The sequence below is a fragment of the Pseudomonas sp. RW409 genome (assembly GCF_003184125.1).
Taxonomy (GTDB): Bacteria; Pseudomonadota; Gammaproteobacteria; order Pseudomonadales; family Pseudomonadaceae; genus Aquipseudomonas; species Aquipseudomonas chlororaphis_I.
In genome coordinates, this window is the sequence record NZ_QHHP01000004.1 from 110,937 (window position 1) to 221,862 (window position 110,926).

Sequence of the window (110,926 nt, forward strand, 5' to 3'; positions counted from 1 at the left end):
CTTGCGGAAGATCGGCAGCTTGGACCAGGCATCCTTCAGTCCCTTGGGCGGCTCGGGCTCCTTGAGGAAGGCCAGCAGCTTGCCGATTTCCCGCAGTTCGCTGACCGCTTCGGCGCCCATGCCCAGCGCCACGCGCTCCGGGGTGCCGAACAGGTTGCCCAGCACCGGAATGTCGTAGCCGGTGGGCTTTTCAAACAGCAGGGCCGGACCTTTGGCACGCAAGGTGCGATCGCAGACCTCGGTCATTTCCAGCACTGGGGACACCGGAACCTGGATGCGCTTGAGTTCGCCGCGCTGTTCCAGACCGCTGATAAAGTCGCGCAAGTCGCGATACTGCATGCGTGAGCCTCGTTTTGGCCGTGGCGTTCGGGGCTGGCAGTTTAGCGCCGAACCCGACTGTTCAGAACAGTGAACTGCCGTTCATCAATAATCAGATAGCAAAAAGCCGGGTTTCCCCGGCTTTTGCGGTCCCGCTCGACTTACTTGCGTTTCATCGACAGGAAGAACTCATCGTTGGTCTTGGTCTGTTTCAGCTTGTCGACCAGGAACTCGATGGCGGCGACTTCATCCATAGGATGCAGCAGCTTGCGCAGGATCCACATGCGCTGCAGCTCGTCGTCGGCGGTCAGCAACTCTTCGCGGCGGGTGCCGGAACGGTTGATGTTGATGGCCGGGAATACACGCTTCTCGGCGATCTTGCGGTCCAGAGGCAGCTCCATATTGCCGGTGCCCTTGAACTCTTCGTAGATCACTTCGTCCATCTTCGAGCCGGTTTCAACCAGCGCGGTGGCAATGATGGTCAGCGAGCCGCCTTCTTCGATGTTCCGCGCGGCGCCGAAGAAACGCTTCGGTTTTTCCAGGGCGTGGGCATCGACACCACCGGTCAGCACCTTGCCGGAGCTCGGGATCACGGTGTTGTAGGCACGAGCCAGGCGGGTGATGGAGTCGAGCAGGATCACCACGTCCTTCTTGTGTTCGACCAGGCGCTTGGCCTTCTCGATCACCATCTCGGCAACCTGCACGTGGCGGGTTGGCGGTTCGTCGAAGGTGGAGGCGACCACTTCGCCGCGCACGGTGCGCTGCATCTCGGTCACTTCTTCCGGACGTTCGTCGATCAGCAGCACGATCAGATGAACTTCTGGGTTGTTGCGGGTGATGTTCGACGCGATGTTCTGCAGCATGATGGTCTTGCCCGCTTTCGGCGGAGCAACGATCAGACCACGCTGGCCTTTACCGATCGGGGCGCACAGGTCGATGACACGACCGGTCAGGTCTTCGGTGGAACCGTTGCCGGCTTCCATCTTCATGCGCACGGTCGGGAACAGCGGCGTCAGGTTTTCGAACAGGATCTTGTTCTTCGCGTTCTCGGGACGATCGTAGTTGATCGTGTCGACCTTCAGCAGTGCGAAGTAACGCTCGCCTTCCTTTGGAGGGCGGATCTTGCCAACGATGGTGTCACCGGTGCGCAAGTTGAAACGACGGATCTGGCTCGGGGAGACGTAGATATCGTCTGGACCGGCCAGATAGGAGGCGTCGGAGGAGCGAAGAAAGCCGAAGCCGTCCTGGAGGATCTCCAGCACGCCATCACCGGAGATTTCCTCGCCGCTTTTAGCGTGCTTTTTCAGCAGGGAGAAAATCACGTCCTGCTTGCGCGAACGGGCCATATTTTCTATGCCCATCTGTTCGGCCAATTCGAGCAGTTCGGTAATCGGCTTTTGCTTGAGTTCAGTCAGATTCATATAGGAATGACGTAATCATTTATGGAGGGGGGAAATTAAGCTTTTGGCTTAATGATGCCGCGCCGCGGAGAAGGCGACAGGATCGCGTACTTATTCGAAAAGGAGAGCGTCGGCGACGGCTTGCAGGGGGCAGAGGAGAAACCAGTGCGGGGCCGAATGTAACACCTGAGTTTCTGAGCGTCTAGCCCTGAATAATGAAAAAGCCCCGCTATTTACGGGGCTTTTTTGATGCGATTTACAACGACGCTTAGATGTTGGCGTCGAGGAAAGCAGCCAGTTGCGACTTGGACAGTGCGCCGACCTTGGTGGCTTCGACGTTGCCGTTCTTGAACAGCATCAGCGTCGGGATACCACGCACGCCATGCTTGGCCGGGGTTTCCTGGTTTTCGTCGATGTTCAGCTTGGCAACGGTCAGCTTGCCTTTGTAGGTTTCAGCGATTTCGTCCAGGACCGGAGCGATCATTTTGCATGGGCCGCACCACTCAGCCCAGTAGTCGACCAGTACAGCGCCTTCGGCCTTGAGTACGTCAGCCTCGAAGCTAGCGTCGCTAACGTGTTTGATAAGATCGCTGCTCATGGAAGTCTCCAGGTTGTAAGCAAAAAAACGTGGCCCATCATAGCCGCCCTTCCCGCGTTCAGGAAGCCGGAGTTGATTGACTCTCGCTATGGTGCCCGATGAATTTGGGTATAGCTCAACTGGAAACTATGCGGGGGTGACAAAGGCGATTCCGGTGCGCAATGCCGCGCCACGCACATGCTCCTGCATGGCCTTCTGCGCCGCTCCAGAGGCATGCCGGGCCAGCCCGCGCAGGATCTTGCGGTGCTCCTGCCAGGTTTCCATGGCCCGCTCGGGCCGGATGAACGGTAGTTTCTGGCTCTCCAGGAAGATCTCGGCGCTGGTACTGAGAATGCTCACCATTGCCTGATTGCCGCTGGCCTGCAGGATCTTCTGGTGAAACTCGAAGTCCAGCCGCGCCGCCGCCTCGAAATCCGCCGCCCGCAGCTCGTTGCGCATCGCCTCGACATTGTCCTGCAGCGCATCCAGCTCGTCGGCGGTCAGGGTCACGGCCGCCAGCCCCGCGGCAAAGCCTTCCAGGGCATAACGCAGCTGAAAGATATCCGTCGGCGAGGCCTGGGCCGCGAACGGCCAGCTCAGCCCCACGCCATTGACCGGCGACTCCGCGGCCTGCACGAACACGCCCTTGCCGGGCTGCACGCTGATCACGCCCAAGGCGCTCAAGGACGACAGCGCCTCGCGCAACGAGGCTCGGCTGACCCCCAGTTGCACGGCCAGATCGCGCTGCGACGGCAGCGCATCGCCCGGGCCGAAGCCGCGCTCGTTGATCAATTGGCGGATGGCTTGCAGCGCCACCTCGGGTACGGCGCGGGAGATCGAGTTCATAAAATTCAGGCTGGCCGGTCCAGGAAAAAGCTAGTTGTAAAGCTATTCGCCGAGCCCGGCAAGTCGTGCCCCAAGGGGGTTCGGGCGCATCGCCGGACGCTCGATAAGGGGGCAGAAACGCCAACAACTGTTCAGACCAGTAAGACCGAACAAAACCAGCAAAACCCAGCACTCCAGGGCTTTTACCGGCGCTTGGCACGGCCTGTGCTGTGTCGCTGCGCAGAAATCACTTCCCGTGAATCCGGAGATTTGCCATGACCAAGCGTTTCAGCGCCCTGCTCTCTGCCCTGTTTGCCAGTCTGATGCTGAGTCAGATGCCCGCCCACGCCAACGGCCTGGACGATGTCGTCGCCCGTGGCACCCTCAAGGTGGCCGTGCCCCAGGATTTCCCGCCGTTCGGCTCGGTCGGTCCGGACATGAAACCCCGCGGCCTGGATATCGACACCGCGAAACTGCTGGCCGACCAGCTCAAGGTCAAGCTCGAACTGACCCCGGTCAACAGCACCAACCGCATTCCATTCCTGACCACCGGCAAGGTCGACCTGGTGATCTCCAGCCTCGGCAAGAACCCGGAGCGCGAGAAGGTCATCGACTTCTCCCAGGCCTACGCACCCTTCTACCTGGCGGTATTCGGCCCGCCCGAGGCGCCGGTCGCCACCCTCGACGACCTCAAGGGCAAGACCATCAGCGTCACCCGTGGCGCCATCGAAGACATCGAGCTGACCGCCGTGGCCCCGCAAGGCGTGACCATCAAGCGCTTCGAGGACAACAACTCGACCATCGCCGCCTACCTGGCCGGCCAGGTCGACCTGATCGCCAGCGGCAACGTGGTGATGGTCGCCATCAGCGAGCGCAACCCGAAACGCATCCCGGCGATGAAGGTCAAGCTCAAGGATTCCCCGGTCTATGTCGGCGTGAACAAGAACCAGCCGGAGCTGCTGGACAAGGTCAACCAGATCCTCACCACCGCCAAGGCCGACGGCAGCCTGGAAAAGAACGCCCAGCTGTGGCTCAAGCAGCCGTTGCCGGCTGGCCTCTGATCGCGGTCGCGGAGGTTATCCATGGCTTATCAGTTCGACTTTCTACCGGTGCTGGAAAACACCGGCCTGCTGCTGCGCGGCGCCCTGTTCACCCTTGAGCTGACCGCCATCGGCGCGCTGCTCGGGGTCGGCCTGGGCATCGTCGGCGCGGTGGTGCGGGCCTGGAAGATCCAGCCCTTCTCGGCCCTCTTCGGCGTCTACGTCGAGCTGATCCGCAACACCCCGTTCCTGGTGCAGCTGTTCTTCATCTTCTTTGGCCTGCCGTCCCTGGGGCTGCAGATCTCCGAGTGGCAGGCGGCAGTGCTGGCAATGGTGATCAACCTGGGCGCCTACTCCACGGAAATCATCCGCGCCGGCATCCAGGCCATCCCCCGCGGCCAGCTGGAAGCCGCGGCGGCCCTGGCCATGACCCGCCTGGAAGCCTTCCGCCACGTGGTGTTGCTGCCGGCGCTGGGCAAGGTGTGGCCGGCCCTGAGCAGCCAGATCATCATCGTCATGCTCGGTTCGGCGGTGTGTTCGCAGATCGCTACCGAGGAGCTGAGCTTCGCCGCCAACTTCATTCAGTCGCGCAACTTCCGCGCCTTTGAAACCTACGCCCTGACCACGCTGATCTACCTGTGCATGGCCCTGCTGATCCGGCAGTTGCTGAACTGGGTCGGGCGCCGCTATATCGCGAGGAGCAGCCAATGAGTGATTTCAGCTTCTGGGACATCGTGCGCAACCTGCTGACCGGCCTGCAATGGACCCTGCTGCTGTCGCTGGTGGCCTTTATCGGCGGCGGGTTGATCGGCTTGCTGATCATGACCCTGCGCATTTCCAAGAAGGCTTTCCCCAGCCATTTCGCCCGCCTGTACATCGAGCTGTTCCAGGGCACGCCGCTGTTGATGCAGCTGTTCCTGGTGTTCTTCGGCATCGCCCTGCTGGGTGTGGATATCTCGCCCTGGCTGGCGGCGGCCATCGCCCTGACGCTGTTCACCAGCGCCTACCTGGCGGAGATCTGGCGCGGCTGCGTCGACTCGATCCCCAACGGCCAGTGGGAAGCCTCCTCCAGCCTGGCGCTCAACCCTTATGAACAGCTGCGCCATGTGATCCTGCCACAAGCTCTGCGGATCGCCGTGGCGCCCACCGTGGGCTTTTCGGTGCAGGTGGTCAAAGGCACCGCGGTGACCTCGATCATCGGCTTCACCGAGCTGACCAAGACCGGCGGCATGCTCGCCAACGCCACCTTCGAGCCCTTCATGGTCTACGGCCTGGTGGCGCTCGGTTACTTCTTGCTGTGCTACCCCCTGTCCCTCAGTGCGCGCTACCTGGAAAGGAGACTGCATGCCTCTGCTTAGAATTTCCGCCCTGCATAAATATTACGGCGACCATCATGTGCTCAAGGGCATCGACCTCAGTATCGAGGAAGGCCAGGTGGTGGCGATCATCGGCCGCAGCGGCTCGGGCAAGAGCACTTTGCTGCGCACCCTCAACGGCCTGGAGTCGATCAACGACGGGGTCATCGAAGTCGACGGCGAATACCTCGACGCCGCCCGCGCCGACCTGCGCAGCCTGCGGCAGAAGGTCGGCATGGTGTTCCAGCAGTTCAACCTGTTCCCACACCTGACCGTCGGCGAGAACGTCATGCTCGCGCCGCAAGTGGTGCAAAAGGTGCCCAAGGCCAAGGCCGCCGAACTGGCGCGCGAGATGCTGAAACGGGTCGGCCTGGAGGAGAAGTTCGACGCCTTCCCCGACCGTTTGTCCGGCGGCCAGCAGCAGCGGGTAGCGATTGCCCGGGCCCTGGCCATGTCGCCCAAGGTGCTGCTGTGCGACGAGATCACCTCGGCCCTCGACCCGGAACTGGTCAACGAAGTCCTGAGCGTGGTGCGCCAGCTGGCCAAGGACGGCATGACCCTGATCATGGTGACCCACGAGATGCGTTTTGCCCGGGAAGTGGGCGACAAGCTGGTGTTCATGCACCAGGGCAAGGTGCATGAAGTGGGCGACCCGAAAGTGCTGTTCGCCAACCCGCAGACGCCGGAGCTGGCGAACTTCATCGGGACCAACGAAAGCGCTTGATGCTGACTGGAGCCGCTGCCGCAGGCTGCGATAAGGCCCGCAGGGCCTTCCTGGGCCCTCAAGAACAACGCCTGCTGCGCAGTCGGTCGCAGCCTGCGGCAGCGGCTACAGGAGCTGTGGTGCAAGGATTCATGCGTTGAATCAACGCATTGGACACTGCGCGTTGGCGCGAGCGATTGATCGTGGCAGGATGGCAAGGTTATCGACCGAGACCCCCAAACCATGCCGCAAACCCAAGCCAAGAATCTGTCCCTGATCGCCGCCATCGACCTGGGCTCCAACAGCTTTCACATGGTCGTGGCCAAGGCTCACCATAATGAAATCCGCATTCTCGAGCGGCTCGGTGAAAAGGTGCAGTTGGCCGCCGGGATCGACGAAGACCGTCAACTCAACGAAGAATCCATGCAGCGCGGGCTCGATTGCCTGAAGCGCTTCGCCCAACTGATCAACGGCATGCCCCTGGGCGCGGTGCGCATCGTCGGCACCAACGCTCTGCGCGAAGCCCGCAACCGCGGCGAATTCATCCGCCGCGCCGAGGAGATCCTCGGCCACCCGGTGGAAGTCATCTCCGGTCGTGAAGAAGCCCGCCTCATCTACCTGGGCGTGTCCCATACCCTCGCCGACACCCCGGGCAAACGCCTGGTCGCCGACATCGGCGGCGGCAGTACCGAATTCATCATCGGCCAGCGCTTCGAGCCGCTGCTGCGCGAAAGCCTGCAAATGGGCTGTGTCAGCTTCACCCAGCGCTATTTCCGCGACGGCAAGATCACCCCGGCGCGCTACGCCCAGGCCTACACTGCGGCGCGCCTGGAAATCATGAGCATCGAACACGCCCTGCATCGCCTGACCTGGGATGAAGCCATCGGCTCCTCGGGCACCATCCGCGCCATCGGCCTGGCGCTCAAGGCCGGCGGCCACGGCAGCGGTGAAGTCAACGCCGAAGGCCTGGCCTGGCTCAAGCGCCGGCTGTTCAAGCTGGGCGACGTGGAGAAAATCGACTTCGAAGGCATCAAGCCGGATCGCCGGGCGATCTTCCCGGCCGGCCTGGCGATTCTCGAAGCCATCTTCGACGCCCTCGAACTGCAGCGCATGGACCATTGCGAAGGCGCCCTGCGCGAAGGCGTGCTCTACGACCTGCTGGGCCGTCATCACCACGAAGACGTGCGCGAGCGCACCCTTGGCTCGCTGATGGAGCGCTATCATGTCGACCTGGAACAGGCTGCCCGGGTCGAGCGCAAGGCGCTCCACGCCTTCGACCAGGTGGCCGAGGACTGGGACCTGGAGGACGGCGTCTGGCGCGAACTGTTGGGCTGGGCCGCCAAGGTCCATGAAGTGGGCCTGGACATCGCCCACTACCATTACCACAAGCATGGCGCCTACCTGATCGAGCACTCGGACCTTGCCGGCTTCTCCCGCGAAGACCAGCAAATGCTCGCGCTACTGGTACGCGGCCACCGCCGCAACATTCCCAAGGACAAGTTCGCCGAATTCGGCGAGGAAGGCAGCAAGCTGATTCGCCTGTGCGTGCTGCTGCGTTTCGCCATCCTGTTCCACCACATCCGCGGCACCCAGGAAATGCCCCAGGTAAAGCTGCACGCCGCCGGCGACAGCCTGGAGGTGATGTTCCCGGCAAACTGGCTGGACGAGAACCAGCTGACCCAGGCCGACTTCGCCCTGGAAGCGGAATGGCTGACCCGGGTCGGCATCACCCTCAACGTGCACTGATCTCTGCGTAGGAGCCGGCTTGCCGGCGAAGAGGCCCTCGAGCCCTGCATCAGCCTTGAGGACGCCTCGCCGGCAAGCCGGCTCCTACAATCCCCAGCCAAGCGATATAACAACAAAAAGGCCAGCCCGATGTTCGGGCTGGCCTTTTTGTTGGCGGCACCTGAGGTGCTCAGCGCACCGCCAGCACCGGGTTGCTCAGGCGCTCCAGCAATGTGGCCTGGGCGCTGCGCGGGTTCTGGTTGCCGGTCGGCGTGTTGCGGATGTAGCGGCCGTCCGACTGCAGGCTCCAGCTGTGGGTGTTATCGGTGAGATAACTTTCCAGCTCCTTCTTGACCCGCAGGATCAGCTTCTTGCCCTCGACCGGGAAGCAGGTCTCGACACGCTTGTCGAGGTTGCGCTCCATCCAGTCGGCGCTGGACAGGAACATCTGCTCCTCGCCGCCATTGAGGAAATAGAACACCCGGGTGTGCTCCAGGAAGCGACCGATGATCGAACGCACATGGATGTTGTGCGACACGCCGGCGATCCCCGGACGCAGGCAGCACATGCCCCGCACCACCAGATCGATGCGCACGCCCGACTGGCTGGCCTTGTACAGCGCGCGGATGATCTTCGGATCGGTCAGCGAGTTGAACTTGGCGATGATGTGCGCCGGCTTGCCGTCCAGGGCGAACTGGGTCTCCCGGGCGATCATGTCGAGCATGCCCTTCTTCAGGGTGAAGGGCGCATGCAGCAGCTTCTTCATGCGCAGGGTCTTGCCCATGCCGATCAACTGGCTGAAGAGCTTGCCGACGTCTTCGCACAAGGCATCGTCGGACGTCAGCAGACTGTAGTCGGTGTACAGGCGGGCGTTGCCGGCGTGGTAGTTGCCGGTGCCCAGGTGGGCGTAGCGCACGATCTCACCGGATTCGCGACGCAGGATCAGCATCATCTTGGCGTGGGTCTTGAAGCCGACCACACCGTAGATCACCACCGCGCCGGCCGCTTGCAGGCGGCTGGCCAGTTGCAGGTTGGACTCTTCGTCGAAACGCGCGCGCAGCTCGATCACCGCGGTGACTTCCTTGCCGTTACGCGCCGCGTCCACCAACGCATCGACGATCTCCGAGTTGGCGCCGCTGCGGTACAGGGTCTGGCGCACCGCCAGCACGTGCGGATCCTTGGCCGCCTGGCGCAGCAGGTCGACCACCGGAGTGAAGGACTCGAACGGGTGCAGCAGCAGGATGTCCTGCTTGCTGATCACGCTGAAGATGTTCTCGCTGTTCTGCAGCAGCTTGGGAATCTGCGGGGTGAACGGCGTGTATTGCAGCTCCGGATGGCTGTCCAGGCCGGTGATGCTGAACAGGCGCGTCAGGTTCACCGGACCGTTGACCTGGTACAGCTCGGTCTCGCTCAGGTTGAACTGCTTGAGCAGGTAGTCGGACAGATGTTTCGGGCAGGTGTCGGCCACTTCCAGACGCACCGCATCGCCGTAACGACGGGAGAACAGCTCGCCGCGCAGGGCGCGGGCCAGGTCTTCGACGTCCTCGGTGTCCACCGCCAGGTCGGCGTTGCGGGTCAGGCGGAACTGATAGCAGCCCTTTACCTTCATGCCCTGGAACAGGTCATCGGCGTGGGCGTGGATCATCGACGAGAGGAATACATAGTTGTCGCCAGGGCCGCCGACTTCTTCCGGCACCTTGATGATCCGCGGCAGCAGGCGCGGCGCCGGGATGATCGCCAGGCCGGAATCGCGGCCGAAGGCGTCGATCCCTTCGAGTTCGACGATGAAGTTCAGGCTCTTGTTCACCAGCAGCGGGAACGGGTGGGTCGGGTCGAGGCCGATCGGGGTGATGATCGGCGCGATCTCGTCGCGGAAGTAACGACGGACCCATGTCTTGAGCTTGGTGGTCCAGTAACGGCGACGGATGAAGCGGACCTGATGTTTCTCCAGCTCCGGCAACAGAATGTCGTTGAGGATCGCGTACTGGCGGTCGACGTGACCGTGCACCAGGTCGCTGATGCGCGCCAGGGCCTGGTGCGGTTGCAGGCCATCGGCACCGGCCTGTTCACGGGCGAAGGTGATCTGCTTCTTCAGGCCGGCGACGCGGATCTCGAAGAACTCGTCCAGGTTGCTGGAGAAGATCAGCAGGAACTTCAGGCGCTCCAGCAACGGGTAGGACTCGTCCAGCGCCTGTTCCAGCACGCGGATGTTGAACTGCAGTTGCGACAGCTCGCGATGGATATACAGGCTGCTGTCATCCAGGCTCGGGATGACCAGGGTCGGCATCGCCACATGCGGCGCGTCCGCTTGCACCGGCGGGGCTTCCAGCTCCGGTGGTGTTTCAACAACCTGCTCGACCACGGGTTGAGCTTCTTTTACGGCAACTTCAGTGAGTCCTTCGGTATTCATCGCGTGTTCCTGGGAGGGCTATTTTTGCTCTCGTAACAATTGAGCAGCACGAACGGCAAAGTAAGTCAGGATGCCATCGGCACCCGCGCGTTTAAAGGCGGTCAAGGACTCGAGGATAACCCCTTCGCTCAACCAGCCATTCTGGATCGCCGCCATGTGCATGGCGTATTCGCCGCTGACCTGATAGACAAAGGTCGGCACCTTGAATTCATCCTTGACCCGCAAAAGGATGTCCAAGTACGGCATGCCCGGCTTGACCATGACCATGTCTGCGCCTTCGGCGAGGTCGGCGGCCACTTCATGCAGGGCTTCGTGGCTGTTGGCCGGGTCCATCTGGTAAGAGGCCTTGTTGGCCTTGCCCAGGTTCAGCGCCGAACCGACCGCGTCGCGGAACGGGCCGTAATAGGCGCTGGCGTACTTGGCCGAATAGGCCATGATCCGCACGTTGACGTGCCCGGCCAGCTCCAGGGCTTCGCGGATCGCCTGGATGCGACCGTCCATCATGTCCGAAGGCGCGACCACCTGGGCGCCGGCTTCGGCATGGGACAGGGCTTGCTTGACCAGCGCATCGACGGTGATGTCGTTCTGCACATAGCCTTCTTCGTCGAGGATGCCGTCCTGGCCGTGAGTGGTGAACGGGTCGAGCGCCACGTCGGTGATCACCCCCAGCTCAGGGAAACGTTCACGCAGCGCGCGGGTGGCGCGCTGGGCAATGCCGTTCGGGTTCCAGGCTTCGGCGGCGTCCAGCGACTTGAGCTGCGCCGGGGTCACCGGGAACAACGCCAGCGCGGGAATCCCCAGCTCGACCCACTGCGCCGCTTCCTCCAGCAACAGGTCGATGGTCAGGCGTTCGACGCCCGGCATCGACGCCACCGCTTCCCGGCGATTCTCACCGTCGAGCACGAATACCGGCAGGATCAGGTCGTCGGTGGTCAGGACGTTTTCACGAACCAGACGACGAGAAAAATCATCACGACGATTGCGACGCAGGCGGGTGGCAGGAAACAAACGGTTGGCTGGGGTAAAGCTCACGACAGACTCCTGAGCCCGCGCAGGCGGGCGAGCGTGACAGTTATAAGCGCCCATTATGACGAACGGATGACAGTTGTGCTTAACCCTGTGACCGGTAGTCGCAGCTATTGTCCAGCCAGCATTTGTTCACGTCGAGACACATTTGGATACTTTCCTCCATGGGCTCGAAGGGTTAGGCTGCGCGTTCATTTCGCCAGCATCCAGACAATGCTCCAACAATTTCTTCAGGAATTCGGCTACTTCGCCCTCTTTCTCGGCACATTCTTCGAAGGCGAGACCATCCTGGTTCTGGCCGGCTTTCTCGCGTTTCGCGGATACATGGATATCAACCTGGTGGTGGTCGTGGCCTTCTTCGGCAGCTATGCCGGCGACCAGCTGTGGTACTTCCTGGGACGCAAGCACGGGCGCAAGCTCCTGGCGCGCAAGCCGCGCTGGCAATTGATGGGCGATCGGGCGCTGGAGCATATCCGCAAGCATCCGGACATCTGGGTGCTGAGCTTCCGCTTCGTCTACGGCCTGCGCACCGTGATGCCGGTGGCCATCGGCCTGTCGGGGTATCCGCCGGGACGTTATCTGTTGCTCAACGGCATTGGCGCGGCGATCTGGGCCGCCGCCCTGGCCGCCGCGGCCTATCACTTCGGCGCCGTGCTCGAAGGCATGCTGGGCAGCATCAAGAAATACGAACTGTGGGTGCTCGGCGCCTTGCTGGTCCTGGGCTTTGCCCTGTGGCTGCGCCGCCGCTTCAAGAATGCGCGGTTGGCCAAGGCGATCTACGAAGCCGAACAGGTCAAACAGAACGAGCAGAACGATTGCTGCAAGTCTAAGACGCCAGTCGAGTAAGGCGCCCCCGACAGCAGTAAAGCGCAATGCCACTGAGCAGGCTGTAACTGATCAGGCCGACCCAGCCCAAGGCGCTGGCCGGCCACAGCCCGACCAGGGGCGCCAGCCACACCAGCGGCAGGTTCGACGCCAGCCGCAGCAACTCCATCTTCAGCGCCCACGGGCGATTCTCCAGCGCCACCCCCAGCACGAACAGACCGAAGGCCATGGCGCTCCAGCCCAGCACCAGGGCCGCGACCGGCAGGCTGTCGCCCAGGTTCATCAGGTAGCTGCCAAAGGCGGCGTACACCGCGAACTGCAACACCACATAAGCCTGCTGCCGGGCATCCAGCGGCACCTCGAACTTGCGGAACTGGCTCAGGTCCGGCTTGCGCAGCGGGTACTGGGCCGCCACATCCGCCGGGCGCCAGCCGGTACGCATGAACCAGATCCGCAGCTTGTCCCACAAGCGCTCGGCACGCCGCGCATCGTCGAGCAACTGGGCATAGAACTGCAGGTTGGCCCACACCGGGTTCCAGCTGGCCAGGGGCGTGGTCACGCCGAAGATCACTGGTTCGTTGTCGTCTTCTTCCTGGAAGGTGCCGAACAGCCGATCCCAAATAATGAACACGCCGCCGTAGTTGCGATCCATGTAGAGAGCGTTCTGTGCATGGTGGGCCCGATGATTGGACGGCGAGACGAAAAACCATTCGAACCAGCCGAGCTTGGGAATGTGCCGGGTGTGCACCCAGAACTGATACAGCAGGTTCAACGCCCCCACGCTGACAAACACCAGCAGCGGCACCCCCAGCACGGCCATCGGCAGGTAGAAGATCCAGCTCAGCAGGAAGCCGGTGCTGGTCTGGCGCAATGCCGTGGAGAGGTTGTAGTCCTCGCTCTGGTGATGCACCGAATGCGCCGCCCAGAGAATGTTGCGCTCATGGCCCATGCGGTGCAGCCAGTAGTAGCAGAAGTCGTAGAGGACAAAGGCGAACACCCAGACCCAGGCGCTCTCGGCCGACAGGCTGAAGAGCCCCAGGTGTTCCAGGGCAAAGGCGTAGGTCACCAGGCCGACCCCCTTGGTCAACAGCCCGGTGGTGGTCGACAAGGCCCCGGTGCTGAGACTGTTGATGGCGTCCGCGACCCGATAGTTGTTCACCCCCCGCCAGCGGTCGACCAGCAGCTCGAGGGCGATCAGCACAAAGAAGAACGGCACCGCATAAAGAATGAAATTCATGACACGACCTGATCGGAATCCTGATCGAAGATTAGGTCGGGCGGCGGGATAACCCTATGGCAACGGGCGACAAATTAGTGGACATTTAACGCCATGAATCTGGAGAAAAAACCATGAGCAAAAAAGTTGCAGTGATCCTTTCCGGCTGTGGCGTCTACGACGGTGCCGAGATCCATGAAAGCGTCATCACCCTGCTGCGCCTGGACCAGCGCGGCGCCCAGGTGCAGTGCTTCGCCCCGAACATCGCCCAGTTGCATGTGATCAACCACCTGACCGGCGCAGAGATGCCCGAGTCGCGCAATGTCCTGGTGGAATCGGCGCGCATCGCCCGTGGCCAGGTGAAAGACATTCGTGAGGCCGACGCCGAAGACTTCGACGCACTGATCGTGCCCGGCGGCTTCGGCGCGGCGAAAAACCTCTCCAACTTCGCTGTGGAAGGGGCCGGTTGCACGGTCCAGCCGGATGTCCTGGCGCTGACCGAAGCCTTCGCCGAAGCCGGCAAGCCGGTGGGCCTGATCTGCATCTCGCCGGCCTTGGCGGCGAAGATCTACGGCCCGGGCGTCACCTGCACCATCGGCAACGACGCCGATACCGCAGCCGCCGTCAGCAAGATGGGTGCGACCCACACAGAGTGCGCCGTCGGCGACATCATCGAGGACAAGGCACGCAAGCTGGTCAGCACCCCGGCCTACATGCTCGCGCAGTCCATCAGCGAAGCGGCGGCCGGGATCAATAAGCTGGTGGATCGGGTGCTGGAACTGACCCACGAAAACGACGAGTAATCCAAAAACCGTGGCGAGCCGGCAAGCGCCCTCGCCTCGCGGGAATCGTCAGGCCTGGCGCGCCAACCGCGTCAGGATGCGGTCCAGGGCATTGGCGAAGGCCTGCTTCTCGCGGTCCCCATAAGCGCCTGGCCCACCACCGACCTGCCCCTGCTCGCGCAGATCGGTAAACAGGTTACGCACCGCCAGCCGCTCACCCATGTTCTGCGCATCGAATTCCTTGCCCCGCGGGTCGAGGGCGGCGACGCCTTTCTTCACCAGGCGGTCGGCCAGGGGCACGTCGCTGCAGATCACCAGTTCGCCCGGCACTGCGTGTTCCACCAGGTAGTCGTCGGCCGCATCCGGGCCGCTGGGCACCACGATCAGCTTGACGCAGGCAAAGGCCGGCTTGATCTGCGGCTGCCCCGCCACTAGCACCAACTCGAACTGACGCTTGAGGGCAAACCTCACCACCTGGTCCTTCGCCGCCTTGGGGCAGGCGTCGGCATCGATCCACACACGCATTGCGTTATTCCTCTGAAAACATCGCGGGCAAGCCGCGCGCCTACAGATCTCGATGAACTGTGGGCGCGCGGCTTGCCCGCGATAATGAGCGAAACGGATGCCTCAGGAAACCTGGGGCCGCCGTTTCTCGGCAATGCGGCTGCGACTGTAGAGCACAATGATCGCCACGATCGCCACCGCCTGTGCCGTCAGCGAGTAGGCATCGGCGTGAATGCCCAGCCAGTCGAAGTCGAAGAACGCCACCGGCCGCGTACCGAAGACTCCGGCCTCCTGCAGCGCCTTGACGCCATGCCCGGCAAACACCACCGACAAGGCGCACAGCAATGCCGCGTTGATGCCGAAGAACAGGGCCAGCGGCAGCTTGGCCGAACCGCGCAGGATCACCCAGGCCAGGCCGAACAGCAGCACCAGCGCCGTGGCGCCGCCGGCCAGCACCGCGTTGTGGCCCGCCGGGCCGGCCTGCAGCCACAGGGTTTCGTAGAACAGGATCACTTCGAACAGCTCGCGATAGACCGAGAAGAACGCCAGCACCGCAAAGCCGAACCGGCCTCCACCGCCCACCAGGCTGCTCTTGATGTAGTCCTGCCAGGCCGCCGCGTGCCGACGGTCGTGCATCCACACGCCGAGCCACAGCACCATGACACTGGCGAACAAGGCCGTGGCGCCTTCCAGCAACTCGCGCTGGGAGCCGCTGACGTCGATCACATAGGCCGCCAGCGCCCAGGTCGCCAGGCCGGCCAGCAAGGCCAGGGCCCAGCCGACGTTGACGCTGCGCACCGCCGATTGCTGGCCGGTATTGCGCAGGAAGGCCAGGATCGCCGCCAGCACCAGGATCGCTTCCAGGCCCTCGCGCAACAGGATCAGCAGGCCGGAAATGTAGCTCAGCGACCAGCTCAGGCCGTCGCTGCCCAGCAGGCCCGCCGACTCTGTCAGCTTGGCCTTGGCGGCAGCCAGACGCTGCTCGGCCTGCTCTGCCGGCAAGCCGTCCTGCAGCGCCTGACGATAGGCCATCAGGGCTTTCTCGGTGTCCTTGCGCACGTTGGCGTCGACGTTGTCGAGGGAGCTTTCCACCAGCTCGAAGCCTTCCAGGTACGCCGCCACCGACAGGTCGTAGGCCTGTTCGCGGTCACCGGCGCGGTAGGCGGCCAGGCTCTTGTCCAAGGTCGAGGCGGTGTAGTCGAGCAGTTGCGCCGGGCCGCGCTTGACCTGGGGTGGCTGGGCGCGCTGGGCACGGAAGGTGGCCGCGGCCTGCGGGCCTTCGGCGGCCTCTACTTCGCTTGGGGTCTGGCGGGCCAGGTCGGCGAGGTTGTAGCTCTTGTCGCCCTTCGCCGCGGCCGGGTCGGCGGTGAAGCCGGCGATATAGGTCGCCAGGTCCCAGCGCTGGCGGTCGTCCAGCTGATCGGCGAACGACGGCATGTCGGTGCCTTCGACGCCCAGGCCGAGGGTGTTGTAGATCGCGTAGAGGCTCAGGTGATCCGTGCGCGCCGCATCCCGCAGGTTGGCCGGTGGCGGCGTCAGGCCAACACCGGCCGGGCCGTCGCCGGCACCGGTGTCGCCGTGACACACTGAGCAGTGCTGGACATACAAAGGCGCGCCACGGCTCGGGTCCGGGGTGATGATCGGGGCCTGGCTGACCTCATAGGCCACCGCCAGCCTGGCGCCCAGCTGCCGCGCCTGGCGGGCGACGAGGGCACCGTCCGCCTTGGCCTTGACCGCCTCGTTCAGGCTGGCGATGCCCTGCTCCAGCTCGGCCTTCTCCGGCTTGGCCGGCAAATCGGCGACCAGCCCCTGCAACACGCCGAGAAACTCGACCTGCTCACGGTACTCGGAGTCATCAATGACCTTGCCCGCCTCGACCGTCGGTGGGTAGTCCGCACCAATGTAGTCGAGCAGGTGCAGCGCCTTGGGCGCGCCTTCTACGGTGTCCGCCAGCAGGTTGGCGCTGCACAGGGCCAATAGCGGCAGCACGAGCCACGCCAGGAAACGGGAGGGGGCAGTCATGAACGAATCTCAAATGGAAATACGAAGTAACACATTGTTCACTTCCAATGAGTTTCACTCAAGCGTTGTCACGCGCGACACCCAGACGCAGTCGCGCCTGATGCCTGGCCAAAGCCTTGAATCACCTGGGGTCCGGGGTTTCCTGAACAAAGATGAAATAAATCCGGACATCACCGGGACCGGTTCATGCTCCCGGATCCCCCGGGGACACAGCCATAAAAAAGGCGCCCTCGATAGGCGCCTTTTTGTAGGGCGAGTCTCTTAGACCGGCGCTTTGCGAATGGTCGCCAGCAAGCCGGCGGCGCCGAGGAACAGACCGGCGAAGGTGCGGTTCATCCGGCGTTGCTGGGTCGGCGTGCGCAGCAGGCGCAGGACCTTGGAAGCCAGGCCGGTGTAGCCGGCCATGACGATCAGGTCGACGGCGATCATGGTCGCGCCGAGGATCAGGTACTGCTTCACCAGCGGCGCGTGGGGATCGATGAACTGCGGCAGGACCGCCAGCATGAACACCAGCGCCTTGGGGTTGCTGATGTTGACCAGGAACCCACGGAACACCAGGGCCAGGGGTTTGCCGATCGGCCGGATCGCGGCGTCGTCGCTCAGGTCGCTGGGCAGCGCGCGCCACTGTTTGACCGCGAGGTAGACCAGGTAAGCCACGCCGAACCATTTGATCGCGTAGAAGGCGGTCGAGGATGCCGCGAGAATCGCCCCCACGCCGGCCGCGACAATCGCAATCTGCATGGCCAGGCCCAGTTGCAGGCCCAGGGCGTTCCAGTAACCGCGCCAGAAACCGTATTGCAGGCCGCAGGACATCGACGCAATCGCGCCGGCCCCCGGGGAAAGGCTGATCACCCAGCAGGCGGCAAAAAACGCCAGCCATGTCTCAAGAACCATCGCACACCTCGGCTCGAATTCGTCGTAGACGCCTAAGCTAATGCGCTGGCGGGCGGATGACCATAGATTTTTGTCGGACAGATACCCCTGACCGACTGTAGCCGCTGCCGAAGGCTGCGCTAAGGTCCGCAGGACCTTCCTGCGATCTCAAGAGCGCGTCCGCTTCGCAGCCGATCGCAGCCTCGCGATGCTCGGCAGCGGCTACAGAGACGGTACAGGGGGACTATTTCTCGCCGGAGCCTATCGACAGCGCATCGCTGCCACGCCAGCGGCGCACCGAACGCTGGAAGAACAGGCTGTTGGGCACTTGCACCATGACGCCGCCGGTGCCGGCTTCCTCGGCCTCGATCAGCGAGGTGTACAGCAGGTTGATTGCCACCACCCGGCCCTTGATGCCCGGCTTGTCGAGGGTGTCCACCAGCTCGACCACATCGCCGATGCGGAACGGGCCCACGGTAAAGATCAGGATGGCGCACAGCAGGTTGGACAGCACGCTCCACATGGCGAAGAAGGCCACCGCCGCCACCGCGACAAAACCGGACAGGGCAGTCCAGAGCACCGTCGCCGACACCCCGAGCCGCTCCAGCACGAAGATCAGCGCACTGCCCATGATCAGCCAGCGCAAGCCACCGCGCAGCGGCATCAGCAGCTGCGGCGGGAACGGATAACGTTCACCCAGGCGGGTCAGGCAGCGCGCGACAAAACGCTGGGTGATGTAGCCAGCCAGCAGGATCAGCAGGATTTGCACGGTGACCCACAGAGGCTCGACCCACGTGATCGGCACAGGCAGCTTGAACGCTTCCATCAGGACAAGGTTTCCAGTTCCGCCTGCATGCTTTCCAGCAGTTCCAGGGCTTCCATCCAGGCCTCTTCCAGCTCGCCTTCGCGCACCTTCAGCTTGGCCTGCTCGGCCAGCAGATCACGCAATTCATCCTTGCGAGCCGCTTCGTAGACACCGCTGTCGCCAAGGCTGGCTTCGATTTTCGCCAGCCGCTCGTGGACCTTGCCCAGCTCGGTTTCCATCTTGTCGGCTTCGCGCTTGTGCGGGGCCAGCTGCTGGCGCAGGGCCGCGGCTGCCTGGCGCTGGGCCTTCTTGTCGGTCTTGTCCGGGTTGACCGTGGTCGTGCTGACCGGCGCGTTGCGCTGGCGGTAGTCCACCAGCCAGCGTGCGTAGTCGTCCAGGTCGCCGTCGAACTCCTCGACCTTGCCGTCAGCCACCAGGAAGAAGTTGTCGGTGGTGCTTTTCAGCAGGTGACGGTCGTGGGAGACCACCAGTACCGCGCCGCTGAACTCTTGCAGGGCCATGGTCAGGGCCAGGCGCATCTCCAGGTCCAGGTGGTTGGTCGGTTCGTCGAGCAGCAGCAGGTTAGGGCGGTCCCAGGCGATCAGGGCCAGGGCCAGGCGCGCCTTCTCGCCACCGGAGAAGTTCAGCACCGGCTCGTCGATACGCGCGCCGCGGAAGTCGAAGCCGCCGAGGAAATCGCGCAGGGTCTGCTCGCGCTCGGTCGGCGCCAGGCGCTGCAAATGCAGCAACGGGCTGGCCTTGGCGTCGAGCGAGTCCAGCTGGTGCTGGGCGAAGTAGCCGACCACGGTATTCTCGCCACGGGTCAGGCGGCCGCCCAGCGGCGACAGCTCGCCGGAGAGGTTCTTGATCAGGGTCGATTTACCGGCGCCGTTGGGGCCGAGCAGACCGATGCGCGCACCCGGGGTCAGTTGCAGCTTGACCTTCTCCAGCACGGTCTTTTCGCCATAACCCAGGCGGGCATCGGACAGATCGAGCAGCGGGCTGGAGATCTTTTCCGACTCGCGGAAAACGAAGTCGAACGGCGAGTCGACGTGGGCGGCGGACAGCTCCTCCATCCGCTCCAGGGCCTTGATCCGGCTCTGGGCCTGGCGGGCCTTGGTGGCCTGGGCCTTGAAGCGCGCAATGTACTTTTCCATGTGCGCACGTTGCGTCTGCTGCTTCTCGTAGGCTTGCTGCTGTTGCGCCAGGCGTTCGGCACGGGCCCGTTCGAAGGCGCTGTAGCCACCGCGATAGAGGGTGATCTTGCGCTGATCGACGTGAGCCACATGGTCGACCACGGCATCGAGGAAATCGCGGTCGTGGGAAATCAGCAACAAGGTGCCGGGGTAGCCCTTGAGCCAGTCCTCCAGCCAGAGGATCGCATCGAGGTCCAGGTGGTTGGTCGGTTCGTCGAGCAGCAGCAGGTCCGACGGACACATCAGCGCCTGCGCCAGGTTCAGGCGCATCCGCCAGCCACCGGAGAAGTCGCCGACCTGACGGTCCATCTGCTCGTTGCTGAAGCCCAGGCCGGCCAGCAACTTGCGCGCCCGGGCGTCGGCGGTATAACCGTCGGCGCTGTCCAGCTCGGCATGCAGGCGTGCCAGGGCTGCACCGTCATGGGCCGCTTCGGCGGCGGCCAGCTCACGCTGCACCTGACGCAGGCGCAGGTCGCCATCGAGCACGTAGTCGACCGCCAGCCGCTCGAGGGTGTCGACCTCCTGGCGCATATGGGCGATGCGCCAGTCGGCGGGCAGGAAGCAGTCGCCCGAATCCGGGTGCAACTCGCCACGCAGCAAGGCGAACAGGCTGGATTTGCCGGCGCCGTTGGCACCGATCAGGCCGGCTTTCTGGCCGGCGTGCAGGGTCAGCTCGGCGTCTTCTAGCAGACGTTGCGGACCACGCTGTAAAGTCAGGTTCTGAAGTCGAATCATAATGGCGGCGGAGTCTACCAGCTTCGTTCGCAACTGGCGCGAGTAGCAATATGTCCTCTGACCTGTGGAGCTTCACCCTCAAGACCTACGCCCGCCCAGGCGTCGAAGAAGCCTGCCTGGACCTCCAGGCGGCCGGGGCCAATGTCTGTCTTTTACTCTGCGCAGCCTGGCTCGGCGCGCGCGGGGTGACCTGCACTGCACAGCGCCTGCAACAGCTGCGGAGCCTGGGCCAGCCCTGGCACGACGAAGTCGTCAGGCCGCTGCGCCAGCTGCGCACGCAATGGCGCCCGGCCGCGAGCGCGGATCCGGAACTGGCGGTCTTGCGCGAACAGGTCAAGGCATTGGAACTGGAGGCCGAGCGGCAACTGCTGCTGCGCCTGGAAGCGCTGGCGGGGGGATGGTCGGAGGGTGAAGCGCAGGATCTGACGAACTGGCTGGAAGGACTGGCGGCCGAAGCCGCCAACCTCAACCGCGACGCGCTGCAGGCGCTGCGCGTCGCGGTGACCGGCGCTTAGGAAGCGCTGGTTGGCGTGGTGCTGGCAGGCGCGGCAGTCGGAGCCGAAACTGGCGCAGCAGCCGCCGCTGGAGCGGGCGAAGATACCGGTGCCGCCGGCTTGGCAGCCGGGGTTGCCGGGGTGACTGGCCTGGCGGCCGCTGGAGCGGTGGCCGGTTTGGCTGCGGCAGGTTTGGCGGCGACAGGCTTCTTCGCGGCTGGTTTTGCAGCCGGCTTGGCAGCAGGTTTTACTGCGGGTTTTGCCGCAGGCTTGGCGGCGGGTTTTGCTGCAGCGGGTTTAGCCGCTGCTGGCTTGGCGGCAGTGGAAGCCGCCGGCTTGGCTGCTGCAGGTTTGGCCGCGGGCTTGGCGGCGGGTTTCGCTGCAGGTTTAGCTGCCGCCTTCACCGGAGCTTTTGCCGCAGCCGGTTTGGCGGCCGGCTTCGCAGCAGTTTTTGCCGCCACCGGTTTAGCCGCTGGCTTGGCAGCTGCAGGCTTGGCCGCTGCGGTTTTAGCCGCGGGCTTGGCGGCGGGTTTGGCCGCAGGTTTTGCTGCTGGCTTGGCAGCGGGTTTCGCTGCAGCCGGTTTGGCAGCCGCTGTTTTCGCAGCAGGTTTGGCGGCAGCTTTCGCAGGGGCTTTTGCAGCAGCCGGTTTAGCCGCTGGCTTGGCAGCTGCAGGTTTGGCAGCGGCGGTTTTCGCCACTGGCTTGGCAGCAGGTTTGGCGGCCGGTTTGCTGGCAGCTTTTACCGGTGCTTTAGCAGCAGCTTTGGCAGGGGCTTTTGCCGCTGGCTTGGCTGCGGCTTTCTGTGCTGGAGCGGCTGCCGGTTTGGCGGAGCGAGTGCTCAGCACCTTGGCTGCGGCTTCTTTCACACGACCGACGCCCTGGGCCAGTTTCAGGCTTTCCTGAGCGTCGCGCTTGAGTTGCAGAATGTAGGCGCGGGTTTCGGATTGACGTGCCTTGAGTGCATCGAGCAGGTCTTCAAGTTCTTTCACTGCGTCCTTGGCTTTGGCTTGTGCCTTGGCCTTGCCGGCCGCCGCGGCGTCCTGCAATTTGGTGCGCGATTTGTGCAGTTTTTCCTGTGCCTTACCGCGTTGCTTTTCCAGTTTGGCGAGCAGTTTTTCAGCATCAGCCAAGGCTTGAGAACAAGCGTTTTCCAAGTGTTCGAGCAGGCTGCCCGAAAGCTGTTGGAGCAAATGCAACGGAGTACTTACAGGCTTCTTATTGGCCGACATGGTTTACCTCCTGGCTGACGTGAGTTGCGGCTCATACTAGACCTCTGCTGCTACCGCCGCTAGGGCATGTTGACAGTATCGAATGCCATGCGTTGCAGAGGATCGAAAATGTTCTTCGCGCACAAGAAAGTTACTCACCAGCCGCCACACCCACGCTGGCATAATCCACCTCGTCTCAGGCCGGAGAGCGCCCATGTCGCGTTACCTTTTTTTATCCTTGTGTGTGTTGTTGCCACTGGCTCAGGCCGCCGAAGATTCGCAGAAAAACGATGCTCACGATCTCGCCTACAGCCTGGGTGCCAGCCTCGGCGAACGCCTGCGCCAGGAGGTGCCGGACCTGCAGATCCAGGCATTGGTGGAGGGCTTGAAACAGGCCTACCAAGGCAAGCCTCTGGCACTCAAGGACGAGCGCATCGAACAGATCCTCGCCCAGCATGAGGCACAGGTCAGCGAGCAAGCGGGCAAGCCGCGAATCGAAGTGGCGCTGGAAAACGAACAACGTTTTCTCTCGGCCGAAAAAGCCAAGCCGGGCGTACGCGAACTGGAAAACGGCATCCTGCTGACCGAGTTGGCACCCGGCAGTGGAGCACGGCCGGGTGCCAATGGTTCGGTACAGGTTCGCTACATCGGACGCCTGCCTGACGGCACGGTGTTCGATCAGAATCAGCAGCCGCAGTGGTTTCGCCTGGACAGTGTGATTGCCGGATGGCGCAGTGCCTTGCAGCAGATGCCGACGGGGGCGAAGTGGCGCCTGGTGATTCCTTCGGCCCAGGCTTACGGCGCCGACGGCGCAGGCGACCTGATCGCGCCTTACACACCCCTGGTGTTTGAAATCGAGCTGTTGGGGGCTAGCGGCTAAGGGGCGCAGAAACGAAAAACGGTGCGCAATGCGCACCGTTTCGGTAAAGCTTTCGCTGCAAGTCAGGCCTGAACGGCGGCCTCTTCCTTGTGAGCGTTGTGCAGCACTTCGATCAGGCAATCTTCCAGCTCGAAGCGCTCATGCAGCAGACCACCCAGCTCCTTGAACTTCTCCGCCACGCATTTTCCTTCGTCGCACAAATCGTTGAACGCCAACAGCTTTTCAGTGATGACATCGATCCGAGGATAAATGGTTTCGGCCAGTTCGAGCCCGCGCTTGTCGTTGAAGGCCTTGGCCTCGCCGGTCAGCTGCTCGTAGATTTCAAAGTGGCCGGCGGAGACGTAGTCCACCAGAATTGCGCAGAACTCCTGCAGCGGCTGTCGGTTTTCAGCCAGCGTCTCAGGCTCCGCGCCGAGAGCATCATAGGCCCGAACCAGTTCGTGACGCTCCTGCAACCAGCGATCGATCAGCAGATGCACTCCACCCCAGCGTTCCTGAGCATTCTGACAACTTTCGAGCATGGCGATCTCTCTTCCCTTATGGGTCATGCCGCTCTGAATCCGTCACTGGACTGAACATCAGCATCCGGCCAGGCAGAACAGCATCGAGCAACGTAATTGCGGTGACACGTGCGGGCCAGATTATGCCCGCTCGACAGCCGCTTCAAGGTACGCAGGAGATAAAGTTCATACAAGTGTTTAATCTTTAGCCCCGTCGCAAAACGACGATTCAGGTCGCAGCCGCCCTGCGCCGGCCCCGTGGTAGAAGCCGCACCAGGCGATAGGCACTCAAAATCATCACAGCGATGAAAAACAGCAGGCTCCACTCCGCGGCGCTCATGTCCAGCAGCGTCCAGGTGACCTCCGCGCACTGCGCAGTCCCGGTGAAAACCAACTGCAAGGCACGCCCCCAGGACAGATTGCCCAGCATGAACGGCATGTCCGGCAAGCACGCCAGCAACTGATCCGAAGGAATGTTCTGCAACAGCACATGGCGCCCTGCCGTGATCACACCCGCCAGGCTGCAGAGCAGTTCCAGCAGCCAATACAGGGCACTCGCCGGGTATTGTGGCCCCTGCACGACCGCAACCAGGCTGATCGAAGTCAACAGCAGCGCGAAGAAACGTTGCACCACCCACAGCAGGCAAGGCTCGAGCCCAATCCCGTACTCCAGGTGAAACGAAGCCCACAGGGCCAAGGCACCGGTAAAAAACACAAGGGAGAACAGCAAGCGTGAGCCGGCCAGCGACATGGTGTATCCACAACGGAAGAAACAGGCTGCCACGGTAGAGAAAGCGCTCGGCCCTTTCAAGGCGCGCCATGACAAGATCGAGCGCGGCAAACGGGCACAGAGGCCAGATCGGGGGGAATTGCGGAACGGGCCGCCCCCTCAGGGACGGCCCAGCCCTGCGGGTTTATACCCTAGCGGGCACCGGCAACGGCGATGCCAGGAGGCGCTCGTCCAACAGCCCCAGGCCTTCCTGGAACAGCTGGTTGCTGCGCTCGGTATCGCCCAGCTGCGCCAGCAACCGGGCCAGCTCGGCGCAAGCCTCAGGGTTGCGCTGCAGGCGCAGGCTGCTTTCCAGATAGTCCCGCGCCTTGCCCCATAGGCTGGTTTGCAGGCACAGGCGACCCAGGGTCAGCAGCAGGCTCGGATCGTTCGGATGATCCTTGAGCCACTGCTCGGCGAACTGCAGCTGCCGCGCCGGATCACTGCCGCGCAGCAAGCCGTAAAGCCGCGCCAGATGGCTGTCGTATTTGCGCTTGAGAGCAACGCGCAGCACTTCTTCGGCCTCGGCCTCGGCGCCCAATTGGCGCAGCTGTTCGGCATAGGCCAGCACCAGTTGCGGCTCCTGGCGTTGAGCCGCGGTCAGTTGCTGCCAGGCGCGATTGAGCGATTGCAGGCCAACCGCACCGTCTTCTTCGCGATGCGCCGCAAGGGTCAGGTTCTCGCCCCAGGCCCGACGTTCCAGTTCGGCCAGTTCGTTGGCGGGCAGGACTTTGTCCTTGCGCAGTTCGGGCAGCAGGCGAATCACCGCCGACCAGTCGCCCCGCTGTTGGTGCAGACGCTGCAACTGCCGCAGCACCTGGACACTGTGCGGGTGACGCTCGTGCATGGCTTGCAGGGTGCTCAGGGCGCCTTCGGTATCACCGCGATCGGTCTGCAGTTGGGCATGACTCAAGGCCACCGCCAGCTCGGCCTGGGGCTGCCGTTCGAGGGCACGCTCCAGCAGGCTGTCGCACTGCTCGTAGTTTCCCAGCTCGTTCGCCGCCCGCGCCGCGCCGAGGTAGTACAGAAGAGGCTGGCGCTCGGCTTCCGCGGCACGATGCAAATGCTTCTGGGCGCTGGCCCAGCGGCCTTCGGCAAGATCCATCTGGCCCTGCTCGATGGCGATCTGCACGCGACGGCTGCGGTTGCGCCGTGACCAGGGATTGACCACGCCGCTGGAGGCCATCACCAGTTCGATCAGCGCCTTGATCCCCCAGATCACCAGCCAGATCACCGCGACCAGTGCCAGGGTCGCCCACAGGCTCGACTCATAACGGAAGCTGTCGTAGGCAATCAGGATGTACCCGGAATGCTCGGCAATCGCCAACCCCAGCAATCCCGAGGCGGCGATCACCAGGAACAGAATCACGTACAGGCGCTTCATGGGCTGGTCTCCTGCGGGGTATTCGCAGCAGGCTTGGCCAGTGGTTTCACCGACTCTTCAGCGCTCAGGTTGCGCCGCTCCAGGTAGGCCTGAACGGCGCTCAGGGTCTTGGTCAGGTCCGGCGTCTGCACGGTGACCGGCTGTTTGCTCAGTTCGGACACGCGCTCCAGCATGAGCTTGCTTTGCGGGTTGTCCTGATTGAAGTTGCCCTTCAACACATCGCGGGCCTCCGCCAGCGCCTGGGTGTACACCGGCGCCTGGCCGTTCAGCGCCGCCCACTGGGCCTGTTCCAGGGCCAGGCTCAAGGCCAGGCGCACCTGCGTCAGGCTTTGCCCGGCGAGCAGCGGCCGCACGTTCTTGTCCGCGTTGAAGTCGATACGAATGTAGCGCGAGATCTGGTCCCACCATTGCGCCCAGCGGCTGGCGCCATCGCCGTCGGCGGTCAGGCCCAGCAGCGAATCGCCACGGTCGCGGTACTCGGGGGCCAGCTCGGTGAGCTCGACCACCTGATCGCGCAGTGCGCCCAGTTGCAGGAACAGTCCGGTGCGATCCGGCTGTTCGGTGCTGCGCAGGGCCGCGAGGCTCTTGGCCAACTGCTCGCGCGCGGCGAAAGAACCGGGATCGTTCTGCTCGCGCAGGATCTCGTCGGCGCCCTGCACCAGAGCCTGGGCGCTGCTGATGTCCTGCAAGGCCGAAAGGCGCAGGCTGGCCAGACGCAACAGATGTTCCGCCTCGGCCAGACGCCAGTCCTTGCGGCTGGCACCCAGCACGCTCTCCAGCTTCTGATTGAGTCGCTGCTGGTCGCCCTGCAACTGCGCGACCAGACGGCGGCGCTCTTCCAGTTCATCGGCCGCCGGCAATTGCTCCAAGCGTGCCGTCAGGCGCTGCTCGTTGAGCTTCAGGCTCTGCGCCTCATCACCCAGGGCCTGCAACTGCCCCAACTGCTGCTGATTGTTGGCCTGCAGGTTGCGCACCTGCCAGACACCCCAGCCGCCGGCAGCGACACCGGCCGCCCCCAGCAGCAGGGCGAGGATCGCCAACCCGTTGCCGCGACGCTGCACAGCTGGGGTTGCAGATTCAGCCGGTGCATCGATTACCGGCTGGACATCATCTTTAGGCAAGGCTGTTTCGCTCACGTATCCATCCTTTGCGTTTAGAGAACGGGCACGGGTTGCTCCCGTAACGCCGTTAGCAAGGCCGCGGCGCTGGCGCCACGGCAATCCACAACTTTCTCGGCCCCGGCGGCACGCGCCATTTCGGCGACCCGGGGGCTCGGTACAAACAACGGCAGCCGCGCCACCTGTGGCCAGGCCTCGCCGGCCAACTGCTGCAAGTGTTCGAAACCCTGCCCACTGCTGACCACCAGCCCATTCAAGCGTTCCGCCTGGATGCGTTGCATCAGGACCCCGTTGGCATAGCGCGGCAGGTCACGGCGGTACAGCTCCAGATAATCGACACTAGCACCTTGGCCGCGCAAACGCTCAGCCAGCAGCTCGCGGCCACCCTCCCCGCGCACGATCAGCACCCGTGGAGCAGGCCGTGCAATAGCCTCGCGCAACTGGGGAAGTTCAAGCAAGGCTTCGCTGTCATCGCCTTGCTCGGGGAAAAAAACATCCAGGCCGTGATCGGCCAGAATCTGCGCCGTCGCGGCGCCCACACTGAACCAGCGCTGGCTCGGCGGCTGCGGCCAGAACTGCTCGAGCAGCTGCACGGCCATTCGCGCGGCCGGCTTGCTGACCGCGATCACCGCGCAGTAGCGGTGCAGCTCAAGCACCCTGGCGCGCTGGGTATCGTCAAAAGGCAGGGCCTGGATTTCCAGCAACGGCAGGCTGCTGCTGAACACTCCCGCGTCGCCCAGAACCTCAGCCAGCAGCGCCGACTCGTCCGTGGGCCGGGTCAGCAGCACACGCCAGTCGCTCACTCTTCGCCAGCCTCGCCATAGACCGCGCGCAGAATATCGTCGGCGCCCTGGGCCAGCAGATCCTCCGCGACCTGTACGCCAAGCGCCGCCGCCGCGCTACGTGGAGCACGGGCCTCGGCGCTGAGCAGCACACCGCCGCTCGGTTCGCCGACCAGGCCGCGCAGCCACAGCTGATCGCCTTCGAGCACCGCATAGCAGGCGATAGGCACTTGGCAGCCGCCATTCAGATGCTTGTTGAGGGCCCGTTCGGCGGTGACCCGATCCGCCGTATCGGCATGATGCAGCGGCGCCAACAGCTTGTGGATCTCGCTGTCGGCCGTGCGGCACTCGATGCCCACCGCGCCCTGGCCGCCCGCCGGAAGGCTGTCGTCGACGCTGATCGAAGAGCTGATGCGATCTTCGAAGCCAAGACGGATCAAGCCCGCAGCGGCCAAGATAATGGCGTCGTACTCACCGGCGTCGAGCTTGGCCAGGCGGGTGTTGACGTTGCCGCGCAGGAAACGGATCTGCAGGTCCGGACGACGAGCCAGCAGCTGCGCCTGGCGACGCAGGCTGGAGGTCCCCACGACGCTGCCCGCGGGCAGTTCGTCGAGACTGGAGTAGGTATTGGAGACAAAGGCATCGCGCGGGTCTTCACGCTCGCAGATGCAGAACAGGCCCAGGCCTTCGGGGAAATCCATGGGCACGTCTTTCATCGAATGCACGGCGATATCCGCTTCGTTTTCCAGCAGCGCGGTTTCCAACTCCTTGACGAACAGCCCCTTGCCGCCGATTTTCGACAACGGCGAGTCGAGCAGCTTGTCGCCGCGACTGACCATGGGCACCAGCGTCACGATCAACCCCGGGTGAGCGGCTTCCAGACGAGCTTTGACGTGTTCGGCTTGCCACAAGGCCAAGGCACTTTTGCGGGTAGCGATGCGGATTTCGCGAGAGGACATGGATCAATCCGTACTGATAGAAAATACGGCAGATGATAACAGCTCAGCCAAATCAGCTTTGACTTGTATCAGGAACCGCAGCCCCTCCCTGGCTGCAGGAACGTTGCGGGCGGGGTGCATGACCCGCCCGACTGTCCGGATCTAGAGCTGCTGCATCATCTTGCGCACGCCGGCCACATGCCGTCGGCTGACGATCAGCGCATCACCATTGAGCCCCTTGAGGAACAGCTGGAAATGCCCCAGCGGCGTACGCTGCAGGCGTTCGATGCGTTCACGGGCCACCAGGGCGTTGCGATGGATGCGAACGAAACGCTCGCCAAACTCGTCCTCCAGCGCCTTCAGGGGTTCGTCCAGCAGGACTTCGCCGCTCTCATGGCGCAAGGTCACGTATTTGTGGTCGGCAATGAAATAGACGACCTGATCCAGCGGGATCAGCTCGATACCTTTGCGGGTCCGTGCACTGATATGGCTACGGGGGCCGCTGCCGCTTTCGGCGGCGGGCCGGGTCAGGGCCGCCAGCTGGACCCTGTTGGGGCGGTCGGCCTTTTTCAGTGCCTCGAGCAGATGCTCGGAACGCACCGGTTTGAGCAGGTGACCGACCTCGCTGACATCAAAAGCCTCGAGGGCGAATTCATCAGGGGCGGCACAAAACACCACGGCTGGCGGCGCTTCGCGTTCGCACAGGCGGGCGGCAACCTGCAGGCCATCGAGACCCGGCATGCGGATGTCGAGAAGCACGATATCCGGTTTCAGGCTGTCGATCAGGGCCAATGCCTCTTCGCCATTGGTGGCGCTGGGCTCCAGGACACTGTATCCCTCAAGCTCACTGACCATACGGCTCAGTCGCTCGCGGGCTAGGGGTTCGTCATCAACGATCAGGACATTCATATTGCGCTGGATTCCTGCGTGAGTCTCGCACAAGGATAGCGTAGACAGGTGAAGTGACGTCCGTCACGGCGATCCACGCTAAGACTAGTGCGAGGGCCAAAAAGTGCCCCACGACGGGCACCATTATTTACCCGGGCCTGCCCGACACCGCTCAAGGCCCGCCACTGCACGACATGGTCATGGGGACTGCTGATACAGGACACAAACACCCCCTCTTTTATAGTCGGCTTCCACCCAGGCCGCCTCCCTCGTGACTCGCGAGGCGGTGCCGGGGCCGGAGCGCATGCGACAACGGTTGCGTGATCAGCGACCAGGCTCGATGAAACATCCGAGATTGCGCTGTTCCTTCAGTCCAACTGTAGACGGTTGCCAAGACGATATTGCTCAAACGATAAATATCGTTACATCACCCCTCGCCCCCCGCCTTCGCTCGCCTAGTCTCTGCGCGCCCGAGGTCGGCGACAAGCGCCCGCGGCCCCCATGGCAGAAATAAAAACCTGCCGACCAGTGCCAGCTACAGGATTGGCAACCCTGTTATTATCCGCGGCAACTTTTCACCTCATTTCCCTTCCAGCCGATCACGAGCGAATTCATGAGCACTGACAAGACCAATCAGTCCTGGGGCGGCCGCTTCAGTGAGCCCGTCGACGCCTTCGTCGCCCGCTTCACCGCCTCCGTCACTTTCGACCAGCGCCTCTATCGTCACGACATCATGGGCTCGATCGCCCACGCCACCATGCTGGCCAAGGTCGGCGTACTGACCGATGCCGAACGCGACAGCATCATCGACGGCCTGAAAACCATCCAGGGCGAAATCGAGGCGGGCACCTTCGACTGGCGCGTCGATCTGGAAGACGTGCACATGAACATCGAAGCACGCCTGACCGACCGCATCGGCGTCACCGGCAAGAAGCTGCACACCGGCCGCAGCCGCAACGACCAGGTAGCCACCGATATCCGTCTGTGGCTGCGCGACGAAATCGATCTGATCCTGGCGGAAATCACCCGCCTGCAAAAAGGCCTGCTGGAACAAGCCGAGCGCGAAGCCGACACCATCATGCCGGGCTTCACCCACCTGCAGACCGCGCAGCCTGTGACCTTCGGTCATCACATGCTGGCCTGGTTCGAGATGCTCAGCCGCGACTACGAGCGCCTGGTCGATTGCCGCAAGCGCACCAACCGCATGCCTCTGGGCAGCGCCGCGCTGGCCGGCACCACCTACCCAATCGACCGCGAGCTGACTTGCCAGCTGCTGGGCTTCGACGCCGTCGGTGGCAACTCGTTGGACAATGTGTCTGATCGCGATTTCGCCATTGAGTTCTGCGCCGCCGCCAGCGTGGCCATGATGCACCTGTCGCGTTTCTCCGAAGAGCTGGTGCTGTGGACCAGCGCGCAGTTCCAGTTCATCGATCTGCCTGACCGCTTCTGCACCGGCAGCTCGATCATGCCGCAAAAGAAAAACCCGGACGTTCCGGAGCTGGTTCGTGGCAAGAGCGGCCGCGTGTTCGGCGCCCTGATGGGTCTGCTGACACTGATGAAGGGCCAGCCCCTGGCCTACAACAAGGACAACCAGGAAGACAAGGAACCGCTGTTCGACGCCGCCGACACCCTGCGCGACTCGCTGCGCGCCTTCGCCGACATGATCCCGGCGATCAAGCCCAAGCACGCGATGATGCGCGAAGCGGCGCTGCGCGGCTTCTCCACCGCTACCGACCTGGCGGACTACCTGGTACGCCGTGGCCTGCCATTCCGCGATTGCCACGAAATCGTTGGCCACGCCGTGAAGTACGGCGTGGAAACCGGCAAGGACCTGGCGGAAATGAGCCTGGAAGAACTGCGCAAGTTCAGCGACCAGATCGACCAGGACGTGTTTGCCGTGCTGACCCTGGAAGGCTCGGTCAATGCCCGTGACCACATCGGCGGCACCGCGCCAGCTCAAGTCAAGGCGGCGGTGGTTCGCGGCCAGGCGTTGCTGAGCAGCCGCTAAAAGCCAGCGCGGGCAAGCCACGCTCCCACAAGAGTGTGGCTTGCCCGCGATCAGCGACCTGAAGCCTTTCTACTTCTTGCTGGCGATCATCGCCAGGAACTGCGGCATTGCCACGTCCTTGTCCGCCGCGACCCGCTGCACGTTGGGCATCTGTTCCAGGCGCGCCATCAAGTCTTTGGCTGCCGGCATCTCGGCCAGAAGATCCATACCGAACAGCTTCTGCCCTACCGCGCAGGCCAGGCTCACGCTGTACAGGAAATACAGGTCCGCCACGCTCAGGCTGCTGCCCGCCACATAAGGGGCGAACTTGCCGTGCCTGGCCAGCGAGGCGAATCCCAGCACCAGCTCATTGCGGGACTTCTCCTTGATGGCCTCGGGAACCGCCGTGCCAAAAAACGCCTCGCCGTAACAGGCCCGCGCCGGCAACTCGATGTAAAGCTCGATCTCCTTGGCCAGCGCCAGCACCTGGGCACGCTCGAACGGATCGCTTGGCAGCAGCGCCGGGCCCGGCTGGGTTTCGAGGTATTCGAGGATCACGCTGGTTTCGTTGATAACGCCCCGCTCCACCCCCAGTACCGGCACCTTGCCGCGCGGGCTGATGGCTAATGCTTCAGGGCTTTGCCCGGCGTAGAACGGCACTTCCTCGAAAGGCAGGCCTTTTTCCAGCAATGCCAGTTTCACCATGTTGTAGTAGTTGCTGACGGCGAATCCATAAAGCTTGAGCATGCGTAGCCTCCAGGCCGGGTACGGGGTTGGCAGCCACTCTTATAGATCCTCGACAGCCGACTGGCCAGCAGCATCAGGCTCCTGAATACGAGTAAACTGGCGACCTTTCCTTGAGGAGCCTGCCATGAGCGAGCCAACCCCCGACACCCACCAAGACGACAACGACGAAGAAGCGTTCACCGAAAACACCCTGATCGAAGCGATCGAAAACCAGATCGAAAGCGACAACCCACCCGCGGCCAAAGCCACCTTCAACAAGCTGACCCTGGTCGGCTATGAGCGTGACGAAATCCTCAACCTCATGGCCCATGTCCTGGCGGTGGAAATCGACGCGATCCTCGAAGAAGACCGCGCGTTTGATACCCAATGGTACGAAGCCGCGCTGCGTGCCCTGCCCGAGCTGCCGCCCGAGAAGAAGTAAGCCCGCCCCGCCCCGCGCCCGCGCCTGGCCGGCGCGATTGCGGGCCTTGACTACACTGGTACGCGCCCTGCGGCCAAATACCGCCGCCCAGGGGCGTAAAAGTCCGCAGCGGACACTGGACAGGCTGCACAACTGCGGTCACCTTAAGGACGCTGTCGTCTAATTCCTAGAAAGTCTGGAGTCCTTATGTCGTATACCCCTGAGTTGGTTGCCGAACTGGAAATCCTTGCACTCTTCAACCTGGACAGTTCCCAGGAAGGCCTGAAAATCCATCAGACCGCTGCCCCCCAAGCTATCGCCGCCGCACGACGCCTGTTTGAAAAAGAGCTCATTACCCAGCCCGATGGTGGTTACCTGACCAGCCTGGGCCGCGATGCCGCCGAGCATGCCCAAGGCCTGCTGACCATTCTGACGGTCAAAGAAGCCGCCTGAACGCTCTCCCCTACGGCCCTCGGAATCCCCGCCTGTCGGATTCCGCGGGCAAGCTCCAGCGGCATGTTGGAAATCTGACGTCAAAAATAAAATTCAGCTTAAAGCTCGCCCTCGACTGGCTGTAAACTCCTGCGCACAAGACCTCCCACGTTCAAGCTTCGCGAGCCTGTTTGAATGACCCGCACCCATGAAATCCGCCCAGATCTGGACGAGGGAATCGATCGCAAGGTTCTCAGCCAGTTGCGCGCGCGCTTTCTGAAGCTCAACGAGGGGCGCCTGGGCCGGGCCATGGAAGGGTTGTCGCCACGCCAGCAACTGGTGCTCAACCTGTTGCCGCTGTTCTTTCACGTCAACCACCCGCTATTACCGGGCTATGTGTCGGGTGGCACACCGGCCGGGTTGTCGAACTACGAGCCCGACACACCGACGCTCAACGAAGCCCAGCGCCTGACTCGTTCGTTTTCCTACAAGGCCCGCCCCGGCAATGCGCCGCGGCCTATCCACGGTCTGTTCCTGATGGGCAGCCTGGGCACCCTGGCCCAGGCCGACCAGAGCGATATGGACGTGTGGGTCTGCCATGCGCCCGACCTCGGCGAGAACGAACTGGCCGAACTGCGCAAGAAATGCCTGCTGCTGGAAGCCTGGGCCGCCAGCCAGGGCGCCGAGGCGCACTTCTTCCTGATCGACCCCAGCCGCTTTGTCCGTGGCGATCGCGACACCCAGCTGAGCTCCGACGATTGCGGCACCACCCAGCACTACCTGCTGCTGGACGAGTTCTACCGCACCGCCATCTGGCTGGCCGGACGCACGCCGCTGTGGTGGCTGGTGCCGGTGTACGAAGAAGCCCGCTACCACGAATACACCCATACGCTGCTGTCCAAGCGTTTCATCCCCGCCGACGAAAACCTCGACCTTGGCCATCTGGCCCATATTCCGCCGGGCGAATTCATCGGTGCCGGGCTCTGGCAACTGTTCAAGGGCATCGAGTCGCCGTACAAGTCCGTGCTCAAGTTGCTGCTGACCGAGGTCTACGCCAGCGAACACCCGCGGGTGGAATGCCTGAGCCTGCGCTTCAAGCAGGCGGTGTTCGCCAACCGCCTGGACCTCGACGAGCTGGACCCGTACATCGTGGTCTACCGGCGCATCGAGGAATACCTCAAGGCCCGCGGCGAGCCGGAGCGCCTGGAGCTGGTGCGTCGTAGCCTGTACCTGAAGGTCAACCGCAAGCTCACCGGCAACAACGGTGCACGCAACCCGAGCTGGCAGCGCACGCTGCTCGAACGGCTGGCCCACGAATGGGGTTGGGATCAGCGCCAGCTGGCGATGCTCGACAGCCGCAGCCAGTGGAAAGTCCGCCAGGTCAGCGCCGAGCGCCGGGCCCTGGTCAATGAGCTGAATTACAGCTACCGCTTCCTGACCCAGTTCGCCCGTACCGAGCAGACCCTCGGCCTGATCAACAAGCGCGACCTGAATATCCTTGGCCGCCGCCTGTACGCGGCCTTTGAACGCAAGGCCGGCAAGATCGAGTTCATCAACCCCGGTATTGCCCCGGACCTGGCCGAAGACACCCTGACCCTGGTGCAGTCGCCCAACAAGAAAGAGCCGGGACAAACCCACTGGGGGCTGTACAACGGCAGCCTGAATGCCCTGGAGTGGGAACACTTCGCGCCGATCAAGCGCAGCCGCGAACTACTGGAGCTGTTGACCTGGTGCCATCGCAACGGGGTGATCGACAGCAGCACGCGCCTGGCGCTGCACCCGGGCAGCAGCGACCTGAGCGAGTTCGAGCTGTTCAATCTGCTGGGCAGCCTGCAACAGACCATCGCCCTGCCCCTGGGCACCGTCAGCGAAGAACACCTGCTGCACAGCAGCGTGCCCAGCGAAGTGCTGATCCTGGTGAACGTCGGCCGCGACCCGCTCAAGCACCACCGCGACCTGAACATCCTGATGACCACCGAGCGCACCGACTCTTTGAGCTACGCCGGGGTGCGGGAAAACCTGGTGCTGACCCTCGACCAGGTGACGCTCAACAGCTGGAACGAGGTCTTGGTCGGTCGTTACGACGGCGCCCATGCCCTGCTCGACTGCCTGCGCGACTACCTCAACAACCTGCCGCGCGGCCCCGAGCAGCCGAAGCTGCGAGTGCGCTGCTTCTGCCACAACCGCGCGCAGTTCATCGCCCAACGGGTCGAAGAGCTGTTCGACACGGCGCAGAACCTGTTGCTCAGCCAGCTCAATCACCGCTACCTGATCCAGGTGCAGCAGCATTACCACGTGCTGGAACTGGTGCCGGGCCAGGTCAATCATGTGGCGCTGGCGAGCCTGCCGGCGCTGATCGACTACCTGGGCGAAGAGCAGTCGAGCTACAGCCCCCTGCACCTGGACCCGATGGCCCTGGAAGAACACGATTTGGCGCTGATCCTGCCGATGGGCCAGCCTGATTGCATCCAGGTGTTCTACCGCGTCGTCGAGGCTCAGGCCGAGCTGTACGTGCTGGATGAATTCGATGCGCTCTGGCAGCAACGCCTGCCCTACCACGACGAACAGAGCCTGCTGGTGCCCCTGCAACGCTTCCTGCAGTCGATCCTCTATCGGCGCGACGCCCAGCTGCCGATGGAGGCTTCGCAGCCCCTCGTGCCGCTGGACATTTTGTATTACCAGATATTGCCTTCAGGCAGCACAAGGGCCCGTCGAATCGAGCCACGCCCAGCGCCGCAGACGCCGGCGAACAAAGCCTTTTATGACGTGCAGGGCATCATCGGCAAAGCCGCACCGGGGCAGGTACAGGTCACCCTGTATTGCAATCAACGGGAGTTTTCCGAGCTGGAGCATGGCGACCAGTTGTTCGCCGCAGTCGCCCAGGAGATTGTCGGCCAGCGCCGCGAAGCCGAACGCTATCGCTGCTACATCACCGACCTGGACCTGTCCGGCCTGCTCGGTGACCACCACGGCTCAAGCAATCTTTACCTGCGCTACAAGGCCGACCTGGAGCGCGCCTTGAACGACGCGCTCGAGCAGGTCTAGCCGCTCAGAGACGCTTAATCAGAGGTGAAAATCGCCAGCCGCTTCGGGCTGGTATTCCACTTCCAGCAGGGTCAGCTTCAGGGTCTTGCCGCCCGGTGCTGGCCAGTCGATGTACTGCCCGACCTGCAAGCCGAGCAAGGCGCTGCCCACCGGCGCCAGGATAGAGATCCGGCCTTCGTCGGCATTGGCGTCCTGTGGATACACCAGGGTCAGGTGATAGTCCTTGCCGCTGCCCTCTTCGCGGCAATGCACGCGCGAGTTCATGGTCACGACACCGGGCGGGACTTCATCGTGGCCCACCAGGGTTTCGGCGCGATCCAGCTCGGTCTGCAACGCAATGACGCCAGGCAGCGTGTCGTCCAGGCTGTCGATCAGGCGCTCCAGACGCTGCACGTCGAGGCGGGTGAGAATGATGGAAGGTGCGGTGCTCATGATCCAGGCAGACTCCTTTTTTCGGCACAAAAAAGCAAAACCCCGTCTAGATAAGACGGGGTTTTCACCGGCCTCGATGTGGCGAGGCGTAACCGGACACTACCACAGCAGCACAAATAAACAAGCTACCGGATTTAGGGGCCCGGGCTAGCCGGCGCTCGGCGCCGCCGCCCGCTTGCGCTCCAGCGCCTGGCGACAGATGACGCGCCGACGCTCATCGTCCGCCGAGCGCCATTCGCGAATGTCTTCGACATGCCGGAAACAGCCCTTGCAGACTTTTTCCTCGTCCAGCCGGCACAGGCTGATACAGGGCGAGGCCACGGCCGGGCTGACATTGCTGTACAGCGGCTTGGGCGGGCGCACCGGGGCGGTTGGCGTCACGGTCTCAGAGCCCTTCGAACTCGAGCTTGATGTCGGCCTGCTCGAGGACGATGCGCTCGAGCATTTCGCCCAGCTGCTCTTCGCTCTTGTCGCACATCCAGCGCTCGCTTTCTTCGTCGTAGTCGAAGTGGAAGCCACCGGAGCGCGCGGCCAGCCACAGCTGACGCAGCGGTTCCTGGCGGCTGAAGATCACCTGGCTACCGTTTTCGAACTTGACGGTGAGCACACCGGCGGAGCTCTCCAGATCGATATCCAGGTCACTCTCCTCGAAAATGTCCTCCAGCGTCTGCTGGGTGGCATCGACCAGGTCGTGGAAACGGGCTTCAGTCAAACTCATTGCGGGAACCTCGAAAAGTGTCTACTCACGCTCAAGCGCCGCAAGATACGGGCGCATCCGGGCGAATGCAAAGGATACCGATCAAGGGCGCGGACAGCAGAGAAAATATCCCCGCAACCGCCGCGCCCAACCCCTGCGCCCGGGGCAAAGGCCCGCCGGACGGGTGTTCCAGCGCATAGGCAAGCCGTCGGGTGGTCGGTATACTCGGGCGCAATTAACGCATTCTCAAGGATTTCGCCATGAAGCGCCTGATCTCTTCCCTTGCTGCGCTCGTCGCGGTTGCCTGCCTTGTCACTGCCTGCGGTCAAAAAGGCCCGCTGTATCTTCCCGATGACAGCAAATCCCCCGAAGACCAGGGTCACTCGCAGTCGCACAAGCACGACACCAACTAAGGGAACCCCATGGACGCTTTTAACTACCGCGACGGGCAGCTGTTCGCGGAAGGTGTAGCGTTGTCCGCCATTGCCGAACGCTTTGGCACGCCGACCTACGTCTATTCCCGAGCGCATATCGAAGCGCAGTACCACGCGTACGCCGATGCCCTCGCCGGCATGCCGCACCTGGTCTGCTTCGCGGTAAAGGCCAACTCCAACCTGGGTGTACTGAATGTGCTGGCGCGTCTGGGCGCCGGTTTCGACATCGTCTCCCGCGGCGAGCTGGAACGCGTCCTGGCAGCTGGCGGCGCGGCCGACAAGATCGTCTTCTCCGGTGTCGGCAAGACCCGTGACGACATGCGTCGCGCCCTGGAAGTCGGTGTGCACTGCTTCAACGTCGAGTCCAGCGACGAGCTGGAGCGCCTGCAACAGGTCGCCGCCGAACTCAATGTTCGCGCGCCGATCTCGCTGCGGGTCAACCCGGATGTCGACGCGGGCACCCACCCGTACATTTCCACCGGCTTGAAGGAAAACAAGTTCGGTATCGCCATCGCCGATGCCGAAGACGTGTACATCCGCGCGGCCCAGTTGCCGAACCTGGAAGTGGTCGGCGTCGACTGCCATATCGGCTCGCAACTGACCACCCTGGCCCCCTTCATCGATGCCCTCGACCGTCTGCTGGACCTGGTCGACCGCCTGGGCGAATGCGGCATCTACCTGCGCCACATCGACCTCGGTGGTGGCCTGGGCGTGCGTTATCGCGATGAAGAGCCGCCGCTGGCCGCCGACTACGTCAAGGCCGTGCGCGAACGCCTCGACGGCCGCGACCTGGAACTGGTCTTCGAACCCGGCCGCTTCATCGTCGCCAACGCCGGGGTACTGCTGACCCGGGTCGAGTACCTCAAGCACACCGAACACAAGGACTTCGCCATCGTCGACGCGGCAATGAACGACCTGATCCGCCCGGCCCTGTACCAGGCCTGGATGGACGTCAGCGCCGTGCGCCCGCGCAATGGCCAGGCACGTACCTACGATATCGTCGGCCCGATCTGCGAAACCGGCGACTTCCTGGCCAAGGAACGTCAGTTGGCGCTGGAAGAAGGCGATCTGCTGGCCGTGCATTCGGCCGGTGCCTACGGTTTCGTCATGAGCTCCAACTACAACACCCGCGGTCGCGCTGCTGAAGTGCTGGTCGATGGTGAACAGGCTGTTGAAGTGCGTCGCCGCGAGACGGTAGCCGAGTTGTTTGCTGGCGAAAGCCTGCTGCCGGAGTAGAACCATGCTGCTGCGTTTTACCAAGATGCACGGCCTGGGTAATGATTTCATGGTCCTCGACCTGGTCAGCCAGCACGCGCACATCCTGCCCAAACATGCCAAGCAATGGGGCGATCGCAACACCGGTGTCGGTTTCGACCAGTTGCTGATCGTCGAGGCGCCAAGCAACCCGGACGTGGACTTCCGCTACCGGATCTTCAATGCCGACGGCTCCGAAGTGGAGCAGTGCGGCAACGGTGCACGCTGTTTCGCCCGTTTCGTGCTGGACAAGCGCCTGACCACCAAGCGCCAGATCCGCGTCGAGACCAAGAGCGGCATCATCGAACTGGATGTGCGCAACGACGGTCAGATCAGCGTCGACATGGGCGCGCCGCGCCTGGTGCCCGAGCAGATTCCGTTCGTGGCGCCGGCCCAGGCCTTGAGTTACCAGGTCGAAGTCGACGGCCAGAGCGTCGAGCTGGCCGCCGTGTCCATGGGCAACCCCCATGCCGTGCTGCGGGTCAACGACATCAACAGCGCGCCGGTGCATGAGCTGGGACCGAAGATCGAACATCACTCGCGCTTCCCGGCCCGGGTCAATGTCGGCTTTATCCAGGTCATCGACCGTCAGCGCGCGCAGTTGCGGGTCTGGGAACGTGGCGCCGGGGAAACCCAGGCCTGCGGTACTGGCGCCTGCGCCGCCGCAGTGGCCGCGATCAGCCAGGGGTGGATGGATTCGCCGCTATTGATCGACCTGCCGGGCGGGCGCCTGTCCATCGAGTGGGCAGGCCCTGGCCAACCGGTGAAGATGACCGGCCCGGCAGTGCGCGTATACGAAGGACAGGTGCGTCTTTGAATGAGCGAAAACCATGACTGATCAGCCTCAGGTTCCAGCCGAACAGCCCGACGAATCTCCTGCCGAAAACCTCGAGGCGGCGGCGATCGCCGCGTATCTGGAGGCGCATCCGGACTTCTTCGTCGAGCATGAAGAACTGCTCCCGGCGTTGCGCATTCCTCATCAGCGCGGTGACACCATCTCGCTGGTGGAGCGGCAGATGAAGATCCTGCGCGAGCGCAACATCGAGATGCGCCACCGGCTTTCGCAGTTGATGGACGTGGCCCGCGACAACGACCGGCTCTTCGAGAAGACCCGCCGCCTGATTCTCGCGCTGATGGATGCCAACAGCCTGGAAGACGTGGTGATGAGCGTCGAAGACAGTCTGCGCCAGGACTTCCAGGTGCCGTTCGTGAGCCTGATCCTATTCAGCGACAGTGCCATGCCGGTAGGCCGCTGGGTCACCGCCGCCGACGCCCAGACCGCCATCGGTGGCTTGCTGACCGAAGGCAAGAGCGTCAGCGGCAGCCTGCGCGAGCATGAGCTGGACTTCCTGTTCGGCGAAGAACAGCGCCAGCAGATCGGCTCCAGCGCCGTGGTCGCCATCGCCCATCAGGGCATTCACGGCGTGCTGGCCATCGCCAGCCGCGACCCGCAGCACTACAAAAGCTCGGTGGGGACGCTGTTCCTCAGCTACATCGCCGAAGTCATGGGCCGCGTGCTGCCGCGCTTCACTCACTCGCTACGCTCGGTTCGCTGACCATGGAACGACAACTGGACGCCTACTGCGAGCACCTGCGCAGTGAGCGCCAAGTGTCGCCCCATACGCTGCAAGCCTACCGCCGCGACCTGGAAAAAGTGCTGGCCTTCTGTGCCAAGCAGCAGGTTTCCAGCTGGTCCGACCTGGACATCCAGGGCCTGCGCAGCATGATTGCGCGCCTGCACCAGCAGGGCCAATCCTCCCGCAGCCTGGCGCGCCTGCTCTCCGCCGTGCGCGGCCTGTATCACTACCTGAACCGCGAAGGCCTGTGCAATCACGACCCGGCCAATGGCCTGGCGCCGCCCAAGGGCGAGCGTCGCCTGCCCAAGACCCTGGACACCGATCGCGCCCTGCAATTGCTCGATGGCGCGGTGGAGGACGATTTCCTCGCGCACCGCGACCAGGCGATTCTCGAGCTGTTCTACTCCTCCGGGCTGCGCCTGTCGGAGCTGACCAGCCTGGACCTCGAACAACTGGACCTGGCCGACGGCCTGGTGCAGGTGCACGGCAAAGGCAGCAAGACACGGGTCCTGCCGGTCGGCAAAAAGGCCCGCGAGGCGCTGCAACTCTGGCTGCCACTGCGGGCGCTGAGCAATCCGCCGGACGACGCGGTGTTCGTCAGCCAACAGGGCCGGCGCCTGGGCCCCCGGGCGATCCAGCTGCGGGTCAAGGCCGCCGGCGAGCGCGAGCTGGGACAGAACCTGCATCCGCACATGCTGCGACACTCCTTCGCCAGCCACATGCTGGAATCCTCCCAGGACCTGCGCGCCGTACAGGAACTGCTGGGGCACTCGGATATCAAGACCACGCAGATCTATACCCACCTGGACTTCCAGCACCTGGCAGCGGTCTACGACAGCGCCCACCCACGGGCCAAACGCAACAAAGGCGGTGAGTAATGACGATCAAGCTGATCACCTTCGATCTCGACGACACGCTGTGGGATACCGCGCCCGTGATCGTCAGCGCCGAAGCCGTACTGCGCCAGTGGCTGACCGACCACGCTCCGCAGCTGGGCAGCGTACCGGTGGAGCATCTCTGGACCATCCGTGAACGGGTGCTGAACAACGAACCGGGGCTCAAGTACCGCATCAGCGCGCTGCGCCGGCGGGTGCTGTTTCATGCGCTGGAGGAAGCCGGCTACGACCAGGGCCAGGCCAATGCCCTGGCTGACCAGAGTTTTGAAGTGTTCCTGCATGCCCGGCATCAGCTCGATATCTTTCCCGAGGTACAACCGACCCTGGAAGCATTGGCCAACCACTTCGCGCTGGGCGTGGTCACCAATGGCAACGCCGATGTGCGCCGCCTGGGGCTGGCGGATTACTTCAAGTTCGCCCTGTGCGCCGAAGACATCGGCATCGCCAAGCCCGATGCACGGCTGTTTCACGAGGCCCTGCAACGGGGCGAGGCGACGCCGGACACCGCCGTGCACATCGGCGACCACCCGGGCGACGACATCGCCGGGGCGCAGCAGGCCGGCTTGCGGGCCATCTGGTTCAACCCGGCCGGCAAGGTCTGGGAGGCCGAGCGGCTGCCGGACGCGGAAATCCGCAGCCTGACCGAACTGCCGAAACTGCTGGCGCGCTGGCACAGCGGCGCCTGATAGCTCGATCACCGCAATACGGTGTCATTGCCCAACAAGCGCCCATGAAAAAGCCCGCAGCGACGGCGGGCTTTTTCAGCAAGCAAGTGGCGGGCGCTTAGATAGGCCGGCTACCGTACTTGTTATCAGGCTTCTTGGGCGGATCGGCAACCACATTGGCCTCGACTTCCTGCACTTTACCGCCACGGGCCAGGAACTCCTCCATGGCGCGCGCCAGTGCATCACGCTCTTTGTTCTTGGCTTCGACACTCGGCAACTCGTCTACCGAGACGGCAGCCTTGGCCTTGCCTTTGGCGGTCGGGGCAGGAACATCACTGCCATCGTCTTCCGCCACATCGTCGGCGGCCGCTTCAAGACCTTCTTCGGTTTCGTCTTCGTCGCCTACTTCGAGGTCGTCGTTTTCCAGATCATCGTCGCTCATGTTCTACCTCATGACTTGCGAAAAGCAGATTAGTTATAGCCCAGCTGAGCCGACTGTCGAAGGCCGCTGGAAAAAAATCAACATCCACTGATAACCAGCGGCTTATGCCTTATCACCGTGCAAGGTGGCAAGGACTTTGCGGGCACCGCCATGATCGCGATGCTCGCCCAGATAAACGCCTTGCCAGCTGCCTAACGCCAAGCGACCTGCCGATACCGGCAAGCTCAATTGACAGCCTAGCAAACTGGCCTTGAAGTGCGCCGGCAGATCATCGGGCCCTTCGTCGTCATGTTCATACCCGGCCATGCCTTGCGGCACCAGGGTGTTGAAAAAACGCTCGAAGTCACGACGAACCGCAGGGTCGGCATTCTCGTTGATGGTCAACGAGGCCGAGGTATGCTGCAGCCACAAATGCAACAGACCGACCCGGCATGCCTTCAGTTCAGGCAGGCCGGCGAGCAACTCGTCCGTTACCAGATGAAAGCCCCGGGGCCTTGCCCGCAGGGTAATCAGAGTCTGTTGCCACATACAGTTCTCCGCACATTCGGCGCGCATTCTAGCGCGCTCTGGGAAAAAACAAAGTGCCGAATATTCCTCCAATGCTGTAAGTCATTGACCCGAAAAAAAAGCGCTCATCAAACTGGCTGACAAGCTCTGGGAAAAACCTTTCAGCTGTCTCTCAATGACAAAACGCAGACAAAAAAATGCCCGGCAAGCCGGGCATTTTTTTCAGGCGAAATTACAGGTTGTAACCACGCTCGTTGTGTTGCGCCAGGTCGAGGCCGACCGACTCTTCTTCCTCGGTGACACGCAGCCCGATGACCACATCCAGCACCTTGAGGATGATGAAGGTGACGATCGCGGTGTAGATCACCGTGAAGCCCACGCCTTTGCACTGGATCCACACTTGTGCGGCGATGTCGGTCACGGTGCCGAAGCCGCCCAGCGATGGCGCGGCAAACACGCCGGTGAGGATCGCGCCGAGGATACCGCCGATACCGTGCACGCCGAAGGCGTCCAGGGAGTCGTCGTAGCCCAGTTTGCGTTTCAGGGTGGTCGCGCAGAAGAAGCACACCACGCCCGCAGCCAGGCCGATCACCAGGGCGCCCATCGGGCCTACGGTGCCAGCGGCAGGCGTGATCGCCACCAGGCCGGCAACCACACCCGAGGCGATGCCCAGGGCGCTTGGCTTACCGTGGGTCAGCCATTCGGCGAACATCCAGCCCAGCGCCGCGGCGGCGGTGGCGATCTGGGTCACCAGCATCGCCATGCCGGCGGTGCCGTTGGCGGCGGCGGCGGAACCGGCGTTGAAGCCGAACCAGCCGATCCACAGCATGGCCGCGCCCATCAGGGTGTAACCCAGGTTGTGCGGCGCCATCGGGGTGGTCGGGAAGCCTTTACGCTTGCCCAGCACCAGGCAAGCCACCAGGCCGGCGATACCGGCGTTGATGTGCACCACGGTGCCGCCGGCGAAGTCCAGCACGCCCCAGTCCCACATCAGGCCGCCGTTGCCGGACCAGACCATGTGCGCGATCGGCGCGTAGACCAGGGTGAACCAGATGGCCATGAAGATCAGCATGGCGGAGAACTTCATCCGCTCGGCGAAGGCACCGACGATCAGCGCCGGGGTAATGATGGCGAAGGTCATCTGGAAGGTGATGAACACCGCCTCGGGGAACAGCGCCGCCGGGCCGGTCAGGCTCGCCGGGGTGACGCCGGCCAGGAAGGCCTTGCCCATGCCGCCGACGAAGGAGTTAAAGTTGACGACGCCCTGCTCCATGCCGGTGGTGTCGAACGCGATGCTGTAGCCATAAATGACCCACAGGATGCTGATCAGACCGGTAATGGCGAAGCACTGCATCATCACGGAAAGAATGTTTTTCGAGCGCACCATGCCGCCGTAGAACAGCGCCAGGCCGGGAATGGTCATGAACAGCACCAGGGCCGTCGAGGTCAGCATCCAGGCGGTATCGCCGGAATTGAGGACTGGGGCTGCCACTTCGTCCGCCGCCATGGCCAGGCCAGGCATTACGAGGGACAACAGGGCTCCTAGCCCTGCGATTTTACGCAGAGTCATATTGTTTTCTCCTGGGGCGTTGGGTTTGGGGCGGCTTAGATGGCGTCGGTATCGGTTTCGCCGGTACGGATGCGAATAGCCTGTTCCAGATTGACCACGAAGATCTTGCCGTCACCGATCTTGCCGGTGTTGGCGGCCTTGGTTATCGCCTCGATGACCCGATCAAGATCCTTGTCGTCGATGGCGACGTCGATCTTCACCTTGGGCAGGAAGTCGACTACGTACTCCGCGCCGCGATACAGCTCGGTGTGCCCCTTCTGCCGGCCGAAGCCTTTGACCTCAGTAACGGTAATGCCCTGCACGCCGATCTCGGACAGCGACTCGCGCACGTCGTCCAACTTGAACGGCTTGATGATGGCAGTGACTAGCTTCATGAAACTTTCTCCCGAATTGGTGGACTTGCCCCAGGAAAACAAACCCGACTCAAGTCTAAGCGCAGTGCCTGGCTTTGTAACGCATCGTCGGCCTTCCTCGACCAGACCGACGCCAGCTAACCGCTGCCGACGAAACACTTCCCCGCTCCGCCTGCCGCACTGCATTCGTCACAGCGACTGCATCAGTGCATGGGTCATCAGCGACTAAGCAGAAACCTTGCCATCTCATGAAAACCCACTGATTTCAGTCCCTTGGCCGCCGCCACGGAGACCACTTCGCCATCATCGCCACGGATACGCACAACAACGGTGCGCCACTGCCCGGCGCAATGCGCGAAAAGCGTGCATCCCCGCCTGCCAATTGACTATAGACAGTGCGTGATACACTGCCCGCCATTGTTTTCAGGACACCTCCCATGCTCGCGCCCAAAGACCTCCTCGATGCCCTGAGCGGCCATGCCGCCCGCCTGTTCAGCGGCGATACCCCACTGCCCCGCGCCGAAATCGAAAGCCAGTTCAAGGCCCTGCTGCAAAGCGGCTTCAGCAAGCTGGACCTGGTCAGCCGGGAAGAATTCGACAGCCAGATGGTCGTCCTGGCCCGCACCCGCGCCCGCCTGGAAAGCCTCGAGGCGAAGGTGGCCGAGCTGGAAGCGAAGCTCAATCCGAGCGAGCAATAACCAACTCGACCGCGCTCCTGCGCATAGGCTCGACCGGGCAGCACCTGCCATCGGTCGAGCCGGGCCCTGCCAGCAAAGATTTTCCGCCCCGCCCGTTCATTTCCCCCCTACTCCGCCGATAACATGTCCAGCGTTTGCGATCCTGGCCCCCCTTGGGCGAGTCATGCCCCGCAACACCGCCAAGCAACGCGAACGCTTGCCTCGACTTAATTGCACCAGGTAGCCCTATGACCGCGCCAAAACCCTTCAGCCGCTTGGCCTTCTTCGTTCATACCGCCGAGATGCTCAATCACTATCAGGCGGTCTGGAGCCTGCTCGGGGCCGACGCTTTCGACGTGGTCCTGCATGGCACCCATGAAGAGCGCGCGCAAAGCCGCGAACTGATCGGCGGCCTGGGCTACAGCTGCCACGGCAGCCTGGATGTGATCAAGGCCAATCACCGCTATGACGTGGTGGTCTCCAACCACAGCATGTACGACCACGGCTCACAGCCGATGATCAAGGCGCTGGGCCATCGGCAGGTGCGCTTCATGTACGCCCTGGGCAAGTACAAACACAACTTTTCCAGTTGGAACCGGCACTACGACCTGATTCTGTGTTTCGGCCCCTGGCAGGCCGAGCGCCTGCGCGAATGCTGCGATGCCGTGACCTTCCAGATGGGTTACCCGCGCTACGACGCCTACTTCCGCGAAACCTCGCTGCAAGGCCAGCACCCGGCGGACCTGGCCCTGGACCCGACGAAAAAGACCGTGCTGTGGCTGCCGACCTGGATGGAGCTGTCGTCGATCAGCCGCTTCGCCGACGCCATGGCCGGGTTGTGCGATCGCTACAACGTCATCGTGAAGACCCATCCGCTGTCGGCCGAGGCCGATCCCGAGGCGCTGAAACTGCTTGAGCAATACCCGTTCACCGCGGTGATTACCCGCGTCTACGACAACCTCACCCTGTTCCGCTGCGCCGACTATGTGGTTTCGGACTACGGCGGAACCGCGTTCGGCGCCCTGTACCTGGACAAGAACCTGCTGCTGTTGAACGTACCGGACGCCGAGCAGGACGCGCTGACCGGCGAGGAGTCGCCCGATGTGCTGCTGCGCAATGACATCGTCAACCTCGACCCCGAGGCGCGCTGGCAACTGGCCGACCTGCTGGGGGACGAGAGCCTCTGGCAACAGCAGGCCGCAGTCCGTCAGCGCCTGCGTCGCCATTACTTCGCTCCCAGCTATGGTTTCTCGGCGGAGCTGGCGGTACTGGCGCTGCGCAACATCGAAAACATACTCAAGCAGGGGTGAAGCCATGGTGATCTGGCTGGTCGGCATGTCAGGAGCGGGCAAAACCACGATTGGCCGGGCCCTGTATGCCAGCCTGAAAGCGCAGCGGCCGCAGACCGTGTTCGTCGACGGCGACGAGATTCGCGCGCTGTTTCGCCATGACCAGCGGGCGGATGCCTACAGCGTCGCCGGACGGCGGGTCAACGCCGAACGGATCCAGGCCCTGTGCGGCTGGCTCGATGGCCAGGGCATCGATGTGGTCTGCTGCATCCTGTCGATGTTCCAGGACATCAGCGACGACAACCGCCAGCGTTTCTCCAGCTACCGGGAAGTGTTCGTCGATGTGCCGCTGAGCACCCTGGTCAGCCGTGACAACAAGGGGCTGTATCAGTCCGCCCTGCGTGGCGAACAGAGCAACGTGGTGGGCGTGGACATCGAATACCCGCCGCCGCAACGCCCGGACCTGGTGTTGCACAACCGTCACGAGCCCGACGATATTCCTGGCTACGTGGAACGCATTCGCCAGCTCTGTGGGTATCCACTGTCATGCTGAACTACGTCTACAGCGACGGGGACCTGCTGGAAAACCCACAGACCTACCGTTACAGCAGCTTCCAGGGCGAAGCCTTAGTCGACGCCTGGCGCACCTCGCGCCTGGCTGCGTGCGCCCACTTGCCGGCGCCGGCCTTGCCCACGCTGCATCCACAAGGCCCGGCGCACGCCGAGGACAGCACGGCGCTGCTGAGCCACCTGTGCCTGGAAATGCGCGCGGGCGCCGGAGTCTCCGGCCCGCTGGCAGCCTACTGGCTGCCGCGCCTGCTGAAGAAATTCGAAGTGAGCAAACGCCTGTATACCGGCTACGAAGCCGCGGCTCCGCACCGTCCGCTGCCCCACGGCAGCTACGGGTCCGTACCGCCTTATCTGCTGCTGGCCGAGTGCATGCTGCACGGCTGGCAAGCGAGCGGCGCGGCCTATTACCTCAGTGGCCTGCTCAAGCTGACGGACACCCTGGTGTCGCAGCAGGGCCGCCTCGACCCGGACCAGGGCGCCTACCTGGCCTGGCTGCTGACCCAGGAACAACAGGTGCTGGCCACCGTCGCCCGGGAGGCCGGCCTATGAGTCGCGTCCGCCTGCTGATCCTCTGCGCCCGCACCGCGCGCTCGGTCGCCTACCTGCAAGGCATGGCGGCAGCCGGTATCGAACCTGACGCGGTAATTGTCTACGGCCAGGGCGGCGGCGCGTTGCAGACCACCCGCGAGTTGCAGGTACAGCCACTTGCAGGGTTGTTCTGCCCGGACCTGAGCCAGGACCTCGACACCTGCCTGGCCACCCTGGGCTGGCCCCACGAGGTGTGCCCGGCCCAGGCCCTCGACGACCCGCAGCTGCTCACACTGATCGCCCGCCAGGCGCCGGACCTGCTGGTCTACTCTGGGTACGGCGGGCAACTGGTGCCGGCGGCCCTCTTGAGTCGTTACCCGGTGCTGCATATCCATTCCGGCTGGCTGCCGGATTATCGTGGCAGCACCACCTTGTACTACCAGATCATCGAACAGCGTGAATGCGCCGCCAGCGCCCTGCTGCTCGACGAGCAGATCGACACCGGCCCGGTGCTGGCGCGCAAGGCTTATCCGCTGCCGCCGCCAGGCATGGACGTCGACTACCTGTATGACAATGCGATCCGCGCCGACCTGCTGGTACAAGTCCTGAGCCACTGGCGTCGCGAAGGCGCCCAGGCCCTGCGACCCCTGCCGGCCGAGGCCGAGAAGCCGCCTTACTTCATCATTCACCCGTTGCTCAAGCACCTGGCCCTGTTGGCGGTGGACAAGCACGAGGACGCGCCATGAACCAGGCCGCCGCGAACACCATTCGTTTCGGGACCAAGTCCGAAACCCTGGAGCGCCTGCAGCCGCGGGTCATCCGCTCGCGGATCCTGCCGCTGTACTTCTTCACCGCGCGGCAGTGGCTTGATGCCCCCGCGAACGTGCTGCAGAACATCGCCAGGATGGAGCATGGCGGTTGCGTGATCGTGCGCAGCAGCGCGCAGAACGAAGACAGCGTCAACAGTTCCATGGCCGGCCTGTTCACCAGTTGCCTGAATGTCAGTATCACCGACCCTCGGGCCTTGAGCGTCGCCATCGAACAGGTGATCGCGTCCTTTGCCGAGCACCGCTGCGAGGACAACCAGGTTCTGGTCCAGCCGATGCTGACCTCGATCCAGATGAGCGGCGTGGTGATGACCCACGACCTGGAGCATGGCGCCCCTTATTACGTGGTGAACTACGACGACGAGAGCGGCCTGACCGATACCATCACCGGCGGCCAGGGCATCCAGAAAACCGTGCTGGTCTACCGCAACACCGAGAGTGCCCAGTTGCGCTCGCCACGCCTGCAGGCAGTGATCGACGCCTGCAGGGAGCTGGAAACGCTCTGCGGCAACGTGCCGCTGGACATCGAATTCGCCGTCGACCACCACCAGCAGGTGTATGTGTTGCAGGTACGGCGCATCACCCTGTGCAACACCTGGCATCCGGTCACCGAACGGCGGGTGGCGCGCCAGCTCGAGCACATCCAGCGCTTCCTGGGCAAACGCCTGGCGCCCCAGACTGGTCTGTATGGCGACAGCACCTTGCTGGGGGTGATGCCCGACTGGAACCCGGCGGAAATCATCGGCACCACTCCGCGCCCGCTGGCGGCCTCGTTGTATCGGCGCCTGGTGACCGATTCGACCTGGCGCGAAGCGCGCGCCCTGATGGGCTATCACCACCCGCGGCACCAGGCGCTGATGGTGATGCTAGGCCATCACCCGTATATCGACGTGCGCTGCAGCTTCAACTCGTTCCTGCCGGCGGGCCTGGAGCCGGGGGTGTGCACCAGGCTGGTCAACGCCTGGCTGCAGCGCCTGCAAGCCCACCCGCAATGGCACGACAAGGTCGAGTTCGAAGTCGTCCAGACCTGCCTGGACTTCACCTTCGACGCCGACTTCGCCGAGCGTTATGGCGACAGCCTCAGCGCCGCCGAGCAACGGGCCTATCGCTCGGCCCTCGACCAACTGACGCTGCGCGCGCTGAGCGGTAACGGCGCCGGCGCGCTGCCGCCCTTGCTGGACCAGGTGCGCGCCCACGAGCGCCAGCAGCAACGCCGGCGTCTCGATGCCATTCCAGCCGACCTCGACAGCATCCACCGCCTGCTGCTGGACTGCCGCGAGCAAGGCACGCTGCCGTTCGCCATGCTCGCCCGGCATGCATTCATCGCCGAAGCCCTGCTGCGCTCGGCCTGCCGCCGTGGCGCCCTGAGCAACGAGCGCCTGCTGGCCTGGAAGCAGTCGATCCACACCGTCACCACCGAACTGACGCGCGAATACGCCCAGGTCTGCGCCGACGTCCGGACACTGCCAGCCTTTGTCGCCAAGTTCGGCCATCTGCGTCCCGGTACCTACGACATCACCTCATTGCGTTATGACGAGCGCCACGACCTGTTCGCTGCCGCGACCGTCGAGCTGGGTCATGGCGAGAGTTCGCAAGCAACCTTCCAACTGCACCCCGAAGAGCGCCAGGCCCTGCAGCAGTTGATCGACGAACAAGGCTGGCCGCTGTCGACCGAACACTTGCTGGACTATGCCAGCCAGGCCATCCAGGCCCGGGAGTACGCCAAGCTGGTGTTCACCCGGGACCTGTCCGACGCCCTGCAACTGCTGGTGAGTTGGGGCGCCGACGTTGGCCTGGCCAGGGAAGACCTGTCCTTTCTCGATATCCACCCGCTGCTCGACAGCCTCACCACGCCGCTGATGGACGACACCGACCGGGTCCTGCTGGAGTCGGCCAGCCAGGCGCGCCGCAGTTATGAACAGGGCATCTCGCTGAAGCTCGGGCACCTGATCAGCGCCGTCGACGATGTGTTCGTGGCGCCGCTGCATCGCAGCCTGCCCAACTTCATCACCCGGCAGAACGTCGAAGCCGTCGGCATGGAACTGCGCCAGGACACCCCGGCCTCGGCGCCGCTCAAGGGCAAGATCGTCTGCATCGAAAATGCCGACCCCGGCTATGACTGGGTCTTCACCCGCGGCATCGCCGGGCTGGTCACCCAATACGGCGGGGCCAACTCGCACATGGCCATCCGCTGCGCCGAGTTCGGCATTCCAGCGGCCATCGGTTGTGGCGAACAGCTGTTCAACCGGATCCTGCGCAGCCCGCGCATCGCCCTCAATTGTCGCGACAAGACCCTGAACCCGGTGCAGCCATGAAACGCCTCGGCATCACCCTGAGAACCTGCAACCCGCAGGCCTATCACGAACCGCGCGACGGCCTGGCCAGGGACTGGTACCGCTTTTTTGCCGAACTCGGCTGCGGCAATCAATGGCTGCTGCTGCCCAACCTGGGCGAGGACACCGTGGCCTATGCCCGTGCCCAGGGCGTGCAAGGCGTGATCTTCAGCGGTGGCGACGACCTCGGCGGCGACCCGTTGCGCGACCGGAGCGAACAGGCGCTGCTGGCCCATTGCGTGGCCGAGCGGCTGCCGGTGCTGGGGGTCTGCCGCGGGTTGCAACTGATCCACAGCTTTTTCGGCGGCCGGCTGGCCGATGCCGACCGCGACGTGCACGTCGCGCAACGTCACCTCATCACCTTGCTGGCCGCCGACGAGCTGCCCTGGCTACCGGGCCAGGCCGCTTCGCGCTCGGTCAATTCCTTCCACGGCAAACAGTTGCTCGACCCGCTGCCCGCCACCCTGCGCCCCTGGGCCCTGGACGCAGCCGGAACCTGCGAGGCCCTGGTGCATACCAGCCTCAAGGTGGCCGGCATCATGTGGCATCCCGAGCGCGAAGCAACGCTGGACGAAGCCGATCGACAACTGTGCCAATGGCTCTTTGAGTGACCTGACATGAAAGCCGTAATTCTCGCCGCCGGCCGCGGCTCCCGCCTGAAACACCTGACCGCCGCGCAACCCAAGCCCCTGGCCCGCCTGGCTGGCAAGCCGCTGCTCGAATGGCAACTGCAAGCCCTGGAAAACGCCGGTGTCGACGAGGTGCATCTGGTCAGCGGTTATTGCAGCGAAGCCCTTGAAGGCTATGGCCAGAGCCGGCTGTACAACCCGCATTGGGCCAGCAGCAACATGGTGCGCAGCCTGATACGCGCCGATGCCCTGCTATCCAGCGAACCGACCCTGGTGTGCTACGGCGATATCGTCTACCGCCCGGACATCGTCCGTGACCTGATGGCCTCCCAGGCCCCCCTGAGCATCACCTACGACCTCGACTGGTGGGACCTGTGGTCGGCGCGCTCCGATGATCCCCTCAGCGACGCCGAAAGCTTCCGTCAACAGGCTGGCCAGTTGCTGGGTATCGGTGAAAGGGTCGCCAGCCGCGAGGAAATCGAGGGCCAATACATGGGCCTGCTGAAATTCACCCCCGCAGGATGGCGCCAGGTCCGGGCACTGCTGTCCGGCATGAGCGCCCCGCAGATCGACAAACTGGACATGACCAGCCTGCTGCGTGCCCTGCTCCAGGCCGGCACCGCCATCGCCACCGTGGCCATTCGCGGCGGTTGGGTGGAAGTCGACAATCAGTCGGACATCGCCCTGTACGAACAGCGCATCGCCCAACCGGGCTGGTCCCACGACTGGCGCGGCTGAGCCGCCCGCCGCAACATCCTGAGTCTATTTGCTGGTGCGGCGTAGCCTCGGCCGGGGCTAGGCTTGCACAACCGCAGGACGCGGTTTCCCAGCCTCAAGGAACGAGTCATGTCTCTGGCCATTGTCCACAGCCGTGCCCAGACCGGCGTGCAAGCGCCGGCCGTTTCGGTCGAAGTCCATCTGGCCAACGGCCTCCCGGCCCTGACCCTGGTGGGCCTGCCTGAAGCGGCGGTCAAGGAAAGCAAGGACCGGGTGCGCAGCGCCATTCTCAATGCCGGCTTCGATTTTCCGGCCCGGCGCATCACCCTCAACCTCGCCCCGGCCGACCTGCCCAAGGACGGCGGGCGCTTCGACCTGGCAATTGCCCTGGGCATTCTTGCCGCCAGCGTGCAGGTGCCGACACTGGCCCTGGAGAATGTCGAATGCCTGGGCGAGCTGGCGCTTTCCGGCGCGGTTCGCCCGGTGCGCGGCGTGCTGCCGGCGGCCCTGGCCGCGCGCCAGGCCGGCCGCATGCTGATGGTGCCGCGCGCGAATGCCGAGGAAGCCTGCCTGGCCTCAGGACTGAAGGTGATTGCCGTCGAGCATTTGCTGGAAGCCGTCGCTCACTTCAACGGCCACACCCCGATCGAGCCCTATGCCTCGGACGGCCTGCTCTACCAGAACCGCCCCTATCCCGACCTGAATGAAGTGCAGGGCCAACTGGCTGCCAAACGCGCGCTGCTGGTGGCCGCGGCCGGTGCGCACAACCTGCTGTTCAGCGGCCCACCAGGCACCGGCAAGACCTTGCTGGCCAGCCGCCTGCCCGGCCTGTTGCCGCCGCTGGAGGAGCAGGAAGCCCTGGAAGTGGCCGCCATCCAATCGGTCACCAGTCACATTCCCTTGAGCCATTGGCCGCAACGGCCCTTCCGTCAACCTCATCACTCGGCTTCTGGACCGGCGCTGGTGGGGGGAGGCTCGAAACCGCAACCCGGGGAAATCACACTCGCCCATCACGGTGTGCTGTTCCTCGATGAATTGCCGGAATTTGATCGCAAGGTGCTGGAGGTGCTGCGCGAGCCGCTGGAGTCGGGGCAGATCGTCATTGCCCGGGCCCGTGACCGGGTGCATTTTCCCGCGCGTTTCCAGTTGGTGGCGGCGATGAATCCCTGCCCCTGTGGATATCTGGGCGAACCCAGTGGCCGCTGCCGCTGCACCCCAGAGCAGATCCAGCGTTATCGCAACAAGCTCTCCGGGCCGCTGCTCGACCGTATCGACCTGCACCTGACCGTGGCCCGGGAAAGCACGGCCCTCAACCCCAAGCCCCAGGCTGGGGACAACACCGCGCAAGCCGCGGCCCTGGTGGCCCGCGCCCGAGAGCGGCAACAGCGACGCCAGGGTTGTGCCAATGCTTTTCTCGATCTGCCGGGCCTGCGCCGACATTGCCAGTTATCCACAACCGACGAGCGCTGGCTGGAAACCGCCTGCGAACGCCTGACCTTGTCCCTGCGCGCCGCCCACCGCCTGCTCAAGGTCGCCCGCACCCTGGCGGACCTCGAGCAGGTCGAGCAGATCAGCCGCGAGCACCTGGCCGAAGCGCTGCAATACCGGCCGGCCGCGAGCTGAAGAGGATCACTCCTTGTTCAGGTCCACCAACGGCGTCGGCCGTACTTCGGTCTGCCGGTCATTCTGGATCTGGCTGATCTCGGCCAGGGACTTATCCACAGCCGCCTTGTCGGCCAGCAGGCTGTAGCGGATCTGGAATTGCTTGCTCTGCCTGGCCTCGATGGTCGGCACCAGGCCCAGCGGGCGCTGGTAGCGACGGTTGTAGGAGAAGCTGGTGCCCGGCTCCAGGCCGGTCACATAGCCCTGGCCCTGGGTGTCGGTGTTTTTCCACAGGGAGAACACCGGCAGCTGCCGGGTATTGAAGCCCACCGCCACGCCGAGGCTGCCGGCCTTGTTGTGCAGCACCGTCAGGGTATCGCCCTGGGCATCGGCATAAGGCACCACGTTGTAGACGGTCTCGTCGTAGTCCCGGGTCGGGCCGCGGTAGGTTTGCCAATCGGCAAGGTCGGCCTTGGCCTTGTCATTGAAGGGCGACACCTGCTTCACCGGTGCAGCGAACTTCGCGCCCTCTTCGAGGAACGGCGTGCTGAAGTTGCTGTGATACAGCGCCTGGTATTCCTTCGGGTAATCGCCGTTGTTGGTCAGGGTGTCGTTGAGGGCGAAACTGACACTGCCCGGCTCGGTCACCAACTCGGTGGCCACCGAAAAATCGACCTTCTTGAACGCCTGTTCCTTGAGCTCGCCGTGCAGGCTGATGGCGTACGGCGGCTTCTCGTCGATATGCAGGGTGACCTTGTTCGCCGGGATGTTCGCCGCGCGACCGTGCAGGGTCAGCAGCTCGCCGTTATCCATGCCCGGGTGCCCTACCCACTCGTAGCCGCAGCGGGTCACCAGCTCGTTGAACCCTTCCAGCCAGCCCAGGCCGCCACGACCGTTGAGCTCGATGAACGACGGGTTGACCACCTCCTTGACCGGCGAATCCCACCCCATGCGCACCGGGCCGACGGAAGCCTGCAGCACGTTCATGCCGCGGGTCGGCACTACCGAGAGTTTCATCGCACCGTTGTCGATATCGACAATGCTCACCCCCTCCTGGCGCCCGCCATGCAGGGTACGCAGGGTCACGGAAAAGGGCTTGGCGGTTTTCACCCCCAGCTGCGCGCTGGTGATATGGAAGTCCTGGGCGGCCTTGTCGGTATCGAGCAGGACATAGTCCCAGGCCATGGCGTGGGAAGCAGCGGTGAATGCGGAAAGAGCGACCAGCAGTCTGAGCGGTGTCATGGGCGTGTGCCTTTATTGGAGTTGTGGGATTTTTATAGCGCTGATGAATCGTTTCAGCAACCTAATTTCCGCAACCGGTCGGCACACTCGAACGCCTCTCCAGGGCTCAGCGAATCTTCAATAACAACTCGACCACTTCCATCACCTCGTCCATCGCCGCTGCGGCGGCCTCGGCCGAGGGTCGCAGCAACAGGCCGTCGGCATAGCCCATGATCTGGGCGAAGATCTGCCGGGCTGCGCGTGCGGGTGATGCGCACTGGAACACCTGGGCCTGCACGCCGGCTTCGATGATGCTGGCGAGCATGGCCTGCCACTGCTCATCCACCTTCTGGTAGGCCTCGGCCAGCGCGGTGTCGTGCATGGCTTCATCCCAGGCATCGAGCCACAGCGCCCAGCTGTCTTCGGCGGAAACCGGCAGGCAATCGCGCAGGAATCCGTGCAGGGCCGCAAGCGGCGGCAAGCCAACCAGGGGGGCGCCTACGGCGTCCAGTTGCTCTGTGGCAAAACGCACAAAGGCTTCGCGACGCAATTCGTTCCAATCGCTGAAGTAGTGATAGATGTGGCTACGGGACAGGCCAGCGTGGTCCGCCAGGTCGCGGGTGGAAACGGCGGCGAAGCCCTTGCTGAGAAACAGCTCCAGGGCGGCGGCGATGATCTGGTCTTTGCGGTCGGTACGGGACATACGGGCATTACCTCAGGGCGCCGGTGGATGGATGGCGCTTGCATTTTGAGCGATCGCTCAAATACCATTGAGCAGTCGCTCAATAATAGCGTTTATCTTCCCTCCGGTGCACCCATGTCAGCCGTTACCCCGCAAGTCCTGATCGATGAAAGCAAGAAAATCGGCCAGCAATCCGCCAGCCAGACCCTGAAAGCCATCGCCCGCGCCTACCCCGGCAAGCTGTTCTGCACCTTGTCGCTGGTGGCGCTGGAGAACGCGTTGCTGCTGGCCTACCCGCTGTTTGCCGGGTTCGCGGTGGACTCGATCATTCGCGGCGACGCCGGCAGCGCCCTGGTCTATGCCCTGGTGGTGTTGGGCTTCTGGGTGGTCGGGGCCGCGCGGCGGGCGGTGGATACCCGCACCTTCACGCGGATCTACGCCGACCTGGCGGTGCCGGTGATCCTCAACCAGCGCCTGCAGAACCAGAGCACCTCCACCGCCGCGGCGCGGGTGGTGCTGGCTCGGGAGTTCGTCGACTTCTTCGAGAAGCACGTACCAACCATCGCCACCGCGCTGGTCTCGATTGTCGGGGCGGCGGTGATGCTGCTGGTGATCGAACCCTGGGTCGGCCTGGCCTGCCTGGTGGCCTTGCTGCTGTGCATCACCTTGCTGCCGCGTTTTGCCCGGCGCAATCAGGAGCTGCATGAGCGCCTGAACGACCGGCTGGAAAAGGAAATCGGCCTGGTGGCCAAGGTCGGCGCCACGTCCCTGCAACGGCACTACCGGCTACTGTCGCGGCTGCGGATCTGGCTGTCGGACCGCGAGGCGGCGGCCTATCTCCTGCTTGGCTCGGCGGCCGCGCTGCTGTTCGTGATCGCCATCAGCCAACTGGCCCTGACCGAAGGGGTCAAGGCCGGGCATGTGTACGCGGTGATGACCTACCTGTGGACCTTTGTCAGCAGCCTGGATGAAGCGCCGACCATGGTCGATCAGCTCGCACGCCTGCGGGATATCGGCAAGCGGGTGGATCCGGGGCTCGCCGAACCGGACGAGCCCCACTGAAACATTAGAACGGCCGGATGCGATAGCCGTTGCCATCCTTGGCTTCGGCGAACTTGTAATACGCCGACAGATTGACCTTCTCGGCGATGTGCTGGGTGAATGACACGCCGTCATCACCCCACACCCGACCGATGTGGCTGTAGGCAAAGGCTTGTGCGGCCCACTGCTTGTCGCCCTTGCCCATGTTGTTCATGGCCACGTAACCGGACGACGTCCTGGACATGCCGCTGACCTCGCCACTGACATCGTTCTGGCCGTTGGTGACCGGTGAAATGAACACCTTGGCGCTGGTGGTTCGGGCTTCGGCGTATTGCGAGAGCTTCTGGTTCTCCGAGTGGTTGAGCACCAGCAGCACCTTGCCCTGCAGTTGGCTAGCGGTCGGCCAGGACTTGCCCTTGAGCGAGCCCTGCAAGGCACTGCTGCTGACACCCAGGTGCTGGGCCAGGTCGCCCGGGGTATAGAGCTTGCCCTGGAAAATCCGGCTGACCAGATCATCGAAGTCTTTCGGCGTACGCCCGGAGCTTTCCTTCGACCAGCCCTGCTTCTTGTCGAGGATCAGGGTAATCGGGAAGTGCCCCGGATGGCTGTCGCTCCAGAGCCTGATGTCGTTGAGGCAGGCCTCGAGATCGTTGGTGCCTTTGCCGTCGCCGGTGCAGTTGTTGTCATTGCCGGACTGGAACAGGGTGCCGGGGTTGTGCCGCACGAACCAGTGACCGGCCGAACCACCGGTGACCGCATCGCGCTGGTCCCAGAAATCCAGCTCCAGGGTACGCACGCTGTCGAGCACACTGGTGAAGGTGCTGGCGTACTGTTTTTCGTAGCAGTTATGGCACGCCACCTGGGCGATAGCGTTGAAGGCGCTGTACCAGGAAGCCGGAGAAATGAATCCCGCGGCCTCCTGGCTGGACGCCATCTGGCTGGCCAGCGCCAGGGGCAGTACGGCTGTACGGAGGGCAAAACGAGTGAGACGGGACATGTCAGCTCCTGCCGGGAAGGCATCCTGTAGGGAAATTGCCCCTATGTTTTAGCCCAGCCCCACGCATTTGCAATCGGCCTCCCGCCGGTGCCCAGCGGCCACGCGATCGGAGCACGCAACCGGTATCAACGGAACCGATCGACCTCCTGGCGCAAGTCCGCCGCCAGCTTCTCCAGTTCCTTGGCGGTGATCGCCAGGTTCGACACCACTTCGCGCTGTTCGCTGTTGGCCAGGGCAATGCTTTGCAGGTTGCTGCTGAGCAGGGTCGCGGTGCTGCTCTGCTCCTGGGTCGCGGTGGTGATCGCGGCGAACTGCTGGCCGGCCGAGCGGCTCTGCTCGTCGATGCGCGCCAGAGCCGAGGCGACATTGGCGTTGCGCGACAGGCCTTCCTGCATCAGCACATTGCCCTGCTCCATGGTGGCGATGGCGTTGCCGGTTTCCTGCTGGATGCTGTTGATCATCCCCGAGATTTCGTCGGTGGCTTCGCGGGTCCGCGACGCCAGGTTGCGCACCTCATCGGCGACCACGGCAAAACCGCGGCCTTGTTCGCCGGCGCGCGCGGCTTCGATGGCCGCGTTGAGCGCCAGCAGGTTGGTCTGGTCGGCAATCGCGGTGATCACCCCGACGATGCCGCCGATTTCCTCGGAGCGCTGGCCCAGGGTATTGATCACCGTCGCGGTGCTGTTCAAGGCGCCGGCGATCTGCTCCAGCGAGGCCGAGGCCTCTTCCATCGAGGTGCGGCCGATCCGGGTCTGCTGGGCATTTTCCTGGGCCAGGCGTTCGGTGTTGCCCATGTTGTCGGCGATGTTCAGCGAAGTGGCGCTGAACTCCTCCACCGCCCCGGCCATGCTGCTGATTTCGCCCGACTGCTGCTCCATGCCCTCGTACGCCCCGCCTGACAGCCCGGACAGCGCCTGGGCCCGGCCATTGACCTCCTCGGCGGCCCTGCGGATGTGCTCGACCATGGTCGACAGGGCCTGGCCCATCTGGTTGAAGCTGCTCGCCAACTGGCCGATTTCATCCTGGCTGGAGACATTCAGGCGCGCGCTCAGGTCGCCCTTGCCCAAAGCGTCGGCCTGGCGCACCAGGTCGCCCAGGGGCGCAAGCTTGCTACGCAGCAGCCAGACCGTGGCGCCCACCGCCAGCAGCATCGCCAACAGGCTGCCAATGACCAGGCGCGTGCCGACGCTCCAGGTCACCGCACGGATCTCGGCCTTCGGCATGCTCGCCACCACCGACCAGGGCCCGCCTTCGAAGGGGACGGCGACACTGTAGAAGTCCTCGCTCTTGTCGCTCCAGAAGCGGCCCTTGCCCGGCTGCCCGGCCAGTTCGGTAATGGTCGTGGCCGACTGCTCCAGTGCCTGTACGCCAGCCGGCGGCACCAGCCATTTATGCTGCTCGTCGAGCAACGCCAGGGAGCCGGTCTGGCCGATGCGGAAGCGCTTGAGGTTGTCGAACTGGGCGTTCTGCGCGTCGGTGTAGTCGAAGCCGACGAACAACACCGCGATCACCTTGCCGGCGCCGTCCCGCACCGGCGTGTACTGGGTCATGTACAGGCGCTCGAAGAGCAGCGCGCGACCGACATAGCTCTGCCCCGCCATGAGTTTCTGGTAGGCCGGGTGCGCGTGGTCCAGCAGGGTGCCGATGGCGCGGCTGCCATCCTGCTTGCTCAGCGAGGTGCTGACGCGGATGAAGTCGTCGCCGCTGCGCACGAACACGGTGGCCACGCCGGCGGTCATCTGCTTGAACTCGTCGACTTCCTCGAAGTTGTTGTTCAGCACCACGTCACCCAGGTGCAGGCCCGGGGTCTGGGTACCGGCCACGGTCACCGGCTGGTCCGGGTGCAGGCTCAGGCCGCCGCTGAAACGCTTTTCGAACAGCCCGCTCAGGCGCTGGGTGCTTTCGCGCAGGGTGCCGTGGAAGGTATTGAGCTGGTCGGCCAGCAGCCGTGCCTCACTGGCCAGGTGTTCTTCCCGGGTGGCGAGGTTGGCGGCGTCCAGCGAGCGCAGGGCGAAGACGGTACTGCCGCTGATCACGATCGCCAGTACCACGGCGAGTGCGAGACCAAGCTGCGAGGCGATCCGGGCACGAGGTTGAGGCATGACAGCTCCTGGCCGAGAGACCGGATCGTCCTGATCGCGTCACACGCTCGGCAATGGTTCTAATAAGAATGAGATGTCGGAACCGATCAGAACGAAGGTTCCACTTCCAAGGATTCGGCGGCGCCGCTCAATACTTGAGCGAGTCGCACGGGTATCGCGCAGGCCCCTGGTCATGGGGCCTTCATCGTTTCAGCCGAGCCGCTCTACGTCGGGCAATTGCATGGCCCGGACCTCGTTCTGGAGAAAGTCGCTGAGGCGGCGCAAACGTTCACCTCCAGGCCGGGTCTTGGGCCAGACCAGGTAGTAATTCTCGCCACTGGCCACCGCCGTCGGCCAGGGCAGGCTCAGCCGACCCTGGGCCACATCCTCGGCCACCATCAGCAGATCGCCCATGGAAACCCCGTAACCCCGGGCCGCGGCGATCATGCCCAGCTCCAGGGTGTCGAACACCTGCCCACCCTTGAGCGAGACCTGTTCGGACAGCCCCATGCGCTCCAACCAGTTGCGCCAGTCGCGGCGATCCGGGGTCGGGTGCAGCAGCTCGGTGGCGGCCAGTCGCGCCACGTCCCACGGCTGGTCATTGAGCAGGTTCGGCGCACCCACCGGGATCAGCAATTCCGGAAACAGGTAGCTGGCCTCCCAGTCCGGCGGAAAGTGGCCGTTGCTCAGCAGCACCGCGCAGTCGAAGGGCTCCTGGTTGAAGTCCACCGAATCGACGTCCATCCAGGCGCTGGTCAGTTGCACCTCGTTGCCCGGCTGCAGATGGCGGAAGCGGCTCAGACGCGCCAGCAGCCAGCGCATGGTCAGGGTCGAGGGCGCCTTCATGCGCAGGATGTCGTCTTCGGCGCGCAGGGTATTGCAGGCGCGCTCGAGGGCGGTGAAGCCTTCGCGGATACCTGGCAGCAGCAGGCGCGCGGCCTCGGTCAGCTGCAGGTTGCGCCCGCTGCGCTGGAACAGCCGGCAGGCGAAGTGGTCTTCCAGGGTGCGGATATGCCGGCTGACCGCACTCTGGGTGATCGACAGCTCCTCCGCCGCGCGGGTGAACGAGCTGTGTCGCGCCGCGGCTTCAAAGGCGCGCAATGCATACAGGGGCGGAAGACGACGGGGCATGGCAGCACTCCACAGGCGCAATGGCGCCAAGTTACCAGAATCGGCAAAGCATGAGTTTTAATCATGCCACCAATCGTTTTTATCCCTTTGTGAAAGTCGCCGAGAGCGCCGAGAATCAACCCTCTTAACTGCCTCCCCCGTATCGAGACCGATGACCATGCAGCATCCAGCACGCACCGAACTCTGGGCCATCCTGCGGCTGGCCGGGCCGCTGATCGCCTCACAGTTGGCGCACATGCTGATGGTGCTGACCGACACCCTGATGATGGCCCGCCTGAGCCCGGAAGCCCTGGCCGGCGGCGGTCTCGGCGCGGCCACCTATTCGTTCGTGTCGATCTTCTGCATCGGCGTGATCGCGGCGGTCGGGACCCTGGTCGCGATTCGCCAGGGCGCCGGCGACATCGAAGGCGCCGCGCGCCTGACCCAGGCCGGGCTCTGGCTGGCGTGGCTGATGGCGCTGGTCGCCGGCCTGCTGCTGTGGAACCTCAAGCCGGTGTTGCTGCTGTTCGGCCAGACCGAAACCAACGTGCAGTCCGCCGGCCAGTTCCTGCTGATCCTGCCGTTCGCCCTGCCCGGCTACCTGAGCTTCATGGCCCTGCGCGGCTTCACCAGCGCCATCGGCCGCGCCACGCCGGTGATGGTCATCAGCCTGGCCGGCACGGTGGCCAACTTCCTGCTCAATTACGCCTTGATCACCGGCATGTTCGGCCTGCCGAAACTGGGGCTGGTGGGGATCGGCCTGGTCACCGCGATCGTCGCCAACTGCATGGCCGTGGCGCTGGCCTGGCACATCAAGCGCCACCCGGCCTACGCCGCCTACCCGCTGCGCCAGGGCCTGGCGCGGCCCAATCGCCAGTACCTGCGGGAACTCTGGCGCCTGGGCCTGCCCATCGGCGGCACCTACGCGGTGGAAGTCGGGCTGTTCGCCTTTGCCGCGCTGTGCATGGGCACCATGGGCAGCACCCAGCTGGCGGCGCACCAGATCGCCCTGCAGATCGTCTCCGTGGCCTTCATGGTGCCGGCCGGGATCTCCTACGCGATCACCATGCGCATCGGCCAGCACTACGGCGCCGGGCAGCTGCTGCACGCGCGCATGGCCGGGCGGGTCGGGATCGCCTTTGGCGGCGCGGCCATGCTGGGTTTCGCCATGATTTTCTGGCTGCTGCCGAACCAGCTGATCGGGCTGTTCCTCGACCATGACGACCCGGCCTTTCGCGATGTGATCAACCTGGCGGTCAGCCTGCTGGCGGTCGCGGCCTGGTTCGAGCTGTTCGACGGCACGCAGACCATCGCCATGGGCGCGATTCGCGGGCTCAAGGACGCCAAGACCACCTTCCTCGTGGGCCTGGGCTGCTATTGGCTGATCGGTGCGCCGGCGGCCTGGCTGATGGCCTTCACCCTGGGCTGGGGCGCGACCGGCGTATGGTGGGGCCTGGCATCGGGGCTGGCGTGCGCCGCCATCAGCCTGACCCTGGCCTTCGAATGGAAGATGCGGCGGATGATTCGCCGGGAAGGCGCGGAACCCGCGCCACGGGATAACTTCCAGACCGCCCAGGATTCCCTGTAGCTGCAGGAGCTCGAGGGCTCCTGCCGCTACAGCGGGATGCCGTCAGCTGACCTCGCCGACCAGGACTTGCTGGCTTGCGCCGAACGTCAGGTATTCCACCAGTTCCGCCAGCGGCAGCGGCTTGCTGATCAGGTAGCCCTGCGCCTGATCGCAACCAAAGCTGCGCAGCAAGGCCAGCTGCTCGGGGGTTTCCACGCCCTCGGCCACCACCTCGAGATGGAGGTTGTGAGCCAGGTTGATCATGGCGTGCACCAGCTTGCGGTTCTCTTCGCGCTGCTCCATGCCGCCGACGAAGCTCTTGTCGATCTTGAGCAGGGCAATCGGCAGGCTGTTGAGGTGCACGAAAGACGAAAACCCGGTGCCGAAGTCGTCCAGGGAAAACCGCACTCCCAGCCGCCCCAGCGCATCCATGGTCTGCTTGACCAGGTCGCTGCGGCGCATCACCGCGGTTTCGGTCAGCTCGAATTCCAGCCATTGCGCCTCGACACCGCGCTCGGCAATCAGCCGGCTGAGGGTCGACAGCAGCTGGCTGTCCTGGAACTGGCGGAACGACAGGTTGACCGCCATGTGCAGCGGCGCCAGGCCGCGTTCGCGCAGGGCCTGCATGTCGCGCAGCGCCCGGGAAATCACCCAGTAGCCCAGCGGCACGATCAGGCCGCTCTGCTCGGCCAGCGGCACGAATTCGCTCGGCGGCAACAGCCCGCGCTCGCCATGGCGCCAGCGCACCAGGGCTTCGAGGCCGACGATCTGCCCGTCATGCAGGTTCAGGCGCGGCTGGTAGTGCAGCTCCAGCTCGTCGCGGCGCAAGGCCCGGCGCAGCTCGCTTTCCAGGTCGGCGAGGCTGCGGGCATTGCGGTTGATGCGTTCGTTGAAGATATGAAAGGTACAGCCCTGGGTGCTTTTGGCCTGCTGCATGGCGATGTGCGCGTGCCACATCAGCGGGTCGGCGCCGGCATTCGCCCTGGCATGGGCGATGCCCAGGCTGCAGCCGATCAGCAGGCTTTCGCCGTCGATCCAGTACGGTTCGGCCATGACTTCGGCGATGCGCTCGGCCATCCACTCGGCGCGTTGCGGCGCCCGGCGGGTATCGATCAGCAGGGCGAATTCGTCGCTGCCCAGGCGCGCCAGCTGGTCCCCGGCCTCAAGTTGGCTCTTGAGCCGCGAGACCACTTGCAGGATCAACCGGTCGCCGGCCTGGTGGCCCAACGCATCGTTGGCATGCCGGAAGTTGTCCAGGTCCAGGTGCCCCAGCGCCAGCCCGCGCCCTTCGTTTTCCGCCAGGCGCGCCGCCAGCAGGGTCTGGAAACCCTGGCGGTTGGCGATGCCGGTCAAAGGGTCCTGCTCGGCCAGGCGCAACAGGGTGCTTTCCAGCACCCCGCGCTCACGCACATGGCGCAGGCAACGGCGCACCGTATCGGTACTGAGGTTTTTATTCACCAGCCAGTCGCTGGCGCCGGCCGGCGTATTCAGCGGCTCCTGCTCCAGCAGCAATACCGTGGGCAGGCTGCAACGACCGGGAGCCGGTTGCAGTTGGGGAACGGTTAACAGAATCGCAGAGCGATCTTCATCGAACAGACGGCTGACAGATTCCCAGGTCGGCGCACTGATCAGCACCACCGAGTCTCCCAACGGAGCGAGACACTCGCGCAACAACGCTGCCCACGCCGGCTCTTCGGCCAGCAGCAGCAAGCGCAAGGGTTCGACAGGCTTGGACAAGCTAGCTCCCTAGACTCTGTAATAGAAGTTGGCGGCGGGCATTATGACGCGTGGATAAACAATGACAAATGATATTGATTATCAAACGCGGTTTCTTGTATCGCTCTAACTCGAACATTAGACGCATATTCAGCGCGCATCCTGAGGGAAAGTATCAAAACCGGCAAATTTAGATAGCGTGCTGCGTCACAAGTCGGAGAGAGCAGCAGAATCCGTCCAGCCTGTTAAAATGCCCGCCCATTTCGTTACAGACCCCTTTTTTCGTCATGTCCCGACTCAATCCCCGGCAGCAAGAAGCCGTGAACTATGTCGGCGGCCCTCTTTTGGTGCTCGCCGGTGCAGGCTCCGGCAAGACCAGTGTAATCACGCGCAAGATCGCCCACCTGATCCAGAACTGCGGCATTCGCGCGCAGTACATCGTCGCCATGACCTTCACCAACAAGGCCGCGCGGGAGATGAAGGAGCGGGTCGGCACCCTGCTGCGCAGTGGCGAGGGCCGTGGCCTGACCGTATCGACCTTCCACAACCTGGGGCTGAACATCATCCGCAAGGAGCATGTACGGCTGGGCTACAAGCCGGGCTTCTCGATCTTCGACGAGACCGACGTCAAGGCCCTGATGACCGACATCATGCAAAAGGAATACTCGGGCGACGACGGCGTCGACGAGATCAAGAACATGATCGGCGCCTGGAAGAACGACCTGATCCTGCCGGCCCAGGCCCTGGAGAACGCGCGCAACCCCAAGGAACAGACCGCGGCCATCGTCTACACCCACTACCAGCGCACGCTCAAGGCGTTCAATGCGGTGGACTTCGACGACCTGATCCTGCTGCCGGTGAAGCTGTTCGAGGAACACGCCGACATCCTGGAGAAGTGGCAGAACAAGGTGCGCTACCTGCTGGTGGACGAATACCAGGACACCAACGCCAGCCAGTACCTGCTGGTAAAAATGCTCATCGGCAAGCGCAACCAGTTCACCGTGGTGGGCGACGACGACCAGTCGATCTACGCCTGGCGCGGCGCCCGCCCGGAAAACCTGATGCTGCTCAAGGAGGACTACCCGTCCTTGAAGGTGGTGATGCTCGAGCAGAACTACCGCTCCACCAGCCGCATCCTGCGTTGCGCCAACGTGCTGATCTCCAACAACCCCCACGAGTTCGAGAAACAGCTGTGGAGCGAGATGGGCCACGGCGACGAGATCCGCGTGATCCGCTGCCGCAACGAGGACGCCGAGGCCGAGCGGGTGGCCATGGAAATCCTCAGCCTGCACCTGCGCACCGACCGGCCCTACAGCGATTTCGCGATCCTCTATCGCGGCAACTACCAGGCCAAGCTGATCGAGCTGAAGCTGCAGCATCACCAGATTCCCTATCGCTTGTCCGGCGGCAACAGCTTCTTCGGGCGCCAGGAAGTGAAGGACCTGATGGCCTACTTCCGCCTGATCGTGAACCCGGACGACGACAACGCCTTCCTGCGGGTGATCAACGTGCCGCGCCGGGAAATCGGCTCGACCACCCTGGAAAAGCTCGGCAACTACGCCACCGAACGCAAGATCTCGATGTACGCCGCCACCGACGAAATCGGCCTGGGCGAGCACCTGGACAGCCGTTTCACCGACCGCCTGGCGCGCTTCAAGCGCTTCATGGACAAGGTGCGCGAGCAGTGCGCCGGCGAAGACCCGATCTCCGCCCTGCGCAGCATGGTCATGGACATCGACTACGAGAACTGGCTGCGCACCAACAGCTCCAGCGACAAGGCCGCCGACTACCGCATGGGTAACGTGTGGTTCCTGATCGAGGCGCTGAAGAACACCCTGGAAAAAGACGAAGACGGCGAAATGACCGTCGAAGACGCCATCGGCAAGCTGGTGTTGCGCGACATGCTGGAGCGTCAGCAGGAAGAGGAAGACGGCGCCGAGGGCGTGCAGATGATGACCCTGCATGCCTCCAAGGGCCTGGAATTCCCCTATGTGTTCATCATGGGCATGGAGGAGGAAATCCTCCCCCACCGCTCCAGTATCGAAGCCGACACCATCGAGGAAGAACGCCGCCTGGCCTACGTGGGCATCACCCGCGCGCGCCAGACCCTGGCCTTCACCTTCGCCGCCAAGCGCAAGCAGTACGGTGAAATCATCGACTGCGCCCCCAGCCGCTTCCTCGACGAACTGCCGCCGGACGACCTGGCGTGGGAAGGCAACGACGACACCCCGACCGAGGTCAAAGCCGTTCGCGGCAATAACGCGCTGGCGGATATACGGGCGATGTTAAAACGCTAGAATTGAACACTTTTTAGCCGCAGCATTTTCAACCCAAGCATTTTTAACCGAACACCTTTTATCAGAGCTCAGGCGCACAAGGCGCCAACAGAGGAAAGCTTCATGGAAGCACTGCACAAGAAAATTCGCGAAGAAGGCATCGTGCTTTCCGACCAGGTCCTGAAAGTCGACGCCTTTCTGAACCACCAGATCGACCCGGCCTTGATGAAGCTGATCGGCGACGAATTCGCCACGCTGTTCAAGGACTCGGGCATCACCAAGATCGTCACCATCGAAGCCTCGGGCATCGCTCCGGCGATCATGACCGGCCTGAACCTGGGCGTACCGGTGATCTTCGCGCGCAAGCACCAGTCCCTGACCCTGACCGAGAACCTGCTGTCGGCGACCGTGTATTCGTTCACCAAGCAGACCGAAAGCACCGTGGCGATTTCCCCGCGCCACCTGACCAGCAGCGACCGCGTGCTGATCATCGATGACTTCCTGGCCAACGGTAAGGCGTCCCAGGCGCTGATCTCGATCATCAAGCAGGCGGGCGCCACCGTGGCCGGCCTGGGCATCGTGATCGAGAAGTCGTTCCAGGGCGGCCGCGCCGAACTGGACGCGCAAGGCTATCGCGTGGAATCCCTGGCCCGGGTCAAGTCCCTGGCCGGTGGCGTGGTGAGCTTTATCTAAAGAGGCGTTGCCTCTTCAATCGCAAGCACGTCTCGCACCTACAGATGCCGCCTGCTTCTGTAGGAGCGAGGCTTGCCCGCGATGACGCTGCCAGGCGTCTACCTTATGCCTGCGCTGTCTCGCGTAAGGCGGCCAGCAGCAAACGCTGATAGATCTCCTCGCGCCAACCATCGGGCTTCACCAGTTGCATCCGCTGCAGATGCGCCGGGAAGGCTTCCGGTGGTGGCGCATCCAGCGCGGCCTTGCCCAATTCGAGAATCTCGCTGAGCTTGAACTTGCTCTTCAGCCAGTTCAGCGCCCGCAGCAAATCCCGCTCCTCCACGCTGAAGTCGCTGCCCAGCGGATATTCCGGGAACAGGTGCCGGTGCTGCGCCTGGATCGCCAATAGGCGTTGTGGGTGGTTATCGGTGAAGCGCGGATCGAGGCGGAAGTCCTTGGGCAGCTTGCCGGCCTTCTGCGCCTGTTCGATCAGGCCCGGCTGGAACCGCGAGTCGCTGATATTGAGCAGCGCTTCGACCACTTTCGCATCGGTCTTGCCGCGCAGATCGGCGATGCCGTACTCGGTGACCACGATGTCCCGCAGGTGCCGCGGGATGGTGCAGTGGCCGTATTCCCAGACGATGTTGGAGCTGACCAGGCCCGCGGACTCGCGCCAGCTGCGCAGGATCAGGATCGAGCGCGCGCCTCGCAGCGCATGGCCCTGGGCGACAAAGTTGTACTGCCCGCCGACGCCACTGAGCACCCGGCCGTCTTCCAGCTGATCCGCGACCCCAGCCCCGAGCAGGGTGACCATGATCGAGCTGTTGATGAACCGCGCATCCTGGCGCTGCAGGCGCTTGAGCTCTTCCTGGCCATACAGCTCGTTGATGTAGCTGATGGCGGTCATGTTGAACTCGCCAAGCTTGCTCTTGGGCAGATCCCTGAGGCGCTGGTAGAAACTGCGCGGCCCGAGGAAAAAGCCACCATGCACCGACACCCCGCCCGGCGCCTGGTCTTCATCCAGGGTCCCGGCGTTGGCCTGTTGCTGCAGGGCCACCGAGGGATAGACCTTGCGCCGCACAATGCCAGCATCGGCCAGGGCCAGCAGGCCGTTGACGAACATCTCGCTGCAGCCATACAGGCCCTTGGCGAAAGGCTCCACCCCGCCTTCGCGCTCGATCAGCGGTTTCCAGCACTGGATCTCCAGGTCCGCCAGCAGCGCCCGATAGCCGTCGTTGTCCGCCTGGCGCGCCAGCAACGCCGCCGTCAACGCATCGCCCATGGAGCCGATGCCGATCTGCAGGGTGCCGCCGTCGCGCACCAGGGTGCTGGCGTGCAGGCCGATAAAATGATCCTGGAACCCCACCGGCATGTTCGGCGTGGAAAACAGCGTGCTGCCCTCCTCTTCGTCGATCAGCAGGTCGAAGGTGACGGCGTCGATCTCGGCGTCGCCCGGCATATAAGGCAGGTCGCGATGCACCTGGCCCAGCAGCAGGATGGTCTCGCCGGCGGCACGTCGCTCGGCGATCATCGGCAGCAGGTCGAGGGTGATGTCCGGGTTGCAGCTCAGGCTCAGGCGGTCGGCCTGTTGCGGGTCCCGGGCCACCAGTTGCGCGACCAGGTTCAGGCCGGCGGCATTGATGTCGCGCGCGGCGTGGCTGTAGTTGCTGCAGACGTAATCCTGCTGCGCCGTTGCACTGTTGAGCAGGCTGCCGGGTTGCATGAAGAACTGTTCGATATGGATATTGGCCGGCACCTGGTTGCGGTGCAGGTCGGCGAGGAATTCCAGCTCGGGGTAGTCGCCGAAGACCTGCTCGATGAAAGGCTCGAGGAAGCGCCGTTGCAAGCCATCACCCAGTGGCGGGCGGCCCAGGCTCAGGGCGGTGTAAATGGTCAGTTGGCGTTCGGGCAGCTGTGCAACCCGACGATACAGGGCATTGGCGAAGCGGTTGGGTTTGCCCAGCCCCAGCGGCATGCCCATGTGAATATGCGCCGGCAAGCGTGCCAGGACCTCATCGACCGCCCGCTCGATAGAACATGACTGCACCATCCGATCCTCCAGAACCTTCCATGAATTGAGGTTGGACCGAGCTTGCCGGGTCTTTGCTGCAATGAACAGTCCCGGCCGGATCGCAGGCATGAAAAAAGCCGCTCGTAAGCGGCTTTTTTGCGGAAGATACAGGCTTATTTCAAGCCGGACATCTTCTGGATGGCGCCCTTGAGCTCTTCGTCGGAGCAATCGGCGCAGGTGCCTTTAGGCGGCATCGCGTTGATACCGGTAATGGCCTTGGCCAGGATGCCGTCGAGACCGCCCTGGTGATCCGCGCGCTCTTTCCAGGCAGCGGCGTCGCCGATTTTCGGCGCGCCCAGCAGGCCGGAACCGTGGCAAGCATTGCAATGCTTGGCAATCACTTCGTCTGGAGTCTTCGCACCACCGCCACCGGCGGCAACAGCGACTTCCATACCCTTGCATTCCTGCCCCTGGACGCAGACCTGGCCAACCGGCTCGAGGCGCTTGGCAATATCGTCGTTGGTCGCAGCTTGAGCGCTGACAGCCCAGAGGGCCAATACGGTTGCTGGTGCAGCCAGCATTTTCATAATTAGGTTCACGCGTACACCCTCAATGGTGGCTAGTCACGCCCACGGCCACGGTTTCGCGGGCGGGCGCAAGTATAACGGTTAGCCCGCCACTCTGAAACAACCCTAGATTCAAAGGGGGATTAGAGAGGGGCGAAATACTGCTTCGGGCACCGCTGCAATCCTTGCAGGACGCCTCTTCTATTAGAAGTTCGCGGGCGTGGCTGCGCTGATTAGTCGCGCGGGTGCATCGAAAGGATTACGGAAACGGTGTGGCTTGGTGCTTTCGAAATAGTAGCTGTCACCAGCTTCGAGCACGAATGTCTCAAGGCCCACCACCAGCTCCAGGCGCCCTTCCACGAGAATCCCGGTTTCCTCGCCTTCGTGGGTGAGCATCTCTTCACCGGTGTCGGCGCCCGGTGGGTAGATCTCGTTGAGAAAAGCGATCGCCCGGCTCGGATGTGCCCGGCCCACCAGTTTCATGGTCACCGCGCCATCGGAAATATCGATCAACTCGTTGGCTTTGTAGACGATCTGGGTGGGTTTTTCCTGGAGGATTTCTTCCGAAAAAAACTCGACCATCGACATGGGAATGCCGCCAAGAACCTTTCTCAGCGAACTGATCGAGGGGCTGACGCTGTTCTTCTCGATCATCGAAATGGTGCTGTTGGTGACGCCCGCGCGCTTGGCGAGTTCACGCTGGGAAAGGCCTTTGAGTTTACGGATGGATTGCAGTCGTTCACCGACGTCCAATGCGGCAGCCTCCTAGGGATCAGGCGTTGTTCTAGTTGAGCGTTATCATGGCGATAGCGTTCAGTATTTACAACACTTGGGCCCCAATCCCAGGAAGCAAGGCGACTTTCGGCAGTGCGCCGCGCTGTTCAGTCCCCGGAATAGACGCGTGGCACTCGGCGCAGGTTGCAGAACAGCTGGTAAGGGATGGTATCGGCCGCGGCCGCCAGCTCGCTGGCGAGGATGTGCTTGCCCCACAGCTCGACGGTAGAACCCAGCCCGGCCTCTGGCACGTCGGTCAGGTCGATGCACAGCATGTCCATGGAAACCCGGCCGAGCAGTTGGGTCCGCTGCCCCGCCACCAGCACCGGCGCACCGGTCGGCGCATGCCGCGGATAACCGTCGGCGTACCCCATGGCCACCACGCCGATCCGCATTGGCCGCGGCGTGACGAATTTGGCGCCGTACCCCACCGGTTCGCCGGGCGGCAGTTCGCGCACACAGATCACTTTCGATTCCAGGGTCATCACCGGTTGCAGGCGCGCGGCTAGCGGATGTGGCTCTTCGAACGGGGTCGAGCCATACAGCATGATGCCGGGGCGTACCCAGTCGCTGGGGATGTTCGGCCAGCCGAGCACGGCTGGCGAGTTGCGCAGGCTGATCTCGGCGGACAAGCCCTGGCGCGCCGCCTCGAACACCGCGACCTGCTCGTCGCTGCGGCTGCAGCTGAGCTCGTCGGCGCGGGCGAAGTGGCTCATCAGCACGATCTTCGCCACCTTGCCGCTGGCCAGCAGCCGCTGATAAGCCGGTTGGTAATCCTTGGGATGCAGGCCGACGCGGTGCATGCCCGAATCCAGCTTGAGCCATACCGTCAGCGGCTTGGCGACGCTGGCCTGCTCGATGGCTTCCAGCTGCCACAGCGAATGCACCACGCACCAGAAATCATGCTCGACGATCAGGTCCAGCTCATCGGCCTCAAAAAAACCTTCGAGCAGCAATATCGGCGCGCGAATCCCCGCCGCCCGCAGCTCCAGGGCCTCTTCGATGCAAGCCACGGCAAAGCCATCGGCCTCGGCTTCCAGCGCCTGGGCGCAACGCACCGCGCCATGGCCATAGGCATCGGCCTTGATCACCGCGAGCGCACGGGCGCCCGGCGACGCTTCGCGGGCCAGTTGGTAGTTGTGACGCAGGGCTTGAAGATCGATCAGGGCACGGGCAGGACGCATGGCGGCAGACTTCTAGGCGGTCATGTGGGAAGAAAAAACCGGCACCGGCCGACAGCGTTAACCATCGGTGGCGCCGGGAGAGGGATCTTGCTTAAGGCAGAGCGGCCACGACGGACAGCTCGACCAGGATTTCCGGTTCGCAGAGCTTGGCTTCGACGGTTGCGCGGGCCGGGGCGACGCCTTTTGGCAGCCACTGGTCCCATACGCTGTTCATCCCGGCGAAGTGCGCATCGATGTCCTTCAGGTAGATAGTTACCGACAGCAGGCGCGACTTGTCGGTGCCGGCCAGGTCCAGCAAACGCTCGATGTTGGCGAGGGTTTCACGGGTCTGCTGTTCAATCCCGGCGTTCAGGTCGTCGCCGACTTGCCCGGCCAGATACACGGTACCGCTGTGAACGACGATCTGGCTCATGCGCTCATTGGTGAGCTGGCGCTGGATTGACATGTTTTGCAGGCTCCTGAGAATTACCGTAACGAGAAATATCGAGACCTTCGGCGCTGATCTGCGGCTTTTTCTTCGCCATCAGGTCAGCCAGCAGACGACCGGAACCACAAGCCATGGTCCAGCCAAGCGTGCCATGCCCCGTGTTCAAGAACAGGTTGCGCATGGGCGTGGCGCCGACGATCGGCGTGCCGTCCGGGGTGGTAGGACGCAGGCCGGTCCAGAAACTGGCCTCGGACAGATCGCCGCCCTGAGGATAAAGATCGTTGACGATCATCTCCAGCGTTTCGCGCCGACGCGGATTCAGCGAGAGGTCAAAACCGGCGATTTCCGCCATGCCGCCAACGCGAATACGGTTGTCGAAACGGGTGATCGCCACCTTGTAGGTTTCATCGAGGATGGTCGAAGTCGGGGCCATGGCCGGGTTGGTGATCGGCACGGTCAGCGAGTAACCCTTGAGCGGGTACACCGGGGCCTTGATGCCCAGCGGCTTGAGCAGTTGCGGCGAATAGCTGCCGAGGGCCAGCACGTAGCGATCGGCGGTTTCCAGCTTGCCGTCGATCCAGACGCCGTTGATGCGGTCGCCGGCGAAGTCCAGGCGCTGGATGTTCTGGTCGAAGCGGAATTCCACACCCAGCTTGGTGCACATTTGCGCCAGTCGCGTGGTGAACATCTGGCAGTCGCCAGTCTGGTCGTTCGGCAGGCGCAGGGCGCCGGCCAGGATGTCGGTCACGCTGGCCAGGGCCGGCTCGACGCGGGCGATGCCTTCGCGGTCCAGCACTTCGAAAGGTACGCCGGACTCCTTGAGCACGGCGATATCCTTGGCCGCGCCATCCAGTTGCGCCTGGGTGCGGAACAGCTGGGTGGTCCCCAGGCTGCGGCCTTCATAGGCGATGCCGGTCTCCAGGCGCAGTTCGTCGAGGCAGTCGCGGCTGTACTCGGACAGACGGACCATGCGTTCCTTGTTCACCGCGTAGCGGGCGGCGGTGCAGTTGCGCAGCATCTGCGCCATCCACAGGTATTGATCGATGTCGGCGGTGGCCTTGATCGCCAGCGGCGCGTGGCGCTGCAGCAGCCACTTGATGGCCTTGAGCGGCACGCCCGGCGCGGCCCAGGGCGAGGCATAACCCGGCGAAACCTGGCCGGCGTTGGCGAAGCTGGTTTCCATGGCAACGGCCGGCTGACGGTCGACAACCGTCACTTCGAAACCGGCACGGGCCAGATAGTAGGCACTGGTGGTACCGATCACGCCGCTACCCAAGACCAGAACGCGCATTTTCATATCCCTCATCGCGGATAACCGCTGACGTTTGTTATTCAGAGCGAAGATGCGCGCAGTATAAAAAGCAATGACCAGTGCTTTTCACTATATAAACGCCTATATTTGGCGAGAATTCTCGGCAAAAACCCTTTTCACGGAGGCGCATCCCCTATGCGGACCAACCACCAGACGAAGCGCGAGCTGGACAAGATCGATCGCAATATCCTGCGCATCCTGCAAGCCGATGGGCGCATCTCCTTTACCGAGCTGGGGGAAAAGGTCGGGCTGTCGACCACGCCGTGCACCGAGCGGGTCCGCCGCCTGGAGCGCGAAGGCATCATCATGGGCTACAACGCCCGGCTCAACCCGCAGCACCTCAAGGGTAGCCTGCTGGTGTTCGTCGAAATCAGCCTGGACTACAAGTCCGGCGACACCTTCGAGGAGTTCCGCCGTGCCGTGCTGAAACTGCCGCACGTACTGGAATGCCACCTGGTGTCGGGGGACTTCGACTATCTGGTGAAGGCGCGGATTTCCGAAATGGCCTCGTACCGCAAACTGCTGGGCGACATCCTGCTCAAGCTGCCCCACGTGCGCGAATCCAAGAGCTATATCGTGATGGAAGAGGTGAAAGAGAGCCTGAGCCTGCCGATTCCGGATTGATTGCAACGGCCCGGAGACCCTGTCGTCAGGGCAATCGCTTTCGCGGGCAAGCCTCGCTCCTACCGGACTTGTGCAACCTGTAGGAGCGAGGCTTGCCCGCGATGGCTTTGGATCAGACCAGCACCTGCCGGGTGCTCGCCATGTATTCATGGATCTGCTTTTCCACCCGCGGGTGGATCAGTTCCACCGGGCGCCGGCCATTGGGGCATGGCAGGCTCGGCGTGGTCCCGAACAGGCGACAGATCAGCGGCCGCTCGTCATACACCGTGCAGCCGTTGGGCCCCAGGTGCACACAGTTCAGCTCCTCCATCGCCGCGTCCTGCTCGGCCCGGGTCTTGCGCGGCAGGCGCGACATTTCTTCGGTCGAGGTGGTGACCGGACCGCAGCAGTCGTGACAGCCGGGCACGCACTCGAACGAGGGGATCTGCTGTCGGAGCATGCGGACTTTCTGGCTGTTGCAGCTCATCGAAGCGCTTACCGGGAGTATGGAGAGACAGCGATTTTGCCCTAAAAGCCCTGTTCCAGACAGCACTGGCCGACCAGTGTTGCCGCGCCGGAAAGGTCCGGCTTATGCTCCGTCAAATTTTCCAAACACACGAATCAGGATGATCCACATGAACACCCGTGTTCAGCCGTCGGGGCCAGGCCATTCGCACCCCGCCTCCTACTACGCCGCCAGCAGCCTGCCCCAGCCCGAATATCCGGCGCTGGCCGGCGAGCAGGTGGCGGATGTCTGCGTGGTCGGTGGTGGCTTCTCCGGGCTCAACACCGCGATCGAGCTGGCCGAGCGCGGGCTCAGCGTCATTCTGCTGGAAGCGCGCAAGATCGGCTGGGGCGCCAGCGGGCGCAACGGCGGGCAACTGATTCGCGGGGTCGGTCATGGTCTTGAGCAGTTCGCCCCAATAATCGGCGAAGACGGCGTACGCCAGATGAAGCTGATGGGCCTGGAAGCGGTGGAAATCGTCCGCCAGCGCATCGAACGCTTCCAGATTCCCTGCGACCTGACCTGGGGTTATTGCGACCTGGCCAACAAGCCGCGCGACCTCGAAGGTTTCGCCGAAGATGCCCAAGAGTTGCGCGACCTGGGCTATCGCCATGAAACCCGCCTGCTGCAAGCCCATGAGATGCACAGTGTGGTGGGCTCCGACCGTTATGTCGGCGGCCTGATCGACATGGGCTCGGGGCACCTGCACCCGCTGAACCTGGCCCTGGGCGAAGCCGCGGTCGCGCAGCAACTGGGCGTGCGCCTGTTCGAACACTCGGCCGTGACCCGCATCGACTACGGGCCGCAGGTCAAGGTCCATACCGCCCAGGGTTCGGTGCGCGCCAACACCCTGGTGCTGGGCTGCAACGCCTACCTCAACGACCTCAACCCGCAACTGGGTGGCAAGGTGCTGCCGGCCGGCAGCTACATCATCGCCACCGAACCCTTGAGCGAAGAGCTGGCCCACGCCCTGTTGCCCCAGAACATGGCGGTCTGCGACCAGCGGGTGGCCCTGGATTACTACCGCCTTTCGGCCGACCGCCGCTTGCTGTTCGGCGGCGCCTGCCATTACTCCGGCCGCGACCCGCGGGACATTGCTGCTTATATGCGGCCGAAGATGCTGCAAGTGTTCCCGCAACTGGCGGCAGTGAAGATCGACTACCAATGGGGCGGCATGATCGGCATCGGCGCCAACCGCCTGCCGCAGATCGGCCGGCTCAAGGACCAGCCCAATGTGTATTACGCCCAGGCCTATTCGGGCCACGGCGTGAATGCCACGCACCTGGCCGGCAAGCTGCTGGCCGAAGCCATCAGCGGCCAACAGAGCGGTGGTTTCGATCTGTTCGCCCAGGTCCCGCACATCACCTTCCCGGGCGGCAAGCACCTGCGCTCGCCCCTGCTGGCGCTGGGGATGCTCTGGCATCGATTGAAAGAATTGGTCTGAAGGTGCCTGTAGCCGCCACATGGCAGGCATGAAAAAGGCCGCATCCGGTGAAATCGGATGCGGCCTTTTGCGGTTGCTACGCAACCGATCGCAGGCTGCGCCAGCGGCTACCGATCAGCGGGGCTTTCACAGCCGCCAGAACGGCTTGAGCCCTTCCTGCCGCGCCTGTTCGCGACTCAGGCCGATATCGCGCAACTGTTCGGTGCTCAACTCAAGCAGTGCCTTGCGTGTACGCAGTCGATGCCAGTACAAGCCCCAGAGACCGAGACCGGACGGCGCATTGCGGGCGGACGTCGCCCCTGCTGCCCGCTCCTGCCCAGCCGCCAGTTCCTGACTGTGTAACGACAGACGCACATCGCTCAAGCCGTTCATGTTTGCTGCTCCTGTTTACTTGGGTCGCTATGAGCAGACATCATGCGCGGGTGCTAAAAACCATTACAGATTCAAAGCACCGCTATTATTTCCATACAGAATTTCCCCTATCCGGGCTGAATCCTGTAATTTTGCGCCATCTGTACCGGTCACCCGATTAAATCACCCCGAGGCTGCGCCATGACCCTGTACGTCAATCTCGCTGAACTGCTGGGCACACGTATCGAACAAGGCTTCTATCGCCCCGGCGACCGGCTGCCGTCGGTACGGGCCTTGAGTGTCGAACACGGGGTCAGCCTGAGTACCGTGCAACAGGCTTATCGGGTGCTGGAAGACAGCGGCCTGGCGACGCCCAAGCCCAAGTCCGGCTACTTCGTGCCGGTCAGTCGCGAGCTGCCGGCATTGCCCGCGGTGGGCCGCCCGGCGCAGCGGCCGGTGGAGATTTCGCAGTGGGACCAGGTGCTGGAGCTGATCCGCAGCGTGCCGCGCAAGGACATCGTCCAGCTGGGCCGCGGCATGCCCGACGTCACCAGCCCGACTCTCAAGCCCCTGCTGCGCGGGCTGGCCCGCATCAGCCGGCGCCAGGACATGCCTGGCCTGTATTACGACACCATCTACGGCGTGCACGAACTGCGTGAACAGCTGGCGCGGCTGATGCTCGATTCCGGCTGCCAGCTCGGCGCCAACGACCTGGTGATCACCACCGGCTGCCACGAAGCCCTGTCCACCAGCATCCGTGCCACCTGCGAGCCCGGGGATATCGTCGCCGTCGACTCGCCGAGCTTCCACGGCGCCATGCAGACCCTCAAGGGCCTGGGCATGAAGGCCCTGGAAATCCCCACCGACCCGCTCACCGGCATCAGCCTCGATGCCCTGGAACTGGCCCTGGAGCAATGGCCGATCAAGGCCATACAGTTGACCCCCAACTGCAACAACCCGCTGGGCTATATCATGCCGGAGTCGCGCAAACGGGCCTTGCTGACCCTGGCCCAGCGCTTCGACGTGGCGATCATCGAAGACGATGTGTATGGCGAGCTGTCCTACACCTACCCACGCCCGCGGACCATCAAGTCGTTCGACGACGATGGCCGGGTGCTGCTCTGCAGTTCCTTCTCCAAGACCCTGGCACCGGGGCTGCGCATCGGCTGGGTCGCCCCCGGGCGCTACCTGGAGCGGGTGCTGCACATGAAATACATCAGCACCGGCTCCACCGCGCCACAGCCGCAGATCGCCATCGCCGAGTTCCTCAAGAGCGGTAATTTCGAGCCGCACCTGCGGCGCATGCGCACCCAGTACCAGCGCAACCGCGACCTGATGATCGACTGGGTCAGCCGCTACTTCCCTACCGGCACCCGCGCCAGCCGGCCGCAGGGCGGGTTCATGCTGTGGGTCGAGCTGCCGGAAGGCTTCGACACCCTGCGCCTGAACCGTGCGCTGCTCGGCCAGGGCGTGCAGATTGCGGTGGGCAGCATCTTTTCGGCCTCGGGCAAGTACCGCAATTGCCTGCGGATGAACTACGCTGCCAAGCCAACCCCTCAGATCGAGGAGGCCGTGCGCAAAGTGGGGGCCGCGGCCATCAAGCTGCTGGCTGAAGAGTGCGCAACGGACTGACCTTTTCCTTTGAAACCGGCGTCACAGCTAGACCATCGCAGCGATTCGAGATGAGCTGACTTGAGATCCCGACAGGCCCTGGCCTTCCTTATGCTGATCGCGCTGTGCCTGAGCGGCTGCGTCAGCCTCAATGTGCCTCGCGAGCCCAGCCAGGCACTGCCGGCCGCCGACTCGGCCTTCGGTCGCTCGATCCAGGCCCAGGCCGCGGCCTATCAGGGACGCTCCGGCTTTCGCCTGCTGTCCGACAGCAGCGAAGCCTTCATGGCCCGCGCCGAACTGATCCGCCATGCTCAAAGCAGCCTCGACCTGCAGTACTACATCGTCCATGACGGCATCAGCACCCGGATGCTGGTGGACGAACTGCTCAAGGCCGCCGACCGCGGCGTGCGCATCCGCATTCTGCTGGACGACACCACCAGCGACGGCCTGGACCAGATCATGGCCACTCTCGCCGCCCATCCGCGGATACAGATCCGCCTGTTCAACCCCCTGCACCTGGGGCGCAGCACCGGCGTGACTCGTACCATGGGGCGCCTGTTCAACCTGTCGCTGCAGCATCGGCGGATGCACAACAAGCTGTGGCTGGCGGACAACAGCGCGGCCATCGTCGGCGGGCGCAACCTGGGGGATGAGTACTTCGACGCCGAACCCAACCTGAATTTCACCGACATCGACATCCTCGGCGTCGGCCCGGTGGCCGAACAGCTCGGACACAGTTTCGACCAGTACTGGAACAGCGCCCTGAGCAAACCCATAGGCGAGTTTCTGTCGCGCCTGCCATCGGCCAGGGAGCTGGCCAACACCCGGCTGCGCCTGGAGCAATCGCTGGACGAGGCGCAGCAACAGAACCATGCGCTGTTTCAGGAGCTCAAGACCTATCGGACCCAGCCACGCATGAACACCTGGCGCAAGGAGCTGATCTGGGCCTGGAACCAGGCGCTGTGGGATGCTCCGAGCAAGGTCCTGTCCAACGGCGAGCCCGACCCGCGCCTGCTGCTGACCACCCAGCTGTCACCGGAGCTGCAGAGCGTGAGCAAAGAGCTGATGATGGTTTCGGCCTACTTCGTTCCCGGCCAGCCGGGCCTGGTCTACCTCACCGGGCGCGCCGACGCCGGGGTTGCAGTGAGCCTGCTGACCAACTCCCTGGAAGCCACCGACGTACCGGCGGTCCACGGCGGATACGCACCGTATCGCAAGGCGCTGCTGCAACACGGCGTGAAACTCTACGAACTGCGGCGCCAACCCGGTAATGGCGGCGGCAGTGGACCTCATCTGTTCCACAGCGCGTCGTATCCTGGCTCGGACTCCAGCCTGCACAGCAAGGCGATGATTTTCGATCGCCAGAAGTCCTTTATCGGCTCCTTCAATTTCGACCCGCGCTCGGTGCTGTGGAACACCGAAGTCGGGGTACTGGTGGACAGCCCCGAGCTGGCCGAACGCGTTCGCAGCCTGGCGCTGCAAGGCATGGCGCCGGCCCTGAGCTACGAAGCGAAGCTGCAGGACGGCAAGCTGGTCTGGGTCACCGAAGACAACCAGCAACTGCACACCCTGACCCGCGAGCCGGGCAGCTGGTGGCGGCGCTTCAATGCCTGGATGAGCAATACCATCGGCCTCGAACGGATGCTCTGACCCCGGCCCTTGTAGGAGCGAGGCTTGCCCGCGATAGCGGAACTACATTCAATCAAGATGTTGACTGTCAGCCCCTCATCGCGGGCAAGCCTCGCTCCTACAGGGTTTGTGGTTGGGCCACGCCAAACGCGCCTTCACGCAACAACAGCACAATCAGCCCCATGGCCCCGGCCGCCATCAGCAACAGCAAGGCATGCCCGCTGATCCACTGGCTGCCCGCCCCCGCCACCAGCGGCCCGATCAGGCAGCCAATGCCCCACAGCTGGGCGACGTGGGCATTGGCGCGCACCAGCGCATCGTCGCGGTAGCGTTCGCCGATCAGAATCAACGACAAGGTGAACAGCCCCCCGGCGCTGGCGCCGAACAGCACCCACAGCGCCCAGATCAGCAGGGTGTCGAGCAGCAACGGAATGGCCAGGCTCGACAGCAGCAGGATCACCGCACAACCGGCGAACAAGGCGCGCCGCGATATGCGGTCGGCCAGGGCGCCGATTGGTAGCTGCAACAAGGCATCGCCCACCACCACGGTGCTGACCATTGCCAGGGCGATTTCCTCGGTAAACCCCTGGCGCAGGCAGTAGACCGGCAGCAGGGTCAGGATCATCGCTTCAAACGCGGCGAACAGTGCCACCGCCCAGCCAATGGCCGGCAGGCCACGGCAGAACCGCCATAGGTCACCGAAGGTCACGCTGCAGGACTCGCTGCTCGGCGCGCCGCTGCGGCCCATCAGCAGCAGAGGCGACACCACCAGCAGCACGACGCCCACCCAGAAACCGTAGTCATGCTCGGTGCCCAAGGCCCCCAGCAGCAGCGGGCCGGCCAACTGGCTCAGGGCATAGCTGCTGCCATACAGCGCCACCAGGCGACCGCGCCACCGCTCCACCACCAATTGGTTGATCCAGCTTTCGCCAAGAATGAAGACAATGGTCAGCACCACGCCGATCATCAGCCGCAGCACCAGCCACAGGGGATAACTCGGCAACAGCGCCAGCAGGCCAATGGAGATCGCCCCGCCCCACAGGCACAGGCGCATCAGCCCCGCCGTGCCAAAGCGCGCCGCCAGGCGGCTGGACACCTTCGCCCCGAGCAAGACGCCAATCGCCGGCATCGAGGCCATCACCCCGATTGCAAAGGGCCCATATCCCCAGCTCTCCAGGCGAAACGACACCAGCGGCATGCTCACGCCCAGGGCCAGGCCCACACTCAGGACAGCCGCCAAAACGGCGAAATAAGTTGCCCAGCGCATTTCCACGCTCCTGTGGATGGTTTTTTTCATGACAGAGACAACGCAGCCGGACCTCCCTGGCGGAAAGTCCGGCTGCGATATGGATCGGCTAACGGTGCGCGGGGTGGCGTCTGTTCAGATGCCCGAGATCCGCGCCCCTTGAATTACAGCTTGATCCAGGTCGCCTTCAGTTCGGTGTACTTGTCGAACGCGTGCAGCGACTTGTCGCGGCCGTTGCCCGACTGCTTGAAGCCACCGAATGGCGCAGTCATGTCGCCGCCGTCGTACTGGTTGACCCAGACACTGCCGGCACGCAACGCCTTGGCGGTCAGGTGGGCCTTGGAGATATTGGCCGTCCATACCGCCGCGGCCAGGCCATACGGCGTGTCGTTGGCGATCTGGATGGCTTCTTCTACCGTGTCGAAGGCGATGACCGAAAGCACCGGGCCGAAGATTTCTTCCTGGGCGATCTTCATCGCGTTGCTGACGCCGTCGAAGATGGTCGGCTCGACATAGGTCCCGCCGGTTTCCTGCAGGGTGCGCTTGCCGCCCACCACCAGCTTGGCGCCGTCGGCATGGCCAGACTCGATGTACGACAGCACGGTGTTCATCTGCTGGGTATCCACCAGCGCACCGACGTTGGTGGCCGGGTCCAGCGGGTTGCCCGGTTTCCAGGCCTTGAGGGCCTCGATCACCAGCGGCAGGAATTTATCCTTGATCGAACGCTCCACCAGCAGGCGCGAACCGGCGGTGCAGACTTCGCCCTGGTTGAAGGCAATCGCGCTGGCCGCGGATTCGGCCGCGGCCTGCAGGTCCGGGGCATCGGCGAACACGATGTTCGGGCTCTTGCCGCCAGCTTCCAGCCAGACACGCTTCATGTTCGATTCGCCGGAGTAGACCATCAGTTGCTTGGCGATCTTGGTCGAACCGGTGAACACCAGGGTATCGACGTCCATGTGCAGGGCCAGGGCCTTGCCCACGGTGTGGCCATAACCTGGCAGCACGTTGAGCACGCCAGCCGGAATCCCGGCCTCGACAGCCAGCGCAGCGATACGGATAGCGGTCAGCGGCGATTTTTCCGACGGCTTGAGGATCACCGAGTTACCGGTGGACAGCGCCGGACCGAGTTTCCAGCAGGCCATCATCAGCGGGAAGTTCCACGGCACGATGGCGCCGACTACGCCCACCGGTTCGCGAGTCACCAGGCCCAGTTGATTGTGGGGCGTGGCGGCGACTTCGTCGTAGATCTTGTCGATGGCTTCGCCGCTCCAGCTCAGCGCTTGCGCCGCGCCCGGAACGTCGATACCCAGGGAGTCACTGATCGGCTTGCCCATGTCCAGGGTTTCGAGCAGGGCCAGTTCTTCGGCGTGCTGCTTCAGCAGGCCGGCAAAACGAATCATGGTGGCCTTGCGCTTGGCCGGCGCCAGGCGCGACCAGACGCCGGAGTTGAAGGTGGCGCGGGCGTTTTCCACGGCACGTTGCGCGTCGGCGGCGTCACAGCTGGCAATACTGGCCAGCAGACGGCCATCGACCGGACTGATGCATTCGAAGGTTTCGTTGGAAACGGCGGCGGTGTATTCGCCATTGATGTAGGCGCGGCCTTCGATTTTCAGTTCGCGGGCGCGTTGTTCCCAGTCGGCTCGAGTCAGGGTGGTCATGCGAGTGTCCTCCTCTTGTTGGATACAGGCGCCACGCGATCGATGCCGGCACCTTCAGGAATTCTGCCCGGCCAGCCTGCTTCGGCCCATGGCATTCGCCACCCTAAACCAGCGGCACCCGAAGTTTCAATATATTTGACAGAGGCCGGGCAAACGCCATTGCTATGTTCATTTTAATAAACATAGACTTTGGGCTTTCCAGCCACTCGCAGCACAACCAGGGGGGAATACCAGCATGAGCATCCAGGACATCGTCGACTTCAATCAGGCCAACACTGCGGCCGAGCGGTATCGCCCCGCCCAGGAAAAAGTCCTCAAGGGCGACCCCGAGCAAACCGTGTTCAACCACTACAACAGCCCGTGCGGCCAGATGAACGCCGGAGTGTGGGAAGGCGAGGTCGGCCAGTGGACGGTGAACTACACCGAGCATGAGTATTGCGAGATCGTGCAGGGGGTTTCGGTCCTGCGTGATGGCGAGGGCAATGCCAAGACCTTGCGCGCCGGTGACCGTTTCGTCATTCCCGCCGGTTTCCGCGGCACCTGGGAGGTGCTGGAGCCGTGCCGCAAGATCTATGTGATCTTCGAACCGAAAGCCTGAATCGCAGGCACAAAAAAACCCGCTTGAAAGCGGGTTTTTTTGTCAGAAGAAAAATCAATTACTTGATTTTGCCTTCCTTGTAGATCACGTGCTTACGAACAACCGGATCATATTTCTTGATCTCGATTTTGTCCGGAGTAGTGCGCTTGTTCTTGTCGGTAGTGTAGAAGTGACCAGTACCGGCGCTCGAAATCAAACGAATCAATTCACGCATGATTAGCTCCCTTAAACCTTGCCATCGCGACGAAGTTCGGCCAGCACGACATCAATGCCACGCTTGTCGATGATACGCATGCCCTTGGCAGATACGCGCAGACGCACAAAACGTTTCTCGGACTCAACCCAGAAGCGGTGATGCTGCAGGTTCGGCAGGAAACGACGACGGGTTTTGTTGTTTGCGTGGGAAATGTTATTCCCAGTCACCGGACCCTTACCGGTAACTTGACAGACTCTCGACATGCCTCAGCCCTCTAAAACCACATGCCCAACCCGGCATGGGTTGGCCGCTTAATCTCTCAGTCATTTGGCGCCAGGCGCCGCGTTTCTTTAGGGTCTTACCGGCTACACCTACAAGCGAAGGAACCGGGCCCTCTAGAAAAGAGCGCTGCTTTATACCAGAAAGACCCCGTAGCAACAACAGCCGGTGTGCTTTGGATTTCGAAAACTCCCTGTTTTCTTGCTCCGGATGCCTGCACCAAGGGCTGGGGCCATGACTGACCGCTCGTCGCAGAATAAATTTTCCGTGGACGAAACAAACGGCAAAACCAGCATGAACCGCCGCTGCGCCGGTCACTCCAGGTCAATATATGGAAAAAACTCTGTCAATTTATGCCTAATGTGACCATGGCAACTGGCCGCAGAGAGGCTTGGCGCAGCAATAAACGCAAACCTTTCCGGTCCGCAGGCCCAAAAAGGGGATAGTCATTTTCCAGCGAGGCCACTAGGGTAGGCCTTTTCCAGACTGCACTCGCAGATGGGCCTTCGATCTGCAAAGGAAGCCAAACATGCGCCTCGCTGCCCTCCCGCTCCTGTTCGCCCCTCTTCTTCTGAGCCCGCTGGCCCACGCCGCCGCATTAAGTGTGTGCACCGAGGCCAGCCCGGAAGGTTTCGACGTAGTGCAGTACAACTCGCTGACCACCACCAACGCCTCGGCCGATGTGCTGATGAATCGTCTGGTGGAGTTCGACGCCAGCAGCGGCAAGGTAGTACCGAGCCTGGCCGACAGCTGGGAAGTCTCGGCCGACGGCCTGACCTATGTGTTCAAGCTGCACCCGAAAGTGAAGTTTCACCGCACCGCGTACTTCAACCCGAGCCGCGAGCTGACTGCCGAAGACGTGAAGTTCAGCTTCGACCGCATGCTCGACCCGGCCAACCCCTGGCATAAAGTGGCGCAGAGCGGCTATCCCCATGCCCAGTCGCTGCAACTGCCGGCGCTGATCAAGAAGATCGACGCCCTGGATCCGCTGACCCTGCGCTTTACCCTCGACCACGCCGATTCGACCTTCCTCGCCACCCTGAGCATGGGGTTTGCGTCGATCTACTCCGCCGAATACGCCGACCAGTTGCTCAAGGCCGGTACCCAGGACAAGCTCAACAGCCAGCCGATCGGCACCGGGCCCTTCGTTTTCGGCCGCTTCCAGAAAGACGCCTCGATCCGCTACAAGGCCAACCCCGACTACTTTGCCGGCAAGCCGGCGGTGGACTCGCTGATATTCGCCATCACCCCGGACGCCAACGTGCGCCTGCAGAAACTGCGCCGCAACGAATGCCAGATCGCCCTGTCGCCCAAGCCGCTGGACGTGACCGCCGCACTTGAAGAGCCTGCGCTCAAAGTCGAGAAAACCGCGGCTTTCATGACTGCGTTCGTTGCTATCAACAGCCAGCACCCACCGCTGGACAAACCTGAAGTGCGCCAGGCCATCAACCTCGCCTTTGACAAGGCCAACTACCTGAAAGCGGTCTTCGAAAACACCGCGGAACCCGCCAACGGCCCCTTCCCGCCCAACACCTGGAGCTACGCCAAGGAGTTGCCGGGCTACGCCCACGACCCGGCGAAAGCGCGCCAGCTGCTGGCCAAGGCCGGTCTGAAGGACGGCTTCCAGACCACAATCTGGACCCGCCCTTCCGGCAGTTTGCTGAACCCCAACCCGAGCCTGGGCGCGCAACAGCTGCAAGCAGACCTGGCGGAAGTCGGGATCCAGGCGGAGATCCGCGTAATCGAATGGGGCGAACTGATTCGTCGGGCCAAGGCCGGCGAACACGACCTGCTGTTCATGGGCTGGGCCGGCGACAACGGCGACCCGGATAACTTCCTCACCCCGCAGTTCACCTGCGCGGCAGTGAAGTCCGGGACCAACTTCGCCCGCTACTGCGACCCGGGCCTGGACAAGCTGATCACCGCTGGCAAGACCACCACCGAGCAGGGCGTGCGCAGCAAGCTTTATCAGCAGGCGCAAACCCAGATCCAGCAGCAGGCCCTGTGGCTGCCGCTGGCCCATCCGACCGCCTTCGCCCTGACGCGCAAGGATGTCCATGGGTATCAGGTCAGCCCATTCGGTCGCCAGGACTACTCGAAGGTCAGCCTCAGATAAGCAGCGGCAAGCGGCGAGCTACAAGCTGCAAGTTCAGAGCAGTCCTCGTACCGCTTTAACTTGCAGCTTGCCGCTGGAAGCTTGTCGCTGCTTCTCTACATCCAGCCGTACTCGGCCATCGACAGCGGCTCGCCCTCGCCGACGATGAAATGGTCGAGTACGCGCACATCCACCAGGTCCAGAGCCTCCGTGAGCCTGCGGGTCAGCACCCGATCCGCCTGGCTCGGCTCGGAAACGCCTGAAGGATGGTTGTGACACAGGATCAGGGCTGCCGCGTTGTGCGCCAGGGCACGCTTGACCACCTGCCGCGGATAGACGCTGGTGGTGTTGATGGAGCCCTGGAACAGCGCTTCGAACGCCAGCACCCGGTGCTTGGAGTCGAGAAACAGGCAACCGAAGACCTCATGCGGCTCATGCCGCAACATCGCCTTGAGGTAGTCGCGGACCGCCACCGGGCTTTCCAGCACCGAATTGCGACTGAGCTTTTCCGCCAGATGCCGCCGCGCCATTTCCAGCACCGCCTGCAATTGCGCGAACTTGGCCGGGCCCAGACCCAGTTGCCGGCTGAAGGTCAATTGGTCCGCCTCGAGCAGGCCACGCAGGCTGCCGAACTGATGCAACAGGTGTCGCGCCAGGTCGACCGCGCTTTTTCCAGCGACCCCGGTGCGCAGGAAGATCGCCAGCAATTCGGCGTCGGAAAGGGCCAGCGCGCCCTGCTCGAGAAGCTTCTCCCGCGGGCGCTCCGCCGCAGGCCAGTCGCGAATGCTCATAGCACCTCCATGTGTGTGGGCGCCGCTGTTCCATAGCGGTCGCTGTGCTATCTTAGCCCATCTTTTTGCGTGGGATTTCCCCTGGGGAGGGGGTGTTACACGCAGCAATCATTGAACTGAAAGGCAGGCCTATGCAGCGGCTGTATCGGAAACGCATCGTTCTCGGCGTCGGCGGCGGCATCGCTGCCTATAAGAGCGCCGAGCTGGTTCGCCGACTCCTCGACCATGGCGCGGAAGTGCGTGTGGTCATGACCCGTGGCGGCAGTGAATTCATCACCCCGCTGACCATGCAGGCCCTGTCCGGGCACCCGGTCCACCTGGACCTGCTCGACCCCGCGGCCGAAGCCGCCATGGGTCATATCGAACTGGCCAAATGGGCCGACCTGGTGCTGATCGCCCCGGCCACGGCCGACCTGATCGCCCGTCTGGCCCAAGGCATCGCCGACGACCTGCTGACCACCCTGGTCCTGGCCACCGATGCCACTGTCGCCATCGCCCCGGCCATGAACCAGGCCATGTGGCGTGACCCTGCCACCCAGGCCAATACCCAGCTGCTGCAAAGCCGTGGCCTGAAGGTCTTCGGTCCGGCGTCCGGCAGCCAGGCCTGCGGCGACGTCGGCCTGGGCCGCATGCTCGAAGCCAACGATCTGGCACTGTGCGCCGCCGACTGCTTCCAGCACCTGGCGCTGACCGGCAAACACGTGCTGATTACCGCCGGCCCGACCCAGGAAAACATCGACCCGGTGCGCTACATCACCAACCACAGCTCCGGGAAAATGGGTTTTGCCCTGGCCGAAGCCGCGGTCGAAGCCGGCGCCCGGGTGACCCTGATAACCGGTCCGGTGCACCTGCCGACCCCGGATCGCGTGACCCGCATCGACGTGGTCAGCGCCCGCGATATGCTCGCCGCCTGTGAAGCCGCCATCCCCTGCGACCTGTTCATCGCCTCGGCCGCGGTCGCGGACTACCGCCCGGAAGTCGTCGCCCCACAGAAATTGAAGAAAGACCCTACGAACGGCGACGGCCTGCTGCTGCAGATGGTGCGCAACCCGGACATCCTGGCCACCATCGCCACCCGCCCCGACCGCCCGTTCAGCGTCGGCTTCGCCGCTGAAACCGAACACTTGCTCGACTACGCTGCGCGCAAACTCAAAGACAAGAACCTCGACCTGATCGTCGCCAACGACGTGGCCAACCCGAGCATTGGCTTCAACAGCGAGGAAAACGCCTGCAGCGTGATTGACCGGGAGTTGCACGCAACTCTCTTCGCCCAGACCAGCAAGGGCAAGATTGCCCGCCAACTGATCTCTTTCATCGCCGAACGGCTGAACCAGGTTTAACTCGCATGCACGCTTTACAAGCCAAGATCCTCGACCCACGCATCGGCAACGAATTCCCTCTGCCGCAGTACGCCACGCCAGGCTCCGCCGGCCTCGACCTGCGCGCCATGCTCAAGCAGGACACTATCCTGGAACCGGGCCAGACCCTGCTGATTCCTACCGGCCTGTCCGTCTACATCGGCGACCCTGGCCTCGCCGCGCTGATCCTGCCGCGCTCCGGCCTGGGCCACAAGCACGGCATCGTCCTGGGCAACCTGGTCGGCCTGATCGACTCCGATTACCAGGGTGAACTCATGGTCTCCTGCTGGAACCGTGGCCAGACCGCGTTCAACATCGCAGTGGGCGAACGCATTGCCCAGCTGGTGCTGGTACCTGTGGTCCAGGCGCATTTCGAAGTGGTCGAAGCCTTCGACGAAAGCCAGCGTGGCGCAGGCGGTTTCGGTCACTCCGGCAGCCATTAAGCAAAAAATCCGGGCCGCACCAGCGGCTCGCCTAAGATTGGTGGGTTGTGTTTCAGCACGAAAAACTCAGCAGATTTATTCGCGGACTCAAGCACCCGGAATCACGGTACAAGGTGATTGAAAAGAGCTGACGCTCATCAGATGGCACTTTTACACCATGAACCCAAGGGCAAAAACGCCGTCATACCCTTCAGTTTGAGCCTTCCGGTCAGTATTCCGGCCTGTCCTGCCCCCTTTTAGACGGAGCACCCCCAGTGATGAGCAATGCAGCCCAAGTCGTACCCAAGTTCCCTGAAAGCATCTTTCGCGCCTACGACATTCGCGGAACCGTTCCGGAAACCCTGAACGCAGAAACCGCCTACTGGATCGGTCGCGCCATTGGCTCCGAGAGCCTGGCCCAGGGCGAACCCAACGTTTGCGTAGGCCGTGACGGTCGCCTGTCCGGCCCCGAGCTGGTGGAGCAACTGATCCAGGGCCTGCACGACAGTGGTTGCCACGTCAGCGATGTCGGCCTGGTACCGACACCGGCGCTGTATTACGCGGCCAATGTACTGGCTGGCAAATCCGGGGTGATGCTGACCGGCAGCCACAACCCGTCGAACTACAACGGCTTCAAGATCGTCATCGCCGGCGATACCCTGGCCAACGAGCAGATCCAGGCCCTGCACGATCGCCTCAAGACCAACAACCTGAGCAGCGGCCAGGGCAGCATCACCAAGGTCGATATCCTCGATCGCTACAACACTGAAATCGTTCAAGACATCAAACTCGCCCGCCGCCTGAAAGTCGTGGTCGACTGCGGTAACGGTGCTGCCGGCGTCATCGCGCCTCAGTTGATCGAAGCCCTGAACTGCGAAGTCATCCCGCTGTTCTGCGAAGTGGACGGCAACTTCCCCAACCATCACCCGGACCCGGGCAAGCCGGAGAACCTGGAAGACCTGATCGCCAAGGTCGCAGAGACCAACGCCGATATCGGCCTGGCCTTCGACGGCGACGGCGACCGCGTCGGCGTAGTGACCAACACCGGCAGCATCGTCTTCCCCGATCGCCTGTTGATGCTGTTCGCCAAGGACGTGGTAGCGCGCAACCCAAGCGCGGAGATCATCTTCGACGTCAAATGCACCCGCCGCCTGATCCCGCTGATCAAGGAATACGGCGGTCGCCCACTCATGTGGAAGACCGGCCACTCGTTGATCAAAAAGAAAATGAAGCAGACCGGCGCGTTGCTGGCCGGTGAAATGAGCGGGCATGTCTTCTTCAAGGAACGCTGGTTCGGTTTCGACGACGGTATCTACAGCGCCGCGCGGCTGCTGGAGATCCTCAGCAAGGAAAAATCCAACGCGGAAGAGCTGTTTGCCACCTTCCCGAACGATATTTCTACGCCGGAAATCAATATCCATGTGACCGAAGAGAGCAAATTCAGCATCATTGATGCGCTGCACGACGCGCAGTGGGGCGAAGGCGCCGACCTGACCACCATCGACGGCGTACGAGTCGACTACCCCAAAGGCTGGGGCCTGGTTCGCGCCTCCAACACCACGCCGGTGCTGGTGCTGCGCTTCGAGGCCGATGACGAAGCCGAACTGCAGCGCATCAAGGATGTGTTCCACACCCAGCTGAAACGTGTTGCACCTGACCTCCAACTACCGTTTTGATTTTCTTCAAGCGCCTTTATTGAAGTGCCGGAGCCCTGAATGACCCTCGAACGCGATGCCGCCGCCAATACCGCCAAGGTCCTGTCCGAAGCGCTGCCTTATATTCGCCGCTATGTCGGCAAGACCCTGGTGATCAAATACGGCGGCAACGCGATGGAAAGCGAGGAGCTGAAGACCGGCTTCGCCCGCGACATCGTGCTGATGAAGGCCGTCGGGATCAACCCGGTGGTGGTGCACGGCGGCGGCCCGCAAATCGGTGACCTGCTCAAGCGCCTGTCCATCGAAAGCCACTTCATCGATGGCATGCGCGTCACCGACGCGGCGACCATGGACGTGGTGGAGATGGTCCTCGGCGGCCAGGTGAACAAGGACATCGTCAACCTCATCAACCGCCATGGCGGCAGCGCCATCGGCCTGACCGGCAAGGACGCGGAGCTGATTCGCGCGAAGAAGCTCACCGTCACCCGCAAGACGCCGGAAATGACCACCCCGGAAATCATCGACATCGGCCACGTCGGCGAAGTGGTCGGCATCAACACCGACCTGCTGAACCTGCTGGTCAAAGGTGATTTCATCCCGGTGATCGCGCCGATCGGCGTCGGCGCCAACGGCGAGTCGTACAACATCAACGCTGACCTGGTAGCCGGCAAGGTGGCCGAGGCGCTGAAAGCCGAGAAGCTGATGCTGCTGACCAATATCGCTGGCCTGATGGACAAGTCGGGCAAGGTCCTGACCGGCCTGACCACCCAGCAGGTCGATGCCCTGATCGAAGACGGCACCATCTACGGCGGCATGCTGCCGAAGATTCGCTGTGCGTTGGAAGCAGTACAGGGTGGCGTGGGCAGCTCGTTGATCATCGACGGCCGCGTACCCAATGCGATTCTGCTGGAGATCTTCACCGATACCGGTGTCGGCACCCTGATCAGCAATCGCAAGCGCCCTTAAGCGCTGCAAATAAAAAGACCCCGCCTGGCCAAGCCAGGCGGGGTCTTTTTATTGCGCCTTCCGTAGGAGCGGAGCTTGCCCGCGATAGCGGTGTATCAGGTTAGACCGCTATCGCGGGCAAGCCTCGCTCCTACAGAACAGGGTCAAACGCCGAATTGCGCGCGGTAGGCTTCCACCGCCGGCAGATGCTGCTTGAGTGCCGGATCGTCCGCCAGGAACTGCAGGACCTGGGTCAGGGAAACGATGCTCACCACCGGAATGCCGAAATCGCGCTCGACTTCCTGGATCGCCGACAACTCACCGTTGCCACGCTCCTGACGGTTCAGGGCAATCAACACACCCGCCGCCTTGGCGCCTTCCTGGGACTCGATGATCTGCATCACTTCGCGAATCGCGGTGCCCGCGGTGATCACGTCGTCGATGATCAGCACGTCGCCAGTCAATGGCGCGCCGACCAGGCTGCCGCCTTCGCCGTGAGCCTTGGCTTCCTTGCGGTTGAAGCACCATGGCAGATCGCGCTGATGATGCTCGGCCAGGGCCACGGCCGTCGCTGCCGCTAAAGGAATACCTTTGTACGCAGGACCGAAAAGCACATCGAAAGAAATGCCGCTGTCGACGATCGCCGCGGCATAAAAACGCCCCAGCTGTGCCAGGGCCGAACCGCTGTTGAACAGGCCGGCATTGAAGAAGTAAGGACTGGTACGCCCGGACTTCAGGGTGAACTCACCGAAGCGCAAAACCCCGCGATCGATGGCAAAACGAATGAAATCGCGCTGATACGCCTGCATGAAAAAGCCCCAAATACCACGGATTTAGCTAATTAGGTAGACCTCGGGTATCATACACGCACGTGATTTTTGGGGCCATTTATGCGGATCATCAGTGTGAACGTCAATGGTATTCAGGCTGCAGTGGAGCGAGGTTTGCTCAGTTGGCTGCAAGCACAGAATGCCGACGTCATCTGCCTGCAGGACACCCGCGCCTCCGCCTTTGAACTGGACGATCCAGCCTTCCAACTGGATGGCTACTTCCTTTATGCCTGCGATGCCGAAGTTCCCGCCCAAGGCGGTGTGGCTTTGTACTCGCGGTTGCAACCGAAGGCTGTCATCAGCGGTCTCGGCTTCGAGACGGCCGACCGCTACGGGCGCTACCTGCAAGCCGATTTCGACAAGGTCAGCATCGCGACCTTGCTGCTTCCTTCCGGGCAGAACGGCGATGAAGACTTGAACCAGAAGTTCAAGCTTATGGACGACTTCGCCCGTTACCTGGATAAACAGCGGCGCAAACGTCGCGAGTACATTTATTGTGGCTCGCTGTACGTGGCGCAACAGAAGCTGGATATCAAGAACTGGCGTGACAGCCAGCAATCTCCGGGTTTCCTGGCGCCTGAGCGTGCCTGGATGGACGAGATTGTCGGCAACATGGGTTATGTCGATGCCCTGCGCGAAGTCAGCCGCGAAGGCGATCAATACAGCTGGTGGCCGGACAACGAACAGGCCGAGATGCTCAACCTGGGCTGGCGCTTCGACTATCAGCTGCTGACCCCAGGCCTGCGTCGCTTCGTGCGCAGCGCACGCCTGCCACGCCAGCCGCGCTTCTCGCAGCACGCGCCGCTGATCGTGGACTACGACTGGACGCTGACCATCTAAGCGTCTTTTCGCAGCCACAAAAAAGCCGACATCACTGTCGGCTTTTTTGTGGGCGCTCGGCCTATTTGATCAATCGCCAGGTGAACGGGTAACGGTACGCCATCCCTTCATTGGCCTTGACCCCGGCGATGATGGTCAGCACCAGGGCGCCGATCGCCAGCAGACCGAAGAGCAGGAAACCCACCAGCACCACCATCAGCAGGAAACAGACCAGCGAGGCAAGAGCCACGGTGATCTGAAAGTTCAGCGCTTCCTTGCCCTGGGCATCGATGAACGGGTCCGTCTCGCGCTTCATCTGCCAGAGCACCAGCGGGCCGATCAGGGTGCCGAACGGAATCCAGATGCCCAGCAACGCCGACAGGTGACAGAACATCGCCCACTGACGCACCTCATGGCTCGGGACAGGTTGCGGAAGCTGGTCGTCGTTCATGCTGCTCTCCTTGCTGAAAGCTACCGGGCAATCAGTCAGCCAGGGCTGCCTGTTGCAATTCAAAGATCTCGCTCATGCCTTTCTTGGCCAAAGCCAGCATGGCGTTCAGTTCTTCCGGCTGGAACGGCGCGCCTTCGGCAGTGCCCTGGACTTCGATGAAACCGCCAGTGCTGGTCATGACCACGTTCAGGTCGGTCTCGGCCGCCGAGTCTTCCAGGTAATCCAGATCCAGCACCGGCTCACCCTGGTACATGCCCACGGACACCGCCGCGATCATTTGCTTGATCGGGTCGCCGCCCTTCAGGCCGCCACGCTTCTTGATCACTTTCAAAGCGTCCACCAAGGCCACCATGGCACCGGTGATCGACGCGGTACGGGTACCGCCATCGGCCTGGATCACATCGCAGTCGACATACAGGGTGACGTCGCCCAGCTTGGTCATGTCCAGCGCAGCGCGCAGGGAACGACCGATCAGACGCTGGATCTCCAGGGTACGGCCGCCTTGCTTGCCGCGACTGGCTTCACGCTGGTTACGCTCGCCGGTGGCGCGCGGCAGCATGCCGTATTCGGCGGTCAACCAGCCCTGGCCCTGACCCTTGAGGAAGCGGGGCACGCCGTTCTCGACGCTGACCGTGCAGATCACTTTGGTATCACCAAACTCGACCAGTACAGATCCCTCGGCGTGTTTGGTGTAGTTGCGGGTGATGCGGATCGAGCGGAGCTGATCGGCAGCGCGACCACTTGGACGTTTCATAGGGAATACCTGTACGGGGACGGAAAACTGCCGATCATTATAGAGCCCACGGCCTTGCCTGGGCAGTTCTAAAAACCCCGGCCCGTCGGCGACACCTCTGGAACGGCCCTCCGGTCGCTTCGCAGCGCTTTGTCACACCCGCGGTTTGGGAGCATCCACCGCACTGCGCTACAATCCTGCGCCTTCGCAGCCTGTCGGCTTCAATTCATTCATATCGGGCCCGTACAACCCTTTGCGGTTGGTGGCGGACCTGTATCGGAGGTACCTCCATGGTGCACAGCATGACCGCCTTCGCCCGGGTAGAACGGGCCGGCACTCAGGGCACCCTGAGTTGGGAACTGCGCTCGGTCAACAGCCGTTACCTGGAACCGCACCTGCGCTTGCCGGAATCCTTTCGCGATCTGGAAGGCGCGGTCCGCGAGGCGCTGCGCCAGGGACTGTCGCGCGGCAAGCTCGAATGCACCTTGCGCTTCACCGAAGAAACCACCGGCAAACCACTGCAGGTCGACCGGGAGCGCGCCGCGCAACTGGTGGCGGCAGCCGAGTCCGTTGCCAGCCTGATCAAGCAGCCGGCGGCGCTGAACCCACTGGAAGTGCTGGCCTGGCCCGGCGTCCTGGTGGCCGATGCCAGCGACCCGCAGGCGCTGAACAACGAAGCCCTGAGCCTGTTCAACCAGGGGCTGAAAGAGCTGAAGAGCGGCCGCGAGCGCGAAGGCGCGGAGCTGGCCCGGCTGATCAACGAACGCCTGACCTCCATCGAGGAAGATGTCGTGACCCTGCGCGAACTGGTCCCGCAGATGCTCGCGACCCAGCGCCAGAAGGTTCTCGATCGCTTCGCCGACATGCAGGCCGAACTGGACCCTACCCGCCTGGAACAGGAAATGGTGCTGCTCGCCCAGAAGAGCGACGTCGCCGAAGAACTGGACCGCCTGAGCACCCACATCATCGAAGTGCGCCGCGTACTCAAGTCCGGCGGCGCCGCTGGCCGGCGCCTGGACTTCCTGATGCAGGAACTCAACCGCGAAGCCAACACACTGGGCTCCAAGGCCTTCGACCCGCGCAGCACCCAGGCTGCGGTCAACCTCAAGGTGTTGATCGAGCAGATGCGCGAACAAGTACAGAATATTGAGTAAGGCTACCCAGACATGAACCACAGCACCGGCACCCTCTACATCATTTCCGCCCCCTCGGGCGCGGGCAAGACCAGCCTGGTCAAGGCCCTGATCGACGCCGACCCGTCGATCCGTGTTTCCGTTTCCCACACCACTCGCGCCATGCGCCCGGGCGAAGTGGACGGCGTGAACTACCACTTCGTCTCCCGCGAAGCGTTCGTGAAGATGGGCGAACACGGCGACTTCCTCGAGCGCGCCGAAGTCTTCGGCAATCTCTATGGCACCTCCCAAAGCCACTTGCAGCAGACCCTGGACGAAGGTCACGACCTGATCCTGGAGATCGACTGGCAAGGTGCCGAGCAGGTGCGCAAGCTGATGCCCCAGGCTCGTTCGATCTTCATCCTGCCGCCGTCCCAGCAGGCCTTGCGCCAGCGCCTGACCAACCGCGGCCAGGACAGCGACGAGATCATCGAAGGCCGGATGCGCGAAGCCGTCAGCGAAATGAGCCACTACGTCGATTACGACTACCTGATCATCAACGACGATTTCGCCCATGCGCTGGACGACCTGAAGGCGATTTTCCGCACCAACCAGCTGCACCAAAAGCACCAGCAACAGCGTTTCGGCAAATTGCTCGCCGAATTGCTGGGCTGAATAGCACTTCCCAAAACCGCTGCAAGGGCTTTACATTGGCGCTTGTAGCGCGTCGGAAAGCTTGGTTAAAAAATCAGCGCTTCCCTAATCGCTGGTGATTTTTTAAACTGTTGAGTCCGCTCGCCCATCCGGGCAGCGCGCATATTGCATTTGCTACGAGGAAGACCATGGCCCGCGTAACCGTTGAAGACTGTCTAGAACACGTGGATAACCGCTTTGAGCTGGTCATGCTCTCTACCAAGCGTGCCCGTCAACTGGCAACCGGCGGCAAAGAGCCGAAAGTAGCATGGGAAAACGACAAGCCTACCGTCGTCGCCTTGCGTGAAATCGCTGAAGGCCTGATCGACTACGCAGCTATCGCCGAAGCCGAAATCGTTGAAGATGAACCGCTTTTTGCTGCTTTCGAGGACGAGTCCAACGAGGCCGTCTAAGCCTATGCCTGGTCGACGTAGCACGGCGCGGGATCACAGCCTACGGCAGGAGTCATCATGCCGAGCATAGACGCCCTCGCCGATCGCTTATCGACCTATCTCGGCACGGACCAGGTCAATCTGGTCCGCCGAGCGTATTTCTACGCCGAACAAGCCCATGACGGTCAGCGCCGTCGCAGCGGCGAGGCGTACGTCACGCACCCATTAGCGGTCGCAAACATTCTCGCCGACATGCATATGGACCATCAGAGCCTGATGGCGGCCATGCTGCATGACGTGATCGAAGACACCGGTATCGCCAAAGAAGCGCTGCAAGCGCAGTTCGGTGAAACCGTGGCCGAACTGGTCGACGGGGTCAGCAAACTGACCCAGATGAACTTCGAGACCAAGGCCGAAGCCCAAGCGGAAAACTTCCAGAAGATGGCCATGGCCATGGCGCGCGACATTCGCGTGATCCTGGTCAAGCTGGCCGACCGCCTGCACAACATGCGCACCCTGGAAGTACTGTCCGGTGAAAAACGCCGGCGGATCGCCAAGGAAACCCTGGAGATCTATGCGCCCATCGCCAACCGCCTGGGCATGCACAGCATCCGCATCGAATTCGAAGACCTCGGTTTCAAGGCCATGCACCCGATGCGTTCCGCGCGGATCTACCAGGCGGTCAAGCGCGCCCGGGGCAACCGCAAGGAAATCGTCAACAAGATCGAAGAATCCCTGAGCCACTGCCTGGCCATCGACGGCATCCAGGGCGAGGTCAGCGGCCGCCAGAAACACTTGTACGGCATCTATAAAAAGATGCGCGGCAAACGCCGGGCCTTCAACGAGATCATGGACGTCTACGCGTTCCGGATCATCGTCGACAAGGTCGACACCTGCTACCGCGTGCTCGGCGCCGTACACAACCTGTACAAGCCGCTGCCAGGTCGCTTCAAGGATTACATCGCGATTCCCAAGGCCAACGGCTACCAGTCGCTGCACACCACGCTGTTCGGCATGCACGGCGTTCCGATCGAGATCCAGATCCGCACCCGCGAAATGGAAGAGATGGCCAACAACGGCATCGCCGCCCACTGGCTGTACAAATCCAGCGGCGACGAGCAGCCAAAGGGCACTCATGCCCGGGCTCGTCAGTGGGTCAAGGGCGTGCTGGAGATGCAGCAACGCGCCGGCAATTCCCTGGAGTTCATCGAGAGCGTGAAGATCGACCTGTTCCCGGACGAGGTCTACGTGTTCACGCCGAAGGGCCGGATCATGGAGCTGCCCAAAGGCTCCACCGCAGTGGACTTCGCCTACGCGGTGCACACCGACGTGGGCAACAGCTGCATCGCCTGTCGTATCAATCGCCGCCTGGCGCCGCTGTCCGAACCGCTGCAAAGCGGCTCCACCGTGGAAATCGTCAGCGCCCCGGGCGCACGCCCCAACCCGGCCTGGCTCAACTTCGTGGTCACCGGCAAGGCTCGCACCCACATTCGCCATGCGCTGAAACTGCAACGCCGCTCCGAGTCCATCAGCCTGGGCGAACGCCTGCTGAACAAGGTGCTCAACGGTTTCGACAGCGCGCTGGAAAAGATCCCCGCCGAACGCGTGCAAGCGATGCTCACCGAGTATCGCCTGGAACTGATCGAAGACCTGCTGGAAGACATCGGCCTGGGCAATCGCATGGCCTATGTGGTCGCCCGTCGCCTGCTCGGCGAAGGCGAACAGCTGCCAAGCCCGGAAGGTCCGCTGGCCATTCGCGGTACCGAAGGCCTGGTCCTGAGCTACGCCAAGTGCTGCACGCCGATCCCGGGCGACCCGATTGTCGGCCACCTGTCCGCGGGCAAGGGGATGGTGGTGCACCTGGACAACTGCCGCAATATCAGCGAAATCCGCCACAACCCGGAAAAATGCATCCAGCTTTCGTGGGCCAAGGATGTCACCGGCGAATTCAACGTCGAGCTGCGCGTCGAGCTGGAACACCAGCGCGGCCTGATCGCCCTGCTGGCCAGCAGCGTCAACGCGGCCGACGGCAATATCGAGAAAATCAGCATGGACGAACGGGATGGTCGCATCAGCGTGGTCCAACTGGTGGTCAGCGTGCACGACCGCGTGCACCTGGCTCGTGTGATCAAGAAACTGCGCGCCCTGACCGGGGTCATTCGCATCACTCGCATGCGTGCATAGCTCGCTATACAGCCCGCCCATTACAAGGAGTCATTCATGACCAAGACCGTTATCACCAGCGACAAGGCACCCGCCGCGATCGGCACCTATTCCCAGGCGATCAAGGCAGGCAACACCGTCTACATGTCCGGCCAGATCCCGCTCGATCCAAAGACCATGGAGCTGGTGGAAGGCTTCGAAGCCCAGACCGTCCAGGTATTCGAGAACCTCAAGTCCGTGGCCGAGGCCGCCGGTGGTTCGTTCAAGGACATCGTCAAGCTCAACATCTTCCTCACCGACCTGAGCCACTTCGCCAAGGTCAACGAGATCATGGGCAAGTACTTCCAGCAACCTTACCCTGCCCGCGCCGCCATCGGCGTTGCCGCCCTGCCAAAAGGCGCGCAGGTTGAAATGGATGCCATCCTGGTCATCGAGTAACACGTCCGGCGCGGCTACCCAGGCCGCGCCGTCTTCGTTCTGAAAGGATTTCCTCATGCGCAAAGCGCTAGCCCTCTCGTTGTGCGCCCTGTTCCTCGGCGGCTGTGCCAGCGATCCCGCCGACCGTGACATCAGTGGCACCTGGATCAATCAGGTCGCCATCGACGCCGCCGCCAAAGGCGGACCGCTGCGCGAAGCCCTGCAAGGCTACGGCCCGAACCTGGAATGGGACGTCAACACCAAGGCCAGCCAGGCGCGCTACACCAACGGCTTCGAAAACGTCGAAGGCAAGGTGCTGGCTGAAGAGTCCGGCTCCTGGAAAATCGATTTCTACGGCAGCTCCGCCAGCGAATTGAAACGCGACGGCAAACAATTGCTGCAAGAAGCCAACGACAACGAGCCGGAACAGGTCTTCGATCGTCCCAAGGACCCGGCCCCGGAAGGCGCGCCACTGGGCGCCAACTTCGAGCGCGCGCTGTACTCGGCCTACCTGGGCGGCGAATGGAAAATCGTCAACGGCCCGGGCCAAGGCGGCACCGTGCTGTTCCAGTCCAACGGCCAGGTCATGGGCCTGCCGGGCGCCGATCGCTACGCACTCTGCCTCGCCGGCGACTGCGCGTCGATGAGCGGCGGCTACGACAACCTGTGGCTGCAGCTCAACGGCCAGGGCAACCCGTGGATCTTCGCGCGTAACGGTGAGCAACTGGAGATCTTCCAGACCATCAACACCGCCCAGGCGGATGAGGTACCTTCCCTCACCCCGGGTACGCGCCAGTGGCTACTGGAAAAACAGTGATCCCCGCCTCCCTGTAGGAGCGAGCTTGCTCGCGATCAGCGGTGTCTCAGGTTAGACCGCTATCGCGAGCAAGCTCGCTCCTACAGTTTCAGCCTTCGATAATCTCCGCATACCCCTCGCGAAAACTCGGATAACGCGGCTCCCAGCCCAGGGCCCTGGCGCGGGCATTGCTGCAGCGCTTGCTGCCGGAGCGCCGCACACTCGAATTATCCGCCCACTCGGTCACGCCCAGGTACTCGCGCAGCCAGCCCACCACCTCCGCCAATGGCACCGGCGCGTCGTCGACCCCGATGTAGCAGTCCTCAAGCTGCACGCCACGCCGATCGGCCTGCAGCAGGAAGGCCAGCAACCCCGCGGCGTCGTCGGCATGGATGCGGTTGCCATACAACGGCGGATCGATGGCCACGCGATACCCCTGGCGCACTTGGTTCAACAGCCATTCCCGCCCCGGGCCGTAGATCCCGGTCAAGCGCACCAGGCTGGCTGGAATGCCACTCTGCAACGCCACTTGCTCGGCCTCGAGCATCAGCCGGCCGGAATAGCCGCCGGCCTGCGCAGGAGAAGTCTCGTCGATCCACTCGCCGTCTTTCTGCCCATAGACGCTGCTGCTGGAAACGAACAACAGGCGCTTCGGCGACTGCCCGTTCTGCTTGAGCCAGCCCAGCACATGGGTCAGCCCCTCGACATAGGCCGCGCGATAGCCCGCCTCGTCATGCTCGGTAGCGGCCGCGCTATACACCAGGTAATCCAGCGGTGTGGTGGGCCAGGCTGCCGGACACTGCTCGCTGAAAAGATCGCCCGCCACGCCGATCACCCCTTCCGGCAATTGCGAAACCGTGCGCCGCAGGCCGTAGACCTGCCAGTTTTCAGCCAGCAGTTGCTTCGCCAGACGGCTGCCGACATCACCGCAGCCAGCGATCAGAACAGAAGGGGCGGACATCAGAAAACTCCTATCAGAAAGGCACAGACTAGCGTCGGCAATGGACGAGCGGCTAGCAATCAAAGAAAAAAAGATACTCTATTACTTCTGTTAACAAGAATTAGTTGCAATAATGACGGCCCATTTGTTCTCGGCCCTGCGAGGCCTAGAAGGACACTTACCCTTTTCCCTCTCAGGTCCGGCCAGCATGACACGCAATCCATTCTCCGCTTCGCCAACCCAACGCCCAAGCCCGCTGCGCGCCATGAGTGCGGCCGCGGCGTTGCTGTTCAGCCTGCTGCTGGCACCGACCGCGGCCTTCGCCGATGAGCAGGCCCCGACTGGCGCCTCGACACCTGCGGCAGCCCACGCGCCGGCCGATGCCACGGCGCCGGTAGCCACCCCGGTCGCCGCAGCGCCGGCACCTGCCGAAGGCGAGCCGGCCGACGACGCACCTGAAGTCCTCGAAGCGGACAACAGCCTGGGCATGGCGCACGACCTGTCTCCTTGGGGCATGTACCAGAACGCCGACATCATCGTGAAGCTGGTGATGATCGGCTTGGCCATCGCCTCGATCATCACCTGGACCATCTGGATCGCCAAAGGCTTCGAGCTGATGGGCGCCAAGCGTCGCCTGCGCGGTGAGATCCTCGCCCTGAAAAAGGCCACCACCCTCAAGGAAGCCAGCGTCACCGCCGCCAAAGAAGGCACCCTGGCCAATCTGCTGGTCCACGATGCCCTGGAAGAAATGCGCCTGTCGGCCAACAGCCGCGAGAAAGAAGGCATCAAGGAACGCGTCAGCTTCCGCCTCGAGCGCCTGGTAGCCGCCTGCGGCCGCAACATGAGCAGCGGCACCGGGGTGCTCGCCACCATCGGTTCCACCGCGCCCTTCGTCGGCCTGTTCGGTACCGTATGGGGCATCATGAACAGCTTCATCGGCATCGCCAAAACCCAGACCACCAACCTCGCCGTCGTCGCCCCCGGCATCGCCGAAGCCCTGCTGGCAACCGCCCTGGGTCTGGTCGCGGCCATTCCGGCTGTAGTCATCTACAACGTCTTTGCCCGCTCCATCGCTGGCTACAAGGCCCAGGTCTCCGACGCTTCCGCAGAAGTCCTGCTGCTGGTCAGCCGTGATCTCGATCACCTGCCGACCGCCGAGCGCTCTGCGCAACCTCATGTGGCCAAAGTAGGGTAATCCGCCATGGGCCTGCATTTGAAAGAAGGCGCAGAAGACGATCTCGCCGAAAACCACGAAATCAACGTCACGCCGTTCATCGACGTGATGCTGGTGCTGCTGATCATCTTCATGGTCGCGGCGCCGCTGGCCACCGTGGACATCAAGGTCGACCTCCCGGCCTCGACGGCCAAACCGGCGCCACGCCCCGAGAAACCGGTGTTTCTCAGCGTCAAGGCCGACCAACGCCTGTACCTCGGCGACGACGAAGTGAAAGCCGAAGCCCTCGGCGCCACCCTCGACGCCAAGACCCAGGGCAAAAAAGACACGACGATCTTCTTCCAGGCCGACAAAGGCGTGGATTATGGCGACCTGATGAGCGTGATGGATGCCCTGCGGGCCGCCGGATACCTGAAGGTCGGCCTGGTCGGACTTGAGACGGCTACCAAGAAATGATCACGACGCGCCAAAAACTGACGCGTTACAGCGGTAGCCTGGCCATCGTACTGGGGGTCCATGCGGTCGCGATCCTGCTCGCGCTCAACTGGAGTTCCCCCACGCCGGTCGAGCTGCCACCCCAGGCGATGATGGTCGAGCTGGCGCCGCTTCCGGCACCGCCTCCTCCCGCACCGCCCAAGGTCGTGACGCCACCGCAGCCGCCGGCTCCGGTCGAAGAGTTGCCGCTGCCCAAACTCGCGGAAGCGCCGAAGCCGACGATTTCCGTGCCCAAGCCGGTCAAACCCAAGCCCAAGCCACAACCGCCCAAGCCGGTGGAGAAAAAGCCGGAACCGCCGAAGGAAAAGCCGAGCGAAGAGAAGCCCAGTGACGCTCCGCCGACGCCCACCGCGGCACCGTCCTCGGCCCCTGCTCCGGGTCCGTCGCCGGCCCAGATCGCCGCCAAGGAAAGCTGGCAAGGCACGCTGCTGGCGCACCTGGCCAAGTACAAGAAGTACCCGCCGGGCGCTCAGGCACGCGGCAAGGAAGGCCTGAACCGGCTGCGCTTCGTGGTCGACGCCCAAGGCAACGTGCTGTCCTATGAGCTGGTGGGACGCTCGGGCAATGCCGATCTGGACCGGGCCACCCTGGAAATGATCCGCCGCGCCCAGCCGCTGCCCAAGCCACCGGCGGACATGCTCAACAACGGCTCGATCGAGATCGTCGCGCCCTTCGTTTACTCCCTGGAGAAACGTCGCCGCTGAGCATGACGCACAGGCGATCCCCAGCAAAAAGGCACCCAAAGGTGCCTTTTTGCTTTTCCGGGCATGAGCAACATGGATTGTCCAGTGTCACAGCGAGCATTGAGTCTGATAACGTGCGTCTATCGATTGCAGCCGGTATGCTTGGCCCGCAACCTCATGGACGTCCGCTATGACTCTTACTGAATTACGCTACATCGTTACCCTCGCCCAAGAGCAGCACTTCGGCCACGCGGCCGAGCGTTGCCATGTCAGCCAGCCGACCCTGTCGGTGGGCGTGAAGAAGCTTGAAGACGAACTCGGTGTGCTGATTTTCGAGCGCAGCAAGAGTGCGGTACGTCTGACGCCGGTCGGCGAAGGCATTGTCGCCCAGGCGCAAAAGGTCCTCGAACAGGCCCAGGGCATTCGCGAACTGGCCCAGGCTGGCAAGAACCAGCTGACCGCCCCGCTGAAAGTCGGCGCGATCTACACCGTCGGCCCGTACCTGTTCCCGCACCTGATCCCACAACTGCACCGGGTCGCCCCGCAGATGCCGTTGTACATCGAAGAGAACTTCACCCACGTACTGCGCGACAAGCTGCGCAACGGCGAACTGGACGCGATCATCATCGCCCTGCCGTTCAACGAAGCCGACGTGCTGACCCTGCCGCTGTACGACGAACCCTTCTACGTGCTGATGCCAAGCACCCACCCCTGGACCCAGAAAGAGAGCATCGACGCCAACCTGCTCAACGACAAGAGCCTGTTGCTGCTGGGCGAAGGCCACTGTTTCCGCGACCAGGTACTCGAGGCCTGCCCGACCCTGGCCAAAGGCAACGACGGCGCCAAGCACACCACGGTGGAATCCAGCTCCCTGGAAACCATTCGCCACATGGTCGCTTCCGGCCTTGGCGTCTCGATCCTGCCGCTCTCGGCGGTGGACAGCCATCACTACGCCCCGGGCGTGATCGAAGTACGGCCGCTGAGCGCGCCCGTGCCGTTCCGCACCGTGGCGATCGCCTGGCGCGCCAGCTTCCCGCGGCCGAAAGCCATCGAGATCCTCGCCGACTCGATCCGCCTGTGCTCGGTGGCCAAGCCGCCTGCCGCGAGTTAAACCGTCGCGATGACTGAGCTGTCGAAAGTGCCGGTCACGGCACTCAAGGGCGTCGGCGAAGCCATGGCCGAAAAGCTGGCCAAGGTCGGCCTGGAGAACCTGCAGGACGTGCTGTTCCACCTGCCCCTGCGTTATCAGGACCGCACCCGCGTAGTACCGATCGGCGCGCTGCGCCCCGGGCAGGACGCGGTGATCGAAGGCACCGTCAGCGGCGCCGACGTGGTGATGGGCAAGCGCCGCAGCCTGCTGGTGCGCCTGCAGGACGGCACCGGCGGACTCAGCCTGCGCTTCTACCATTTCAGCAACGCGCAGAAGGAAGGCCTCAAGCGCGGCACCCGCGTGCGCTGCTATGGCGAAGCCCGTCCCGGTGCCTCGGGGCTGGAAATCTACCACCCGGAATACCGCGCCATCAGCGGCGATGAACCGCCGCCCGTGGACCAGACCCTGACCCCCATCTACCCGCTCACCGAAGGCCTGACCCAGCAACGCCTGCGCATGCTGTGCCAGCAGAGCCTGGCCCTGCTCGGCCCGCGCAGTCTGCCGGACTGGCTGCCGCAAGAGCTCGCGCGGGATTACCAGTTGGCACCGCTGGACGATGCGATTCGCTACCTGCACCACCCGCCAGCCGACGCCGATGTCGACGAGCTGGCCCTGGGTCACCATTGGGCACAGCATCGCCTGGCGTTCGAGGAACTGCTGACCCATCAGCTGTCCCAGCAGCGCCTGCGCGAAAGCCTGCGCTCGCAACTCGCCCCGGCGCTGCCCAAGGCCACCCGGCTGCCAGCGCAGTACCTGAAGAACCTCGGCTTTCCGCCCACCGGCGCGCAGCAGCGGGTCGGCAATGAGATCGCCTACGACCTCAGCCAGCCCGAGCCGATGCTGCGGTTGATCCAGGGTGACGTAGGCGCCGGCAAGACCGTGGTCGCCGCCCTCGCCGCCCTGCAGGCGCTGGAGGCTGGCTACCAGGTGGCGCTGATGGCGCCGACCGAGATCCTCGCCGAGCAGCACTTCATCACCTTCAAGCGCTGGCTCGAGCCGCTGGGGCTGGAAGTCGCCTGGCTGGCCGGCAAGCTCAAGGGCAAGAACCGCACAGCGGCCCTGGAACAGATTGCCGCCGGCGCACCGATGGTGGTCGGCACCCACGCGCTGTTCCAGGACGAAGTGCAGTTCAAGAACCTGGCGTTGGTGATCATCGACGAACAACACCGCTTCGGCGTGCAGCAGCGCCTGGCCCTGCGCCAGAAAGGCGTGGGCGGGCGCCTGTGCCCGCACCAACTGATCATGACCGCCACGCCGATCCCGCGGACCCTGGCCATGAGCGCCTACGCCGACCTGGACACCTCGATCCTCGACGAGCTGCCCCCTGGCCGTACGCCGGTGAACACCGTGCTGGTGACCGACTCGCGCCGCGTCGAAGTCATCGAGCGGGTGCGCGCCGCCTGCGCCGAAGGGCGCCAGGCCTATTGGGTGTGCACGCTGATCGAGGAATCCGAAGAGCTGACTTGCCAGGCCGCGGAAACCACTTACGAAGACCTGAGCAGCGCCCTGGGCGAACTACGGGTCGGCCTGATCCACGGGCGCATGAAGCCGGCGGAAAAGGCCGAGGTCATGGGCCAGTTCAAGGCCGGTGAATTGCAACTATTGGTGGCCACCACCGTGATCGAGGTCGGCGTCGATGTGCCCAACGCCAGCCTGATGATCATCGAGAACCCCGAGCGCCTGGGCCTGGCCCAGCTGCATCAACTGCGCGGTCGCGTTGGTCGGGGCAGCGCCGCCAGCCATTGCGTCATGCTCTACCATCCTCCCTTGTCGCAGATCGGCCGCCAGCGCCTGGGCATCATGCGCGAAACCAACGACGGTTTTGTCATCGCCGAAAAGGACCTGGAACTGCGCGGCCCCGGCGAGATGCTCGGCACCCGCCAGACCGGCCTGCTGCAATTCAAGGTCGCCGACCTGATGCGCGATGCCGACCTGCTGCCGGCTGTGCGCGATGCCGCCCAGGCCTTGCTGGAGCGCTGGCCGCATCACGTCAGCCCGCTGCTGGAACGCTGGCTGCGCCACGGGCAGCAATACGGCCAAGTGTGAGCAGCGTCTCAGTTAAGGGGCGAATGCCCCGATCAAGCTGGTTATACTCCTGAAATTGTTTGAAAACGGATACAGACCATGACAGAAGTTGCCCTCGCCACCGCAGCCCCGCACGCTCCGTCTGTAATCCGGCTGCTGCTCGGCAAACTGGACATCGGCTTCACGGAAGTCCTCGACCACCCGGGCCTGCCAGCCGCGCGCAAGGTACAGGCCGTCCTGCTGGATGATGCCGTCGGCGCGCTGATGGTGCTGTTCCCGCAGAGCCAGCTGCTGGACCTCAATCGCCTCGCCGAACTGACCGGCCGCCGCCTGACCGCCGTCTCCACGGAACGCCTGGAGCGCATGCTCGGCAAACACAACCTGAGCCTGCTGCCCGGCCTGCCGGCGCTCACCAGCTCGCCCTGCCTGTATGAAGAAAGCCTGCTGCGCGAGCCGAACCTGCTGATCAACTCCGGCGAGCCGGGCCTGCTGCTGGAAATCACCAGCGACGCCTTCAAGAGCATGCTGAGCAAGGCCAGCGCCGGCAACTTCGGCGAAGCCCTGAGCAGCATCCGCCCGAACCTCGACCGCCCGGACGACGACCGCGAGGAAATCACCCAGGCCATGCAGGCCTTCACCGCCCGGCGCATCCAGCAACGCCTGGAAGCGACCATCGAGATTCCGCCGCTCGCCGAAACCGCGCAGAAGATCATCAAGCTGCGGGTCGACCCCAACGCCACCATCGACGACATCACCGGCGTGGTGGAAACCGACCCGGCCCTGGCCGCGCAAGTGGTGAGCTGGGCGGCTTCGCCCTACTACGCCTCGCCGGGCAAGATCCGCTCGGTGGAAGATGCCATCGTCCGCGTGCTGGGCTTCGACCTGGTGATCAACCTGGCGCTGGGCCTGGCCCTGGGCAAAACCCTGAGCCTGCCCAAGGACCACCCGCAACACAGCACGCCGTACTGGCAGCAGTCGATCTACACCGCCGCCGTCATCGAAGGCCTGACCCGCGCCATGCCGCGCGCGCAGCGCCCGGAATCCGGCCTGACCTACCTCGCCGGCCTGCTGCACAACTTCGGCTACCTGCTGCTGGCCCACGTCTTCCCGCCGCACTTCTCGCTGATCTGCCGCCACCTGGAGGTCAACCCGCACCTGTGCCACAGCTATGTCGAACAGCACCTGCTGGGCATCAGCCGCGAGCAGATCGGCGCCTGGCTGATGCGCTACTGGGATATGCCGGACGAGTTGTCCACCGCCCTGCGCTTCCAGCACGACCCGAGCTATGACGGTGCCTACGCCGAATACCCGAACCTGGTGTGCCTGGCCGTGCGCCTGCTGCGCAGCCGCGGCATCGGCTCCGGCCCCGTCGAAGACATCCCTGACGCCCTGCTCGAACGCCTCGGCCTGTCCCGTGACAAAGCCGAAGACGTGGTCAGCAAAGTCCTCGAAGCCGAAGTGCTGCTGCGCGAACTGGCCTCGCAGTTCAGCCAGCACTGAAAACAAAACGGACAAGCCCCGCCCCTGTAGGAGCGAGGCTTGCCCGCGATGAATCCACCTCGGTCTACCTGACCGGCCTCACGCCTTCGGCTTGGCCTTCTTCGGCTTCAGGTACTTGGTCAGCCCCTGGAACCAGATCACCAGCGCCGGGTTGCCCTTGATCTGGATCGACTTGTCCTGGATCCCGGTCATAAAGGCCAATTGCTTGTTCTTCGCCTGCATCGTGGCAAAACCATAGGCGGCGTCTTTAAAGGCAATGGCAAACGCCGGCTCGGGATACACACCAGACTTACTGGTAATCCGCTGATCCTTCACCCGGAAATGCCGCGCCACCTTGCCATCCAGCGTCTGCAGCTGGAACACCAGTTCCTTGTCACCCAACTGCTGCTGGAACGCAGGATTGGTCCGGCTGGCCTTGCCCATCAACAGCCCCAGCATCCACAGAAGAAAACGAAATTTCATGCGCAAAGCCCCAAAGAAAAAATGAACGGCTGGCGCAGTGTAGCGGCTTCGGAAGGGAACGCCACCGTTATGCAGTGTTAGAGAAAGATGAATGTCTTTTTAGCGAAAATGACCACCAAGTCACGCACTCTGTAGCCGCTGCCGAAGGCTGCGATCGAGTGCGCAGCACTCGCCAGCGGACCACATAACCAACACTATCGCTGCTCCAGGCACTTGCTGTACGCCCGCGCAAAACGCTGGTCATAACTCAGCACCACCGGCTCCTCAGGATCCATCGAGAGATCCAGCAACGACCCGTCGTTCACCCCATACTTCACCCACCCCAGCGTCCCCGTCCCATCCGTATCGAAAAACACCTTGGCCTGAACCGTCTCGCCGTCATCCTCGTCGATCAGCAGATTGGCCTTCTCTTTGGCGACCTCCCGAAAGGGAAAGGTGCTGCTCCTGACCAGTTCAGTGAGGTAACCGTAACAACCCTCTCCCGTCTCCTGGCCTTGCGCTGAACAGGTCATGATCGGCAGCAGCGCGCCGAGCAAGACACCAGCGCCGAGTCGGCTCATACGCTTTACAGAGAACAGGCCTTCAAATGCGTTAAAGGAAGGGTGCTGAATGACAAACCTCATGGATTTTTCCACCTTAAACAAGAGGACCTTCGACTAGTAAATTTCCCACTTACCTACCATGTGGTTTTGTGACGCATAATTTTGGCACATTGCTTTCATAATACGTACTACTCAGAACCTTCTTCAGGCTATTCAACTTCAGATTTAAAAACTCATCGCCACAGGCTGGAACCAACTCTTTAAAGGACTCATCGGCTGATTGATAAATAAAAACCCTATGTATCGTATAGGTGCCCATTCCATCATCGACATACCAAATAGAAAAATCTTTGAGCCCATCAAAATTGAAGTCATTTATTTCGACATTGAATGTTTTTTCAGTCTCGAATGAGATCCTTTCGGTTATCGATCGACTCTTGCCCTCCGAGGTCACAGTTAGGTTTGCTCCATCCTGGACAAGAGTTACATTGACTTCTTTATCTGGGCTAAACGTCGTTGGCTGAGCGAGCGCCAACGCACTCCAGAGTAGCAAGGCCACTGCGACGAAATAATCTTTAACTCTCATTTCTCTCTCCCATCAGAAAAGCCATGAGCTACTTCCACTCCACACTCAAGGCCTTTCATACTTGACCTTCTGTGCAAAAGCACTCTCATCTACCAGATCCCGCTTACTGACACCGATTTTTTCTATCAGCTCATCGCGAGAACCGAACGATCCAAAGGAACGAAAGGAATTACTATAGACATAGTTAACCAACTTACCATCCATGGAGTAGTAGCCATGCCATTCCGGGCACGCCCCACAACCGCTGTAGCCGCCGATGGAAACCAGACTGCCCTTGCTACCGTTAATGCAAGCCATCGAGACTACAACATTAGATAACATAGCTATGTGTTTACCGCTTTTGGTGAGCTGCGATACTTTCTGCATTTCTCGCTGGGTCTCTTTACCGCCAATTTTAATCACCTGACCAGTACAAACAGGTAACCCGGCCTGAGCTTGATCACTTTCAACGGCTTCATTTTCACAGTTCGATACAAGCTCGACTTTCACACCGGAACACTCCAAAGAGTCGTGCTGAATGTATCCACTTCCTGATGGTGAGGCAGCCATAACCGGGAGACAAAAAATTAACGCTATCAAAGAAGTTAAGATTCTTCTGACAAGAAACACCACACGCCACATCACAGAGCCAAAAACGAAATCCACATTCTTTGAAATATAACTTTTACCCACAAAGCTCTGGCTCACCATACTTTCACACCTAAGAACACCGAACAAAAGAAGCACACCCAATACTATATTCCGCACCCAAACCCATACATTTTTAGAACTTCAGATTTTCCACGGTAAGAAAACTCAACCTCGACATCCCTATCGTCTGACTCCTGATACTCTGAAACATTGTATTTTCTAAGCACCTTGTACGAGAACTTTACTCCTTCACTTTCTGAGCCATAATTTCCAAAGTCCTCTCCTCGCCCACGGCTCATCAGCTCAATGATACTGCCACTCAATTTCAAATAGAGAAAATCCTCTATTTCAACAGCAGCTAAAGGCGCGTCTTCACTCATACCAACCAGACTATATTGGCACCTGTAATTTTCGTCCTCGTGCGCCTCATTAAATTTCTGCAGTGCTTCTTCATAAGTAATAGCTTTGAAACTGTCACCCACTGCATTTTCCTTAGTGCATGATACCTCACTTAAAACAAGCACAACCAAAAACAAGCTTCTCATTAGTGCTTTTGAAAACACCCACTCAGATAACATACCGCCCCGACCTTCACTCAAACAAAAAGACTCTTAAAAACAAAGAACTTTCTAGAAAAACAGTGAACCACCTGATAACCACTCAGAAAATTGGCATCTGGAAACGCATCCTGGATAAGCACCTATCACTGACTTCACCATAAATTTTCTGTGCCATTGCGCAGTTGCGTTGAGAGTAGTCAGACCAGCTCGGGCCAAAATCCATATATCATCCTTCACTCATGCCAGAACACTCATCAATATCAGCAGCGACCTTTTGCCCTCCATAATTTATTACGCAAAGCGGTTTTTTAAATCTTCCCGACATTTTCTTACAAGCCTTACTATCTTTTCTCTGATAAATACATTGCGTATCGGAAATTATCAGCTCTCTACTTGGTGACAAAATAGTGTTTTTTTCACTACTGAGTTTGTAAACGCTTTCAAATATAGACCCACCGGACTGAACGATATTTTGATAAGTCCCATCCTCCAGCTCCGTAGCACTAGCTGGGATATCACCAATATAATTTGCCTCTTTACCTCCAGACGGAACAAAATAAATCATATTTTGAGCATTAAGACCAAGATCGTCACTACCTGGTGAGGAAATCACCAAAAATCCTTTCGCTCCATCTGCATACTCTCTATATGTGTACTCTGAACCGCACCCTCTTGCTGAGTTCTTTATGAAGAAGATTTCTCTATTAGAGGAGAGCGCAATCCCACTCTCCTCCCCGCTCTCGCTCTTACAATCCAATTGGCTTTCTGTGGAACCACAAAAAGCCGGACCGCAACAGAAAAATGCGAATATAGAGAGCAACCGTCTCATTAAATCAACCTCA

General features: G+C 62.8%; 111 protein-coding genes and 2 pseudogenes (1 of these 113 running past the window's edge). 55 read left to right on the forward strand and 58 right to left on the reverse strand.

Annotated features, from left to right (window positions below; translation table 11 throughout):
- The 4 genes from ubiD to DK261_RS03060 all read right to left on the reverse strand — a co-directional run.
- Positions 1-339, reverse strand: the beginning of a protein-coding gene (gene ubiD / locus DK261_RS03045; protein WP_009046125.1) for a 4-hydroxy-3-polyprenylbenzoate decarboxylase. 1,128 nt of this gene lie to the left of the window's left edge; only the first 339 of its 1,467 coding nucleotides appear in the window; the start codon lies at positions 337-339; its stop codon lies beyond the left edge, outside the window.
- 140 nt (positions 340-479) lie between these two features.
- On the reverse strand, positions 480-1,739 hold the full coding sequence (rho, locus tag DK261_RS03050) for a transcription termination factor Rho (RefSeq protein ID WP_007926725.1): 1,260 nt from the start codon (positions 1,737-1,739) through the stop codon (positions 480-482).
- Positions 1,740-1,986: 247 nt separating this feature from the next.
- Positions 1,987-2,316, reverse strand: coding sequence for a thioredoxin TrxA (gene trxA / locus DK261_RS03055; RefSeq protein WP_003206727.1), 330 nt, complete (start codon positions 2,314-2,316; stop codon positions 1,987-1,989).
- A gap of 126 nt (positions 2,317-2,442) precedes the next feature.
- Positions 2,443-3,141, reverse strand: a complete 699-nt coding sequence (locus tag DK261_RS03060; protein ID WP_009051417.1) for a FadR/GntR family transcriptional regulator — start codon at positions 3,139-3,141, stop codon at positions 2,443-2,445.
- A gap of 254 nt (positions 3,142-3,395) precedes the next feature.
- Between DK261_RS03060 and DK261_RS03065 the strand changes: the two genes are divergently transcribed.
- The 5 genes from DK261_RS03065 (at position 3,396) to ppx (ending at position 7,964) form a co-directional block, all read left to right on the forward strand.
- The gene (locus tag DK261_RS03065) at positions 3,396-4,181 is read left to right on the forward strand and encodes a transporter substrate-binding domain-containing protein (RefSeq protein WP_016703202.1); all 786 of its coding nucleotides are present in this window, start codon (positions 3,396-3,398) and stop codon (positions 4,179-4,181) included.
- Positions 4,182-4,202: 21 nt separating this feature from the next.
- On the forward strand, positions 4,203-4,871 hold the full coding sequence (locus tag DK261_RS03070; RefSeq protein ID WP_007926722.1) for an amino acid ABC transporter permease: 669 nt from the start codon (positions 4,203-4,205) through the stop codon (positions 4,869-4,871).
- Entirely contained in the window at positions 4,868-5,518 is a 651-nt protein-coding gene (locus DK261_RS03075) for an amino acid ABC transporter permease (RefSeq protein WP_101283902.1), read from the forward strand. The genes DK261_RS03070 and DK261_RS03075 overlap by 4 nt, the downstream gene beginning before the upstream one ends.
- Entirely contained in the window at positions 5,505-6,239 is a 735-nt protein-coding gene (locus DK261_RS03080; protein WP_009051420.1) for an amino acid ABC transporter ATP-binding protein, read from the forward strand. Before DK261_RS03075 ends, DK261_RS03080 begins: the two co-directional genes overlap by 14 nt.
- 222 nt (positions 6,240-6,461) lie before the next feature.
- Positions 6,462-7,964, forward strand: coding sequence for an exopolyphosphatase (ppx, locus tag DK261_RS03085; RefSeq protein WP_009051421.1), 1,503 nt, complete (start codon positions 6,462-6,464; stop codon positions 7,962-7,964).
- 169 nt (positions 7,965-8,133) lie between these two features.
- Here the strand turns inward: ppx and ppk1 are convergent, their stop codons facing one another.
- Together ppk1 and hemB are read right to left on the reverse strand one after the other, a co-directional pair.
- Positions 8,134-10,353, reverse strand: coding sequence for a polyphosphate kinase 1 (gene ppk1 / locus DK261_RS03090; protein ID WP_009051422.1), 2,220 nt, complete (start codon positions 10,351-10,353; stop codon positions 8,134-8,136).
- Between the two features lie 18 nt (positions 10,354-10,371).
- Positions 10,372-11,385 carry a porphobilinogen synthase gene (gene hemB, locus DK261_RS03095; RefSeq protein WP_110175272.1) on the reverse strand — a complete coding sequence of 338 codons (1,014 nt, stop codon included), beginning with the start codon at positions 11,383-11,385 and terminating at the stop codon, positions 10,372-10,374.
- 207 nt (positions 11,386-11,592) lie between these two features.
- Between hemB and DK261_RS03100 the strand changes: the two genes are divergently transcribed.
- Positions 11,593-12,225, forward strand: a complete 633-nt coding sequence (locus DK261_RS03100; protein ID WP_009051424.1) for a DedA family protein — start codon at positions 11,593-11,595, stop codon at positions 12,223-12,225.
- Here the strand turns inward: DK261_RS03100 and DK261_RS03105 are convergent.
- The gene (locus tag DK261_RS03105) at positions 12,206-13,441 is read right to left on the reverse strand and encodes a sterol desaturase family protein (RefSeq protein ID WP_110175273.1); all 1,236 of its coding nucleotides are present in this window, start codon (positions 13,439-13,441) and stop codon (positions 12,206-12,208) included. The two genes, DK261_RS03100 and DK261_RS03105, sit on opposite strands and share 20 nt — an antisense overlap.
- 113 nt (positions 13,442-13,554) lie before the next feature.
- On the opposite strand from DK261_RS03105, the gene elbB reads away from it, so the two are divergent.
- Entirely contained in the window at positions 13,555-14,223 is a 669-nt protein-coding gene (gene elbB, locus DK261_RS03110; protein ID WP_101283906.1) for an isoprenoid biosynthesis glyoxalase ElbB, read from the forward strand.
- 48 nt (positions 14,224-14,271) lie between these two features.
- Here the strand turns inward: elbB and DK261_RS03115 are convergent, their stop codons facing one another.
- From DK261_RS03115 to DK261_RS03135, 5 genes are all read right to left on the reverse strand, one after another.
- On the reverse strand, positions 14,272-14,727 hold the full coding sequence (locus tag DK261_RS03115) for a YaiI/YqxD family protein (RefSeq protein ID WP_016703198.1): 456 nt from the start codon (positions 14,725-14,727) through the stop codon (positions 14,272-14,274).
- 102 nt (positions 14,728-14,829) lie between these two features.
- Positions 14,830-16,728, reverse strand: coding sequence for an FTR1 family protein (locus tag DK261_RS03120; RefSeq protein WP_009051428.1), 1,899 nt, complete (start codon positions 16,726-16,728; stop codon positions 14,830-14,832).
- 261 nt (positions 16,729-16,989) lie between these two features.
- Entirely contained in the window at positions 16,990-17,622 is a 633-nt protein-coding gene (locus DK261_RS03125) for a LysE family transporter (RefSeq protein WP_007926706.1), read from the reverse strand.
- A gap of 223 nt (positions 17,623-17,845) precedes the next feature.
- The gene (locus DK261_RS03130; protein WP_009046137.1) at positions 17,846-18,427 is read right to left on the reverse strand and encodes a mechanosensitive ion channel family protein; all 582 of its coding nucleotides are present in this window, start codon (positions 18,425-18,427) and stop codon (positions 17,846-17,848) included.
- On the reverse strand, positions 18,427-20,337 hold the full coding sequence (locus tag DK261_RS03135) for an ATP-binding cassette domain-containing protein (RefSeq protein ID WP_110175274.1): 1,911 nt from the start codon (positions 20,335-20,337) through the stop codon (positions 18,427-18,429). The genes DK261_RS03130 and DK261_RS03135 overlap by 1 nt, the downstream gene beginning before the upstream one ends.
- Before the next feature lie 50 nt (positions 20,338-20,387).
- Here DK261_RS03135 and DK261_RS03140 point away from each other — a divergent pair, with 50 nt between their 5' ends.
- Entirely contained in the window at positions 20,388-20,852 is a 465-nt protein-coding gene (locus DK261_RS03140) for a TIGR02444 family protein (protein WP_053270167.1), read from the forward strand.
- Here DK261_RS03140 and DK261_RS03145 read toward each other — a convergent pair.
- Positions 20,849-22,060: an AlgP family protein gene (locus DK261_RS03145; RefSeq protein WP_009051431.1), complete on the reverse strand. Its 1,212-nt coding sequence runs from the start codon at positions 22,058-22,060 to the stop codon at positions 20,849-20,851. The two genes, DK261_RS03140 and DK261_RS03145, sit on opposite strands and share 4 nt — an antisense overlap.
- A gap of 193 nt (positions 22,061-22,253) precedes the next feature.
- Here DK261_RS03145 and DK261_RS03150 point away from each other — a divergent pair, with 193 nt between their 5' ends.
- Positions 22,254-22,919, forward strand: coding sequence for an FKBP-type peptidyl-prolyl cis-trans isomerase (locus DK261_RS03150; protein ID WP_016703194.1), 666 nt, complete (start codon positions 22,254-22,256; stop codon positions 22,917-22,919).
- Between the two features lie 62 nt (positions 22,920-22,981).
- Here DK261_RS03150 and DK261_RS03155 read toward each other — a convergent pair whose 3' ends face one another.
- The 8 genes and pseudogenes from DK261_RS03155 to DK261_RS33790 all read right to left on the reverse strand — a co-directional run.
- Positions 22,982-23,440 (reverse strand): Rsd/AlgQ family anti-sigma factor, encoded by a 459-nt coding sequence (locus DK261_RS03155; protein ID WP_009051433.1) that lies wholly within the window; start codon positions 23,438-23,440, stop codon positions 22,982-22,984.
- A 208-nt stretch (positions 23,441-23,648) separates the two neighbouring features.
- Entirely contained in the window at positions 23,649-24,170 is a 522-nt protein-coding gene (locus DK261_RS03160) for a disulfide bond formation protein B (RefSeq protein WP_009051434.1), read from the reverse strand.
- A gap of 163 nt (positions 24,171-24,333) precedes the next feature.
- Entirely contained in the window at positions 24,334-25,572 is a 1,239-nt protein-coding gene (locus DK261_RS03165; protein WP_038635956.1) for a heme biosynthesis protein HemY, read from the reverse strand.
- A complete protein-coding gene (locus tag DK261_RS03170; protein ID WP_038635953.1) occupies positions 25,569-26,708 on the reverse strand; it encodes a uroporphyrinogen-III C-methyltransferase in 1,140 nt (379 codons plus the stop codon). The genes DK261_RS03165 and DK261_RS03170 overlap by 4 nt, the downstream gene beginning before the upstream one ends.
- Before the next feature lie 17 nt (positions 26,709-26,725).
- Positions 26,726-27,493 carry a uroporphyrinogen-III synthase gene (locus DK261_RS03175; protein WP_009051437.1) on the reverse strand — a complete coding sequence of 256 codons (768 nt, stop codon included), beginning with the start codon at positions 27,491-27,493 and terminating at the stop codon, positions 26,726-26,728.
- Positions 27,490-28,431: a hydroxymethylbilane synthase gene (gene hemC, locus DK261_RS03180; protein WP_009051438.1), complete on the reverse strand. Its 942-nt coding sequence runs from the start codon at positions 28,429-28,431 to the stop codon at positions 27,490-27,492. The genes DK261_RS03175 and hemC overlap by 4 nt, the downstream gene beginning before the upstream one ends.
- A 141-nt stretch (positions 28,432-28,572) precedes the next feature.
- Entirely contained in the window at positions 28,573-29,319 is a 747-nt protein-coding gene (locus tag DK261_RS03185) for a LytTR family DNA-binding domain-containing protein (RefSeq protein ID WP_016703190.1), read from the reverse strand.
- Positions 29,316-29,468: pseudogene (locus DK261_RS33790) on the reverse strand (sensor histidine kinase); the annotation flags it as partial. The pseudogene DK261_RS33790 and the gene DK261_RS03185, both read right to left, overlap by 4 nt.
- A 443-nt stretch (positions 29,469-29,911) precedes the next feature.
- Here DK261_RS33790 and argH point away from each other — a divergent pair.
- Positions 29,912-31,306: an argininosuccinate lyase gene (gene argH, locus DK261_RS03190; protein ID WP_009051440.1), complete on the forward strand. Its 1,395-nt coding sequence runs from the start codon at positions 29,912-29,914 to the stop codon at positions 31,304-31,306.
- Positions 31,307-31,375: 69 nt separating this feature from the next.
- Here argH and DK261_RS03195 read toward each other — a convergent pair whose 3' ends face one another.
- A complete protein-coding gene (locus tag DK261_RS03195; protein WP_009051441.1) occupies positions 31,376-32,032 on the reverse strand; it encodes a glutathione S-transferase family protein in 657 nt (218 codons plus the stop codon).
- A 124-nt stretch (positions 32,033-32,156) separates the two neighbouring features.
- Between DK261_RS03195 and DK261_RS03200 the strand changes: the two genes are divergently transcribed.
- From DK261_RS03200 to DK261_RS03210, 3 genes are all read left to right on the forward strand, one after another.
- Positions 32,157-32,453 (forward strand): hypothetical protein, encoded by a 297-nt coding sequence (locus tag DK261_RS03200; RefSeq protein ID WP_009051442.1) that lies wholly within the window; start codon positions 32,157-32,159, stop codon positions 32,451-32,453.
- Positions 32,454-32,639: 186 nt separating this feature from the next.
- A complete protein-coding gene (locus DK261_RS03205; protein WP_007926676.1) occupies positions 32,640-32,885 on the forward strand; it encodes a TIGR02647 family protein in 246 nt (81 codons plus the stop codon).
- 174 nt (positions 32,886-33,059) lie between these two features.
- A complete protein-coding gene (locus DK261_RS03210) occupies positions 33,060-35,909 on the forward strand; it encodes a class I adenylate cyclase (protein WP_110175275.1) in 2,850 nt (949 codons plus the stop codon).
- A gap of 18 nt (positions 35,910-35,927) precedes the next feature.
- On the opposite strand, the gene rnk is transcribed toward DK261_RS03210, so the two are convergent.
- The 3 genes from rnk to cyaY form a co-directional block, all read right to left on the reverse strand.
- A complete protein-coding gene (gene rnk, locus DK261_RS03215; RefSeq protein WP_007926672.1) occupies positions 35,928-36,341 on the reverse strand; it encodes a nucleoside diphosphate kinase regulator in 414 nt (137 codons plus the stop codon).
- A 147-nt stretch (positions 36,342-36,488) separates the two neighbouring features.
- Entirely contained in the window at positions 36,489-36,722 is a 234-nt protein-coding gene (locus DK261_RS03220) for a DUF1289 domain-containing protein (protein WP_028683671.1), read from the reverse strand.
- Between the two features lie 4 nt (positions 36,723-36,726).
- Entirely contained in the window at positions 36,727-37,059 is a 333-nt protein-coding gene (gene cyaY / locus DK261_RS03225; RefSeq protein ID WP_007926670.1) for an iron donor protein CyaY, read from the reverse strand.
- 239 nt (positions 37,060-37,298) lie between these two features.
- On the opposite strand from cyaY, the gene DK261_RS03230 reads away from it, so the two are divergent.
- Genes DK261_RS03230 through DK261_RS03255 form a run of 6 tightly spaced genes read left to right on the forward strand, consistent with a single transcriptional unit; the run spans position 37,299 to position 41,885 of the window.
- A complete protein-coding gene (locus tag DK261_RS03230) occupies positions 37,299-37,451 on the forward strand; it encodes a lipoprotein (RefSeq protein ID WP_007926668.1) in 153 nt (50 codons plus the stop codon).
- Positions 37,452-37,460: 9 nt separating this feature from the next.
- Positions 37,461-38,708 (forward strand): diaminopimelate decarboxylase, encoded by a 1,248-nt coding sequence (lysA, locus tag DK261_RS03235; protein ID WP_110175276.1) that lies wholly within the window; start codon positions 37,461-37,463, stop codon positions 38,706-38,708.
- Between the two features lie 4 nt (positions 38,709-38,712).
- Positions 38,713-39,543, forward strand: coding sequence for a diaminopimelate epimerase (gene dapF, locus DK261_RS03240; RefSeq protein WP_009051447.1), 831 nt, complete (start codon positions 38,713-38,715; stop codon positions 39,541-39,543).
- Positions 39,544-39,556: 13 nt separating this feature from the next.
- The gene (locus DK261_RS03245; RefSeq protein WP_009051448.1) at positions 39,557-40,282 is read left to right on the forward strand and encodes a DUF484 family protein; all 726 of its coding nucleotides are present in this window, start codon (positions 39,557-39,559) and stop codon (positions 40,280-40,282) included.
- Between the two features lie 2 nt (positions 40,283-40,284).
- Positions 40,285-41,181, forward strand: coding sequence for a tyrosine recombinase XerC (gene xerC, locus DK261_RS03250; RefSeq protein WP_016703181.1), 897 nt, complete (start codon positions 40,285-40,287; stop codon positions 41,179-41,181).
- Complete coding sequence (locus tag DK261_RS03255; RefSeq protein ID WP_038635931.1) at positions 41,181-41,885, forward strand: HAD family hydrolase; 705 nt, start codon at positions 41,181-41,183, stop codon at positions 41,883-41,885. The genes xerC and DK261_RS03255 overlap by 1 nt, the downstream gene beginning before the upstream one ends.
- Positions 41,886-41,982: 97 nt before the next feature.
- On the opposite strand, the gene sutA is transcribed toward DK261_RS03255, so the two are convergent.
- From sutA to glnK, 4 genes are all read right to left on the reverse strand, one after another.
- Positions 41,983-42,306, reverse strand: a complete 324-nt coding sequence (sutA, locus tag DK261_RS03260; protein WP_007926654.1) for a transcriptional regulator SutA — start codon at positions 42,304-42,306, stop codon at positions 41,983-41,985.
- Positions 42,307-42,408: 102 nt separating this feature from the next.
- Positions 42,409-42,834 (reverse strand): secondary thiamine-phosphate synthase enzyme YjbQ, encoded by a 426-nt coding sequence (locus tag DK261_RS03265; RefSeq protein ID WP_016703180.1) that lies wholly within the window; start codon positions 42,832-42,834, stop codon positions 42,409-42,411.
- A gap of 211 nt (positions 42,835-43,045) precedes the next feature.
- Positions 43,046-44,383 (reverse strand): ammonium transporter, encoded by a 1,338-nt coding sequence (locus DK261_RS03270; RefSeq protein ID WP_009051452.1) that lies wholly within the window; start codon positions 44,381-44,383, stop codon positions 43,046-43,048.
- 35 nt (positions 44,384-44,418) lie between these two features.
- Positions 44,419-44,757 carry a P-II family nitrogen regulator gene (gene glnK, locus DK261_RS03275; RefSeq protein WP_002555808.1) on the reverse strand — a complete coding sequence of 113 codons (339 nt, stop codon included), beginning with the start codon at positions 44,755-44,757 and terminating at the stop codon, positions 44,419-44,421.
- Between the two features lie 416 nt (positions 44,758-45,173).
- Here glnK and DK261_RS03280 point away from each other — a divergent pair, with 416 nt between their 5' ends.
- The 9 genes from DK261_RS03280 (at position 45,174) to DK261_RS03320 (ending at position 53,929) form a co-directional block, all read left to right on the forward strand.
- On the forward strand, positions 45,174-45,434 hold the full coding sequence (locus DK261_RS03280) for an accessory factor UbiK family protein (RefSeq protein WP_007926648.1): 261 nt from the start codon (positions 45,174-45,176) through the stop codon (positions 45,432-45,434).
- Positions 45,435-45,661: 227 nt separating this feature from the next.
- The gene (locus tag DK261_RS03285) at positions 45,662-46,723 is read left to right on the forward strand and encodes a CDP-glycerol glycerophosphotransferase family protein (protein ID WP_016703178.1); all 1,062 of its coding nucleotides are present in this window, start codon (positions 45,662-45,664) and stop codon (positions 46,721-46,723) included.
- 4 nt (positions 46,724-46,727) lie between these two features.
- Complete coding sequence (locus tag DK261_RS03290) at positions 46,728-47,255, forward strand: adenylyl-sulfate kinase (protein ID WP_016703177.1); 528 nt, start codon at positions 46,728-46,730, stop codon at positions 47,253-47,255.
- Positions 47,249-47,821 carry a hypothetical protein gene (locus tag DK261_RS03295; RefSeq protein ID WP_110175277.1) on the forward strand — a complete coding sequence of 191 codons (573 nt, stop codon included), beginning with the start codon at positions 47,249-47,251 and terminating at the stop codon, positions 47,819-47,821. The genes DK261_RS03290 and DK261_RS03295 overlap by 7 nt, the downstream gene beginning before the upstream one ends.
- Positions 47,818-48,546: a formyltransferase family protein gene (locus DK261_RS03300; protein WP_110175278.1), complete on the forward strand. Its 729-nt coding sequence runs from the start codon at positions 47,818-47,820 to the stop codon at positions 48,544-48,546. Before DK261_RS03295 ends, DK261_RS03300 begins: the two co-directional genes overlap by 4 nt.
- Positions 48,543-50,942: a PEP/pyruvate-binding domain-containing protein gene (locus DK261_RS03305; RefSeq protein WP_110175279.1), complete on the forward strand. Its 2,400-nt coding sequence runs from the start codon at positions 48,543-48,545 to the stop codon at positions 50,940-50,942. The genes DK261_RS03300 and DK261_RS03305 overlap by 4 nt, the downstream gene beginning before the upstream one ends.
- Positions 50,939-51,571, forward strand: a complete 633-nt coding sequence (locus DK261_RS03310; RefSeq protein ID WP_110175280.1) for a gamma-glutamyl-gamma-aminobutyrate hydrolase family protein — start codon at positions 50,939-50,941, stop codon at positions 51,569-51,571. Before DK261_RS03305 ends, DK261_RS03310 begins: the two co-directional genes overlap by 4 nt.
- 6 nt (positions 51,572-51,577) lie before the next feature.
- Positions 51,578-52,327 carry a phosphocholine cytidylyltransferase family protein gene (locus DK261_RS03315; protein WP_110175281.1) on the forward strand — a complete coding sequence of 250 codons (750 nt, stop codon included), beginning with the start codon at positions 51,578-51,580 and terminating at the stop codon, positions 52,325-52,327.
- A 108-nt stretch (positions 52,328-52,435) separates the two neighbouring features.
- Complete coding sequence (locus DK261_RS03320) at positions 52,436-53,929, forward strand: YifB family Mg chelatase-like AAA ATPase (protein WP_016703171.1); 1,494 nt, start codon at positions 52,436-52,438, stop codon at positions 53,927-53,929.
- 6 nt (positions 53,930-53,935) lie between these two features.
- On the opposite strand, the gene DK261_RS03325 is transcribed toward DK261_RS03320, so the two are convergent.
- Together DK261_RS03325 and DK261_RS03330 are read right to left on the reverse strand one after the other, a co-directional pair.
- Complete coding sequence (locus tag DK261_RS03325; RefSeq protein ID WP_110175282.1) at positions 53,936-55,150, reverse strand: aldose 1-epimerase family protein; 1,215 nt, start codon at positions 55,148-55,150, stop codon at positions 53,936-53,938.
- 106 nt (positions 55,151-55,256) lie between these two features.
- On the reverse strand, positions 55,257-55,832 hold the full coding sequence (locus DK261_RS03330; RefSeq protein ID WP_009051542.1) for a TetR/AcrR family transcriptional regulator: 576 nt from the start codon (positions 55,830-55,832) through the stop codon (positions 55,257-55,259).
- A gap of 114 nt (positions 55,833-55,946) precedes the next feature.
- Between DK261_RS03330 and DK261_RS03335 the strand changes: the two genes are divergently transcribed.
- Complete coding sequence (locus DK261_RS03335; protein WP_177411701.1) at positions 55,947-56,873, forward strand: ABC transporter six-transmembrane domain-containing protein; 927 nt, start codon at positions 55,947-55,949, stop codon at positions 56,871-56,873.
- A gap of 4 nt (positions 56,874-56,877) precedes the next feature.
- Here DK261_RS03335 and DK261_RS03340 read toward each other — a convergent pair whose 3' ends face one another.
- From DK261_RS03340 to DK261_RS03350, 3 genes are all read right to left on the reverse strand, one after another.
- A complete protein-coding gene (locus tag DK261_RS03340; RefSeq protein ID WP_016703169.1) occupies positions 56,878-57,849 on the reverse strand; it encodes a Ca2+-dependent phosphoinositide-specific phospholipase C in 972 nt (323 codons plus the stop codon).
- A 125-nt stretch (positions 57,850-57,974) separates the two neighbouring features.
- Positions 57,975-59,951: a methyl-accepting chemotaxis protein gene (locus tag DK261_RS03345; protein WP_038635898.1), complete on the reverse strand. Its 1,977-nt coding sequence runs from the start codon at positions 59,949-59,951 to the stop codon at positions 57,975-57,977.
- Between the two features lie 189 nt (positions 59,952-60,140).
- Positions 60,141-61,061 (reverse strand): LysR substrate-binding domain-containing protein, encoded by a 921-nt coding sequence (locus DK261_RS03350; protein WP_009051546.1) that lies wholly within the window; start codon positions 61,059-61,061, stop codon positions 60,141-60,143.
- A gap of 157 nt (positions 61,062-61,218) precedes the next feature.
- Between DK261_RS03350 and DK261_RS03355 the strand changes: the two genes are divergently transcribed.
- Complete coding sequence (locus DK261_RS03355; protein ID WP_172833386.1) at positions 61,219-62,628, forward strand: NorM family multidrug efflux MATE transporter; 1,410 nt, start codon at positions 61,219-61,221, stop codon at positions 62,626-62,628.
- Between the two features lie 42 nt (positions 62,629-62,670).
- On the opposite strand, the gene DK261_RS03360 is transcribed toward DK261_RS03355, so the two are convergent.
- Positions 62,671-64,344 (reverse strand): bifunctional diguanylate cyclase/phosphodiesterase, encoded by a 1,674-nt coding sequence (locus DK261_RS03360; protein ID WP_009051548.1) that lies wholly within the window; start codon positions 64,342-64,344, stop codon positions 62,671-62,673.
- Between the two features lie 266 nt (positions 64,345-64,610).
- Between DK261_RS03360 and rep the strand changes: the two genes are divergently transcribed.
- Both rep and DK261_RS03370 read left to right on the forward strand, forming a co-directional pair.
- Positions 64,611-66,620, forward strand: a complete 2,010-nt coding sequence (gene rep, locus DK261_RS03365; protein WP_009046172.1) for a DNA helicase Rep — start codon at positions 64,611-64,613, stop codon at positions 66,618-66,620.
- A 102-nt stretch (positions 66,621-66,722) separates the two neighbouring features.
- On the forward strand, positions 66,723-67,292 hold the full coding sequence (locus DK261_RS03370) for a xanthine phosphoribosyltransferase (RefSeq protein WP_009051549.1): 570 nt from the start codon (positions 66,723-66,725) through the stop codon (positions 67,290-67,292).
- Between the two features lie 103 nt (positions 67,293-67,395).
- Here the strand turns inward: DK261_RS03370 and DK261_RS03375 are convergent, their stop codons facing one another.
- From DK261_RS03375 to dadA, 6 genes are all read right to left on the reverse strand, one after another.
- On the reverse strand, positions 67,396-69,321 hold the full coding sequence (locus DK261_RS03375) for an acetyl-CoA hydrolase/transferase C-terminal domain-containing protein (protein WP_009051550.1): 1,926 nt from the start codon (positions 69,319-69,321) through the stop codon (positions 67,396-67,398).
- A 134-nt stretch (positions 69,322-69,455) separates the two neighbouring features.
- Complete coding sequence (locus tag DK261_RS03380) at positions 69,456-69,869, reverse strand: cytochrome c5 family protein (protein WP_009046174.1); 414 nt, start codon at positions 69,867-69,869, stop codon at positions 69,456-69,458.
- A gap of 183 nt (positions 69,870-70,052) precedes the next feature.
- A complete protein-coding gene (locus tag DK261_RS03385) occupies positions 70,053-70,601 on the reverse strand; it encodes a cupin domain-containing protein (protein ID WP_007932420.1) in 549 nt (182 codons plus the stop codon).
- A gap of 128 nt (positions 70,602-70,729) precedes the next feature.
- Complete coding sequence (gene alr, locus DK261_RS03390; protein ID WP_041985100.1) at positions 70,730-71,806, reverse strand: alanine racemase; 1,077 nt, start codon at positions 71,804-71,806, stop codon at positions 70,730-70,732.
- A gap of 91 nt (positions 71,807-71,897) precedes the next feature.
- Entirely contained in the window at positions 71,898-72,251 is a 354-nt protein-coding gene (locus DK261_RS03395) for a RidA family protein (protein ID WP_009046176.1), read from the reverse strand.
- On the reverse strand, positions 72,223-73,524 hold the full coding sequence (gene dadA, locus DK261_RS03400; RefSeq protein WP_009051552.1) for a D-amino acid dehydrogenase: 1,302 nt from the start codon (positions 73,522-73,524) through the stop codon (positions 72,223-72,225). Before dadA ends, DK261_RS03395 begins: the two co-directional genes overlap by 29 nt.
- 156 nt (positions 73,525-73,680) lie before the next feature.
- On the opposite strand from dadA, the gene DK261_RS03405 reads away from it, so the two are divergent.
- On the forward strand, positions 73,681-74,169 hold the full coding sequence (locus tag DK261_RS03405) for an Lrp/AsnC ligand binding domain-containing protein (RefSeq protein ID WP_007932443.1): 489 nt from the start codon (positions 73,681-73,683) through the stop codon (positions 74,167-74,169).
- 112 nt (positions 74,170-74,281) lie between these two features.
- Here the strand turns inward: DK261_RS03405 and DK261_RS03410 are convergent, their stop codons facing one another.
- Positions 74,282-74,635: a YkgJ family cysteine cluster protein gene (locus tag DK261_RS03410; protein ID WP_009051553.1), complete on the reverse strand. Its 354-nt coding sequence runs from the start codon at positions 74,633-74,635 to the stop codon at positions 74,282-74,284.
- 148 nt (positions 74,636-74,783) lie between these two features.
- Here DK261_RS03410 and DK261_RS03415 point away from each other — a divergent pair, with 148 nt between their 5' ends.
- Positions 74,784-76,097, forward strand: a complete 1,314-nt coding sequence (locus DK261_RS03415) for an FAD-binding oxidoreductase (RefSeq protein ID WP_053270182.1) — start codon at positions 74,784-74,786, stop codon at positions 76,095-76,097.
- Between the two features lie 126 nt (positions 76,098-76,223).
- On the opposite strand, the gene DK261_RS03420 is transcribed toward DK261_RS03415, so the two are convergent.
- Positions 76,224-76,469, reverse strand: coding sequence for a DUF1127 domain-containing protein (locus DK261_RS03420; protein ID WP_016703163.1), 246 nt, complete (start codon positions 76,467-76,469; stop codon positions 76,224-76,226).
- Positions 76,470-76,649: 180 nt separating this feature from the next.
- Here DK261_RS03420 and DK261_RS03425 point away from each other — a divergent pair, with 180 nt between their 5' ends.
- Together DK261_RS03425 and DK261_RS03430 are read left to right on the forward strand one after the other, a co-directional pair.
- Entirely contained in the window at positions 76,650-78,080 is a 1,431-nt protein-coding gene (locus DK261_RS03425) for a PLP-dependent aminotransferase family protein (RefSeq protein WP_016703162.1), read from the forward strand.
- Positions 78,081-78,140: 60 nt separating this feature from the next.
- Complete coding sequence (locus DK261_RS03430; RefSeq protein WP_177411702.1) at positions 78,141-79,709, forward strand: phospholipase D family protein; 1,569 nt, start codon at positions 78,141-78,143, stop codon at positions 79,707-79,709.
- 97 nt (positions 79,710-79,806) lie between these two features.
- On the opposite strand, the gene DK261_RS03435 is transcribed toward DK261_RS03430, so the two are convergent.
- Together DK261_RS03435 and DK261_RS03440 are read right to left on the reverse strand one after the other, a co-directional pair.
- Complete coding sequence (locus tag DK261_RS03435) at positions 79,807-80,955, reverse strand: MFS transporter (RefSeq protein ID WP_110175285.1); 1,149 nt, start codon at positions 80,953-80,955, stop codon at positions 79,807-79,809.
- Between the two features lie 143 nt (positions 80,956-81,098).
- Entirely contained in the window at positions 81,099-82,592 is a 1,494-nt protein-coding gene (locus DK261_RS03440; RefSeq protein WP_016703159.1) for an aldehyde dehydrogenase, read from the reverse strand.
- A 235-nt stretch (positions 82,593-82,827) separates the two neighbouring features.
- Here DK261_RS03440 and DK261_RS03445 point away from each other — a divergent pair, with 235 nt between their 5' ends.
- Positions 82,828-83,190 carry a cupin domain-containing protein gene (locus tag DK261_RS03445; protein ID WP_016703158.1) on the forward strand — a complete coding sequence of 121 codons (363 nt, stop codon included), beginning with the start codon at positions 82,828-82,830 and terminating at the stop codon, positions 83,188-83,190.
- Positions 83,191-83,248: 58 nt separating this feature from the next.
- Here the strand turns inward: DK261_RS03445 and rpmG are convergent, their stop codons facing one another.
- Together rpmG and rpmB are read right to left on the reverse strand one after the other, a co-directional pair.
- Positions 83,249-83,404: a 50S ribosomal protein L33 gene (gene rpmG / locus DK261_RS03450; RefSeq protein ID WP_003177274.1), complete on the reverse strand. Its 156-nt coding sequence runs from the start codon at positions 83,402-83,404 to the stop codon at positions 83,249-83,251.
- Positions 83,405-83,415: 11 nt separating this feature from the next.
- Positions 83,416-83,649, reverse strand: coding sequence for a 50S ribosomal protein L28 (rpmB, locus tag DK261_RS03455; protein WP_007921114.1), 234 nt, complete (start codon positions 83,647-83,649; stop codon positions 83,416-83,418).
- A gap of 545 nt (positions 83,650-84,194) precedes the next feature.
- Here rpmB and DK261_RS03460 point away from each other — a divergent pair.
- On the forward strand, positions 84,195-85,781 hold the full coding sequence (locus DK261_RS03460) for an ABC transporter substrate-binding protein (protein WP_110175286.1): 1,587 nt from the start codon (positions 84,195-84,197) through the stop codon (positions 85,779-85,781).
- 95 nt (positions 85,782-85,876) lie between these two features.
- On the opposite strand, the gene radC is transcribed toward DK261_RS03460, so the two are convergent.
- Positions 85,877-86,551 carry a DNA repair protein RadC gene (gene radC, locus DK261_RS03465; RefSeq protein WP_007921116.1) on the reverse strand — a complete coding sequence of 225 codons (675 nt, stop codon included), beginning with the start codon at positions 86,549-86,551 and terminating at the stop codon, positions 85,877-85,879.
- Positions 86,552-86,682: 131 nt separating this feature from the next.
- On the opposite strand from radC, the gene coaBC reads away from it, so the two are divergent.
- From coaBC to argB, 4 genes and pseudogenes are all read left to right on the forward strand, one after another.
- Positions 86,683-87,891 (forward strand): bifunctional phosphopantothenoylcysteine decarboxylase/phosphopantothenate--cysteine ligase CoaBC, encoded by a 1,209-nt coding sequence (gene coaBC / locus DK261_RS03470; protein ID WP_007921117.1) that lies wholly within the window; start codon positions 86,683-86,685, stop codon positions 87,889-87,891.
- 5 nt (positions 87,892-87,896) lie between these two features.
- A complete protein-coding gene (dut, locus tag DK261_RS03475) occupies positions 87,897-88,352 on the forward strand; it encodes a dUTP diphosphatase (RefSeq protein WP_016703155.1) in 456 nt (151 codons plus the stop codon).
- A gap of 251 nt (positions 88,353-88,603) precedes the next feature.
- Positions 88,604-90,007: pseudogene (locus tag DK261_RS03480) on the forward strand (phosphomannomutase/phosphoglucomutase); the annotation flags it as partial.
- A gap of 39 nt (positions 90,008-90,046) precedes the next feature.
- The gene (gene argB, locus DK261_RS03485) at positions 90,047-90,952 is read left to right on the forward strand and encodes an acetylglutamate kinase (RefSeq protein WP_007921120.1); all 906 of its coding nucleotides are present in this window, start codon (positions 90,047-90,049) and stop codon (positions 90,950-90,952) included.
- A 143-nt stretch (positions 90,953-91,095) separates the two neighbouring features.
- Here argB and pyrE read toward each other — a convergent pair whose 3' ends face one another.
- Complete coding sequence (gene pyrE / locus DK261_RS03490) at positions 91,096-91,740, reverse strand: orotate phosphoribosyltransferase (RefSeq protein ID WP_007921122.1); 645 nt, start codon at positions 91,738-91,740, stop codon at positions 91,096-91,098.
- Between the two features lie 81 nt (positions 91,741-91,821).
- Between pyrE and DK261_RS03495 the strand changes: the two genes are divergently transcribed.
- A complete protein-coding gene (locus DK261_RS03495; RefSeq protein ID WP_003176915.1) occupies positions 91,822-92,601 on the forward strand; it encodes an exodeoxyribonuclease III in 780 nt (259 codons plus the stop codon).
- Between the two features lie 61 nt (positions 92,602-92,662).
- Here DK261_RS03495 and DK261_RS03500 read toward each other — a convergent pair whose 3' ends face one another.
- Positions 92,663-93,031, reverse strand: a complete 369-nt coding sequence (locus DK261_RS03500) for a DUF4870 domain-containing protein (protein WP_009051566.1) — start codon at positions 93,029-93,031, stop codon at positions 92,663-92,665.
- Between the two features lie 31 nt (positions 93,032-93,062).
- A complete protein-coding gene (rph, locus tag DK261_RS03505; protein WP_007921124.1) occupies positions 93,063-93,785 on the reverse strand; it encodes a ribonuclease PH in 723 nt (240 codons plus the stop codon).
- Between the two features lie 269 nt (positions 93,786-94,054).
- Here rph and DK261_RS03510 point away from each other — a divergent pair, with 269 nt between their 5' ends.
- The 6 genes from DK261_RS03510 (at position 94,055) to DK261_RS03535 (ending at position 99,358) form a co-directional block, all read left to right on the forward strand.
- Positions 94,055-94,918: a YicC/YloC family endoribonuclease gene (locus tag DK261_RS03510; protein ID WP_007921125.1), complete on the forward strand. Its 864-nt coding sequence runs from the start codon at positions 94,055-94,057 to the stop codon at positions 94,916-94,918.
- A gap of 12 nt (positions 94,919-94,930) precedes the next feature.
- A complete protein-coding gene (gene gmk, locus DK261_RS03515) occupies positions 94,931-95,551 on the forward strand; it encodes a guanylate kinase (RefSeq protein WP_009051568.1) in 621 nt (206 codons plus the stop codon).
- A gap of 167 nt (positions 95,552-95,718) precedes the next feature.
- A complete protein-coding gene (rpoZ, locus tag DK261_RS03520) occupies positions 95,719-95,982 on the forward strand; it encodes a DNA-directed RNA polymerase subunit omega (RefSeq protein ID WP_007921129.1) in 264 nt (87 codons plus the stop codon).
- A 57-nt stretch (positions 95,983-96,039) separates the two neighbouring features.
- Positions 96,040-98,145 carry a bifunctional GTP diphosphokinase/guanosine-3',5'-bis pyrophosphate 3'-pyrophosphohydrolase gene (spoT, locus tag DK261_RS03525; protein ID WP_007921131.1) on the forward strand — a complete coding sequence of 702 codons (2,106 nt, stop codon included), beginning with the start codon at positions 96,040-96,042 and terminating at the stop codon, positions 98,143-98,145.
- Positions 98,146-98,181: 36 nt separating this feature from the next.
- Positions 98,182-98,562: a RidA family protein gene (locus tag DK261_RS03530; RefSeq protein ID WP_007921133.1), complete on the forward strand. Its 381-nt coding sequence runs from the start codon at positions 98,182-98,184 to the stop codon at positions 98,560-98,562.
- Positions 98,563-98,617: 55 nt separating this feature from the next.
- Complete coding sequence (locus tag DK261_RS03535; RefSeq protein ID WP_009051569.1) at positions 98,618-99,358, forward strand: hypothetical protein; 741 nt, start codon at positions 98,618-98,620, stop codon at positions 99,356-99,358.
- A gap of 88 nt (positions 99,359-99,446) precedes the next feature.
- On the opposite strand, the gene DK261_RS03540 is transcribed toward DK261_RS03535, so the two are convergent.
- Positions 99,447-100,298 carry an SDR family oxidoreductase gene (locus DK261_RS03540; RefSeq protein ID WP_063433399.1) on the reverse strand — a complete coding sequence of 284 codons (852 nt, stop codon included), beginning with the start codon at positions 100,296-100,298 and terminating at the stop codon, positions 99,447-99,449.
- A gap of 187 nt (positions 100,299-100,485) precedes the next feature.
- Here DK261_RS03540 and exbB point away from each other — a divergent pair, with 187 nt between their 5' ends.
- The 6 genes from exbB to DK261_RS03570 all read left to right on the forward strand — a co-directional run bounded on the left by exbB (position 100,486) and on the right by DK261_RS03570 (position 107,304).
- The gene (gene exbB / locus DK261_RS03545) at positions 100,486-101,472 is read left to right on the forward strand and encodes a tonB-system energizer ExbB (protein ID WP_009051571.1); all 987 of its coding nucleotides are present in this window, start codon (positions 100,486-100,488) and stop codon (positions 101,470-101,472) included.
- Between the two features lie 6 nt (positions 101,473-101,478).
- The gene (exbD, locus tag DK261_RS03550) at positions 101,479-101,907 is read left to right on the forward strand and encodes a TonB system transport protein ExbD (RefSeq protein ID WP_007921142.1); all 429 of its coding nucleotides are present in this window, start codon (positions 101,479-101,481) and stop codon (positions 101,905-101,907) included.
- Positions 101,904-102,650 (forward strand): energy transducer TonB, encoded by a 747-nt coding sequence (locus tag DK261_RS03555; RefSeq protein ID WP_009051572.1) that lies wholly within the window; start codon positions 101,904-101,906, stop codon positions 102,648-102,650. Before exbD ends, DK261_RS03555 begins: the two co-directional genes overlap by 4 nt.
- A gap of 169 nt (positions 102,651-102,819) precedes the next feature.
- Complete coding sequence (locus DK261_RS03560) at positions 102,820-103,740, forward strand: hydrogen peroxide-inducible genes activator (RefSeq protein ID WP_009051573.1); 921 nt, start codon at positions 102,820-102,822, stop codon at positions 103,738-103,740.
- Positions 103,741-103,749: 9 nt separating this feature from the next.
- Positions 103,750-105,825, forward strand: coding sequence for an ATP-dependent DNA helicase RecG (recG, locus tag DK261_RS03565; protein ID WP_023967816.1), 2,076 nt, complete (start codon positions 103,750-103,752; stop codon positions 105,823-105,825).
- 78 nt (positions 105,826-105,903) lie between these two features.
- On the forward strand, positions 105,904-107,304 hold the full coding sequence (locus tag DK261_RS03570; RefSeq protein WP_063433402.1) for an aminoacyl-tRNA deacylase and HDOD domain-containing protein: 1,401 nt from the start codon (positions 105,904-105,906) through the stop codon (positions 107,302-107,304).
- Between the two features lie 78 nt (positions 107,305-107,382).
- Here the strand turns inward: DK261_RS03570 and DK261_RS03575 are convergent, their stop codons facing one another.
- The 6 genes from DK261_RS03575 to DK261_RS32780 all read right to left on the reverse strand — a co-directional run bounded on the left by DK261_RS03575 (position 107,383) and on the right by DK261_RS32780 (position 110,913).
- Positions 107,383-107,766: a hypothetical protein gene (locus DK261_RS03575; protein ID WP_025807007.1), complete on the reverse strand. Its 384-nt coding sequence runs from the start codon at positions 107,764-107,766 to the stop codon at positions 107,383-107,385.
- A 194-nt stretch (positions 107,767-107,960) separates the two neighbouring features.
- Positions 107,961-108,389 (reverse strand): hypothetical protein, encoded by a 429-nt coding sequence (locus tag DK261_RS03580; RefSeq protein ID WP_256597545.1) that lies wholly within the window; start codon positions 108,387-108,389, stop codon positions 107,961-107,963.
- 49 nt (positions 108,390-108,438) lie between these two features.
- Positions 108,439-108,894, reverse strand: a complete 456-nt coding sequence (locus DK261_RS03585; RefSeq protein WP_101283984.1) for a hypothetical protein — start codon at positions 108,892-108,894, stop codon at positions 108,439-108,441.
- A 45-nt stretch (positions 108,895-108,939) separates the two neighbouring features.
- Positions 108,940-109,620 carry a hypothetical protein gene (locus DK261_RS03590; RefSeq protein ID WP_256597555.1) on the reverse strand — a complete coding sequence of 227 codons (681 nt, stop codon included), beginning with the start codon at positions 109,618-109,620 and terminating at the stop codon, positions 108,940-108,942.
- An 8-nt stretch (positions 109,621-109,628) separates the two neighbouring features.
- Positions 109,629-110,102, reverse strand: a complete 474-nt coding sequence (locus DK261_RS03595; RefSeq protein WP_146218504.1) for a hypothetical protein — start codon at positions 110,100-110,102, stop codon at positions 109,629-109,631.
- Positions 110,103-110,310: 208 nt separating this feature from the next.
- Complete coding sequence (locus tag DK261_RS32780) at positions 110,311-110,913, reverse strand: hypothetical protein (protein ID WP_146218505.1); 603 nt, start codon at positions 110,911-110,913, stop codon at positions 110,311-110,313.
- Positions 110,914-110,926: the final 13 nt, after the last annotated feature.

Excerpts from the sequence above, each read along its gene's own strand:
- rpmB (WP_007921114.1), bottom strand. The coding sequence starts at position 83,649 with ATGTCGAGAGTCTGTCAAGTTACCGGTAAGGGTCCGGTGACTGGGAAT.
- gmk (WP_009051568.1), top strand. The coding sequence starts at position 94,931 with ATGAACCACAGCACCGGCACCCTCTACATCATTTCCGCCCCCTCGGGC.
- DK261_RS03285 (WP_016703178.1), top strand. The coding sequence starts at position 45,662 with ATGACCGCGCCAAAACCCTTCAGCCGCTTGGCCTTCTTCGTTCATACC.
- DK261_RS03165 (WP_038635956.1), bottom strand. The coding sequence starts at position 25,572 with ATGAAGCGCCTGTACGTGATTCTGTTCCTGGTGATCGCCGCCTCGGGA.
- alr (WP_041985100.1), bottom strand. The coding sequence starts at position 71,806 with ATGCGTCCTGCCCGTGCCCTGATCGATCTTCAAGCCCTGCGTCACAAC.
- xerC (WP_016703181.1), top strand. The coding sequence starts at position 40,285 with ATGGAACGACAACTGGACGCCTACTGCGAGCACCTGCGCAGTGAGCGC.
- DK261_RS03535 (WP_009051569.1), top strand. The coding sequence starts at position 98,618 with ATGCGCAAAGCGCTAGCCCTCTCGTTGTGCGCCCTGTTCCTCGGCGGC.
- DK261_RS03105 (WP_110175273.1), bottom strand. The coding sequence starts at position 13,441 with ATGAATTTCATTCTTTATGCGGTGCCGTTCTTCTTTGTGCTGATCGCC.
- rpmG (WP_003177274.1), bottom strand. The coding sequence starts at position 83,404 with ATGCGTGAATTGATTCGTTTGATTTCGAGCGCCGGTACTGGTCACTTC.
- DK261_RS03070 (WP_007926722.1), top strand. The coding sequence starts at position 4,203 with ATGGCTTATCAGTTCGACTTTCTACCGGTGCTGGAAAACACCGGCCTG.
- DK261_RS03580 (WP_256597545.1), bottom strand. The coding sequence starts at position 108,389 with ATGAGGTTTGTCATTCAGCACCCTTCCTTTAACGCATTTGAAGGCCTG.
- DK261_RS03350 (WP_009051546.1), bottom strand. The coding sequence starts at position 61,061 with ATGCCCCGTCGTCTTCCGCCCCTGTATGCATTGCGCGCCTTTGAAGCC.
- sutA (WP_007926654.1), bottom strand. The coding sequence starts at position 42,306 with ATGAGCGACGATGATCTGGAAAACGACGACCTCGAAGTAGGCGACGAA.
- DK261_RS03495 (WP_003176915.1), top strand. The coding sequence starts at position 91,822 with ATGCGGATCATCAGTGTGAACGTCAATGGTATTCAGGCTGCAGTGGAG.
- DK261_RS03300 (WP_110175278.1), top strand. The coding sequence starts at position 47,818 with ATGAGTCGCGTCCGCCTGCTGATCCTCTGCGCCCGCACCGCGCGCTCG.
- rph (WP_007921124.1), bottom strand. The coding sequence starts at position 93,785 with ATGAAACGTCCAAGTGGTCGCGCTGCCGATCAGCTCCGCTCGATCCGC.
- rho (WP_007926725.1), bottom strand. The coding sequence starts at position 1,739 with ATGAATCTGACTGAACTCAAGCAAAAGCCGATTACCGAACTGCTCGAA.
- DK261_RS03200 (WP_009051442.1), top strand. The coding sequence starts at position 32,157 with ATGAGCGAGCCAACCCCCGACACCCACCAAGACGACAACGACGAAGAA.
- DK261_RS03210 (WP_110175275.1), top strand. The coding sequence starts at position 33,060 with ATGACCCGCACCCATGAAATCCGCCCAGATCTGGACGAGGGAATCGAT.
- DK261_RS03435 (WP_110175285.1), bottom strand. The coding sequence starts at position 80,955 with ATGCGCTGGGCAACTTATTTCGCCGTTTTGGCGGCTGTCCTGAGTGTG.
- DK261_RS03395 (WP_009046176.1), bottom strand. The coding sequence starts at position 72,251 with ATGTCAATCCAGCGCCAGCTCACCAATGAGCGCATGAGCCAGATCGTC.
- DK261_RS03075 (WP_101283902.1), top strand. The coding sequence starts at position 4,868 with ATGAGTGATTTCAGCTTCTGGGACATCGTGCGCAACCTGCTGACCGGC.
- DK261_RS03150 (WP_016703194.1), top strand. The coding sequence starts at position 22,254 with ATGTCGCGTTACCTTTTTTTATCCTTGTGTGTGTTGTTGCCACTGGCT.
- DK261_RS03135 (WP_110175274.1), bottom strand. The coding sequence starts at position 20,337 with ATGATTCGACTTCAGAACCTGACTTTACAGCGTGGTCCGCAACGTCTG.
- DK261_RS03160 (WP_009051434.1), bottom strand. The coding sequence starts at position 24,170 with ATGTCGCTGGCCGGCTCACGCTTGCTGTTCTCCCTTGTGTTTTTTACC.
- DK261_RS03460 (WP_110175286.1), top strand. The coding sequence starts at position 84,195 with ATGCGCCTCGCTGCCCTCCCGCTCCTGTTCGCCCCTCTTCTTCTGAGC.
- DK261_RS03280 (WP_007926648.1), top strand. The coding sequence starts at position 45,174 with ATGCTCGCGCCCAAAGACCTCCTCGATGCCCTGAGCGGCCATGCCGCC.
- argB (WP_007921120.1), top strand. The coding sequence starts at position 90,047 with ATGACCCTCGAACGCGATGCCGCCGCCAATACCGCCAAGGTCCTGTCC.
- DK261_RS03415 (WP_053270182.1), top strand. The coding sequence starts at position 74,784 with ATGAACACCCGTGTTCAGCCGTCGGGGCCAGGCCATTCGCACCCCGCC.
- ppx (WP_009051421.1), top strand. The coding sequence starts at position 6,462 with ATGCCGCAAACCCAAGCCAAGAATCTGTCCCTGATCGCCGCCATCGAC.
- DK261_RS03310 (WP_110175280.1), top strand. The coding sequence starts at position 50,939 with ATGAAACGCCTCGGCATCACCCTGAGAACCTGCAACCCGCAGGCCTAT.
- elbB (WP_101283906.1), top strand. The coding sequence starts at position 13,555 with ATGAGCAAAAAAGTTGCAGTGATCCTTTCCGGCTGTGGCGTCTACGAC.
- dadA (WP_009051552.1), bottom strand. The coding sequence starts at position 73,524 with ATGCGCGTTCTGGTCTTGGGTAGCGGCGTGATCGGTACCACCAGTGCC.
- DK261_RS03145 (WP_009051431.1), bottom strand. The coding sequence starts at position 22,060 with ATGTCGGCCAATAAGAAGCCTGTAAGTACTCCGTTGCATTTGCTCCAA.
- DK261_RS03255 (WP_038635931.1), top strand. The coding sequence starts at position 41,181 with ATGACGATCAAGCTGATCACCTTCGATCTCGACGACACGCTGTGGGAT.
- pyrE (WP_007921122.1), bottom strand. The coding sequence starts at position 91,740 with ATGCAGGCGTATCAGCGCGATTTCATTCGTTTTGCCATCGATCGCGGG.
- DK261_RS03245 (WP_009051448.1), top strand. The coding sequence starts at position 39,557 with ATGACTGATCAGCCTCAGGTTCCAGCCGAACAGCCCGACGAATCTCCT.
- DK261_RS03130 (WP_009046137.1), bottom strand. The coding sequence starts at position 18,427 with ATGGAAGCGTTCAAGCTGCCTGTGCCGATCACGTGGGTCGAGCCTCTG.
- DK261_RS03330 (WP_009051542.1), bottom strand. The coding sequence starts at position 55,832 with ATGTCCCGTACCGACCGCAAAGACCAGATCATCGCCGCCGCCCTGGAG.
- exbD (WP_007921142.1), top strand. The coding sequence starts at position 101,479 with ATGGGCCTGCATTTGAAAGAAGGCGCAGAAGACGATCTCGCCGAAAAC.
- dut (WP_016703155.1), top strand. The coding sequence starts at position 87,897 with ATGCACGCTTTACAAGCCAAGATCCTCGACCCACGCATCGGCAACGAA.
- DK261_RS03340 (WP_016703169.1), bottom strand. The coding sequence starts at position 57,849 with ATGTCCCGTCTCACTCGTTTTGCCCTCCGTACAGCCGTACTGCCCCTG.
- DK261_RS03570 (WP_063433402.1), top strand. The coding sequence starts at position 105,904 with ATGACAGAAGTTGCCCTCGCCACCGCAGCCCCGCACGCTCCGTCTGTA.
- DK261_RS03595 (WP_146218504.1), bottom strand. The coding sequence starts at position 110,102 with ATGTTATCTGAGTGGGTGTTTTCAAAAGCACTAATGAGAAGCTTGTTT.
- exbB (WP_009051571.1), top strand. The coding sequence starts at position 100,486 with ATGACACGCAATCCATTCTCCGCTTCGCCAACCCAACGCCCAAGCCCG.
- DK261_RS03560 (WP_009051573.1), top strand. The coding sequence starts at position 102,820 with ATGACTCTTACTGAATTACGCTACATCGTTACCCTCGCCCAAGAGCAG.
- DK261_RS03100 (WP_009051424.1), top strand. The coding sequence starts at position 11,593 with ATGCTCCAACAATTTCTTCAGGAATTCGGCTACTTCGCCCTCTTTCTC.
- cyaY (WP_007926670.1), bottom strand. The coding sequence starts at position 37,059 with ATGAGTTTGACTGAAGCCCGTTTCCACGACCTGGTCGATGCCACCCAG.
- DK261_RS03185 (WP_016703190.1), bottom strand. The coding sequence starts at position 29,319 with ATGAATGTCCTGATCGTTGATGACGAACCCCTAGCCCGCGAGCGACTG.
- DK261_RS03115 (WP_016703198.1), bottom strand. The coding sequence starts at position 14,727 with ATGCGTGTGTGGATCGATGCCGACGCCTGCCCCAAGGCGGCGAAGGAC.
- DK261_RS03265 (WP_016703180.1), bottom strand. The coding sequence starts at position 42,834 with ATGTGGCAACAGACTCTGATTACCCTGCGGGCAAGGCCCCGGGGCTTT.
- DK261_RS03585 (WP_101283984.1), bottom strand. The coding sequence starts at position 108,894 with ATGAGAGTTAAAGATTATTTCGTCGCAGTGGCCTTGCTACTCTGGAGT.
- DK261_RS03440 (WP_016703159.1), bottom strand. The coding sequence starts at position 82,592 with ATGACCACCCTGACTCGAGCCGACTGGGAACAACGCGCCCGCGAACTG.
- DK261_RS03555 (WP_009051572.1), top strand. The coding sequence starts at position 101,904 with ATGATCACGACGCGCCAAAAACTGACGCGTTACAGCGGTAGCCTGGCC.
- DK261_RS03080 (WP_009051420.1), top strand. The coding sequence starts at position 5,505 with ATGCCTCTGCTTAGAATTTCCGCCCTGCATAAATATTACGGCGACCAT.
- DK261_RS03540 (WP_063433399.1), bottom strand. The coding sequence starts at position 100,298 with ATGTCCGCCCCTTCTGTTCTGATCGCTGGCTGCGGTGATGTCGGCAGC.
- lysA (WP_110175276.1), top strand. The coding sequence starts at position 37,461 with ATGGACGCTTTTAACTACCGCGACGGGCAGCTGTTCGCGGAAGGTGTA.
- DK261_RS03425 (WP_016703162.1), top strand. The coding sequence starts at position 76,650 with ATGACCCTGTACGTCAATCTCGCTGAACTGCTGGGCACACGTATCGAA.
- DK261_RS03295 (WP_110175277.1), top strand. The coding sequence starts at position 47,249 with ATGCTGAACTACGTCTACAGCGACGGGGACCTGCTGGAAAACCCACAG.
- DK261_RS03375 (WP_009051550.1), bottom strand. The coding sequence starts at position 69,321 with ATGGTGCAGTCATGTTCTATCGAGCGGGCGGTCGATGAGGTCCTGGCA.
- DK261_RS03205 (WP_007926676.1), top strand. The coding sequence starts at position 32,640 with ATGTCGTATACCCCTGAGTTGGTTGCCGAACTGGAAATCCTTGCACTC.
- DK261_RS03320 (WP_016703171.1), top strand. The coding sequence starts at position 52,436 with ATGTCTCTGGCCATTGTCCACAGCCGTGCCCAGACCGGCGTGCAAGCG.
- DK261_RS03315 (WP_110175281.1), top strand. The coding sequence starts at position 51,578 with ATGAAAGCCGTAATTCTCGCCGCCGGCCGCGGCTCCCGCCTGAAACAC.
- DK261_RS03530 (WP_007921133.1), top strand. The coding sequence starts at position 98,182 with ATGACCAAGACCGTTATCACCAGCGACAAGGCACCCGCCGCGATCGGC.
- DK261_RS03155 (WP_009051433.1), bottom strand. The coding sequence starts at position 23,440 with ATGCTCGAAAGTTGTCAGAATGCTCAGGAACGCTGGGGTGGAGTGCAT.
- hemC (WP_009051438.1), bottom strand. The coding sequence starts at position 28,431 with ATGTCCTCTCGCGAAATCCGCATCGCTACCCGCAAAAGTGCCTTGGCC.
- trxA (WP_003206727.1), bottom strand. The coding sequence starts at position 2,316 with ATGAGCAGCGATCTTATCAAACACGTTAGCGACGCTAGCTTCGAGGCT.
- DK261_RS03290 (WP_016703177.1), top strand. The coding sequence starts at position 46,728 with ATGGTGATCTGGCTGGTCGGCATGTCAGGAGCGGGCAAAACCACGATT.
- rnk (WP_007926672.1), bottom strand. The coding sequence starts at position 36,341 with ATGAGCACCGCACCTTCCATCATTCTCACCCGCCTCGACGTGCAGCGT.
- DK261_RS03445 (WP_016703158.1), top strand. The coding sequence starts at position 82,828 with ATGAGCATCCAGGACATCGTCGACTTCAATCAGGCCAACACTGCGGCC.
- argH (WP_009051440.1), top strand. The coding sequence starts at position 29,912 with ATGAGCACTGACAAGACCAATCAGTCCTGGGGCGGCCGCTTCAGTGAG.
- DK261_RS03230 (WP_007926668.1), top strand. The coding sequence starts at position 37,299 with ATGAAGCGCCTGATCTCTTCCCTTGCTGCGCTCGTCGCGGTTGCCTGC.
- DK261_RS03420 (WP_016703163.1), bottom strand. The coding sequence starts at position 76,469 with ATGAACGGCTTGAGCGATGTGCGTCTGTCGTTACACAGTCAGGAACTG.
- glnK (WP_002555808.1), bottom strand. The coding sequence starts at position 44,757 with ATGAAGCTAGTCACTGCCATCATCAAGCCGTTCAAGTTGGACGACGTG.
- DK261_RS03195 (WP_009051441.1), bottom strand. The coding sequence starts at position 32,032 with ATGCTCAAGCTTTATGGATTCGCCGTCAGCAACTACTACAACATGGTG.
- DK261_RS03575 (WP_025807007.1), bottom strand. The coding sequence starts at position 107,766 with ATGAAATTTCGTTTTCTTCTGTGGATGCTGGGGCTGTTGATGGGCAAG.
- DK261_RS03355 (WP_172833386.1), top strand. The coding sequence starts at position 61,219 with ATGCAGCATCCAGCACGCACCGAACTCTGGGCCATCCTGCGGCTGGCC.
- DK261_RS03345 (WP_038635898.1), bottom strand. The coding sequence starts at position 59,951 with ATGCCTCAACCTCGTGCCCGGATCGCCTCGCAGCTTGGTCTCGCACTC.
- radC (WP_007921116.1), bottom strand. The coding sequence starts at position 86,551 with ATGAGCATTCGCGACTGGCCTGCGGCGGAGCGCCCGCGGGAGAAGCTT.
- DK261_RS03325 (WP_110175282.1), bottom strand. The coding sequence starts at position 55,150 with ATGACACCGCTCAGACTGCTGGTCGCTCTTTCCGCATTCACCGCTGCT.
- DK261_RS03500 (WP_009051566.1), bottom strand. The coding sequence starts at position 93,031 with ATGAACGACGACCAGCTTCCGCAACCTGTCCCGAGCCATGAGGTGCGT.
- DK261_RS03335 (WP_177411701.1), top strand. The coding sequence starts at position 55,947 with ATGTCAGCCGTTACCCCGCAAGTCCTGATCGATGAAAGCAAGAAAATC.
- DK261_RS03120 (WP_009051428.1), bottom strand. The coding sequence starts at position 16,728 with ATGACTGCCCCCTCCCGTTTCCTGGCGTGGCTCGTGCTGCCGCTATTG.
- rep (WP_009046172.1), top strand. The coding sequence starts at position 64,611 with ATGTCCCGACTCAATCCCCGGCAGCAAGAAGCCGTGAACTATGTCGGC.
- recG (WP_023967816.1), top strand. The coding sequence starts at position 103,750 with ATGACTGAGCTGTCGAAAGTGCCGGTCACGGCACTCAAGGGCGTCGGC.
- DK261_RS03510 (WP_007921125.1), top strand. The coding sequence starts at position 94,055 with ATGGTGCACAGCATGACCGCCTTCGCCCGGGTAGAACGGGCCGGCACT.
- DK261_RS03125 (WP_007926706.1), bottom strand. The coding sequence starts at position 17,622 with ATGGTTCTTGAGACATGGCTGGCGTTTTTTGCCGCCTGCTGGGTGATC.
- DK261_RS03140 (WP_053270167.1), top strand. The coding sequence starts at position 20,388 with ATGTCCTCTGACCTGTGGAGCTTCACCCTCAAGACCTACGCCCGCCCA.
- DK261_RS03405 (WP_007932443.1), top strand. The coding sequence starts at position 73,681 with ATGCGGACCAACCACCAGACGAAGCGCGAGCTGGACAAGATCGATCGC.
- DK261_RS32780 (WP_146218505.1), bottom strand. The coding sequence starts at position 110,913 with ATGAGACGGTTGCTCTCTATATTCGCATTTTTCTGTTGCGGTCCGGCT.
- DK261_RS03060 (WP_009051417.1), bottom strand. The coding sequence starts at position 3,141 with ATGAACTCGATCTCCCGCGCCGTACCCGAGGTGGCGCTGCAAGCCATC.
- ppk1 (WP_009051422.1), bottom strand. The coding sequence starts at position 10,353 with ATGAATACCGAAGGACTCACTGAAGTTGCCGTAAAAGAAGCTCAACCC.
- DK261_RS03380 (WP_009046174.1), bottom strand. The coding sequence starts at position 69,869 with ATGAAAATGCTGGCTGCACCAGCAACCGTATTGGCCCTCTGGGCTGTC.
- rpoZ (WP_007921129.1), top strand. The coding sequence starts at position 95,719 with ATGGCCCGCGTAACCGTTGAAGACTGTCTAGAACACGTGGATAACCGC.
- spoT (WP_007921131.1), top strand. The coding sequence starts at position 96,040 with ATGCCGAGCATAGACGCCCTCGCCGATCGCTTATCGACCTATCTCGGC.
- DK261_RS03270 (WP_009051452.1), bottom strand. The coding sequence starts at position 44,383 with ATGACTCTGCGTAAAATCGCAGGGCTAGGAGCCCTGTTGTCCCTCGTA.
- DK261_RS03305 (WP_110175279.1), top strand. The coding sequence starts at position 48,543 with ATGAACCAGGCCGCCGCGAACACCATTCGTTTCGGGACCAAGTCCGAA.
- dapF (WP_009051447.1), top strand. The coding sequence starts at position 38,713 with ATGCTGCTGCGTTTTACCAAGATGCACGGCCTGGGTAATGATTTCATG.
- coaBC (WP_007921117.1), top strand. The coding sequence starts at position 86,683 with ATGCAGCGGCTGTATCGGAAACGCATCGTTCTCGGCGTCGGCGGCGGC.
- DK261_RS03410 (WP_009051553.1), bottom strand. The coding sequence starts at position 74,635 with ATGAGCTGCAACAGCCAGAAAGTCCGCATGCTCCGACAGCAGATCCCC.
- DK261_RS03065 (WP_016703202.1), top strand. The coding sequence starts at position 3,396 with ATGACCAAGCGTTTCAGCGCCCTGCTCTCTGCCCTGTTTGCCAGTCTG.
- DK261_RS03370 (WP_009051549.1), top strand. The coding sequence starts at position 66,723 with ATGGAAGCACTGCACAAGAAAATTCGCGAAGAAGGCATCGTGCTTTCC.